The 115,343-nt window shown below is 56.1% G+C and carries 97 protein-coding genes and 1 tRNA gene (1 of these 98 running past the window's edge); 55 read left to right on the top strand and 43 right to left on the bottom strand.

Translation table 11 applies throughout. The annotated features are described in order from the left end of the window. Positions 1 to 1,748, bottom strand: the 5' portion of a protein-coding gene (locus SH421x_RS08580) for a PVC-type heme-binding CxxCH protein (protein WP_488855007.1). 1,294 nt of this gene lie to the left of the window's left edge; only the first 1,748 of its 3,042 coding nucleotides appear in the window; the start codon lies at positions 1,746 to 1,748; the stop codon falls past the left edge of the window. Between the two features lie 435 nt (positions 1,749 to 2,183). Between SH421x_RS08580 and SH421x_RS08575 the strand changes: the two genes are divergently transcribed. Genes SH421x_RS08575 through SH421x_RS08545 form a run of 7 tightly spaced genes read left to right on the top strand, consistent with a single transcriptional unit; the run spans position 2,184 to position 8,723 of the window. Beyond that, complete coding sequence (locus tag SH421x_RS08575; protein ID WP_488855006.1) at positions 2,184 to 2,510, top strand: hypothetical protein; 327 nt, start codon at positions 2,184 to 2,186, stop codon at positions 2,508 to 2,510. Positions 2,511 to 2,565: 55 nt separating this feature from the next. Further along, positions 2,566 to 3,555, top strand: coding sequence for a DUF6745 domain-containing protein (locus SH421x_RS08570; RefSeq protein ID WP_488855005.1), 990 nt, complete (start codon positions 2,566 to 2,568; stop codon positions 3,553 to 3,555). Positions 3,556 to 3,613: 58 nt separating this feature from the next. Next, positions 3,614 to 4,534 carry an STM4015 family protein gene (locus SH421x_RS08565; RefSeq protein WP_488855004.1) on the top strand — a complete coding sequence of 307 codons (921 nt, stop codon included), beginning with the start codon at positions 3,614 to 3,616 and terminating at the stop codon, positions 4,532 to 4,534. Further along, positions 4,521 to 5,723 (top strand): STM4014 family protein, encoded by a 1,203-nt coding sequence (locus SH421x_RS08560; protein WP_488855003.1) that lies wholly within the window; start codon positions 4,521 to 4,523, stop codon positions 5,721 to 5,723. Before SH421x_RS08565 ends, SH421x_RS08560 begins: the two co-directional genes overlap by 14 nt. Next, entirely contained in the window at positions 5,720 to 6,523 is an 804-nt protein-coding gene (locus SH421x_RS08555) for an STM4013/SEN3800 family hydrolase (protein ID WP_488855002.1), read from the top strand. The genes SH421x_RS08560 and SH421x_RS08555 overlap by 4 nt, the downstream gene beginning before the upstream one ends. Beyond that, on the top strand, positions 6,520 to 7,860 hold the full coding sequence (locus tag SH421x_RS08550; RefSeq protein WP_488855001.1) for an STM4012 family radical SAM protein: 1,341 nt from the start codon (positions 6,520 to 6,522) through the stop codon (positions 7,858 to 7,860). Before SH421x_RS08555 ends, SH421x_RS08550 begins: the two co-directional genes overlap by 4 nt. Further along, positions 7,857 to 8,723 (top strand): STM4011 family radical SAM protein, encoded by an 867-nt coding sequence (locus SH421x_RS08545; protein ID WP_488855000.1) that lies wholly within the window; start codon positions 7,857 to 7,859, stop codon positions 8,721 to 8,723. The genes SH421x_RS08550 and SH421x_RS08545 overlap by 4 nt, the downstream gene beginning before the upstream one ends. A gap of 16 nt (positions 8,724 to 8,739) precedes the next feature. Here the strand turns inward: SH421x_RS08545 and SH421x_RS08540 are convergent, their stop codons facing one another. The 3 genes from SH421x_RS08540 to SH421x_RS08530 form a co-directional block, all read right to left on the bottom strand. Beyond that, a complete protein-coding gene (locus SH421x_RS08540; protein WP_488854999.1) occupies positions 8,740 to 10,086 on the bottom strand; it encodes an SGNH/GDSL hydrolase family protein in 1,347 nt (448 codons plus the stop codon). A 155-nt stretch (positions 10,087 to 10,241) separates the two neighbouring features. Then, entirely contained in the window at positions 10,242 to 12,842 is a 2,601-nt protein-coding gene (locus tag SH421x_RS08535; protein WP_488854998.1) for a polynucleotide kinase-phosphatase, read from the bottom strand. Next, positions 12,832 to 14,238, bottom strand: a complete 1,407-nt coding sequence (locus tag SH421x_RS08530; protein ID WP_488854997.1) for a 3' terminal RNA ribose 2'-O-methyltransferase Hen1 — start codon at positions 14,236 to 14,238, stop codon at positions 12,832 to 12,834. Before SH421x_RS08530 ends, SH421x_RS08535 begins: the two co-directional genes overlap by 11 nt. Before the next feature lie 534 nt (positions 14,239 to 14,772). Between SH421x_RS08530 and SH421x_RS08525 the strand changes: the two genes are divergently transcribed. From SH421x_RS08525 to SH421x_RS08500, 6 genes are all read left to right on the top strand, one after another. Further along, positions 14,773 to 15,741 (top strand): DUF1559 family PulG-like putative transporter, encoded by a 969-nt coding sequence (locus tag SH421x_RS08525; RefSeq protein ID WP_488854996.1) that lies wholly within the window; start codon positions 14,773 to 14,775, stop codon positions 15,739 to 15,741. Positions 15,742 to 15,860: 119 nt separating this feature from the next. Beyond that, the gene (locus SH421x_RS08520) at positions 15,861 to 16,265 is read left to right on the top strand and encodes a hypothetical protein (protein ID WP_488854995.1); all 405 of its coding nucleotides are present in this window, start codon (positions 15,861 to 15,863) and stop codon (positions 16,263 to 16,265) included. An 807-nt stretch (positions 16,266 to 17,072) separates the two neighbouring features. Next, positions 17,073 to 17,771 (top strand): hypothetical protein, encoded by a 699-nt coding sequence (locus SH421x_RS08515; protein ID WP_488854994.1) that lies wholly within the window; start codon positions 17,073 to 17,075, stop codon positions 17,769 to 17,771. A gap of 103 nt (positions 17,772 to 17,874) precedes the next feature. Next, positions 17,875 to 18,723, top strand: a complete 849-nt coding sequence (locus SH421x_RS08510; protein ID WP_488854993.1) for a hypothetical protein — start codon at positions 17,875 to 17,877, stop codon at positions 18,721 to 18,723. 78 nt (positions 18,724 to 18,801) lie between these two features. Continuing rightward, positions 18,802 to 19,071 (top strand): transposase family protein, encoded by a 270-nt coding sequence (locus SH421x_RS08505; RefSeq protein ID WP_488854992.1) that lies wholly within the window; start codon positions 18,802 to 18,804, stop codon positions 19,069 to 19,071. A 647-nt stretch (positions 19,072 to 19,718) separates the two neighbouring features. Then, positions 19,719 to 21,023, top strand: coding sequence for an IS1182 family transposase (locus SH421x_RS08500; protein ID WP_488854151.1), 1,305 nt, complete (start codon positions 19,719 to 19,721; stop codon positions 21,021 to 21,023). A 353-nt stretch (positions 21,024 to 21,376) separates the two neighbouring features. Here the strand turns inward: SH421x_RS08500 and SH421x_RS08495 are convergent, their stop codons facing one another. The 5 genes from SH421x_RS08495 to SH421x_RS08475 all read right to left on the bottom strand — a co-directional run bounded on the left by SH421x_RS08495 (position 21,377) and on the right by SH421x_RS08475 (position 27,563). Continuing rightward, a complete protein-coding gene (locus tag SH421x_RS08495) occupies positions 21,377 to 21,766 on the bottom strand; it encodes a hypothetical protein (protein ID WP_488854991.1) in 390 nt (129 codons plus the stop codon). A gap of 54 nt (positions 21,767 to 21,820) precedes the next feature. After that, positions 21,821 to 21,893, bottom strand: a tRNA-Glu gene (locus SH421x_RS08490). 327 nt (positions 21,894 to 22,220) lie between these two features. Next, positions 22,221 to 23,651, bottom strand: coding sequence for a DUF1501 domain-containing protein (locus tag SH421x_RS08485; RefSeq protein WP_488854990.1), 1,431 nt, complete (start codon positions 23,649 to 23,651; stop codon positions 22,221 to 22,223). 34 nt (positions 23,652 to 23,685) lie between these two features. After that, positions 23,686 to 26,301, bottom strand: coding sequence for a PSD1 and planctomycete cytochrome C domain-containing protein (locus tag SH421x_RS08480; RefSeq protein ID WP_488854989.1), 2,616 nt, complete (start codon positions 26,299 to 26,301; stop codon positions 23,686 to 23,688). A gap of 203 nt (positions 26,302 to 26,504) precedes the next feature. Further along, the gene (locus SH421x_RS08475) at positions 26,505 to 27,563 is read right to left on the bottom strand and encodes a lactonase family protein (RefSeq protein WP_488854988.1); all 1,059 of its coding nucleotides are present in this window, start codon (positions 27,561 to 27,563) and stop codon (positions 26,505 to 26,507) included. A 228-nt stretch (positions 27,564 to 27,791) separates the two neighbouring features. Between SH421x_RS08475 and SH421x_RS08470 the strand changes: the two genes are divergently transcribed. Together SH421x_RS08470 and SH421x_RS08465 are read left to right on the top strand one after the other, a co-directional pair. Continuing rightward, the gene (locus tag SH421x_RS08470) at positions 27,792 to 28,805 is read left to right on the top strand and encodes a sugar phosphate isomerase/epimerase family protein (protein ID WP_488854987.1); all 1,014 of its coding nucleotides are present in this window, start codon (positions 27,792 to 27,794) and stop codon (positions 28,803 to 28,805) included. A gap of 17 nt (positions 28,806 to 28,822) precedes the next feature. Then, a complete protein-coding gene (locus SH421x_RS08465; RefSeq protein WP_488854986.1) occupies positions 28,823 to 29,065 on the top strand; it encodes a hypothetical protein in 243 nt (80 codons plus the stop codon). Positions 29,066 to 29,168: 103 nt separating this feature from the next. Here the strand turns inward: SH421x_RS08465 and SH421x_RS08460 are convergent, their stop codons facing one another. The 4 genes from SH421x_RS08460 to SH421x_RS08445 all read right to left on the bottom strand — a co-directional run bounded on the left by SH421x_RS08460 (position 29,169) and on the right by SH421x_RS08445 (position 33,291). Beyond that, the gene (locus SH421x_RS08460; protein WP_488854985.1) at positions 29,169 to 30,446 is read right to left on the bottom strand and encodes a polysaccharide pyruvyl transferase family protein; all 1,278 of its coding nucleotides are present in this window, start codon (positions 30,444 to 30,446) and stop codon (positions 29,169 to 29,171) included. Between the two features lie 132 nt (positions 30,447 to 30,578). Next, positions 30,579 to 31,013, bottom strand: coding sequence for a transthyretin-like family protein (locus tag SH421x_RS08455; RefSeq protein WP_488854984.1), 435 nt, complete (start codon positions 31,011 to 31,013; stop codon positions 30,579 to 30,581). A gap of 83 nt (positions 31,014 to 31,096) precedes the next feature. After that, positions 31,097 to 32,062, bottom strand: a complete 966-nt coding sequence (locus SH421x_RS08450) for a DUF1559 family PulG-like putative transporter (protein WP_488854983.1) — start codon at positions 32,060 to 32,062, stop codon at positions 31,097 to 31,099. 452 nt (positions 32,063 to 32,514) lie between these two features. Then, the gene (locus SH421x_RS08445; protein ID WP_488856420.1) at positions 32,515 to 33,291 is read right to left on the bottom strand and encodes an NRDE family protein; all 777 of its coding nucleotides are present in this window, start codon (positions 33,289 to 33,291) and stop codon (positions 32,515 to 32,517) included. Positions 33,292 to 33,717: 426 nt separating this feature from the next. On the opposite strand from SH421x_RS08445, the gene SH421x_RS08440 reads away from it, so the two are divergent. Continuing rightward, positions 33,718 to 34,077, top strand: coding sequence for a DUF2750 domain-containing protein (locus SH421x_RS08440; protein WP_488854982.1), 360 nt, complete (start codon positions 33,718 to 33,720; stop codon positions 34,075 to 34,077). Positions 34,078 to 34,232: 155 nt separating this feature from the next. Here SH421x_RS08440 and SH421x_RS08435 read toward each other — a convergent pair whose 3' ends face one another. Then, positions 34,233 to 34,631 (bottom strand): hypothetical protein, encoded by a 399-nt coding sequence (locus tag SH421x_RS08435; RefSeq protein WP_488854981.1) that lies wholly within the window; start codon positions 34,629 to 34,631, stop codon positions 34,233 to 34,235. A 476-nt stretch (positions 34,632 to 35,107) separates the two neighbouring features. Further along, the gene (locus tag SH421x_RS08430) at positions 35,108 to 35,659 is read right to left on the bottom strand and encodes a hypothetical protein (protein ID WP_488854980.1); all 552 of its coding nucleotides are present in this window, start codon (positions 35,657 to 35,659) and stop codon (positions 35,108 to 35,110) included. A gap of 273 nt (positions 35,660 to 35,932) precedes the next feature. On the opposite strand from SH421x_RS08430, the gene SH421x_RS08425 reads away from it, so the two are divergent. From SH421x_RS08425 to SH421x_RS08415, 3 genes are all read left to right on the top strand, one after another. Next, the gene (locus tag SH421x_RS08425; RefSeq protein ID WP_488854979.1) at positions 35,933 to 36,889 is read left to right on the top strand and encodes a hypothetical protein; all 957 of its coding nucleotides are present in this window, start codon (positions 35,933 to 35,935) and stop codon (positions 36,887 to 36,889) included. Positions 36,890 to 36,989: 100 nt separating this feature from the next. Continuing rightward, a complete protein-coding gene (locus SH421x_RS08420) occupies positions 36,990 to 38,543 on the top strand; it encodes a protein kinase domain-containing protein (protein WP_488854978.1) in 1,554 nt (517 codons plus the stop codon). 266 nt (positions 38,544 to 38,809) lie between these two features. Further along, positions 38,810 to 39,523, top strand: coding sequence for a hypothetical protein (locus tag SH421x_RS08415; protein WP_488854977.1), 714 nt, complete (start codon positions 38,810 to 38,812; stop codon positions 39,521 to 39,523). Between the two features lie 183 nt (positions 39,524 to 39,706). On the opposite strand, the gene SH421x_RS08410 is transcribed toward SH421x_RS08415, so the two are convergent. Continuing rightward, positions 39,707 to 40,042, bottom strand: a complete 336-nt coding sequence (locus tag SH421x_RS08410) for a hypothetical protein (RefSeq protein ID WP_488854976.1) — start codon at positions 40,040 to 40,042, stop codon at positions 39,707 to 39,709. Positions 40,043 to 40,260: 218 nt separating this feature from the next. On the opposite strand from SH421x_RS08410, the gene SH421x_RS08405 reads away from it, so the two are divergent. Continuing rightward, positions 40,261 to 42,438 (top strand): alpha/beta hydrolase family protein, encoded by a 2,178-nt coding sequence (locus SH421x_RS08405; protein WP_488854975.1) that lies wholly within the window; start codon positions 40,261 to 40,263, stop codon positions 42,436 to 42,438. A 24-nt stretch (positions 42,439 to 42,462) separates the two neighbouring features. Here SH421x_RS08405 and SH421x_RS08400 read toward each other — a convergent pair whose 3' ends face one another. After that, the gene (locus SH421x_RS08400) at positions 42,463 to 42,684 is read right to left on the bottom strand and encodes a hypothetical protein (protein WP_488854974.1); all 222 of its coding nucleotides are present in this window, start codon (positions 42,682 to 42,684) and stop codon (positions 42,463 to 42,465) included. Positions 42,685 to 43,686: 1,002 nt separating this feature from the next. Between SH421x_RS08400 and SH421x_RS08395 the strand changes: the two genes are divergently transcribed. From SH421x_RS08395 to SH421x_RS08375, 5 genes are all read left to right on the top strand, one after another. After that, positions 43,687 to 43,971 carry a flagellar biosynthesis anti-sigma factor FlgM gene (locus tag SH421x_RS08395; RefSeq protein WP_488854973.1) on the top strand — a complete coding sequence of 95 codons (285 nt, stop codon included), beginning with the start codon at positions 43,687 to 43,689 and terminating at the stop codon, positions 43,969 to 43,971. Between the two features lie 369 nt (positions 43,972 to 44,340). After that, positions 44,341 to 44,862 carry a Fur family transcriptional regulator gene (locus tag SH421x_RS08390; protein ID WP_488854972.1) on the top strand — a complete coding sequence of 174 codons (522 nt, stop codon included), beginning with the start codon at positions 44,341 to 44,343 and terminating at the stop codon, positions 44,860 to 44,862. A gap of 82 nt (positions 44,863 to 44,944) precedes the next feature. Continuing rightward, the gene (locus SH421x_RS08385; RefSeq protein WP_488854971.1) at positions 44,945 to 45,157 is read left to right on the top strand and encodes a hypothetical protein; all 213 of its coding nucleotides are present in this window, start codon (positions 44,945 to 44,947) and stop codon (positions 45,155 to 45,157) included. Between the two features lie 146 nt (positions 45,158 to 45,303). Continuing rightward, positions 45,304 to 45,855 carry a DUF6790 family protein gene (locus SH421x_RS08380; protein WP_488854970.1) on the top strand — a complete coding sequence of 184 codons (552 nt, stop codon included), beginning with the start codon at positions 45,304 to 45,306 and terminating at the stop codon, positions 45,853 to 45,855. Positions 45,856 to 45,882: 27 nt separating this feature from the next. Next, positions 45,883 to 46,794: a lactate/malate dehydrogenase family protein gene (locus SH421x_RS08375; RefSeq protein ID WP_488854969.1), complete on the top strand. Its 912-nt coding sequence runs from the start codon at positions 45,883 to 45,885 to the stop codon at positions 46,792 to 46,794. A gap of 356 nt (positions 46,795 to 47,150) precedes the next feature. On the opposite strand, the gene recQ is transcribed toward SH421x_RS08375, so the two are convergent. Then, complete coding sequence (recQ, locus tag SH421x_RS08370; RefSeq protein ID WP_488854968.1) at positions 47,151 to 49,361, bottom strand: DNA helicase RecQ; 2,211 nt, start codon at positions 49,359 to 49,361, stop codon at positions 47,151 to 47,153. A 741-nt stretch (positions 49,362 to 50,102) separates the two neighbouring features. Here recQ and SH421x_RS08365 point away from each other — a divergent pair. The 10 genes from SH421x_RS08365 to SH421x_RS08320 all read left to right on the top strand — a co-directional run bounded on the left by SH421x_RS08365 (position 50,103) and on the right by SH421x_RS08320 (position 61,320). Then, positions 50,103 to 51,176: an Lpg1974 family pore-forming outer membrane protein gene (locus SH421x_RS08365; RefSeq protein WP_488854967.1), complete on the top strand. Its 1,074-nt coding sequence runs from the start codon at positions 50,103 to 50,105 to the stop codon at positions 51,174 to 51,176. Between the two features lie 620 nt (positions 51,177 to 51,796). Next, positions 51,797 to 52,816, top strand: coding sequence for a DUF1559 family PulG-like putative transporter (locus tag SH421x_RS08360; RefSeq protein ID WP_488854966.1), 1,020 nt, complete (start codon positions 51,797 to 51,799; stop codon positions 52,814 to 52,816). 127 nt (positions 52,817 to 52,943) lie between these two features. Next, positions 52,944 to 53,378 (top strand): hypothetical protein, encoded by a 435-nt coding sequence (locus SH421x_RS08355; RefSeq protein ID WP_488854965.1) that lies wholly within the window; start codon positions 52,944 to 52,946, stop codon positions 53,376 to 53,378. Between the two features lie 214 nt (positions 53,379 to 53,592). Next, a complete protein-coding gene (locus SH421x_RS08350; RefSeq protein WP_488854964.1) occupies positions 53,593 to 55,620 on the top strand; it encodes an SGNH/GDSL hydrolase family protein in 2,028 nt (675 codons plus the stop codon). A 200-nt stretch (positions 55,621 to 55,820) separates the two neighbouring features. Next, complete coding sequence (locus SH421x_RS08345; protein WP_488856419.1) at positions 55,821 to 56,834, top strand: aspartate-semialdehyde dehydrogenase; 1,014 nt, start codon at positions 55,821 to 55,823, stop codon at positions 56,832 to 56,834. A 61-nt stretch (positions 56,835 to 56,895) separates the two neighbouring features. After that, positions 56,896 to 57,228 carry a hypothetical protein gene (locus SH421x_RS08340; protein ID WP_488854963.1) on the top strand — a complete coding sequence of 111 codons (333 nt, stop codon included), beginning with the start codon at positions 56,896 to 56,898 and terminating at the stop codon, positions 57,226 to 57,228. Then, on the top strand, positions 57,221 to 58,003 hold the full coding sequence (gene truA / locus SH421x_RS08335; RefSeq protein ID WP_488854962.1) for a tRNA pseudouridine(38-40) synthase TruA: 783 nt from the start codon (positions 57,221 to 57,223) through the stop codon (positions 58,001 to 58,003). Before SH421x_RS08340 ends, truA begins: the two co-directional genes overlap by 8 nt. Before the next feature lie 17 nt (positions 58,004 to 58,020). Continuing rightward, complete coding sequence (locus tag SH421x_RS08330; RefSeq protein ID WP_488854961.1) at positions 58,021 to 59,181, top strand: glycosyltransferase family 4 protein; 1,161 nt, start codon at positions 58,021 to 58,023, stop codon at positions 59,179 to 59,181. A 225-nt stretch (positions 59,182 to 59,406) separates the two neighbouring features. After that, the gene (locus SH421x_RS08325) at positions 59,407 to 60,276 is read left to right on the top strand and encodes a serine/threonine protein kinase (protein WP_488854960.1); all 870 of its coding nucleotides are present in this window, start codon (positions 59,407 to 59,409) and stop codon (positions 60,274 to 60,276) included. Positions 60,277 to 60,333: 57 nt separating this feature from the next. Beyond that, the gene (locus SH421x_RS08320) at positions 60,334 to 61,320 is read left to right on the top strand and encodes an acetyl-CoA carboxylase carboxyltransferase subunit alpha (protein WP_488854959.1); all 987 of its coding nucleotides are present in this window, start codon (positions 60,334 to 60,336) and stop codon (positions 61,318 to 61,320) included. A 207-nt stretch (positions 61,321 to 61,527) separates the two neighbouring features. Here the strand turns inward: SH421x_RS08320 and SH421x_RS08315 are convergent, their stop codons facing one another. Continuing rightward, entirely contained in the window at positions 61,528 to 62,106 is a 579-nt protein-coding gene (locus SH421x_RS08315) for a hypothetical protein (RefSeq protein WP_488854958.1), read from the bottom strand. A 584-nt stretch (positions 62,107 to 62,690) separates the two neighbouring features. After that, positions 62,691 to 63,632, bottom strand: a complete 942-nt coding sequence (locus SH421x_RS08310) for a CvpA family protein (protein ID WP_488854957.1) — start codon at positions 63,630 to 63,632, stop codon at positions 62,691 to 62,693. Positions 63,633 to 63,866: 234 nt separating this feature from the next. Here SH421x_RS08310 and SH421x_RS08305 point away from each other — a divergent pair, with 234 nt between their 5' ends. After that, on the top strand, positions 63,867 to 64,616 hold the full coding sequence (locus SH421x_RS08305) for a metal-dependent hydrolase (protein ID WP_488854956.1): 750 nt from the start codon (positions 63,867 to 63,869) through the stop codon (positions 64,614 to 64,616). Beyond that, a complete protein-coding gene (locus SH421x_RS08300; protein WP_488854955.1) occupies positions 64,616 to 65,098 on the top strand; it encodes a hypothetical protein in 483 nt (160 codons plus the stop codon). Before SH421x_RS08305 ends, SH421x_RS08300 begins: the two co-directional genes overlap by 1 nt. Here SH421x_RS08300 and dtd read toward each other — a convergent pair. Together dtd and SH421x_RS08290 are read right to left on the bottom strand one after the other, a co-directional pair. Next, on the bottom strand, positions 65,095 to 65,544 hold the full coding sequence (gene dtd, locus SH421x_RS08295) for a D-aminoacyl-tRNA deacylase (RefSeq protein ID WP_488854954.1): 450 nt from the start codon (positions 65,542 to 65,544) through the stop codon (positions 65,095 to 65,097). The two genes, SH421x_RS08300 and dtd, sit on opposite strands and share 4 nt — an antisense overlap. Positions 65,545 to 65,799: 255 nt before the next feature. Next, positions 65,800 to 67,326 (bottom strand): sialate O-acetylesterase, encoded by a 1,527-nt coding sequence (locus tag SH421x_RS08290; protein WP_488854953.1) that lies wholly within the window; start codon positions 67,324 to 67,326, stop codon positions 65,800 to 65,802. A gap of 247 nt (positions 67,327 to 67,573) precedes the next feature. Between SH421x_RS08290 and SH421x_RS08285 the strand changes: the two genes are divergently transcribed. The 4 genes from SH421x_RS08285 to SH421x_RS08270 all read left to right on the top strand — a co-directional run bounded on the left by SH421x_RS08285 (position 67,574) and on the right by SH421x_RS08270 (position 70,609). Then, positions 67,574 to 68,266, top strand: a complete 693-nt coding sequence (locus SH421x_RS08285) for a 3-keto-disaccharide hydrolase (protein WP_488854952.1) — start codon at positions 67,574 to 67,576, stop codon at positions 68,264 to 68,266. A 134-nt stretch (positions 68,267 to 68,400) separates the two neighbouring features. Further along, entirely contained in the window at positions 68,401 to 69,207 is an 807-nt protein-coding gene (locus SH421x_RS08280; protein WP_488854951.1) for a site-2 protease family protein, read from the top strand. Then, positions 69,188 to 69,991 (top strand): SGNH/GDSL hydrolase family protein, encoded by an 804-nt coding sequence (locus SH421x_RS08275; RefSeq protein ID WP_488854950.1) that lies wholly within the window; start codon positions 69,188 to 69,190, stop codon positions 69,989 to 69,991. Before SH421x_RS08280 ends, SH421x_RS08275 begins: the two co-directional genes overlap by 20 nt. A 375-nt stretch (positions 69,992 to 70,366) precedes the next feature. Then, positions 70,367 to 70,609, top strand: coding sequence for a hypothetical protein (locus tag SH421x_RS08270; protein ID WP_488854949.1), 243 nt, complete (start codon positions 70,367 to 70,369; stop codon positions 70,607 to 70,609). An 86-nt stretch (positions 70,610 to 70,695) separates the two neighbouring features. Here SH421x_RS08270 and SH421x_RS08265 read toward each other — a convergent pair whose 3' ends face one another. The 3 genes from SH421x_RS08265 to SH421x_RS08255 form a co-directional block, all read right to left on the bottom strand. After that, positions 70,696 to 71,778 carry an Mrp/NBP35 family ATP-binding protein gene (locus SH421x_RS08265; protein WP_488854948.1) on the bottom strand — a complete coding sequence of 361 codons (1,083 nt, stop codon included), beginning with the start codon at positions 71,776 to 71,778 and terminating at the stop codon, positions 70,696 to 70,698. A gap of 28 nt (positions 71,779 to 71,806) precedes the next feature. After that, the gene (locus SH421x_RS08260) at positions 71,807 to 72,232 is read right to left on the bottom strand and encodes a hypothetical protein (RefSeq protein WP_488854947.1); all 426 of its coding nucleotides are present in this window, start codon (positions 72,230 to 72,232) and stop codon (positions 71,807 to 71,809) included. Positions 72,233 to 72,310: 78 nt separating this feature from the next. After that, positions 72,311 to 73,675, bottom strand: a complete 1,365-nt coding sequence (locus tag SH421x_RS08255; protein ID WP_488854946.1) for an AAA-type ATPase lid domain-containing protein — start codon at positions 73,673 to 73,675, stop codon at positions 72,311 to 72,313. Between the two features lie 137 nt (positions 73,676 to 73,812). Here SH421x_RS08255 and SH421x_RS08250 point away from each other — a divergent pair, with 137 nt between their 5' ends. Further along, complete coding sequence (locus SH421x_RS08250) at positions 73,813 to 74,997, top strand: M20 family metallopeptidase (RefSeq protein ID WP_488854945.1); 1,185 nt, start codon at positions 73,813 to 73,815, stop codon at positions 74,995 to 74,997. Positions 74,998 to 75,637: 640 nt separating this feature from the next. Here the strand turns inward: SH421x_RS08250 and SH421x_RS08245 are convergent. Then, a complete protein-coding gene (locus SH421x_RS08245) occupies positions 75,638 to 77,191 on the bottom strand; it encodes an AAA family ATPase (protein ID WP_488854944.1) in 1,554 nt (517 codons plus the stop codon). Between the two features lie 1,944 nt (positions 77,192 to 79,135). Between SH421x_RS08245 and SH421x_RS08240 the strand changes: the two genes are divergently transcribed. Further along, positions 79,136 to 79,423, top strand: coding sequence for a hypothetical protein (locus SH421x_RS08240; protein ID WP_488854943.1), 288 nt, complete (start codon positions 79,136 to 79,138; stop codon positions 79,421 to 79,423). Positions 79,424 to 79,546: 123 nt separating this feature from the next. Here the strand turns inward: SH421x_RS08240 and SH421x_RS08235 are convergent, their stop codons facing one another. From SH421x_RS08235 to SH421x_RS08210, 6 genes are all read right to left on the bottom strand, one after another. Continuing rightward, positions 79,547 to 79,870 (bottom strand): calmodulin-binding protein, encoded by a 324-nt coding sequence (locus tag SH421x_RS08235; protein WP_488854942.1) that lies wholly within the window; start codon positions 79,868 to 79,870, stop codon positions 79,547 to 79,549. 187 nt (positions 79,871 to 80,057) lie between these two features. Continuing rightward, on the bottom strand, positions 80,058 to 80,840 hold the full coding sequence (locus tag SH421x_RS08230) for an MBL fold metallo-hydrolase (RefSeq protein ID WP_488854941.1): 783 nt from the start codon (positions 80,838 to 80,840) through the stop codon (positions 80,058 to 80,060). A 153-nt stretch (positions 80,841 to 80,993) separates the two neighbouring features. After that, complete coding sequence (locus SH421x_RS08225) at positions 80,994 to 81,227, bottom strand: hypothetical protein (protein ID WP_488854940.1); 234 nt, start codon at positions 81,225 to 81,227, stop codon at positions 80,994 to 80,996. Between the two features lie 401 nt (positions 81,228 to 81,628). Further along, the gene (locus SH421x_RS08220; RefSeq protein WP_488854939.1) at positions 81,629 to 82,513 is read right to left on the bottom strand and encodes an NAD(P)H-hydrate dehydratase; all 885 of its coding nucleotides are present in this window, start codon (positions 82,511 to 82,513) and stop codon (positions 81,629 to 81,631) included. A 16-nt stretch (positions 82,514 to 82,529) separates the two neighbouring features. Then, positions 82,530 to 83,303 (bottom strand): nickel pincer cofactor biosynthesis protein LarB, encoded by a 774-nt coding sequence (gene larB, locus SH421x_RS08215; RefSeq protein ID WP_488854938.1) that lies wholly within the window; start codon positions 83,301 to 83,303, stop codon positions 82,530 to 82,532. A gap of 44 nt (positions 83,304 to 83,347) precedes the next feature. Then, positions 83,348 to 84,679, bottom strand: coding sequence for a hypothetical protein (locus SH421x_RS08210; protein WP_488854937.1), 1,332 nt, complete (start codon positions 84,677 to 84,679; stop codon positions 83,348 to 83,350). 282 nt (positions 84,680 to 84,961) lie between these two features. Here SH421x_RS08210 and SH421x_RS08205 point away from each other — a divergent pair, with 282 nt between their 5' ends. The 3 genes from SH421x_RS08205 (at position 84,962) to SH421x_RS08195 (ending at position 87,822) form a co-directional block, all read left to right on the top strand. Then, positions 84,962 to 85,912, top strand: a complete 951-nt coding sequence (locus SH421x_RS08205; protein WP_488854936.1) for a bifunctional riboflavin kinase/FAD synthetase — start codon at positions 84,962 to 84,964, stop codon at positions 85,910 to 85,912. An 18-nt stretch (positions 85,913 to 85,930) separates the two neighbouring features. Continuing rightward, positions 85,931 to 86,917, top strand: a complete 987-nt coding sequence (locus tag SH421x_RS08200; protein WP_488854935.1) for a DHH family phosphoesterase — start codon at positions 85,931 to 85,933, stop codon at positions 86,915 to 86,917. A 188-nt stretch (positions 86,918 to 87,105) separates the two neighbouring features. Continuing rightward, entirely contained in the window at positions 87,106 to 87,822 is a 717-nt protein-coding gene (locus SH421x_RS08195; protein ID WP_488854934.1) for a hypothetical protein, read from the top strand. A 50-nt stretch (positions 87,823 to 87,872) separates the two neighbouring features. On the opposite strand, the gene SH421x_RS08190 is transcribed toward SH421x_RS08195, so the two are convergent. From SH421x_RS08190 to trpD, 3 genes are read right to left on the bottom strand one after another with little or no spacing between them, the layout of a single operon-like run. Continuing rightward, the gene (locus tag SH421x_RS08190; RefSeq protein ID WP_488854933.1) at positions 87,873 to 88,631 is read right to left on the bottom strand and encodes an HIRAN domain-containing protein; all 759 of its coding nucleotides are present in this window, start codon (positions 88,629 to 88,631) and stop codon (positions 87,873 to 87,875) included. An 8-nt stretch (positions 88,632 to 88,639) separates the two neighbouring features. Further along, positions 88,640 to 89,584 (bottom strand): HipA domain-containing protein, encoded by a 945-nt coding sequence (locus SH421x_RS08185; RefSeq protein WP_488854932.1) that lies wholly within the window; start codon positions 89,582 to 89,584, stop codon positions 88,640 to 88,642. Positions 89,585 to 89,641: 57 nt separating this feature from the next. Beyond that, positions 89,642 to 90,655 carry an anthranilate phosphoribosyltransferase gene (gene trpD, locus SH421x_RS08180; RefSeq protein WP_488854931.1) on the bottom strand — a complete coding sequence of 338 codons (1,014 nt, stop codon included), beginning with the start codon at positions 90,653 to 90,655 and terminating at the stop codon, positions 89,642 to 89,644. Between the two features lie 202 nt (positions 90,656 to 90,857). On the opposite strand from trpD, the gene SH421x_RS08175 reads away from it, so the two are divergent. Further along, positions 90,858 to 91,805 (top strand): nucleoside hydrolase, encoded by a 948-nt coding sequence (locus SH421x_RS08175; protein ID WP_488854930.1) that lies wholly within the window; start codon positions 90,858 to 90,860, stop codon positions 91,803 to 91,805. Between the two features lie 24 nt (positions 91,806 to 91,829). Here the strand turns inward: SH421x_RS08175 and SH421x_RS08170 are convergent, their stop codons facing one another. Both SH421x_RS08170 and SH421x_RS08165 read right to left on the bottom strand, forming a co-directional pair. Continuing rightward, on the bottom strand, positions 91,830 to 92,954 hold the full coding sequence (locus SH421x_RS08170; protein ID WP_488854929.1) for a S1C family serine protease: 1,125 nt from the start codon (positions 92,952 to 92,954) through the stop codon (positions 91,830 to 91,832). 187 nt (positions 92,955 to 93,141) lie between these two features. Next, positions 93,142 to 93,546 (bottom strand): TraR/DksA family transcriptional regulator, encoded by a 405-nt coding sequence (locus SH421x_RS08165; RefSeq protein WP_488854928.1) that lies wholly within the window; start codon positions 93,544 to 93,546, stop codon positions 93,142 to 93,144. A 572-nt stretch (positions 93,547 to 94,118) separates the two neighbouring features. On the opposite strand from SH421x_RS08165, the gene SH421x_RS08160 reads away from it, so the two are divergent. The 7 genes from SH421x_RS08160 to SH421x_RS08130 all read left to right on the top strand — a co-directional run bounded on the left by SH421x_RS08160 (position 94,119) and on the right by SH421x_RS08130 (position 102,423). Further along, a complete protein-coding gene (locus tag SH421x_RS08160) occupies positions 94,119 to 95,750 on the top strand; it encodes an FHA domain-containing protein (protein WP_488854927.1) in 1,632 nt (543 codons plus the stop codon). 204 nt (positions 95,751 to 95,954) lie between these two features. After that, positions 95,955 to 96,548 carry a hypothetical protein gene (locus SH421x_RS08155; RefSeq protein ID WP_488854926.1) on the top strand — a complete coding sequence of 198 codons (594 nt, stop codon included), beginning with the start codon at positions 95,955 to 95,957 and terminating at the stop codon, positions 96,546 to 96,548. Positions 96,549 to 96,649: 101 nt separating this feature from the next. Further along, the gene (locus tag SH421x_RS08150; protein ID WP_488854925.1) at positions 96,650 to 97,957 is read left to right on the top strand and encodes a nickel-dependent putative hexonate epimerase; all 1,308 of its coding nucleotides are present in this window, start codon (positions 96,650 to 96,652) and stop codon (positions 97,955 to 97,957) included. Between the two features lie 852 nt (positions 97,958 to 98,809). Next, positions 98,810 to 99,436, top strand: coding sequence for a hypothetical protein (locus tag SH421x_RS08145; protein ID WP_488854924.1), 627 nt, complete (start codon positions 98,810 to 98,812; stop codon positions 99,434 to 99,436). Positions 99,437 to 99,701: 265 nt separating this feature from the next. Beyond that, on the top strand, positions 99,702 to 100,124 hold the full coding sequence (locus SH421x_RS08140) for a cytochrome P460 family protein (RefSeq protein ID WP_488854923.1): 423 nt from the start codon (positions 99,702 to 99,704) through the stop codon (positions 100,122 to 100,124). A gap of 23 nt (positions 100,125 to 100,147) precedes the next feature. After that, complete coding sequence (locus tag SH421x_RS08135) at positions 100,148 to 100,675, top strand: hypothetical protein (RefSeq protein WP_488854922.1); 528 nt, start codon at positions 100,148 to 100,150, stop codon at positions 100,673 to 100,675. Between the two features lie 110 nt (positions 100,676 to 100,785). Beyond that, positions 100,786 to 102,423: a sialidase family protein gene (locus tag SH421x_RS08130; RefSeq protein ID WP_488854921.1), complete on the top strand. Its 1,638-nt coding sequence runs from the start codon at positions 100,786 to 100,788 to the stop codon at positions 102,421 to 102,423. 35 nt (positions 102,424 to 102,458) lie between these two features. Here the strand turns inward: SH421x_RS08130 and SH421x_RS08125 are convergent, their stop codons facing one another. Together SH421x_RS08125 and SH421x_RS08120 are read right to left on the bottom strand one after the other, a co-directional pair. Next, positions 102,459 to 103,322, bottom strand: coding sequence for a universal stress protein (locus SH421x_RS08125; RefSeq protein WP_488854920.1), 864 nt, complete (start codon positions 103,320 to 103,322; stop codon positions 102,459 to 102,461). Between the two features lie 287 nt (positions 103,323 to 103,609). Next, positions 103,610 to 108,016, bottom strand: coding sequence for a DEAD/DEAH box helicase (locus SH421x_RS08120; protein ID WP_488854919.1), 4,407 nt, complete (start codon positions 108,014 to 108,016; stop codon positions 103,610 to 103,612). 173 nt (positions 108,017 to 108,189) lie between these two features. On the opposite strand from SH421x_RS08120, the gene SH421x_RS08115 reads away from it, so the two are divergent. Then, positions 108,190 to 109,575: a PQQ-binding-like beta-propeller repeat protein gene (locus SH421x_RS08115; protein WP_488854918.1), complete on the top strand. Its 1,386-nt coding sequence runs from the start codon at positions 108,190 to 108,192 to the stop codon at positions 109,573 to 109,575. Positions 109,576 to 109,660: 85 nt separating this feature from the next. Here SH421x_RS08115 and SH421x_RS08110 read toward each other — a convergent pair whose 3' ends face one another. The 4 genes from SH421x_RS08110 to SH421x_RS08095 form a co-directional block, all read right to left on the bottom strand. After that, a complete protein-coding gene (locus SH421x_RS08110; protein ID WP_488854917.1) occupies positions 109,661 to 110,326 on the bottom strand; it encodes a 3-keto-disaccharide hydrolase in 666 nt (221 codons plus the stop codon). Between the two features lie 66 nt (positions 110,327 to 110,392). Next, positions 110,393 to 112,399, bottom strand: a complete 2,007-nt coding sequence (locus tag SH421x_RS08105) for a hybrid sensor histidine kinase/response regulator (protein ID WP_488854916.1) — start codon at positions 112,397 to 112,399, stop codon at positions 110,393 to 110,395. Between the two features lie 217 nt (positions 112,400 to 112,616). Further along, complete coding sequence (locus SH421x_RS08100) at positions 112,617 to 114,551, bottom strand: chloride channel protein (RefSeq protein WP_488854915.1); 1,935 nt, start codon at positions 114,549 to 114,551, stop codon at positions 112,617 to 112,619. Positions 114,552 to 114,729: 178 nt separating this feature from the next. Further along, entirely contained in the window at positions 114,730 to 115,293 is a 564-nt protein-coding gene (locus SH421x_RS08095) for a hypothetical protein (protein ID WP_488854914.1), read from the bottom strand. Between the last annotated feature and the right edge of the window lie 50 nt (positions 115,294 to 115,343).

Genomic DNA, 115,343 nt, shown 5'->3' with positions numbered 1-115,343 from the left:
TGTGCGAGGTGCTGAGCGATCTCCCAGCGCTGATCGACCGGCAATCGCTGCAGCGCTGACGCGAGATGCAATTGAACGATCCCCGACGGATCCTTAGCTGCTAACTGCGAGAGCGTTTGCAGGACCTCAGCCGCCGGACTCGCGCCGGCCTGGGTGGTCAAATCGATTAGAAACTTCAGTGCAACCGCACGTTGGTACTCGTCTTCGGACTTAAGCTGCTCGATCCACCAGGCCTGATCGGCGCTGCCGGTCGTGGCGATCGTCTCCAGCAAGCGAATCCGCGCGATCGGTTCACCGGTCTCGGCAAGTCGTTGCTTGAGGATTATTGATAGCTCTGCGTTCTGCCCACGTTGTGTCAGTAGGCGGCGTGCTTGTCGAGCCCACCAAGTATTGCGATGCGCGAGCAGTTCCACCAACTCTTCCGCCGTCTTTTGTTGCAGGTCAAACGGAGCTAGCCGTTTGGGCGTCTCATAGGTCAGCTTGTAGATTCGCCCACTGCTGCGATGCACGCCGTCGTGGTCATGGCATTCGCCGGTATCGCTCCAGTCGGCGATGAAGACGCCGCCATCGGGGCCGGTCAGCAGCTCCATCCCGCGGTACCAGGGATCCTCTATAAAGCACATATCTGGGCCATGCGTCGCCGTGTATCCAGCGCCGCTTCGTTTTAGATAGTCGCTGTTGATCCGCAAGCCATGCAGATTGAGCGTATAGACGCGATTGCGATACTCGGCGGGCCAGTTGTCTCCTTGGTAGATCATCAGCCCGATGTGCGCGTGCCCACCGCCTGCGGCGCTGGTTTTGTCGGTGATTCCTTTTCGAACATCGGCCCAATTTTCTCCTTCGTCCCAGTGCACATGATCGGCGACCTGTTTGATCAGCTGATAGGAGTGAGGATTGATATCGAGACCAAACATTCGCTCCGTGTGGGCGCCCGGGATGAGATGCCAAAGATGCCCAATCACGGTGTTGATGACAAACATCTCTCCATGTTCGTCAAAGTCGAATCCCCAACTGTTGGTCATACCGTGCATCACCGGTTCGGCCACATCGCGCGTCGGGTGATAACGCCAGACGCCGGTATTGATCGGAAACCGCTGCGAATCGCTGGCGCCCGGCTTGCCTACGCTGCTGGTCGCAAGAATCCCATGGCGACCATACAGCCAACCATCAGGGCCCCATTTCAGTCCATTGGCTGGCGTATGCGACACGCTGCTGCTATCGACAAAACCATCCAGCACGACCTCCGGCTCACCATCCGGCACATCGTCTCGATCACGATCCGGAATAAACAACAACTGCGGCAGACAAATCGCCCAGACGCCGCCGTCGCCGATCTCGATACTTGTTAGCTTGTGAGCCTGATCCCAAAAAACGCTCCGCTTGTCGAGCGAGCCATCGCCGTTGGTATCTTCAAAGATCAAGATTCGATCACGGATGTCGCCATTAAAACCACCGGCGCCGCCGCCAGCCCAACTGTAGTTCTCTGCTACCCATAACCGACCACGCTCGTCGGTGGTCATCGCGATCGGATTGCGCACTTCGGGTTCGGACGCGACCAGCGAAAGTTGAAAACCTGGCGGCAACTTGGCTGACCGAATGACTTCTGCGGGATCGACCGGCGTGGTGGACGATTTCTCGGTGTCTTCAGGAATCGCGAACTCGTCGGCAAATACCAATCCGGGGACCAATCCAAGTCCCATTAAGCAAGCAATCCAAGTTCGGGTCACGATACTGCTGTTTTGATTCATTCCATGATCCAATCGTATTTGCACGATCGCTTGGGGGTAGGCAGGCGAACAAGTAGTTGACTCGCTACGCTGCAGGTCGCCAAGGAAAGGGGGCGAGAATGCTGTCTCGAACTTCCATTCGAGAAGTTTCTCACAGGGCAGGGGGAGGGATCAGAGGGGAAATTCTCTGACCAGGGATGTCAAACTGATATTCTGAACAAAGCTGAAATATTATGCCACTACATTCAGACCGAGATCGCTCGCTTTTGAAAATTAGTGCGAAGGGGCGATTCTTTGAACATTCTCTCTATTTTCAGCCTACATCCAGGACCATCCGTGTCCGTTGCTGCTGCGATAATTCTTGTAATAAATGGGAGCTTTCTGACCGCTGATTTGCTATCTTACTTGGGTCCGATCTCTCTCTACACTCGCCAAGTTTTTCCTAAGGAATACGCGATGTCGAAATCGTCGACTGAGAAGATGCCGCTCTATCGTCATGGAGACGTGCTGGTGCGCCGGGTTAGTGAAATTCCGGCAGAAGCAAAAAAACGGTCTCATCTGACTTTGGCCGAAGGAGAAATCACCGGGCACTCGCATCGAGTCGCCGAGCCAGATGCCGCCTCCTTGTTTGAAATCCAGGGACAACGCTTCCTGCAAGTCTACGGCGATCAGGCGACGCTGATCCACGAAGAACATGGCCCGATCACGCTGCCTCGCGGCTCTTATCTGGTGTGGCAACAACGCGAATATTCGCCGCAGGAAATTCGCACAGTCCGCGACTAAGACCGTACGTGACTAACACGATCCGCGACTAACGCACCCATCCAGGAGGGAACCGATGTCGAGCACGATCTACACCGATTGCGAAAATGCGATCTTGCGACCCAAGAACGGCGTCGTCAAATTGCGGCAACAGCAATGGACGCAGATTCCGCCGCAGTTCCGCTGCGAGATTTTGGATCTGACCGAGTGCACCGGAGCGATCCAGCTTCCGCACGGATTGCATGTGTATGAGTTGCTGCTGCAAGGGACGGCGATCGAAACTTTGCCGGCTGACTTGCAGGTTGATATGGCGATCCATCTGACCAACTGCCGTGAGCTGCACAGCTTGCCTGCCGGACTAAAGACCGGCTCGCTGTGGCTACAAGGTTGTTCGTCGCTGACCAGCTTGCCCGAAGATTTGGACGTTTGGTTTCTCGACATGTCTGGCTGCTGGGGTTTCCGTCACTGGCCGGTCGCCGCCCAGATTCGGGCCGGCAATCTTAACTTGCGCGGGTGCACGGCGATCGCCGCACTGCCGGCCTATCTGGGACCGCTCGCATCACTCAACGTCCGCGATTGCTCAGAACTAACGCAAATCCCGGACGGCTTAAAAATCACCGGCTGGATCGACATCGCCCAAAGCGGGCTCGCCAATCTGAAAGCGAAGCCGGCGTCGCTAGCCAATGTTGAAGCCCGCTGGCAAGGAGTTCGCATCGCCGATCGGATCTGGCTACAGTCTGAGACGATCAACCTGGCGGAGGTCCTGAAAGAAGAGAACGCCGAAGCGCGGCGTGTGCTGATCGATCGGTTTGGCCAATCGCGGTTCATGACCGAGGCCAACGCTGAAACCCTGGACGAAGACAGCGATGCAGGCGGCGTCCGCAAATTATTGCGCGTTACGCTGGCCGAAGATGAGCCGTTGGTGACGCTTTCGTGCCGCTGTCCTTCGACCGGTCGCGATTACTATTTACGGGTCCCGCCTAACATCGAAACCTGCCGTCATGCGGCCGCTTGGATGGCCGGCTATGACAACCCCAACGACTATGATCCCGAAATCGAAACCTAACGCGTTCGATCTATTCTGAAATTTCTATCCCCCACTTGCGCCCTCAGGGAGTGATGACGTGACGATTCATGATAATGCCACCGAGTTCTACAACCTGCCGATCATTGACCTAGAGACCGAAGACGACTGGCAAGGCCCCGTCAACGCCTATCGCATCCGCACCGACTGGGACACGTCGCCGGATGAGCTAAACAAACGGCTAAAAATCATCGCTGCCCAAGATGACGCTGCCGAACTGACCGCGTTGGTCATCGGCTCGTGGGGAGGAGACGACTGTTCGAATGACAGCTCTAGCATTGTCCGCGAATTAGTCGCCTGTGCAGATCGTTTGAAAGGCCTACGAGCGATCTTCGTGGGTGACATCTCGGTGGAAGAAATAGAGATGTCGTGGATCCAGCAAAGCGATCTATCGCAGCTGCTGCAAGCTTATCCCCAGCTAGAAGTGCTGCGTCTGCGCGGAGGGTACAATCTAAAAATGTCGCCTTGCCAACATGAGCAGCTGAAAACACTGATCATCGAAACCGGCGGACTCCCACGTTCGGTGCTTCGGAACATCTTTACCGGCGATCTCCCCAATCTCGAACATCTAGAGCTCTGGCTGGGATCTGATAATTATGGTTGGGACGGCGGCCCGGCAGATCTACAACCGCTGTTGACCGGTAGTCTGTTCCCCAAGCTCACCTATTTGGGCATCCGCAACTCGGAGCAGATTGATGAGATCGCGCCGATTCTTCCTAATTCGCCGCTGGTCGCCCGGCTACGGGTACTCGATCTGTCGCTCGGCAACATGACCGAAGTTGGCGCCAAATCGCTGCTGGCGCTGAGCACCGGCACGAAGCTAGAGAAGCTCGATATCTCGCATCATTACATTACCCCGGCGGTGGTCGAAGAGTTACAGGCTAAGCTACCCTTTGAAGTGGTCGCAGACGATGCGAATGACCCCGATGAGGAATGGCGGTCGATCTATGTCTCGGAATGAGCGTGCTCGCTCGCGTCACGAAGCGCGCTGGACCATCGTCGGCAATCCCGACTGCCGGCGCGTCGCCGCTTTTCAAACCGCATTAGCCCAGCAGAGAAAGTCGCCGGCGCAGCTGGTCAGCTACGCCGATCTGTTACAAGGGAGCTTGCGCCTGCACGATTGCGTACAGGCCGGAGACCTGATTCGCTTTGAGTCGGCGGCTGAGGAGTGGACGACGCGGCGACTGCTGCTGGAATACGGTTATGAAGAAGCCCAGTCAGCAGGCTACGCAGCGGCTCTCCCTGCGCAGATCTCCAGTAGGATGGGGCCTGCTTCGCCTGAGTTTAAACCGCGGCAGCTTTATCTCGGTTACCGACGACTGCTGCATGAATTGTCGATAGCGGTTACTGAAGCCGGCGCCGTAGCGATTCAGTCACCGCTGGATATCGCGTGTATGTTTGACAAATGGGAGTGTCAAAATCGCTTGCTCCAGGCTGGCGTTCCGATTCCGCAACTTTTGTCGCAGCCGCGAAATTTTCGTGAGGCGATGGGTGATTGCAGCGGCCACAATCGGGTCATGCTGAAGATGTCGCACGGCTCTGGCGGTGTCGGCTGTATGGCCTTGCATTGTCCCCGAGGTCCCATGCGTGCGTTCGTTTCTTCTCAAACGATGGCGATGTGCGACCCCGATTACCCCAAGCTACACATCCCGATCCAAAAGTTAGACGATCTGATCGACGTCGCCGGCGTCGGCGAGATGATCTGCGCAGAACAGGCGCATCTCGAAGTTTGGCTCCCCAAGGCGCGCTTCGAGGGAAAACCGTTTGATCTGCGCGTGGTGGTGATTGCCGGCCAGCCGCGGCATGCGATTGCGCGTCTGGGACAATCGACGTTTACCAATCTCAATCTCGGCGGCCAACGGCGCAATATCGGCCTGCTGGAGAAGAAGATCGGCGCGGATGGTTGGGCTCAAATCGAGCAGATCGCCGCCCAAGTTGCCGGCTGCTTTCCGCAGACGCTGTGCTTTGGTCTCGATCTGCTGATGACGCCGCGGCGTGAGTTCTATGTACTCGAAGTCAACGCGTTTGGCGACTTCCTGCTGAACGTTTTCCAAAATGGAGAAACTCCCTACGCCGCCGAGATCGCGGCGGTCGACGCGTGGCTGACCTCGCGCGATGCGGCGGCTTCGACAGGAGCTTTCACCCGATGAACATGAACGACATCGTTGGCCGCGACGACCTGCTGCTGATTACGTTCGATTCACTTCGCTATGACGTTGCTCAGGCCGCGTGGGAAGCCGGCGAACTGCCCAATCTGGCCAAGCTGCTGCCGTCGACCGGTTGGGAGCTGCGACACACGTCGGGCAATTTTACCTTGGCTGCGCATGCCGCGTTCTTTGCTGGCTTTCTGCCTACGCCGGCTGCGCCCGGCAGACATCCGCGGCGATTTGCTCTGCACTTTCCCGGCAGCGAAACGACCGATGAAAAAACCTGCGTACTGGAGGGGGAAAGCCTGATCGCTGGGCTCGCGGCGCGCGGCTATCACACGATTTGCGTTGGTGGAGTCGGCTTTTTCAACAAGCTGACGCCGCTCGGTTCTCTACTGCCTAGCATGTTTGACGAGAGTCACTGGTCGCCTGAGCTGGGAGTAACCAATCTGGACTCGACTGCGTGTCAGGTCAACGTCGCTTGCGCGGCGCTGCAGCGACTCGCTCGCAATCAACGCGCCTTGTTATTCATCAATCTCTCAGCAATGCATCAACCCAACTGTCATTATTTGCCAGACCGCACAGCGGACGACTGCGAAACGCAACGTGCGGCGCTCGCATATGTTGATCGCCAATTGCCGCCGTTAATGCAGGCGCTGCAACAGCGCGGCGGCGGCTTTGGCATTCTCTGCTCAGATCATGGAACCGCCTACGGCGAAGAGGGCTATTGGGGGCATCGCTTGTCGCACAAGGTCGTCTGGGAAGTTCCCTACGCCGAGATCACCTGGAAGGAACAGCCATGAGTTCGCTTGAACAGCTGCCGATGCACAACTTGGCCGATCCCTATGTCGCCTACTCCTATTCCTATCCTCATAAGTCGTCGTATGGACCACTCTCGCCGCCGGTCGCGTTAGACGACCTTTGGCAGCAAGAAGATCGCCGCAGTTTGTTCCTCTACACGCATTTGCCGTTTTGCGAAATGCGATGCGGCTTTTGCAATTTGTTCGCCAGGGCAGGGGGGGATGAGTCAACGTACGACATCTATCTGGATAGCGTCGAACGTCAAGCGAGTCGCATGGCCGACGCCACGGCCGGTCAGCGCAGCGTAACGCGACTTGCCCTGGGTGGAGGAACGCCAACCGTGCTAAGCGCCGCGCAGCTTGATCGGTTGTTTCAAATGTTGGTACGTCATTTCGACGCCGACGCAGAGAAAATCCCAACGTCGGTTGAATCCTCTCCCAAGACCGCTTCGCAAGAAAAGCTCCAACTACTGCGCCAATGGGGCGTACAGCGGATCAGCATCGGCGTGCAGTCATTCCTAGAGTCCGAAGCGCATTCGATCGGCCGCCCTCAACAGTCGACCGAGGTCCATGCGGCTCTGTCTCGGATTAAGCAGCTTGAGTTTCCGATCCTCAATATCGACCTGATCTACGGCCAACCCAGTCAAACGCTCGCCACTTGGAAAGAGTCACTCACCGCCGCGCTGCGTTACGAACCAGAAGAGATCTTTCTGTATCCGCTGTACGTGCGACCTCAGACCGGATTGGGACGTCGCGAACATTCGATTACTCCACATCCGCCGCAAACCATTGAGCTGTATCGGGCCGGTCGCGACCAACTGTTAGCCGCCGGCTATCGCCAACTTTCGATGCGTTGCTTTACGCGTCAAGTGGAATCACTCGACACTGGCCCCGCCTACTGCTGCCAAAGCGACGGCATGTTGGGTTTGGGCGCCGGGGCTAGGTCGTACACATCGCGGCTGCATTACTCCAGCCGCTTTGCCGTACAAGCTGCCGGTGTCAAAACGATTCTGGACGCATGGGTCAAGCGGAGCGAGCACGACTTTGGCCTGGCCGATTGGGGAGTCTGGCTGACCGAAGAAGAGCAACAACGCCGCTACATCATTCAATCGCTGCTCCACTATACCGGCCTTGATCGCAGCAGCTTCACGCAAACCTTTGGCGTCTCGCCTGAGACTTTGATCCCGCAGCTCGCCGATCTGCAGGCCGCCCAGTGGATTGACGAAGCCGATGGCGTGCTTCGCTTGAGCAGCGAAGGGGTCGCGATGTCGGATGCGATCGGCCCCGCTCTTTATTCGCCGTTCAGCCGGCAGAAGCTTGCGGAGTTCGCCGTACAGTGAGCGCCAAGTATCACATCCTCTATCGCGGCCCGCTGAGCAGTTGCAACTACGGCTGCGTCTATTGCCCCTTCGCCAAGCGAGACGAAACGCATGCGCAGTTAGCCGGCGATCGCGACGCCCTTGGCCGTTTTCTCGACTGGATTAGCGAACAGACCGATCGGCGGTTTGGGGTATTGTTCACACCGTGGGGCGAAGCGCTGGTCCGCAGTTGGTACCAAAAGGCGCTGGTCCAATTGAGCTGGCTACCACACATCGACCGCGCGGCGATCCAGACCAATCTCTCTGGCAATCTTCGCTGGCTTGACCGCTGTCAGCCTCAGCGGATCGCATTATGGGCGACCTTCCATCCGACCGAGACAACCTTGGCCAAGTTTTGCCAGCGTGTGCAGCGTGTTGCCGATCGCGGAGTGCGGATCAGCGTCGGCTGCGTCGGACTCAAAGAAAACTTCTCGCTGATCGAAGAGCTGCGCGCGGCAATCTCGCCCTCAACCTACGTCTGGATCAACGCCTACAAACGAGAGCCCAACTACTACACCCAGGCCGATGTCGCGCGTCTGCAAGCGATCGATCCGCACTTTTCATTAAACAACACGCGGCATGCAAGCCACGGTCAGCCCTGTCATGCAGGCGAAACCAGCTTCACCATCGACGGCGCCGGCGACATCCGCCGCTGCCACTTTGTCGATCAAGTGATCGGCAACATCGCCGACCCAGCGTGGGAAGCCGCGCTGCGGCCGCGGTCTTGTCCCAACGACACTTGTGGCTGCCATATCGGCTATGTCCACCTGAAGCGGCTCAATCTATATCCGCTGTTTGGCGATGGGTTGTTGGAAAGAATTCCGAGCTCACAACCCAACGCCTAGCGACCGCCGGCGCCGCTTACTTCTGCGGAAATAGCTCCATCAGCGAGTCGGCAAAAATCCCCAATCCCTCGGGCCCCGGATGGTTGATGCAATTGACCATCAGACAGTTATACGGAATCCCTTGTCGCCATAGGCGGCCATACCGAAGCGATGCGTCGGCCAGCGCAACCGAATGCTTGGCGGCGAACGCGCGTAGTCCCTGTACATAAGGGCGTGGGTCATTATCAATGTCCGTCTGGCGATCCAGTCCCATCCAGTCAGGGCGGACGTAATGCGGAGTCAGAATAATCCATTCAGCGTCGATCTTTTGAAAATCGGCCAGCAACTTGCTGTAGCGTTCTTCTACGGCTGCGGGGTTCAGACCGGCGTCATTGACGAACTCGCTGATAATCAGGTCGGGCTTGGCGTCCAAGACGGTCTCTTGATAGTTATGTGGCTCACCGGGCGGAACCCCCAAATAACTGGAAGTACTTCTGCCACCCCAAGCTTCGGTCACTAGCTCGATCTGCGCTTGCGGAAACCGTTGCTTTAGCCGCGCGACAAACTGCTGCTGCCAACGATCACGCTGGGGATTGGCCAAATATGCGCCATCGGTCACGCTATCTCCCCAAGCCAAAATTCGTATCGGCTCCCCAGAGCGCAGCTTGGCCAATGCTCGAGGAATACGCTGCTCGGCCAGCGAAGGGGAAGTCACCGCCGGCGATGGATAAGCCGATTCCAAAACTGGAAACAGGTTTTGCTTTGTCAGGCGTTCAAGCTGACCTGGGATCCACACGTTAGCTAAGCGTCGTTCGCCTGCTGCCGTTTGGGGCGCAGTTGGCGCTTCGGCGCGCGGCTGACCGGCTCGATATTCAATCTCGCCATCCGTATTGAGCACAATCGAATCGATCCGCGACAGCGTATGTTGGTAGCTGATAAAAACGGGGCTCCCCTCGGCAATCTTTCCACCGGCCAAGCGACCAATCCCGCCCCAACGATTATCAAATTCGTAGTCGCGCCCCCGCACGTAGGTTTCATCCGTATCGGTCGGTCCGCTGCGAACCACCACGCTGCTCGGATCCAGCAGGTCAGGCGCCGTCAGCGACTCGGCGATTAGCCCCGTCAGTCTAGCGCCACGCTGGTACTGCGCTTCATTCGGGTTATACATCGGCAAGCTTCCATGTCGCTCGGCTGTCACCGTGTACAGCCCCGGCAGATCGACCGCTACCAGTGACGATTTCGCCGGATTTTCTCCGCTGGCGGCAAGCTCCACCTGCACCTCCCAGTCGCCGCTCAAACTGACCGTAGCCGCAGGCTCCGCCGCACCACAGGCCGCAACAGCCAGACCACCAAGCAATAACACCAACCAGGTTTGACGGATCACAAGCAGATTCCTCAAGAGATGTATTTATCGTGCAGAGAGAAAAAACCAGAAAAGCAAACGGGGCAGGGGAAGCAAGGCAGGCAGTTAACAATTCTGCTCTATTCTACACTGCTTTTAGGTGCGATTGCTACAGCCAGCTGCGGCCGCATTGTTCCTTACAATCGCGGATCGACCGGCTCGCTCTCCAGCGCCAAGACGCCAAACGCGCATTGATGCACGCGGCGGAGCGGCTCGCGGCGAATAAAACGCTCTAGGCCTTCGATCCCCAGCGCAAACTCTCGCAGCGCCAGCGATCGTTTACGCCCCAGTCCACGCTGGCGAAGTCGTGCCAGATTTTCCTCGGCATCATAGTCAGGGCTATAGATGATCCGCAGGTACTCTTTGCCGCGACATTTCATCGCTGGCTGCACCAAACCCTCTTTACCCCGCACAATCCAATCGGCCGGCTTGACCACCATTCCTTCGCCTCCTTGGCTGGTGTGCAGCTCCCACCACGCAGCGGCGGCCGCCACTTCCGCAGGCTTGGTCAGATCGACTTCCAAGTACGCCGTCGCCAATAACAGACCGGCGTCTTGCTCACAAATTTTGGCCAGCGTCTCCATGTGCCAACGATGGCTTTGATCGGTATGAACGCAGCCTTCGGTCGCCAGCAAATGAAACGGAGCCAGCTGCAAATCGTTGATCGACTCTACCGGCCAACAATAGTTGCGATAGGCGGCTACAAATTGCTCGACACGCTGCAAGCGGCCCTGCAAGCCGCTGCACAGCTGATCGGCCCGCTGACTTTTGTCAGCACCCAGTCGCTGCCGAGCGTGCGTCAGCGCCGCAATCGCCTGCGGCAGCGCCGCATTGCCGGCAGCGCCGACCGCTGCATATTGTTCACGGACCAACTGCTGCGCCTTCGCGGACCACGGCATCAGTTCGCAGTCGAGACAGGCCCAGTCGGTTTCCAACTCATCCCAAAAGCCTGCTGCAATCATTGCAGCGCGCAGTCGAGCCAGTAACTCTACTTCTAGCGCTTCATCCTGAAAAAAACGTCGCCCGGTGCGCGTATAGATTGCGCCGGTCTCCGCTTCCAGTACGCCAAATCGATTGCGTGCTGTCGTCTGATCACGACAGATCACTACCACCGCGCGCGAGCCCATGTGCTTCTCCTCGCAGATCACCTGCGGCACGCCGTTAGTAAGATAGTAGGCGAATGCTTCGGCCGGATGCTCTAACAAACCTGGCTCGCGGGAAGTCTCGCAAGGTGACATCGTTGGCGGCAAATAAATCAGCCACTTCGGGTTAATCGCATACCGGCTCATCACCTCCAGCGCCGCCGTGGCGTTCTCTTCACGAATCGTCACGTTGCCGCGCAGACGCGTCTCGACAATTCTTTTGCCTAGCACATCCTCAGCATCCAGCACATCATCATCGCGTTGCTGAGCCGGTCGCAGCGCGTCGAAAGTCTCTGGCAAAAACGGTCGCGATGGTTGACAATAAGTCCGCTGCGCTGGCGCCGAGACAAACTGACGTTCTGGGTAACGCAGCGCCGTAAGCTTACCGCCAAAGACGCAACCGGTGTCGATGTTGATCGTACCATTCAGCCAGTCGGGCTGCGGCACAGGCGTATGCCCATAGACGACCATCGCCGAGCCCCGATATTCGGCCGCCCAGTTGTGCCGCACCGGCAAGCCAAACTCATCCGTCTCGCCGGTCGTCTCACCATACAGGGCGAACTCGCGAACCTTGCCCGAACCGCGTCCCTGCATCTCCTGCTTCAGTCCGGCATGCGCAACCACTAACTTACCATCATCCAGCACATAGTGACTGACCAGCCCGTCGAGAAACTGCATCAGCGATTTGCGAAACGGCTGCTGCGCATCGCTCTCAATCGCTTCAATCTCAGAGACGGTCTCCGCCAATCCGTGTTTCAGTTGCACGTTCTTCCCGTTCAGCCACCGTAGCAACTTCACGTCATGGTTTCCCGGCACGCAAATCGCAGTGCCTGCCTGCACCATGTGACGCACGATGCTCAATGTATCGACGACACGCGGCCCTCGATCCACCAGATCGCCAACAAACACCGCTTTGCGCCCCTGGGGATGCGTGTAAGCGAGATTCCGCCAGCCAGGCTCCAGTCCTAAAACCTGCACTCGCTGATAGCCAAGCTGATCCAGCAGCGTTTCCAACTCGTCGCAGCAGCCATGCACGTCACCGATAATGTCGAACGGTCCATGCTCTTGGCGCCGATCATTCCAGAGCGGCTCGCGCGTGATTGTCGCCGCTTCGATCTTTTCGACCGAATCGAGCACAAACTGATGCCGAAAGCCTTCCTTCTTCAAGCCGCGAATCGAACGCCGTAGCTGCGATCTTTGCTGCCGCACCACATGCGGGCCAAACGTTCGATCGTCTCGGTTGCGGTTGCGCTCATGACAAACTTCCTCGGCAGGGTTCAGCAAGATCGCTACCGGCAGACAATGATATTGCCGCGCCAGCTGCACCAGCGGGCGCCGCGCTTCGGCCTGAACATTGGTCGCATCCACCACCGTCAATTGCCCGCGAGCCAAACGTTTACCGGCGATGTAATGCAGCACGTCAAACGCGTCATTGGTCGCCGCCTGGTCGTTGTCGTTATCACTTACCAGACCTCGGCAAGCGTCAGAAGACAATACTTCGGTCGGTAAAAAGTGCTTCCGCGCAAACGTGCTCTTGCCTGATCCACTAGGACCAATCAGCACGACCAGCGATAGCGTCGGAATCTTAATCTGCATCTTCACTTTGCTCCCGCTGAAACAATGCCAATTGCGTTGGCGAGCCAACCTGCGCGTCGACAGGCCCTACCGGCAAAAATTGGACCTGATAGCCAAACTTCTCGGCAACGCGCTCACCCCAAGCTTGAAATTGCGCGCGTGTCCATTCAAATCGATGGTCGTGATGTCGGAACTCGCCGGCCGGCAGCGTCTCCCATAAAGCGTTGTATTCTTGATTGGGGGTCGTCAGCACCACCGTCATTGGCTTGGCGTATTCAAACAACGTCCTTTCCATCGCCGATAGCCGCGGCGGATCAAGATGCTCGATTACTTCGACCACCGCCGCCGCATCGAAACCCGCGATGCGGGCATCGCGATACATCAACGATCCATGTAGCAGTTGCAGACGCTTGGCTTGAAACTCCGGCAGTCGATCGATCTTCAACCGCCGATTAGCGATTTCCAACGCCCGAATCGAAACGTCCAAGCCGACGATCCGCTCAAACTGTTTCTCCGGCAATAGCTCGCGCAGCAATTTTCCTTCACCGCACCCCAGATCGACCACGCTTTTGGCGCCGCTGGCCCGCAGCGCGGCTAGCACCGCCGCATACCGCTGATCGTTCAAGCTGAGCGGCTGTTCGAGTTGCTCTTCGTTGGCCGTGGTTACGGCGTCGGCGGGCTCCGGCTCTTCTTCGACCAGGCGCGCGATCGCCTGACGAAACAGACTAAGCCGGTTGCCCAAATAGCGGCGTGTGATCAGCGACTTCTGGGGATGCGACGCGAGCCAGCCAGCGCCTTTGGTTAGCAACTTTTCCAGCTCATCCTCGCCAACGTAATAATGCTTCTCGTTGTCAAAGACCGGGACCAGCACATACAGATGCGTCAACAACTCGCTCAGTCGTTTTGTCCCTCGAATCGTGACCGAGTAATAGGGACTCTCTCCCCATTCCAAAAATCGCGGATCCAACGGCTGCCCTACCGCTTCGACTTCATAGCCCAGCGGCTCAAACACACGCTGCAAAAAATCGACCCCTCCACGCACCGGCAAGACGTCAATCTTGGCGCACAGCGGAATCGCCGTTTCGACTAGTTCGGGCCGATCCTTACAACGTCCAGCCAGCGCCGATCCCAGCACCTGCGAAATCGCAACGCTTAAATAAGACGAAGCGACATACGACCGATCGTTGACATACTGCTTAAGCAAATAATGGGGCTGTCCCTTGGGACGCCGCACCATCCCAATCGGATCAACCTCTAACAACAAACAGGCCTCACAACCATCTTCGTCAACGCGCGGATAAAAGAGGTGAGCTTGACCAAAACTAAGGTCAAAGCTTTGAACGCGTCCCGGGTGCTTGTGCAGTAGATAACCAAGATCCGCAGCCGGCCGATGCGTGGTAGAGAGGGTAAGCAGCATCGATTTATTCCAAAATCCTGTGCATCGATCGCCAATTTAAAAAATAAGAAAAGTCAACGTTTGGTAGGAAGACAGCAACAGCCGAGAAGAGTTCGCGGCCAACTTGATCTAATCTGAAAGCACTCTTCCTCGTGCTGCCGATCTCGCTCTTTTCCATTGTCGATTTTATCGCCCCTTCGACAGAAGGCGATCAACCACCCAATAGGGCGTCACCCCATTTCCCATCGCTGCAACTTTTAGCGAGCCTGCTGAGTTTCGATGCATTCCTAGCATTCTCTCGAGCTTATTCCCTAACCCCCTCCGCAGCAAAAATCCGTAACGCTCAACCGCCGAATCTTCGCGAGTCATGCCGTTTTAAGCGTCTCCTTAATCTCTCCAATCCACGGCGACGTCGACCTCAAAATTTCATTCCAGCTTCTGGCACAACAAATGCCTGATATATCGTAACATCCTCGCTTGTTTCCCCCGCTTTTGGGAATCCCAGGCAGGCCAAATTCATCTTTTCTTTGTCACGTTTCCTTCAGAGGTTTAACTATGCTTCGAACCATTCGAACGCGGCGAGCCTTTACGCTTGTCGAGCTACTTGTCGTGATTGCGATTATCGGAGTGCTGATCGCACTGCTGCTGCCTGCCGTACAGCAAGCTCGCGAGGCCGCGCGTCGGATGCAGTGCACCAACCATCTCAAGCAGCTTGGGTTGGCGATGCACAACTATGACAGTACGTTCCGTTTGTTCCCCTACGGACATCAGACCGAAGTCGCAGGCAAAACCCATCGTCGTGATAGCTGGTTCCAGCGTATCTTGCCGTTCGTCGAACAAAAGTCGTTGTCGGATCTGTATGAGGCCGACACCACCGAGTACGTTCACCAGATCACCAACACTATTACCACCACGCCGATCTCAGCATTTTCGTGCCCCTCGGATCCGGACTCTCCCGGCAAAGGCGGCAACGGCGGCGGCACGGCGTTTCAAGGCAATTACGTCGTCTCGGCTGGCCCCGGCACTTGGACCTTCGCCACCGCGACCATCAACGTTACTTCCGGCGACATCACCGGCTCTACGCCCGGCGGAATGTTTTTCCGTGAATCGCATACCTCGTTCCGAGATTGCACCGACGGCTCTTCCAACACGCTGCTCGCTGCCGAAGGAATCGTGCGAACCAACGGCGTTTCGGCCTGGGGCAATGCAGGCGGCTATTGGGGTGGAGCCCCGCATGGCGCGTTCGCCTTCTCCGTTGGCGAAGTCCCCAACACCAGCGTGGCCGATCGCAACTACAGTTGCAAAGTGACCTCAACGCCGGGGGCGCCCAATCAAGCGCCTTGCGAAAACGGCAACTCCGGCGGTTTGACAGGACGTTGGAACTACGCTCGCAGCTACCACACCGGCGGAGTCAACGGCTGCTTCACTGATGGCTCGGTCCGCTTCTTCCCCGACACCATCGATCGACAAGTTTGGTTACGTCTGGGCATTCGCAACGACGGTCAAGTCGTCGGTCAGTATTAAAACCGATCCCCCTGCCAGCACAACAAAAATCTGTCGACATCCCAGGCCGCGCAACAATCCGCCCGGTCTGCCGCGCTAAATTTACGAACCAACCTTGGATCACCTTGAGAGATACCCCGATGCGACTTTCCGTTTTGATAGTGAGTGGACTGCTGCTCGCGAACATTGGCTGCGGAGGAGGCCCCGAAGGCCCCAAAACCTACGCCGTCACCGGCAACGTCACTTTTGATGGCCAGCCCGTAGAGAGTGGAAGAATCTTGCTGCGTCAAACTGAAGGCGGCGGCAAAGCCTTCTCCGGCGAAATCACCAACGGCAAGTACACCGTAAACGCCGAACAAGGCCCAACCAAAGTCGAACTAACCGCGTCGCGTCTCATCCCCGGCAAGTTTGACAACTCTAACGGAACCCCCGAGCCCGTCGGCGAAATGTACCTGCCTGCCAAGTACAACAGCAAATCCGAATTGACAGCAGACGTCACGCCAGACGGGGAGAATGAGTACGACTTTGAGCTGAAGTCGAAGTAACGGCAAACAGCCATCGTGCGCCTATCCCAACGAGCGCCACAGCCTGGCTTGTCCAGCAGTGCCGAAGCAAGCAACACTTGCAAGCAGATCGATCAGCACCGACATCATTGCCACCCCGTTGCGTGGCAATGATTGTGCAGGAGAGCTACGAGAAACTCTCGCCCATCCCGATCGTGATCGCATCATCACGTCTGCGAGGGATGTAAGCCAACTTCGTTCGCCAAGCGGCACCCGAACTTCTAGGCTGGCGGAAAGTTGATGGATTTAGATCAACTAAGCCGCCCGTCGATTCTCTCGATCCGCTGGTCGCCATGCGAAACCATTGTCCAGTTGTCCGATTGTCCCCGCTTGCAAGGTAAGCGACAAACCGTCGGGTTCACGACGATCCGGCCTGCAGGCTCGCGAGATGGACGGCGTAGACATCAAGCAGCATCAGAATGCAGAGCAAATTGAAGGCGATCGCCAGCGCAATAACCATGTTCCGTTTTCCCCGCCGGCGCATAAAAAAAAACGCATCACTGCGGCCCAAAAGCCCCCCCCTAAGGGGCTGGGCCTAGAATTCCGTAAAGCATTTCCCAAAAAAACGACTTACGTCTTTGCCGAAAACGTTAATGCAACCCAATGCAACACTCACAAAATGCCGTCCCGAATGCGTCCGTACGATGTCGGCGGCTCGATCGTCATATGAGTCCGCCAATGTCGCCGCGACGAGCCACGGCGATCATACAACAACGTTCACAAAACACTTTGGTCATAGCCGCTATACTAAGGGGTTGGATCATCGAGTATTGATGGGAAGGGCTTATTATGCGTCGCTGGGACTCAGAGGGTTTTCATTTCAAGTTTTGGGAATTCGTAATCGGAATTGGCATGCTGCTGATTGCGTTCCTAGTTTGGCTAACGGGACTTGCGGGAAACTATAACGATTTTCGAGATGCAACCAATCGCCGAATTGGAGCGAAAATCAACGTTGCAACAATGACCAACTCTTTCTCAATGCCGCCACAGTTATTGAACGGGGTTGAAAAAATTAACCTGCTTCAAGCAAAATCCCCGGAGTTAGTAGCGATCTCTCAAGACTTAGCGATCCTCGATGAGATTCAGCAACAACTAACGATGCAAATCTCAAATACAGGGGATGAACCTGCCGCTAAAGTATTTGTTCAGTTACCAATTCAAGCAATAGGTTACGTTGATGATGACAATAAAAAGCGAATGAAGACTTTCGATGCTTTTACGGGCAAGATTGAAATAGGGGAAATCAGGGGCGGCGAATCGGTCATAGTCTGCTTATATTTCAAGTCAAATCTAATTCATGGCGACCCTATGACGGTCAATTTTTTGGGGGATAGCATTCCTCTTCAAGTTACAGAAATGGGCATTCAGAATTACAGCTATCAATACGAGTTTGTTTTAATCTTCTTTGGCGTTGCGTTGTCTGCCGTGATCATATTGACCACGCAGTTGGGTTACTTCCTTCTCACGGGCAAGAAAAAAGCCGCTTGATCGACATCAAGCGGCTATCCAAATGTTTGGACCGTTCTGAGATGCTATAACGTGACGTGGTTTCGAGCGTCTAATCGTCTTTTCTCAAATTAAAGTACGACTCATGATCATAAAGGTTCTCAACTTTCTTAGTTCTGCTTGGTGGTTTTGGGTTTTTGTTTTTGTCGTTGTCGTGTTTGTTGCCATCACTCCGCTGCCATTCATCCTCGGATCGTACCTTCCATCAAAATTTGGTGGTCCTGCACTATCGGCAAATGAATTGGGCGATACCTTCGGATTCGCCAATGCAGTTTTTAGTTCGTTGGCGTTTGCAGGCGTTATCGTCACGCTCGTCTTGCAAATGAAGGAACTAAAAGCTCAAAGAGAAGAAATGGTCGAAATGCAGCGAGTCCAAATGCTTGGAATCGCTCTACAATGCGACACATTCGATTTAGCAAAATCAGGAAGTTTTGACGACGCCCAAGGTGATATAAGCTTTCTCGTTGCATTCATCAATTCTCACGTAATGAATTATGCCCAAGAGAATCAAGTCATCCGCTTTGACATAGCTGTTTACCATGTCTGGAACAAGCTCGTAACGTTGAGCGAATTCACATCTGAGACGATATTCTCACATGACTCTAAGAGAGAGAGGCTTCAATTTCTTCGCTATTCGTCTGGGCTTCAGTCGTTCGCAGTCAATTTTGCCAATTCAACAATTTATAACCCAGTTCAAAGTGCTATTTTCTCAGCTATTGCTGGTATTGCCATGGAGTTCACTTTGTCAGTAAGCGATCTGCCAGCAAAGCATAAAGTCTTATCAGAAATCAGTTCTGGAGCTGCCCAGATTTTGAAAGATCCGATATTTTTTATCGGCGATTACGAACATGTCGAAAGTGGTCTGAGAGCAGCGATAAAATCCCTCAATGAATTGAAGGATCAGGCGGAAGCCTTAGCTGCTGATCAATCGTAATGAGCTTGAACGAAAAAAGCCCCGTGATCAGAGCACGTTGCTTGTGCAGGCGGGCAGTCTGTTCTGAGTGCCGGCGAGATGACTTTTGTCGGGGCAGGCGAGCAGCTGTTTGTGGAGAGCGTCACCAACCAATCCACTGGCTATTGTCCCCAGCCGCGGTCCTGGGCGGCGGTTGCTTTGGCGCTGGATCGGTTGGGGCTGCGTCATCCCGGCGAGTTCTCGCCTGCGATGACCTTCCGCCGCTGTCCGGCATGCCGGCAGACGAATCTGGTGAAGGATACTTTTTTCTGCTGCGATGTTTGTGGGGCAGAGCTGCCGGCCGACTGGAACTTTGACTTCCTTCCCTGATTCAAAACTGCAGCAAACGCTTTGCTTGCTAACTTTCCCAGGATCGCACTACGCTTTCTCGCCTCCTCCATCTGCTTGGCGCCCCTCCGCGAACCTTCTTATTTCGGAGCTCACCACAGAGAATCGGAGAGGTTGGCCAAGGGGCGTGGGCATCGATTGCCATTGACAATGTCTTAGTGTTTTGTTATTATTTACTCACACATTATTGTGCACCGTGCGACCGATTGGTTTCACGGCGGGGCGGTCCTTTGCCGTGGAAGATCGGCAACTTCGAGAGAGGTTGGCGGCGTTGTCTGCTGCGCGGGATGCAGCTTGGGAGGTTCTGCCGTTCAGCAGAAAAAAACGTCGCGGCCTCAGTCCACTCGGTTGCTCAAAAAAACGGTCCAGTCCGGTCCGGTCTGGCCGCCCAGAAAAAAAAGATGCAGTCCAGTCCACATTGGGAAATCTTTCACGAAGTTTGAAATCTGAAGGGCGAATTGCTTGGGGCGCGAAGTGATTCAGGCGTCTGCTCAGAAAAAAAACAGGCTGCGGTCCAGTCCAGTCTGGGCACTCAGAAAAGAACAACGCTGTCCGGTCCGGTCCAGTGAGGCTGTGATTTTTTTCCAACCCGGCTTGGCGACACAAAATCGCGGCGCTAAAACGGGGGGATGGATAATTCAAACTCACAACCAAACGTTTCTCGGGTGCGCGTGAAGCGGCCGGAGCGGTTTCAAGTTCAGTTTCGGGATGCTTCGTTGGATCAGATGATTCCGCGGGATCATCGCGTCCGGGCGGTCTGGGCGTATGTCGATTCGCTCGATCTGACGCCGTTGTATCAGAAGATTCGCGTCGTCGAAGGATCGGCTGGACGCGATGCCGTTGATCCAAAAATCCTGATGGCGTTGTGGATGTTCGCCATTATTGAAGGGATCAGCAGCGCTCGACATGTGGCGCGACTGTGTACGCGCGACTTGGCTTACTTGTGGATTTGCGGCGATGTCGGCGTCAATTATCACCTGCTGGCAGACTTTCGTACGATGCATGGCGAGTTCCTCGATGAATTGCTGACTGACACGATTGCGACGCTGCTGCACCAGAATATTGTCACGCTGGAAACGGTTGCTCAAGACGGCATGCGAGTGCGGGCCAGCGCCGGCACCAGCTCGTTCTTTCGTCAGCAGACGCTGGAAAAATGCCGCGAAGAAGCGGCAGCGCAAGTAAAAAAGTTGCGTGACGAAAGCGACGACAATTCGGATAACGGCGTTAGCGACGCTCGTCGCCAAGCGGCCCAAGAGCGTGCGGCGCGCGAACTTTTGGATCGGGTGAATAAAGCCTTGGAAGAATTGCCGGAAATGCAGCGACAAAAAGATCAGCAGAATAAAAAGAAGCGCAAAGAGGCGCGCTGCAGTACGACCGATCCGGAAGCACGCAACATGAAGATGAGCGGAGGCGGATTTCGTCCGGCCTATAACGTGCAATTCGCGACTGATGCCGAGACGCGTCTGATCGTCGGCGTGGACGTTAGCAACAACGGCAGCGATGGCCATCAGATGCAGCCGATGCATGAAAACCTGCGCGAGCGTTATGACAAAACTCCCCAGCATTACATCGTCGACGGCGGGTTCGCGACCCGGGGAGGAATCACCGCGGTCGAGCAAGCCGGCAGTCAAGTGACGGCGCCGATGACTTATGTAGAGCAGATCGAAAAGCGAGGCGGCGACCCGTACGCACGCCGCAAAGAGGACAACGACGCTATGGCCGCGTTCCGCGAACGAATGAAAACGGAAGAGGCCCAGGCCCGGCTAAAACAACGCCCCTCGATCGCTGAATTCCCCAACGCCGAATGCCGCAACCGGGGCCTGCAGCAGTTCCGAGTTCGCAGCCGAGAAAAAGTCAAAGCGGCGACGCTATGGTACGTCATCACCTACAACTTCATGAGGATGCTGAGTCTGGGAATCCTAAAACCGGCCTAAAAAGGAGAACCAAGCAGAGCGGAACCAAGCGACCCGCCCCGAACGGACCGCCGCCATCCACTCCAGAAAATAGCAACCGAAAATCGAGCGCCCAACCAGCCGCTAAAAAACGAAAAACGCCCGCGCGGCGAAAGGCGATGGTGACGGCGTTGGATAAACTCACAACCTCAGTCCACAGTCCACTCAGAAAAAAAGGATGCAGTCCGGTCCGGTCTGGTTCCCGTTGCTTTCGCAGCTGGGACACCGGCGCGTTGTGGGCAGAAGCGGCGATTTGCTTCCGGGCAAATTACCCTCGCTCGCGCGTCGGGCTACGAAGAAATAGTTGTCCGGTTGTCCGGTTGTCAGCAGATGTTTTACGGCGATCCGGCATTTTGGCTTGCCAGATGGACGGCATAGACCGAGAGCCCGGTAAAAATCAGGAGGAGGATGAAGAACATGTTGACGGCCAGTGCCATGGCCAGGATGGGGTTTTGTTTTTTCCGATAGGCGTTCGCACAGATGCAAAACCCTGGCACGGAGCACATCGCCAATGCGGCGGAAAGCCACAACATCACGCCGCCGCCGGATGGCCCCATCGCCATCATCCCCACAACGGCCAGCAGCGTGCAGAGATAACCGACAGTCGGCGACCGATGAATCGGCACGCCGTCTGGGAAAGCTGGATCAGAATTGTCGTCATGTCCAGGCGACTCGAAAGGATTTTCCGCAGATACAACCCGGCGATCGTCTGGCGTGTTGTCCAAGGTTCGTTTTCCCCGCCGGCGCATAAAAAAAGCCGCATCACTGCGGCTTAAAAGTACCCCCTACGGGAGTCGAACCCGTGTTTTCGGACTGAGAATCCGACGTCCTGGGCCACTAGACGAAGGGGGCATGTTTCTCAGATTTTTGGTGGATTGGGCTGTTTGCCCCAACCCTCAGCGGGCCTAGAGGTTAGATCGCTGGTGGAGCGGCTGATTTCCACTCCTGTTGCATCGTCTGCTGGACACCGGCGACTGTAGGAAGTTCACCCAAGGACCGGTTAACGAAGGTTTCATGATTTTAATGCCAAGCGGGCCGTAGTCAACCGGACCGCCGGTGGTGGGAATGACGAATGAGGAAACCAGAATGTCGAATGACGGATCGTGGGTTCCATCGTTTGGTTCATTCCGGCTTCTTTCGACATTCTGGTTTCGACATTCGTCATTTACCTCTAACTCACTACGCAATGATGTCATTCACGACGTGCCCGTGCACGTCGGTTAGGCGGAAGTCGCGCCCGGCGTAGCGGTAGGTAAGTTTTTCGTGATCGAAGCCCATCAGTTTCATGATGGTTGCGTGCAGGTCGTGGACGTGGACTTTGTTCTCGACGGCGGCGAACCCGAACTCGTCGGTCGCTCCGTGAACATAGCCCCCTTTGACGCCGCCGCCGGCCATCCAAACGGTAAAGCCATAATGATTGTGATCGCGGCCGTTGATCTTGCCCTGGTTGGAGCCTTCTTTGGGCATCTCGACGGTCGGCGTGCGGCCGAACTCGCCGCCGCAGATGACCAGCGTATCTTCGAGCAGACCGCTTTGTTTCAGGTCCTTCAGCAGAGCGCCGATCGCCTGATCGCATTCTTTGGCCAACCGGCGATGATTGACTTCGATATCGTCATGACTGTCCCACGGCTGTCCTTGGCCGTGCCAAACCTGGACGAAGCGAACGCCTCGTTCGACCAAGCGGCGGGCGATCAAGATTTGGCGAGCCTGGGTACCTTCGCCGTACATGTCGAGGATATGTTTGGGTTCACGCGAAACGTCAAACGCTTCGGCCGCTTCGCTTTGCATGCGGAAGGCCAACTCAAACGACTGGATTCGGGATTCCAACTGGGGATCGGCGGCGCGGGCCGCTTGATGCTGGGCGTTCAACTGACGCAGCAATTCCAACTGGCGCACCTGGGCGTCGTGGTCGACGCGTTGATTGCGGACGTTGGCGATCAGCTTTTCGAGGTCGGTATTTTTGGTGTCGACGTAGGTTCCCTGGAACACGCCAGGCAGGAAGCCCGACTGCCAGTTTTGCGACTCTTGAATCGGATAGCCGCCGGGGCACATCGAGATGAACGACGGCAGGTTTTGATTTTCGGTACCGAGCCCGTAGACGAGCCACGAGCCGAGACTGGGCCGCGGCAGTCGGGCTTCGCCGCAGTTCATCAGCAGCAACGACGGCTCATGGTTGGGAACATTGGCGTGCATCGAACGGACAAAGCACATGTCGTCGACATTTTCGGCGACATGCGAAAAGATGTCGCTGACCTCGATGCCGCTTTGGCCATACTTTTTGAACTTGTATGGCGACGGCAAGGCGACGCCGGTTGGGCGTTCGGTCCGCATTTTGACCGGAATCTCTTTGCCGGCGTATTCCTCGAGCTTTGGCTTGGGATCGAACGTGTCGACATGCGAAGGGCCGCCGTTCAAGAAGATATGAATGACGTGCTTCGCTTTGGGAGCGAAGTGGGGCGCCTTTGGCAGCAGCGGATTGGCCGGCGCAGCGGTTGCCGAATTGCCAAACATCGAACCAAGCGCGAGCGAGCCAAGTCCCATGCCGGTCATCGAGAGCATGTCACGACGATTGAGCAGGTTGCGATTGGGCGAGTTAATCCAGTTGTCCATAACATCCTCTGGCGGCCTAATGCGGCACGCAGCGTTAGTCGACAAAGTGAAATTCGTTGGAGACCAGCAGCACCTGAGCGAGTTGCGTCCAGGCGTCGACCGGTCGTTGCGTGTTGAAGTCCGAGGCGCTGTTCCAAGCTTGGATGGTGTCTCCTCGCATCAGCAAGTTGACGGTCCACTCAAAGCTGTCGTTGGCGATCGTTTCGCCGGATTCGGTGACAAAGTCAATCACGTCCCCGGCTTTGACTTCGACCTGTTCGACGTTGGTCGCAGCGCCGCCGTGCTTGGCTTTCCAGTTACCGACCGGGCCGGCAGGACCGATGATCGAAACAAAGACGCCGTCGCCGTTTTCGGACTTGTGATGCAGTTTGCCTTCGATCGTAATAACGCCGTTGACGGGAGATATAAAACGACGAATCGCGGCGAACTTTAAGCTGCCTGGATGACCGCCGCCAGCGTTCAAGCTGGACCAACCGGCGACTTTGTTCGGCAGTTCGGTATCGGCTTGCCAAGTTTTGCCATCGGCCGAAACCGACGCATAGGGAGTGAACTGAGCGACCTTGCCGGTCTCGCTGTCGCGACTGCCGTAACCATAAAACCAAGGAGTTGCCGGAGCTGGCTCGCTGGGTGCGCTGGTCACAAACTGCGTCGCCAGCTTAAGCTCTTCGGCGTTGGGATCGCGGCCTAGGGCTTGTTGGTAGAGCTGCTGGATACGTTGGTGCGGATCGGTGTGATGGGCCGAGTCGCGGGCAAGTTTGTTGGCCTGATTCATCACAAACGAGCTATTGAGCATAAACAGCGCCTGCTGCGGCACGGTCGTCTCGGGTCGAATTGGACAATGCGCATCAGGACCAGCAAAGTCAAACGTACGGAACATGCCAGGCAAGTTCTGCCGATCGATCTGACCATAGATCGTTCGACGCGGTGGCGAAGGATCCGTCGTGATGTCGACTGCAGGTCCGCCAATGGTTTCGTCCAACGAACCGGTTGCAACTAACAAACTGTCGCGGGAAGCTTCAAAATCCAAACGGCGACGATTCATCCGCCATAGATAAATGTTGGTCGGATCAATCGCGCGGCATTCGGCGCGATCAGAGCTCGACTGTTGATAGGTTGCTGTCAGCATCAAGCGGCGGATCAGTCGTTTGACCGACCAGCCATCTTCCATAAACTCAACCGCCAGATCGTCCAGTAACTGAGGATGGCTCGGCTTCTCGCCCTGGGCGCCAAAGTCGCTAGGCGTGGTGACCAAGCCTTCGCCAAACAGATGACCCCAGACCCGATTGACAAAAACGCGGGCCGTCAGCGGATTGTCGCGTGCGGTAATCGCTTGGGCCAACTGCAAGCGCCCGCTGCCATCGGTCAGCGGCAACGGCTTATCTTTCTCGGTCAAGACCGAAAGGAACTGTCGCTTGGCGATGTCGCCGTTGTTGCCGGCCTGACCTCGCTTGAAGATGCGAACATCATGCGGATTGTCGTCTTGCAGGATCGGCGGCATCCCTTCGGGCGTCTCTTCTTTGGTGCTATTGAGAACGCCGTACATGCTGTAGTAGTCAGCCGCGCTGATCGGATCAAACTTGTGATCATGGCAACGCGCACATGCGACGGTCAGTCCCAAAAAGCCACGCGAGACGACGTCGATGCGATCGTCGAGAATGTCATGTTTGTTGTTCAAAAAGCGACGTCCCAGCGTCAGGTATCCGAGCGCTTCAAGTTGACGCTCCCCCTCAGGCAAGCGATCGGCCGCCAATTGCTGAGCGACAAACTGGTCAAACGGCAAGTCGGCGTTGAGCGAAGCGACGACCCAGTCACGGTACTTGTAGGCGCCGGGATAGGCACGATCTTCTTGGAAGACATACCCTTTGGTGTCGGCGTAGCGTGCGACGTCCAACCAATGCCGGCCCCAGCGTTCGCCAAAGTGGGGCGAGGCCAGCAATTGATCGATCAGCTTTGCCGTTGCGTCAGCAGATTGATCCGCGACGAAGGCGTCGATCTGTGGTTTGGTCGGCGGCAGGCCGGTCAGGTCAAAATAGATGCGACGAACCAGCGTGCTTTTGGCGGCAGCCGGAGAAGGGGAGAGCCCCTTCGCTTCGTGCTGGGCCAAAATGAAATGATCGACGCGGCTCTGGGGCCAGTCGGCTTGTTTCACCTGCGGCGGATCGTGACGATGCGGCGTTTTGAACGACCAAAAGTCGCGAGGATCTTTTTCGACATAGGTGATTGCCTCGCCGCCGCGCGGATCGACCATGCCATCGGCGACCCACTTCTCGAAGATCGCGATCTCCTCGTCAGTCAGCTTCCCCTTGGGAGGCATTTGATACGAGTCTTCACCAAAACGGACCGCTTGGATCAACAGGCTATCATCCACATTTCCCGGCTCGACCGCCGCGCCACTATCACCGCCGGCCAAAATGCTGGCCCGGTTGTCCAGGATCAGACTTCCTTCCAGCTTGCGTGACTCGGCCGAATGGCACTCGCTGCAATGCTTCGTCAGCAGAGGAGCGACCTTCGTTTCGAAGAACTGAACTTGCTCGGGCGTCGGTTTTGCCTCGGCGGCCGGTGTTTCTTCGGCGTTCACTCGTGGCGTGAGCGCAGCAGTCGACACCAACGACAAAATCACAAGCGGCATCCATAGCCAAGTTCGGCGCATGGGCGGCATTTCCTAGAGGCGGGAGGGTTGTAGGTAGGCGGGGAGCGGCCAGCGGCCGGAGTGCACGTTTTCCTACTCTCTAGGGTACGCAATCGGCGCAGTTTCGGCAACAAGATTCCGCAAAGGCGCACAGGAGCGCAAAGTTACACAGGACGCCCTTGCTTGGTCGCAGGTGGCCGAAAACTGCTCGTACACCCCCTGAATTAGTCAGCGAAGGTGACAACCTCAACCCAACTGGGGATATTGCCTGTTTTATAATGAGCAAACGGGGATAGATCGCCGGTCGCTTGATCGAACCGATAGGCGGTCAATTGGTCGCTTTTTTGCCCAGCCGCGTAAAGAAATTTTTGGTTGGGGCTCAAATTGAACGAACGCGGAGTGGCTTCGGTTGGAGTTTGCCCCAAGGACGTCACCTGACCGTCATCACCAATGGCGAACCGCGCAATCGAGTCGTGCCCGCGATTGGAGACCAGGGCAAACTTGCCATCGGCCGAAAGCTCGATATCAGCACAGGTGTTCCTCGATCCGTCATAGCCGGCCGGCAAGGTCGAAACGGTCTGTCGCGGTTTTAATGTTCCCTTGGCCGGATCGTAGTCGTATGCAGTGATGCTGTCGCCAACTTCATCCGAAGAGAGGACGAGCGGCAGCGAGGGATGGTATTGAACGTGTCGCGGCTCGGTGGTCGCCGGACCGTCGACTGACGGCGGATCGTTGGCGGTCAGTTTGCCGCTGGTCGGATCAAAGCGGAACTGGAAGATCTTGTTCGGCCCGGTGTGCGAGACCAGAGCGATACGATTGGTCGCATCGGTACGGATGCAATGTGCGTTTTTGGCGGTCGGAATCTCTTGAGCCAGCTCACCAATGTCGCCGCCGCTGACCGGGTGGACCGTCACTTTGCCGGCGCCATAGTAAGTATTCAACAACCATTTGCCGGTTGGATCGCAGAAGACAAAGCAGGAAGTCGCGTCAAGCGGCAGGGTCTCGATTTGCTTCAGATCGCCGGTCTGCGAGTTGACGGCGAAGCTCAACAACGCGTCTGGACGGGAAGTCGAGACATAAGCGAACTTTTGATCCGGCGACAGCGCGATCGGCCCCGGCGCTGCTTCCAGCTGGATCGTTTTCACCAAGGAAAGATCTCCTTTGGCTTCGTCCATCGCAAAGAGCGAGATCGTTTTGTCGCCCCCATTCGAGACATAGACGAATGACTTGGCCGAAGCCGAAGCAGAAACCAACAAGACCAAGAGCAGGGAAAAAACGCGCATCACGTTGACTCGCAATCGGAACAGGGCAGGGGGGACAATCAGAGGAGTAAGAGGAGAGTCTGAGGTCAGCGAACTCCTTGGTTAACAGAATAACTTGAAATTTCTCGGGAAGCGACCACTTTTTTGCATCTCTTTGCGCGGTGTTAGGGTGGTTGCGACTCTGCGGCTTCCCCCGCACAATACACGTCTTTCTCAGTGTTTCTGAAACCATTTTCGCTAGGGCGAATCATGAACGAGCTTCCCCAAGTGCTCCTCTCCGGCTTTGCGGATGAAGCGGCGAATGACAAACTTGCAGTCCAACAATTCAGTGCGTTTGCAGCTCTCGGACTCGAATATTACAGTCTCCGTTTTATTGACGTCGGCAACGGCATCAAAAACGTAATGCAGCTGAACAAGGCCGAGATCAGCAAAATCCGCAAGATGGAAGGAGAATACGGTCTGAACGTCGCGTCGATCGGTTCGCCCATCGGCAAAGTGAAACTGGTTGACTCGGATGACGGCTCGAAAAACAAGTACGTTAAGTTTGACAAGTATCTAGCCACCGACGTGCAAAAAGCGTGCGAGCTGGCGCATGCGTTTGAGACCAAGCTGATCCGCGGCTTCTCGTTCTATCACCCGATCGGATCCGATCCGTACGATCACATTCCGCAAGCGGTCGATCAACTGGGCCAAATCGCCGAGATGTGCCATCGCAGCGATCTGACGTTTGGGCTAGAAGTCGAAGCGAACCTGATTGGTCAAACCGGCGACATCCTGGCCGAAATTCATAAGAAGGTGAATCACCCGGCGATGATGCTGATCTTTGACGCCGGCAACTTGGTCTGCCAAGGCTATACGCCGGACGAAGTTTATCAGCAGTACGTCAAGATGAAGCCGGGCCTGGGCTGGATGCACATCAAAGACTACAAGGTGACCAAGCCGATCACCGAAAAGGGTCACATCGACGAAGACGCGCTAAAGAACTTTGTGCCGTCCGATCTGGGCGACAGTGGTCACGAGCGAATTTTGCGCGACTTTGCCGCGATGATTCCGAAGCTGGAGAAGAAGCTGCAGAAACGGGGCATCCCCGGCGTCTTCCTCGATCTCGAACCGCACGTGAAGGGTGGCGGTCAGTTCGGCGGCTTCAGCGGACCAGACGGCATGGGCGTCGCACTGCGCGGCCTTTGCCGCACGCTCGACTTTGCCGGCGTCGACTATCATCTGCGCGACTTTGAAGACATTTGTGCAGCCCGCGGCTTTTAAGAAAGCAGCTACAAGCTATGTCACGCGATCGTCAAACGATCGGCGGTTGTCCCAAGTGCAAGTCAGCCACCATGACTTGCACTTACAACCACTTTCAAAACGACGAGCTAGAAATCCACAGTTGGGAGCACAAGTGCCCCGACTGCGGCCAGCGCGAAACGTCAGCGCTGCGCAGCGATGAGGAAGATGACGCCGACGATTTTCACCATGGCAATTGTTGCCCGTTCTGCGGACGCACGATAGATCAGGCTTCGGCCTGACGAACTTGGGTGGCACGCTCAGAACGATAGTGATGGGCGTGGCGAAGCGTTAACAAGCGCAACCACACCCATCACGAAGCGCTCTGAGCGTGCCACCCGACAACTACGTTTGGGCTAATTCGCGTTTCAACACGGCCATTGTTTCGGCCTGTTTCTGCTCGACAAACTGCTGGGCCTTCGCCGCTTTTTGCTTGGCGGCTGCCGGATCTTTTGCGATGTCGACAACCGTCGGTACGATCTTCGCCACGCTGGCCGGATCATCCATGTCGAACAACCAATCCCCCAGCCCGATGTCGTCCCACATGTAGCCTTTGGTTGTTTGCTCGGCCCAACGACAGACGACGGCCGGCACTCCGTGACCGATGCACATGATCGGCGAATGCATCTCGTTGCCAAATAGACCGGCGCTGCGAATGTAGGTGCTGACCGCTTCGCCGGTCAGCCAATAGTTGGGACGCCAGACAACGCGATCACGAACCTCGGGCGGCAACTTGTCGAGCAGCATCTCTTTGCCGATCTGCATCTGCGTTTGATCTTCGGGACAGATCAAGACTTTCATGTCGGTCGATTGAATCACGGCGACAATCGCATCGCGCAGCGGAGCATGATCGTGCTCTTTCATTTCTTCATTGCGAACATGCTTGGCCGGCTCGACTTCGGTCTTTTTGTAAATCCAAGAGGGGGTGTAACGAAGTCGCGGGATGCAGCAGAGAAATTTGCCGGTTTCCAGGCCATGCTTTTGCATAAACGCATCGGCTTTTTCGTCGTCGCGCAGGTCACACGCAAAGGCGCCGTCGGGGCCGAACTGCATGATCGGCGCATGACACCCTTGTTCCTTGGCGAACGCCAACGAATGTGAATCGCGGAAGAACACAAACTGCGCCTCATTCAGCACAGCCACCGACGCGGCGAGCGCCTTCTCGCTGGCCGGAACGGTACTGGACGAGCTCTTGGGTGGAAAAGTGATTCCATAGATGCCGTACGGCTTCTTGGTTTCTGCTGACCAGCGACGCACATCTCGCTCGGCGACTAGGGATGCACCGCTCCCGTGTAGCAGAAAATCGCAATCGTCAAATGCGGCCTGTACTTGTTGCTTGCCTTGCGCGATCCGCAGTTTGGGAAAGTTGGCCATCAGCAACTCGTCGACGCCGTTATCCACCTTGCTGGGCCAAAGGGTCACTTCGGTCTCGGGCAAGTATTCAGCCAACAGTCGCAACACCCCAGGCGTATGGGCAATGTCGCCGATGTTGATCGTCTGCCAAGACGAGCGAAGCAAGATGCGTTTGGGTTTCGGCTGAGCGGCGAAAAGGTTCGCTGCGCCGGCGGCGGTAAGTCCGAGGATTCCTAACGCGCTGCGGCGAGTGATTGGTGTGGGATTCATGCGGAGGGCTCAGTTTCGTTGATTTGCAAAATGGGACAGCATGCTTTCGACGAGTACGCTTCTCAGTATAAACGTGAGCCGCGCGGATCGCCACAGTTCCCAATAGGGCAGGGCAGCCCTAAGCCTGATGCGCTATCGCCCTCGATCTGGCTGCACAACTTTCCCCTTCGATAACAACTCGAAGTCGATCTGGTTCTCTCCATCAACAACCTCGCGCGTCAGTTCGCTGCGCGTGTTGTAATGCTCGGGCAAACGTTCGGCACGCCGCTGGCCGGTTTCATCTTCATCACGGTAGGTGCGGATGCGCACGATGTGCGTTCCGGGCGTCGCGCCTTGTCGATCACGTGTAAAACGAAGCGTATAAGCTCCCTGTTGATCGGTCGTCCCGTACGAAGGAGATCCATGCTGCGGCGAGAATTCAATTCGCGCGTCATGCAGCGGTTTACCATCCAAGGTTACGGCGCCCGAGACGGTCGATAACTTGGGATCGACCGCCTGGCCGCAACCCGCCAATAACGCCAGGCCGACAAAAGCCCATTCGGATTGCAGTTGATGAAGTGCGCGCATATTTTCCTCCTGTTTCGTTTATTGCATCTGGGAAAGAGAGCAGGGGAGCCAACCGCTGACTCCCCTGACATTCGAGCTATCGCTTAGAACGTCTCGCTGATGACGTGCCCGTCGCCGCGGCGACCGAGTCGTTGGAACAGACCAATCTGATCAGCTGGCGGACTGGCCTGATTGACGCTCGAACTGTGGAAGTCGATGTTCTCTTGAATGAAACTCACACGACCATCGCCAAACAAAAAGAACGCGCCTCCGGCGTGCTGACTGCTGAACCCGCGTTGCCCCTCGACATCGCCGATGTTCAACTTGACGTCGACCAGCCCCAACGTTTGTTGCAGTCCCACATTGCCGCTGCCGTTGTAGTTGCGAACTCCAATCCACGTGCCGGCCAAGTCACGCCACTCTCGCTCGCCGACCAAAAAGGTATTGCTGGCGCCGTCGGTGATGTCGGCAAATCGGGTCCTGCTCAGCGGCCAGAACATGCCGAACGGATCACGACCATTGTTCTTCCATTGCTCGGCCAACGACCAGCGAGCGCCGCTCACGCCGATGTAATTGGACGTACCGACAGCAGTATCGCCGTAAACAGCGTTCGTAAATTTGCGCTCGGTATTCTCATTGGTCGCCGTATCGGAAGGGCAACGAAAGACGCTCAATCGGGTTTGCGACAAAGCTCGCGTCCCTGCTGCTTGCATGAATGCATGGAGATCGCGGGACGAGACGTTCAATTGATCATAGAGACTGCTCTGCTCTAGTTGAGGCAAGAGAAAAGCGCTCCATCCCCAAGCAGCGATGTTGGTCGCCAGCGGGTCATTTTTTGAGATCAGCGTGCCCGGCGGAAATGCCTGATGGATGTCATGATAGTTGTGCAGCGCTAGGCCGAGCTGTTTCAAGTTGCTTTTGCACTGCGTACGCCGCGCTGCTTCACGAGCTTGCTGCACCGCCGGCAACAGCAAAGCGATTAAAACGCCGATGATCGCGATGACCACCAGCAGTTCGACCAATGTAAAACCAGAGCGCGCGTACCGGTAGCCGTAAACGTTATCGTTCATTTTTCACCTATGGAGATTGCAGATTGCTGTCAGTAAATCGCCGCCCGAGCTGCTCTACGCCAAAAAAGCGTGCAGCGCGGTAGCGACGAATCAGAAAATGGACTGAGCGAAAGAAAGCGTCTCAACAGCCGAGACAACAGCTCAAAGTCAGGCAGCAACGCAGCGCCCAAAGCGCGCCATAGTGAACGACCGCTCGATCGAGCGTGGCCCCAACTGGGTCCAAGAGTTCCGTATTGTTCAAGCGGGCTGTCATACCAGCAACATGATTACAATGTTGATCAAGTTAGTTCAGTATCATAGATCGGCAGACGAGAAGAAGGTTCGCAGCCAAATTTCGTGCGGCGATCATTTTTTGAGCCGAGTAACTTTGGCGAGTGCTGACAGCCGCGCAAAAAAAAGAGCCTCGCAGCATGCGAGGCTCTTTGAGAAATTCAAAAGGTGACGCAAATGCGTTAACCGGTTTGCGTCTTGGTTCGTGCTTCGCGAAGTCCGCGGCTGAGGATGTCTCGCAATAGCGGCGAGAAATCTTCGTAGGTGGTCTTCGTCGGAGCGCCTGCGGCGAATTGATAAATTGCGTCGCGCGGCTTTTTGCCGAGAGCGATCAGCGTGGAGCTGACCGTTCCCCATTCGCGGCCTTCCATGACCATCCCAGGACGACCTGGAGCAGCGGAAGGTCGAGCAAAAACTTTGCTCGCCACGGCGAGGAACTTGACCGCCGAGTCAAGCGTTTGCAACGTCAGCAAGCGGTGAGCCAGTTTGACCCGCTCGTCGCGAGAATCATTGAGATCACCACCGCCGATCAGGTTCAAACCTTCTTCCAAAGGTTGCGCGTTGATGTCGTCTCCTCCATGAATCGCATAGCCGGTTCGGCCATCGGCAACTACAAAGTTGACTCCGTCATACTCATCATTATTCAAAGCTTCCATCGCCATATCGACGGCCGCTTGGGCCGAGCTGGCGCGAAGTAGTTCGCGACAGAGCAGTCCGCGTGAACGAGGAGCGAGGGGGCGATTTGTCTTGCGGCGATTGCACGCACCGACAAATAGCCCATGTTGGTTGACGCCCAGCCAAGTTCCGCCGGCTTGCTGATCAATTCCGCACAAAGCACGAGGCTTCCCTGATTGAATCGAAGGAGCGGAGCTGGGACGATCGTAAAACTCTTCTCGATTGGCGGCGACCAAAATGGGCGCTTCGGCAACCGAGCGGTATTGGATTGCCAGTAGGCACATATTGTGAAAGATCGGGGGCAGAGGGTGTTGGACTTGCATGCTCCCTGGACACGCTCCAAGGCAGTTGCAATCCTTAAGAGTTTATTCGATTTCCTAAGTTCGGACACCCTTTAATGGGGGCCATGGTCTCGAATTTAATCGAAGAAGCTTACGAAAACAGTGGACAGGTACTGCCGAAACCACATTAGTGGTCATTAGTCGTCCGCTGAGGTTCGATTAATGGGCAACAACGCCGGTCAAGGGGACTGGCTACGTTATCCTACAACTACTCGTCATTTTTCCCATTTAAGACGCCGCGTGTCGCGAGAGCCTTCGGTTTGGCTCAAAGCAGCGCCGCATTCGTGGACAGATTGTCGGCCAGCATGAAATCCTGCGGCGAACAACTCTCCCCTATCACCTCATAATTCAAAGCGAAAGTCAAATCGCATGTTTTCCTCCAAACGAATTAGCGCCGTTGATTTGAGCGGCGACGAACGCTTGAAGTACTTCATTCGAGTGGTTCGCGAAAACAAAGAACTTTGGGGGCTCTACGCGGACGGGTGGGCCGAAACAGTCGACGATCAGCGCTGCAAGGGCTTCATCGTCTTTCCGGACCAGCAGCATGCCCAGTTGTGCGCGACGGACCAATGGAAGCACTATTCGCCCAAAAGCATTAAACTATCGAGCTTTATCGAGCGATTTCTCGACAAACTGGCGAAGCAAAAATACACCGTCGCCGTCTTTCCCACTCCGTTGGATGGCCCGGTTCAGGTCCCAGCGGACGTCCTGCGGTCGGAACTGTCCTAGCTAAGAAACACTCTAGAATCGCCTAGAAATGGTAGTGTAGAAACGAAATCAGCGCGTGCCCGAAAGCTCGAGCACGCGCTGCCCCTACCGGTCGTTTACGCGACCAGTGCTGATCGACTTATCTACCAAGATAGATTCGTGATTAGATTGTCCGATTATTTCGCATCGTCAGCTTTTGCGGCCGAAGCGCGACGTTCAGCTCTCCGCTTTTCGGATTCTGCTCGCAACTGAGCAATCTCTTTTAGCTGCTCTGGCGTCAAAGTTTGCTCGATCTTGGCGTCTCGCTCTGCTTTGATCGCGACAATTTGGCGTACTAGCACGTCGAGTCTGGCTTCATATTCGCCCTGGATCGAGTAGATCTCTTCTTTTTGCTTCTCACTGACTACCTGACCGTAGAAATTGGGAAGCCGGCCACGCGGCTCTTTTGCAGCGGTAGTCATTTTCGGCTGGGCCGCAGCCGGCGGTGCATCTGCCGCAAACGCTGAGAGCGCCGCGCTGCCGGTGACGGTCAGACCTAGAATGAGCAACGCAGAAATGAATCGGACACGAAGCATAAAAAATCTCCTACACCAATGAGATAAAGCCTCCGTGCCGTACTGATTCCCTCTTACAACCCATCCAGTTTAAATCTAGAGAGAGGGAGAATCAATCAAGAGAGGGGGTCGATTTTCCCCTTTTTTGGGAGCCCCGAGAGGATGGCATACCCAGCTTTTTGCCGTCGGCGCATAAAAAAAGGTCATGGTTGGTCGGTCCGTCGATCCCCATGACCCAATTGAATCAGAACGCGTCTTGCATTCTGCCCTCCAAGCGTTGTCTCTGTGTTCAATCATCGGACGTAACACGACCTCTGCTGCAGCCGAATTTCAGGAAAATACTGCTAGCACCGGCTGTAACGACCACGTAGCTTTCCGTTTGCGCATAAAAAAAGGGTGCGTCTCGGAGAAGACGCACCCTTTTTCGCTGCTCTGACTACTACTCGCATCTCGTCAAATCATTGCTCCCCCGCACTGATTGCACCGATCTGCTGACTCTAGTTCGGAAGCATCGCCCGATGACCTGGGTAGATCAGCTTCGCTTCTCTCGTCGGAATCAGCGTGGAAGTCGGCATCACTTCGATCTCCTGATAGGACGGTTGTCCCAGTTGGATGATCCGCGTGTTGGACTGACCACAGCTTGTGCAGCCGCTGGTTCCATAGCCGCCGTACCCTCGCCCCTTGAACATCTTCAAGCAACTCGGGCACTTCTCACAAACTCGCTCGAAATGGGGACCGCTGCAATTGCACATGGGGTACTCATCACAGCAAGTTCCAGTGGCGCAAGTCGGCCCGCATCCGCAAGCCGTAGGGCGAGCGAACCAGTGATACCGCCCTTGAACTCGCGAACCGCAGCCGCTCCTCTGATCGGCACAATAGCCGTCCCAGACGTTGGCGCAGTTGGTTCCGCAGCCGTTTCCGCAAGCGGCGGGCGAAGCACAACCGCAATCCGCGGCGGCTGAGTATCCCATCGTTTCGCCCCAGCCGGCGTGGGCCAGCGTGGCGAACATCATCATGCCGATTAGTGCGGCCATGGCTTTCAAGTTCATCGGTCGATCTCCATGCAATTAGGTGGGGGAGCTGAATCGCTTGGACGCCGCGGTCCCGAGTCGGGAGTCAGGCAGGCGCCAGCGTTGCTCTGGAGAAACATTGCTCATCGTTGACGTTGTGCAAACGCATCACGTTGATTTTTGAAGAAATTGTCGTTTGCCGACCAAGGCCTAATCGCTCTATCCTTTGTTCACCGAAGCAGTTGGTGCTACGATCACAGGGGGCAAAATCACGATGCCGCCAAGGGAAGCGGGCCCGCGTAGGACCGGAAGATGACGATTTTGCAGACTCTTGGAGATATCCAACCCGGCGTCATTACCGGGCTAACAGCAATGATCGCCGGGATCGTCGGCGTGTTGCTGCTGGTCTCGCGTCACCGCCTGCTCAGCGGAACAACGCTGATTGCTCCCTGGTGGTGGGTGCTGATCGCGTGGATCGCCGTGACCGGGGTCGAAACCTGGATCGGTCTGGCGGTATCCGCAGGCTCCGACATTCCGTTTCGCGATTCCCTTCGCTTTGCCTCCGGCATGACCCTCTTTTGCCCGCAGATGGCTCAACTGGGCGCCAAGCGCCCCCAGAACGTCGCTTGGCAATGGGTGGTTGTCATCCTATGGGCCGTGCTGATCATGCCGGTTGGTGAGCAATTTGCCTTGGGACTCGGGGGGGAACTTGTCCTGGGCGCTCCAAGGCGCTGGTTCTTGTTTGTGCTGATCGTCATGGGGCTGCTGAATAATGGTCCGACGCGGTTCTGCATGACGGCGATTCTGCTGGGGGCGGCGCAAATGCTGATCCTGGCCAAGCATCTTCCGGGAATCGGCGTTGGATTTGCCGCCGGAGGAGCGACGTTGGCGATCTTGTTGTTGCTGACTGCGATCTTTTTGACGGTTGTCGATTGGCCGCCGAAAGTCCCCACCTCGCGTCCCGAAGACCGAGTCTGGCTCGACTTTCGCGATAGTTTTGGCGCCTTTTGGGCGCTGCGCGTCGCTGAGCGCGTCAACGCTTCGGCAAGCCGTTACCAGTGGGGCTTATGGCTTACCTGGAGCGGGTTTACCCAAGTCGAGTTTGTCGGCGTGACCGGCGAAGTCAACGAAGAGGTCAATTCGGCCCTGCGAGCCAGCTTGAGGTCGCTGTTGCGGCGATTTGTCTCCGACGATTGGCTCCGCCAGAGAATGCCCCCTGACAAATCAGAAGATTCTCAAAAAACCCCTCCGCCAGAGGCGCATTTGTAACCAACTTTGCCGTGGCCACGGTTTTGCCCGTTGGTTGCCTTATGGCGAATTGCCGCCCATACTGAACCTAGGTTGTCATTGTTCACCCTGCGGGCGCCTCATGGCCGAATCCTCACCTCCAGCCTTTGCCGCAACTTGCGACCTCACCGGCAAGTCGTTAGGCGACTATCAAGTGCTCCGGCGGCTGGGCCGAGGCGCGATGGCTGAAGTGTTTCTTGCCCAACAGACCAGCCTAAAACGGCAGGTCGCACTCAAAGTGCTGCTGCCAGCTCTGGCTCAACAAGACTCCTACGTCAAACGCTTTCATCGCGAAGCCCAATCAGCCGCCGCGCTGACGCACGCCAACATCGTGCAAATCTATGAAGTCGGTTGCGTCGATGGAACCCACTTTATCGCCCAAGAGTACGTCCCAGGACAAACGCTCAAACAACTTACCGGCAAGTCTGGCTCGGTCGACGCCAAAGCGGCCTTCGCGATTATGCGTCAAGTCGCTGCAGCGCTGGTCAAAGCGGCGGAGCAGGGGATCGTCCACCGCGACATCAAGCCCGAGAACGTCTTGATCAACGCTTCCGGCGAAGTGAAGGTCGCCGACTTTGGCCTGTCGCGCGTCATTAGCCAAAATGGCGAAGGGCTCAACCTGACCGAGATCGGCGTCACCCTGGGAACTCCGCTTTACATGAGCCCTGAGCAGGTCGAAGGCAAGCAGGTCGACGCGCGCAGCGACATCTATTCGCTCGGCGTGACCATCTACCATCTGCTCGCCGGCCGACCTCCGTTTGACGGCGACACCGCGCTGGCCGTCGCCGTGCAACATTTACAGACCGAACCAGCGCGGCTAGAAACGCTCCGCAAAGATTTGCCGCCGCAGTTGACCCGCGTCATCCACAAGATGCTGGCCAAAAAGCCCGACAACCGTCATCAAAACGCCGCCGAATTGCTGCAAGAACTGCGTGAAGTCTTAGAAGCAGTTGGTCCTGACAAGCTAGGGGGCGGAGTCCATGATTGGTCGATGCCTGAGCTGGCGGCAATTGGCGATCGATCCGCAGCAACCCGCGAGTTGGATCGGATCATGAAAATCGCCGGCCGCTCGCGCAAACATTTTGCCGCCGCAAAACTTTGGATCGGCGCGATCGCCATGGTGCTGCTTTGCTTTCTGTTGGGCTCTGCGATCGCGTGGTCAAGTCGCGAAGCGCCGTTGTTGCGTCCTGATCGCCCCATCGCCGGCGCAAAGTTCCCCAATCATGGCTCGGCCGAAGAACAGTTCTATCGCGCAATGATGAACGGTTCGCCCGAGGCGTTTCACAGCGTCGGCGAGTACTTTCCGCCGGAAACCAGCGCTGACGCCAAAGCGTGGACGCTGAAGGCCTGGAAACAAGAAGCGACGATCCTGATGAATCGCGGCGGGACCGAGAACTATCTCCGCGCGATGCACCTCTTTCGCGACCTCGCGTCCCAAGATAGCTCCGAGACCGAGGCTCGCGCATTCGGCGCCGCCGGCCAAGCCATCTGCTTGTTCCGCCTGGAAGACTTCGAGCGTGCCAGCACCATTGCGGTCGACGCCAAAGTGCAACAAAAATCAATCGAAGTCGACCCGGATTTCAACCAACAGTTTGAAGAAGTCTGGGCAGCTCTCTCTAGCCGCTCTGGCGTGTAGACATCGGGGTCAGGTTTTTTGGCCCAAGTCACACCATAGTTCCATCAGACTAAAGCTTCTCAGACGCATGCTTTTGCTGCGTCTTCGCCAGATAAGCGTGGCGCCCTCAATAACCGAAAGGTATTGTTTGACAGAACACGAGTCTGGGCAGCTTCCTCAACAAACGCAAGCCTCACCCCTAATCTTTGCCAAGCAACCCCAAAAAGTGACTTGAAGCAATGAAGACGCTTGATCAGATCGAGACGATTGTCGACCTGGATGCTCGTGTGATCAATGCTGCCGCACTTCTAGAAGCGGAACTACGAAGCATCGATGCGAACGGAGACCAAGAAGCAACATTAGGGGAGCTTGTCCAGCGGCAAAAGTGGTTTGCAAAGCATGCGATTATCCATGACCTCAACAGCGCACTGAAAGTCCGCAACGCAATAGCTCATCTTGCCGAGGGGATTGAGCCCTCTGAGGACGCCAAAGCAAGAGCAGCCGACGAGCTAATTCGAGCGATTAAAATCGTTCGGCGAAACAGTGGCCAAAACGCCGACTCGGCCGCTCTGCAATCTCAGCAAGTGGATTCTTTTGACCCTTCCGCCACGCAAGCAGCCATCGATGACATTCACCGCAGACGCCAGAGAGTTTCGGGAATTCTTGCGATGGTTGTCTTTGTTGTTGCTGTGGTGGGCGCAGTCGTGATGTTCGTGCAAGTTCGCATCCAAGCGGATCCATTGCAGGTTGCACTCTTGATTGTCGCAGGCGGCATTCTTGTCGCTCTCTGCATTTTTGTGAATGGACTCAGCAGAAAGCCGCTTCGAAAATCCGACTACTATTCGTTGCCTGGCTCTTGTTTCAGCAACGGCGACCATCGGTGTATCCACTGTGGATCACGAGGGAGAAACGGCCGTGGGATCTACACCCACGGGCAATACAAATCCGAGAAAAAATTCCATGATTGCTCTAAATGCACTGCGGCACTTTATACGTCCTAGGACGCTGGGGAGTGCATCAGACAGGTAGACGAAGCAGAACCGCCGCGAGCTTCGGTTGTTCAGCCCCTACGAGCCACCTGCAAAAATGAGGCGGTCCGCAACAGTCGAACGACTTTAGGAATTGATCCAAAACTTTGTCCTTGGACATTCGGATTGCGAGATTTTGGCCTTAACTTCCGGCATTTACCCTCGCAACACAATCGCAAACCAGGTCAGCCCGCCTAGGCAAACGGCGGCTAGACCGACGATTGTCGCTAACTCGCGGCGCGACAATGCCCGAAACATCTCATTCAGTGATCGCCGCTGGCCATCTTTGAAATCATGTCCGCACCAGGCGCACTGGTGATAAAACTCGGGACGAAATTGATCGTCGCAGGTTGGGCAGACCAACAGCGGATATGGATTGTGAGCGACAGTCGCGGCTTGGCGTCGAGATGGCTGCATATCGGCGCCGGTTTCTTGATAGGGCGCTAGAGAAAATTGCTCCGACGCCTCCCCGCAACTGGGGCAATGCGTCATCCGCCGTTCTGCGCAGCCGGGACAAGTTGGCCACTGGGACCAATCACGACGCCTCACCGACAGGGCAGGGGGGGCTGCCGGGGAAGATCCTGCTTGCATCTTTGGGTTACCGTCAGTCATTATAGTATCAACACCTCGCGTGCGACTTCCCGCGTCGCCCCACTGTACCCTTCTGTTATCGACTCTCACCGCTGTTAGACTTCGACAGGATTCACCTCATGATTCGTCTGGACTGTTTAATTGTATCGCTATCATTGCTGTCGATCTCCAGCAATCTGTGTGCTGAGTCACCCAAATCGCTCACCGCTGGCGCGAAGCCAGCCGATTCTCGCCTGGCGCCGCTGAAAGATCTGCACGGCTATTTTCCCTTCAATCCGCCGGCCAAAGACCAGTGGCCAGCCCGAGCGGAAGAAGTCAAACGTCAAATGAGCGTGGCGCTGGGTCTGTGGCCGCTGCCAGAGAAAACTCCGCTCAACGCCGTCATGCACGGCAAGCTTGACTTTGAAGACTATAGCGTCGAGAAAGTTTATTTCGAGAGCTTCCCCGGCTTCTTCGTCACCGGCAGTCTCTATCGCCCCAAAAATATCGAGGGACGCATCCCGGCGGTGCTTTGCCCCCATGGTCATTGGAACGATGGCCGTTTTTATGATCGGGGAGCCGAGGGAATTCTCCAAGATGTAAACAACGGTTCTGAACGTTTTGTCAACGGCGGCCGCTCACCCGTTCAAGCACGCTGCGTGCAACTAGCGAGGATGGGTTGCGTAGCGTTTCTGTACGACATGATCGGCTATGCCGATAGCGTGCAGATCACGCACGAAATTGCTCATCTGTTCGCGGACCAACGTCCTGAGATGAACCAGCTTGAAAACTGGGGGCTATTTAGTCCACAAGCCGAAGCGAATCTGCAATCGATCATGGGTTTGCAAACCTGGAACTCGATCCGTGCACTCGACTTTCTCGAGTCGCTTCCGTATGTCGATCCGAATCGCTTGGCGGTGACCGGATCGAGCGGCGGTGGAACCCAGACCATGATCCTCGCGGCGCTGGATCCGCGGGTCATCTCATCCTATCCGGCGGTGATGGTGTCGACCTCGATGCAAGGGGGCTGCACCTGCGAGAGCTGCTCACTGCTGCGGGTTGATACCGGCAACGTCGAATTCGCGGCGCTGTTTGCTCCTAAACCGCAAGCGATGACCACCGCCAATGACTGGACCAAGGAGATGGGCTCCAAAGGTTTCCCCGAACTGAAGAAGCTGTACGAAGATTTGGGGGCTCCCAAGAACGTTGCGCTGCACGAAGCGTCTCACTTTGAACACAACTACAACAACGTCGCCCGCGCGCCGATGTACGACCTCTTCAATCGGGCCTTGGGCTTGGGCCTGAAAACTCCGATCGTCGAGCATGACTACGACCGACTCAACCGCGATCAACAAACGGTCTGGGACGAGCAGCATCCGCGGCCCGAATATTCGGCCGATTACGAACGCCAGCTATTGCATCAACTAAAGGTCGAATCCGACCAAGCGATCGCCGCACTGACGCCGCAAGACGAGGCCAGCTTTGGCAAGTTCCAAACAGTGGTTGTCGGCGCCTGGAAGTCAATCTTAGGAGCGAAAACCCCTGCGTTTGACACCCTGCAGTTTGACCTGACCCACAAGCAAGCTGGCGATGGTTATCTGCAGCTCACCGGTCTGTTACGCAAAAACGCCGGCGGCGATCACCAGACCGAACTGCCGACCATTTTCCTTTATCCAGACAAGTGGAATGGCCAAGCCGTCCTGTGGCTTTCGCCGGAAGGGAAGGGGGGGCTGTATGCAGCAGATGGTTCGCTGCGGGCGATGGTAAAAGAGCTAGTCGCTCAGGGAACGTCGGTCGTCGGCGTTGATCTGCTGGGTCAAGGCGAATTCGGCGGCGAAGAGACCAACCGCGTGGTCGAAAACCCGCGTCAGTTCGCCGGCTATACCTACGGCTACAATCGTTCGCTCTTCGCCCAACGTGTCGCTGACGTACTGACGGTTGGCGCATTTGTCCGCGGGCATGAACGCGCGGCTAAATTTGTCGACCTGGTCGGAGTGGGCAATTGCGGGCCGATCGCGGCGGCGGCTCGGGCCATGGATCCAGCAATGTTTGATCGGGCGGCAATCGTAACCGGCGGTTTCCGCTTTGGGCAGTTGCTTGACTTCCGTGACGCGTCATTCGTGCCGGGCGGAGCCAAGTATGGCGATCTGCCGGCGCTGCTGGCGCTAGCGGCGCCGCAATCTACCCTGGTTCTGGGAGAATCGGCCGATGGTTTGAAGTTGGTCCAATCTGCCTATGCAGCCCGTCATGCGGCGGAAGCGCAAAAAAAGGGGGACGACCGAAGTTCGATCGTCCCTTATTTGTTGGCTCCGCGATAAGCGCGGAGGTTACCTAAATCAAAACTATCCGTTGCTCGCTTCGCCCAAGGCGGCGGAGCGACGCTCGAAAGGACGCGAAAGCGACCGTTCGGTTTCAAAGTTACGCCAGGTGTGACGTAGTTCGTTCAGCTCGGTGTCGAGTTCGTGCGAAAATTCTAGGTAAGGTGCAAGCCCAACCATCATTTCCTCGCCGGTGCGACTATCGAGGAGACGAATCTGCAACTGATCAATGAGAGGTTCGTCCATGTCGCGAACTCCTTTATCGAGGAAGTCCGCTACGAATCCCTGTAGCTTGGGAGGCGATGATCCTTCACCGCTGAATTGTTAACGTCCGCATCTCTATGTATTGGACGTTGCGCAGACGAAAAGGGTTCGATCTTTTCGTTTTGGGTTCTGCCTTTGCGGAGAACCACACCCCCCCCGCATCCGACCTCAACCAGACGCCGTCATTGTAGATTTGACAATCGCTTTGGAAGCTCTTGCAGCAAAAAGGAGAGGTCGGCCGCGCCAACTGCTGAACAGTGTGGAGAAAACCAGAAAGTTTTTTTGCTGTCTGCTCGCAAGCTAGCCGCATGACACTTGGGTAGACGTTGCTATCCCGGCAGACTGTAATTTACGCAGATTCACTACGACCCATAATTTTTCTCGGTGGAATCGTCAGAATCGTCTCAAGTAGCCGCGGCCAGCGTCCGCAGTTGCTGTTGATCTCACTGCCGGCATTTCCTATAAACGGCGACCGGAATAACCGGTTCAAAGCGTTTGGCGCCATATTCGCAAACAAGCTCTGGGGTCAGGACGTATCAATTACAACCAGACAACTGAACAGATGAACAAGCGGGCACGTCGCTTTTTAACTACAACCGTGTAGCCCTGAATCGACGTGATGCACAAAGGCGACAAACTTTCGCCTGTCAGCAAGCTCCCCGCGAGTTGTTACAACAAGAAACCAAGTTATTGCGATACAGCGCCGGTGCTAGCATGACGATGAGAGTAGTGCTTACGCTATTCTCGAGCCGCGAAGTCTTATGCTTCGCAAGGAATGTCGGCTAGACACGGAAAGCGGCGCTCAGCGGCAAGCTTTGAACTATATTTCGAGGTACGGAAGCGGGTCACAACCTGAGATTCAGAGAAATGACACGCTGGGGCCTCCAATTTCCGGTCAACAACGCCTGGACGAATCGGAACTGAATACTGACGTCCGCAAACGCGGTAAACGGTTCCACAGCGCCCGTAGGGAGTAGGAAAATTATGTACATCAACAGCCCAACACAATTGCACGGTCCTCAGTCGATTAGCGGTCCGCATCGCGCCGGTGGCGCAACGCAGACGCTGGAACCGACGACTTCACGTTTCGACACGGTCGATTCGCTCGATATCTCGGCCGAAGCCGATATGGTGAGCCGTGCTCGCGAAACATCGGATATCCGCGCCGACAAGGTCGCCCAGATCAAAGCCCAAATCGCAGACGGCAGTTACTTTAGTGACGACAAGCTCGATATCGCGCTGGATCGACTGCTCGACTCGTTCGGCTAGTCTCCCGCGAGCGGCATTTTATGGCAGTGTTATGCCGACAAATCAGCGACCTACGTCGCAAAATTGTCGCCTCCTCCCTAGACGCCGCTGACTGTTGAAGTATCAATAATCGGCGAATCACCGAGCTTTCGGCCCCCCCCGGGCCCTGCAATTCAACGTCTCGAAAACCGGCGCAGCTCGGATGGCTCGCCGGTTTTTTTCTGCGCGCGGTCTCCACTGCTGGTTGCAAATAGCGACTACCCGCCTACAATCGCTATTGAGACTACTTACCGCCCAAAACCACGTAACTATGGGCCTATAAAGAGATTGCTTGTTGCGAAACAGTCTCAACAAGCCTGCTAGTGCCGTTACTATTTAGTTGAGACCATCATGTCGCAGTCGCATTTGAGCGAATCGTACGCATTGACCAGCGTAGACGTCGCTTTACCCCCGATGGAACGCTTTGAAGAGTACCTTCAAGCCAAAGGGAAGCGCATCACGCAGCCTCGCCGGATCCTGGTCGAACATGTTTTCAGCAAGCATGAGCACTTCGACGCCGACGCGCTGATCGAAGAGCTCGCCCAACGCGACGCTGGCCCCAAACGGGTGAGTCGCCCGACCGTCTATCGCACCCTGAACGAACTGGTCGAAGCCGGCCTGCTGCGCAAGATGGACATCGGCGGCCGCGCCGTCTACGAGCATGACTACGGCTACCCCGACCATGACCATCTTTACTGTACTCAGTGTGGCGACCTGTCAGAGTTCCACAGCGAAGAACTGGTCCGCCTGCGCGACGCCGTCGCCCGCGAACAAGGCTTCCGCGTCACCGGTCACAAATTCATCGTCAACGGAACGTGTCTGGAATGCCAACGAAAGACGCGGCGGCAAAAGCGGAAGGTTGATTTGATTTAGCCAACCCAATCGGCTCTGTCCACCCAGCGGTGATCCGACGAATTCCGTTTGCTCCTACGCCAGCGATACGTTTGTCGCCGGCGTGCGTAACGAACCTCAACCGCTGATCGCTCATCCCTTAATCGGCACGCTGCCGGTCCGATTCGTCGAGCAGCCGGTTGGTTTCGCACTTTGGCTCAATCGCTTTCAGATAGAGCAAATCCCAGAGCTCGAAACCAGCTGGAAACTTGTCCGTGCGGCCCAGCGATGCTGTCGACCACGGATTCAATCAAACAATCCTGAACAGATCTGCTAATTCTCGCATCCAGCAGTCCATCCTTTGGCCGCAGCTTGTGCTGCTAGAAATCATCGTCATCTAGGCTCATAAGCTATCCTTTTCTGTAGCCCGACACCTCTCGCCGAAAAGTAGGCTTTCAACTTCGACAAACATCACAGAATTGGATGCGACGCATGATGGAAGCGATCATCAAGTGGGTGCTCAGCAACTACGCTGTCACATTTTTCCTGCTCGGATTGATCTGCTCGGCGGTCTCACTGGTCGTTCATCGCCAAGCGATTACGCGACATCGCATGTTTGAAACGTTGCTGGCGTACTATTGCCTGTGCGCAGTGGGACTTTTCAACATCTACAACTTTGTAATGCACGTCTTCTTTGGTGAAATGGCGGCCAAGTTTATCGGCTGGGCTGATAGCCCGTTTCAGTTAGAGGTCGGTTTTGCGAGTCTGGGCTTCGGCCTGGTCGGCCTACTCGCGTTTCGGCAAGACTTTGGACTTCGCCTGGCGGCGAATGTGGGACCTGCCTGCTTTTTGTGGGGCGCTGCCGCCGGCCACGTTTACCAAATGGTCGCCCATCACAACTTCGCCCCCGGCAACGCTGGCGTCATGTTTTGGGCTGACATCTTCCTACCGATCTTTGGCTTTTGCTTTCTCTTCGGTTGGCGAATCTCCTCCCCTGATCGACAATCTACTTCCAGTACGGATGCACGCACTTAGTCCAATCGAGTCAGGAAAATCGCTTACATGAAACTCACCATCGTCGGCACAGGTCACGTCGGCTCGGCAATCGCATTCGCTGCGACCATCAATCCGCTGGCGACCGAGCTGTTGCTGCTCAATCGCAATCTGGCGAAGGCCGAAGGGGAAGCGATCGACCTGTCCAACGCCAGCGCCATGCAAAACAGCAATATGCGCATCAGGGCAGGGGAGATCGCCGATTCCGCAAATTCCGACATCATCGTCTTCACCGCTTCGGTTCCGTATGGAGATCCGACCCGCAAGCGCACCGAACTGGCGGCTGAGAACTATGCGATCCTCCAGCAGTGGATTCCCGCTTTGGCTGCGGTTAGTCCTGACGCAATCTTAATCATGGTCAGCAATCCGGTCGACGCGCTGACCTACGCGGCAATCCAGTTATCGGGCTTTCCCCCAGAACGTGTCATCGGCACCGGCACGTTGCTCGACAGTGTCCGCTATCGGGCTCTTCTCTCTGCCGAACTCGGCATCCATTCTGACGACATCCGCGCCTACATCCTGGGCGAACATGGTGACACGCAGTTCGCCGCGCACTCAGTCGCAGTGACCGGCGGGCAACGCTTTTATCCCAGCGACATGTCGGCCAAGCTGTTCCAAGAGACCGTTTCGATGGGCTATGCCGTCTCAGGCTTGAAAGGACATACCAGCTATGGCATCGCGCTGGCGACGATGATGATCATCGACAGCATCGTCTACGACCTAAAACACACGATGCCGGTCAGCGTGCGGATCGATGGTTTTTTGGGGGTCGAAGAAGTTTGCTTGTCGCTGCCGGCAGTCATCGGCCGCGCCGGCATCACACGAATCTTGTTCCCCGTGCTCTTAGAAGAAGAACAAGCGGCGTTTCAGCGTTCGGCGACAGCGGTGAAAGAGAGTATCCAAGCGCTGCATTCTTCCTAGCCCGTTGCGCAAGCTTTGAAGTTTCGCGATTCATGCTAAGAGTAAGAATAGAACGCGGCAAAGCCACGGATCTCGATACGGAGCAGCACGGTCAGAAAAGATCCTGCGCTGTCGTCAACTTGGAGGCCCGGCGGCTCGTCCTGGCCCCGAAATTACTAGGATCTGGCGTTACGTAGCTTCGTCCCGGCCATGTTGTAAAGATCTTCCGAGTCGAAGCATATAGCGGTTCCCTCCCTTGATTCTTACCGTGTTGATCCGTCCTCTTTCCGTGGTATCCGTGTTCTATTTTTTAAGAATTGCCAATTAGCGCAACTTCAAAACTTCAAAACGGGCTACGAAGGAAGTCAATCAACGACTTAAACCGATTCCCGATTCTGCAGACACGCAGCGACAATCCGAATCTCTCCATACGGCACTTCTTCATTCAAGTGCTCATAGATCGGGCGTAATCCGCCGGCGCCACATTCTTCCAGCGCAGATTCAATGCGTCGCGCGGTTTCGCCGGTGACCCAGGCGGTGGGATCGGTCAGACGTTCTTCGCGGATGAATTGCTCGAGATAGCCTTGCACGGTGGATTCAGCACGGCCAATCACGTTAGCGACTTCGTTGACGGTTTGTCCTTTCGCGAACAGGGTGAACGCGTCTTTGAGCGCCGGCGATTGATTCTTGGGGGGCTCGCGCCGAGGAGCGGCGATCACTTGCACTTCCAACGCGTCAACTTCGATCCCTTGCTGTTGGCAATGGTTGACGATGTGCTGCGTAAAGACTTCTCCGTAGTCTTGGCACTTTTTATCGCCGACCCCTTTGATCAAGCGAAAGTTTTCGAGCGTCGAAGGGCGATGCCGCGCCATCTCGCGCAGCGAGCTATCGCCGAAGACGACATAAGCCGGAATGCCGGCCGCTTCTGCTTTTTCGCGGCGCAAGACGCGCAGCGATTCAAACAGTTCGCGATCGACACCTTCCCAATCGTCCAGCCGCCGCGAACGTTTCGAGCCGCTTGATTTCTCCGCGGCTGCACTGTCCGCGATATCCGGCTTCGTCAGCTTGGGCGTCACTTCACCGCGTAGCAGTTCGCGGCCCGCTTCGGTCACTTTCAAGACGTTGTACTCACCAACTTTGGCCAAATAACGCTGGCCGGCGAGTTGCTCGATCCACATCCGAACGCTACGGATACTATCGTTTTGCAGCAAGCCATAGGTGCTCAGCTTGTCATGGCCCAGTTCCAGCACGCGTTTGTCGCGTGAGCCGCAAAGGACCTTGGCGTTGTGATCTGCGCCAAAGCTTTCGCCGGTGCGCAGGATGCACGAGAGAATCTTTTGTCCTAGCACGGTCGCATCTTCGACCAAATCCAAGGTGCCCAAACAAACGTCGCACGCTTCACACTCTTCCGCTTCTAGCTCTTGGCCGAAGTAGCTGACCAGCATCCGATGCCGACATTGGGCGCCGGTGCAAAAATGATCGAGCGCATCGAGCGAACGCATCGCCGCTTGCTGGGCGGCGTCTGGTAAGTCTCCTAACATTCGCTTCCAGGTTACCAAGTCGCCGCTGGAGTAGAGCAGCACGCATTCTGCCTCCAAACCATCCCGACCGCCGCGGCCACTTTCCTGTTGATAACTTTCGAGCGACTTCGGCATGCCGGCGTGGATGACGTAACGAACGTTGGATTTGTCGATCCCCATCCCAAATGCGACTGTCGCGACGATCACATCCGTCCGTTCTTGAATGAACGCCTCTTGATTCTTTTGACGCATCTCATCGCTGAGCCCGGCGTGGTAGGGAAGGGCTTTGACGCCGATTGAGTTCAATTGCTCGGCGATCGATTCAACATCAGCGCGGCGTATGCAATAGACGATGCCAGACTCGTTGGGATGCCGAGCGATTACCGCTTGGATTTGAGCGAAACGATCAGCGCGACGCTGGATGCGATAGTTCAGGTTGGGACGATCGAAGGAACCGACCAACATTTCAGGATCGACCAGTCCCAACTGCTGCGCGATATCCAGCCGCACCGTTTCGGTGGCAGTCGCCGTATAGGCATGCACGCCGACGCCGGGGAAGTTTTCTTTGAGCATCTTCATCATGCGATACTCAGGGCGAAAATCGTGTCCCCACTCGCTGATACAGTGCGACTCGTCGATGGCGAAAAACGAGACGTCGACGCCTGCCAAAAACTCGAGCATCCGCTCTGACAACAACCGCTCTGGCGCCAGGTACAACAGTCGCGTCGCGCCGCTCCTGATATCTGCGGCGATCTGACGGCGTTCTTCGGCAGTGATCGTGCTGTTGATGCAGGCCGCCTGAATGCCGCAGGCGGTCAGCGCGTCAACTTGATCTTTCATCAGCGAGATCAACGGCGATGCGACGACCGCCAAGCCTGGCTTACACAAAGCGGGGACCTGGTAGCAAAGCGATTTGCCGCCGCCGGTCGGCATCACGACGACCGAATCGCGATCGTCCAAAACGGACTGCATCGCTTCTTGCTGTAGGGGGCGAAAACCTTCGTAGCCCCAATATTGCCGCATCGTCGAGAGGAGATGTTCGTGCGTGACCAACGACGTCGATTCCATGGGAAGCGCCCGACCTTATCCGTAAACCTGCCAAACCCCCGCGCGATCTGTGATGCACATCGCCAGCGGCAGGGAAAAGCGAACCAACTGTTGTGAATGAAGCGATCAGCCTAACCGGAAATCGGGGGGTAGGTCAAACCACTCGACTTGGCCACACAGTCATGTTAGATCCGTCGATCTGGAAAAGAAAACGGTGCGCCTGCAGCGCGTGACAACAGGTCAGACTTGCGCCAGCCAAGGTTCACGTTTTGGGTAGACTCGCGCCGTTTTCTGGTGGTAAATGCGCACGGCGCCCACAAATGAATCCAATCTGGACCGCTCAATATGCCCTCGATGAGTGAAAACAGGGACTCAGCAGTGCCAACGATCTGGGCGAACCAGACCAATCCCAGCAGCGGAAAAGTGGTGGGGGAATACTTAGCGTTCCACTTCCATTCTTGAATGCGGTTCGCCGCGACCGTGTCTCTCGGCTGCGACTTTTTCGTTCGAACTTGCAACGACGGATCAACAGACCTTTTTGGCAAAAGTCCATCCGTTCGCCTCCGCAGTAAGAGGAATAGTCCGTTTTTGCCATTTTTAACGTCAAGGAAAAGTTAGCAAGCTTTAGCGGTTTCTCCTACTGTATTGATCGTAATGCGTCGATAAGTTCGGCACCAGCACTAGCCAGGCAGCAATAGGAACAACAACTGGGGCACCCATTTCGATGATGGTGATTGCCGCCTGGAAAATTGAAAAATTACGATGAAACGTTCGCTCTTGTTTGTCTCGCTGGCGACGATTTTCGTCGCACAATTCGCCTCGATTGTTCGTGCCGAAGAGCATCTAGAGACGCCATACGATGTCAATCCTTATGTCGCGCCGAATAGCAGCGAAACGCTGCCTGGTTTTACGGCCTTTGCTTCGATTCTGTTCCTGAGACCCGGCGGCGGCAATCTCGAATATGCGACGCATGTGAACCCTTTGCCGTTACCGTCCCCGCACTGGAATAACCGAGCGATCGGACCCGACTTTACTCCGGCGTTTAATGTGGGCTTTAGCAGCTTGCTGAACGACTCTGGCAACGACATTCAACTCAGCTGGACGCACCTTTCAACCAGCGATCGCGACTCGTTTCATGTCGGGGCGGATCAATTCGTCGGGCCGTCGTATGAAATGGGGCCTGACGCCGCCGATTATAAAAATGCAAGCGGCAGCGTCGAGTTTGATTACGACTCGGTAACTCTCGATATTGGCCAGCACACCATGTCAGGCGGCCCAGTGAAGTTTCGCTTTTTCAGCGGGATCGAGTACGCCCATATCAGCCAAGATATCTATGCTCATTTCGCTAGCGACAGCGGGTTGACCACAAGCAGCAACGAAACCAAATCTCTGTTTGACGGCGTCGGGCCTCGACTGGGCTTGAACGCACAATTCCGCATGGGTCACTTTGATTTCCTCAGCGAGTTCGCCGCGGCGGCGCTGATCGGCCAGATGCATAGCCGGCTCGACTTTTATTCGGTATCGCCGGCGCAAGGTGGCGGGATCCCAACGAACAACCCGCAATCGCTAACTTCTCCCAATGCTGTTCAGCTTGTGCCTGCTTTGCAAACCAAACTTGGCGGCGGCTATACGATTGACGGAAGCTGCGGCACACTGCGGTTAGAAGGTGGTTACCAAGCGGCGGTTTACTTGAACGCGATCAACAACTACGTGATCACCGAAGTGAACACGCAGCCGGTCGACCAAAGCGTCGGCATCTTCCTCCGCACTGCCGATCATGTGCAAAGCAACTTCACGGCGCACGGGCCGTACGCCTCGCTGAGCTGGATGTACTAAAACAAGCCTCCGCGACACCGAACTACCGCAACAGCCATATGGCGCCAACGTCAGTGGCTGTTGCGTGTTTCGAAGGTGGTTGTACCTCGAAACAGATCGGGTCCAATCAAGTCCGGAAAGTCAATCCTGACAGTTCAATCTGCTGGCCGAAGTGGTGTCCCATCTGGGAATGATCGCTGCTTTCCAATTGACGCCTGATCGGAGTTAATCCAGCGTACTAGCAGATCAGGTGAGGCCCCTCTCGAGCCGGCTTGACTGCGAGTTCTGACCTGCTGAATTCTTACGCAGTGTTCGTGTATGCGATGGTTTTTCGCGCTGCAATTTTTGCCACGAAATACCATTTTTTTCTAGGCAAACTGCTTTAGCTGCGTGTCATGCCCGCTAAATTGCCTTGTTCTGCCTCGTGTTAATAAGCAGTCCGAATTGTACGGGCGAGCTTTCCCCATTCGTGGTACAGCATTTGCAAAGTGTTTGTTCAAGAGCGCGGAGGTTACGATCTTCTCCTCTAATTTTTTTGCATTCGTTGATACCGCGTCATATCAGCCTGGGCTGACGTACAGCCCGCTCTCTAACTTCATTCTTGCTTGTCGCACTGCCATCATCATTTCAAAGGACATCGTATGACACTCCGCTCTCGATCTTCCGCAGGTTTCACGCTTGTCGAACTGCTCGTGGTCATCGCGATCATCGGCGTTTTGATCGCTCTGTTGCTACCCGCCGTGCAGCAAGCTCGCGAAGCCGCGCGACGGATGTCCTGTCAGAACAATCTGAAACAGATGGGCCTGGCGATGCAAAACTACCACGATACCTACGGTCGGTTTCCGGCAGGATCAACTACCGTGGCGGCCAATAACTCGAGAGCGATCAATTGGCGCATCTCGCTTCTCCCCTTCATTGAACAATCGCCGATGTATCAGCAATTGAACTTTTCGAGCACTATTTTTTGGGCGCATTCTGCAGCGATTCCATCGTTCCTGGCGAACGCGCGCGTGCCGATGTTCCAGTGCCCTTCAAGCGCTTTCGAAATGACCAACCGAAAAGATCTTATGTATACCGGGCTTACCACTGGCTCAATCCAGCAAGACTGCCAAGTGATGGACTATGTGGGGATCGTAGGCGCTTACCCGGATCCAGCAGGACGTACGAATGTCTGTACAAGTTCTTCTGGGCTTGTCGGAGGCGCCTTCTGCGAAAACGGCATGATGCGCACCTTGCGCGGCGCCGGCCTAGCAGAATGCACGGACGGCACTTCCAACACGATCCTCATCGCCGAGCAGTCTGGACAGGTCAATGGAATTGAAATCAGCGCCAACACGCTAGGGGGCTGGCATGGCTGGGTCTTCAACTCCGGAACGCCGTACACGCCCGAGACGGACATCACGACTTACTCCGGCGGCAGCATGTACACCGGTGGTTTGACCACCGTGCGCGTTCCTCCGAACACCTACTGGAATTCGGGTGCGCCAACCAATGCCAATCTATCCTATCGCCCCAACACGGTCGTAAACTCCTATCATCCCGGCGGCATCCAGGCAGTTCTGGCGGATGGCTCTGTGCATTTCCTTGCCGAGGTGATCGACTTTAATTTGCTGTCGAAACTGTCTGTGCGTGACGACGGAGAAGTGATTGGAAATTACTAAACTTGGTGACTTCCGCGATTGACGCCGTCACGTCAGAAGTTGCGTAGATAGGACGGCGGTTACGTGATTCGCAACTTCCGCTTGTCGTATGTTCGCCCTTGGATTAAGTCACCTGTGGGAGTTTCAAGTGTTCATTTCTCTAAAATTTAGCATCACCGCCGTCGGACTACTTGGGTTGTTTTGCTTGGGTTGTAACAACGCATCGGGCCGACCGGTCGATCCCGGAATGCCGATCGTAATTCGGATCCTCCTGAACGGCGCCCCATTGACGGAAGGCTCCGTCGATCTCAGCGGCACAGGCGGTGGAGCCGAACTAGCTTCGACTGGAGAAGCGACGTTTGCGCATGTTCCCTACGGAACCTATCGCGTGGTTGTGATTCCCCGGGTCGATGACATGGCTTTGATCCCTCCAGGATCTCCTGCCGAAACGCGGCAAGCTGCGAGTAAGCCCAAAAAGAATTTGATCCCCAAGCAGTTCCGCGACGAGCGCACAACGCCGCTGCAGATCGAATTGGTGCAAGGAATGCCGACGGATCGATTTGAGTTCGACTTGAAGAAGTAAGACTCGCTCGCACGAGTCATGCGGCGGCAGTCGCCGGAATCTCTGTCAGGCCTACATCTTGCCGACAGGGGAGGGCAGGGGGAGAATAACTTCCTCAGCGATTCGAACTCTCTTCCGACCAAGCATTGCCTCTCCCGGTCAGGTTGACCATCATAGAGAGTCTGAAGTCGCTTGCCCCCCCGCCCATCACGCCCCCACCCCAAAAAAGCTGGCCATGATCCGAAATGCTCTCTGTCTAATATTGCTCGTCGCTCTGTCGGCTACCGCAACGGCCGCCGCGACGCAGTTTCCCGGCGCTAAAAGCCAATACCAAGGCTTCGACCGCTACGACTTTGCCGTCGACGGGAAGACCGTCACTGTCGTAACGCCCAAAACGGCGGCGCCAAGCAATCCCTGGCTCTGGCACGGTGAGTTTTTCGGTCACAAGACCGAACCGGACGTCGCATTGCTCAAAGCTGGCTTTACTATCGTCTACATGCACGTGCCGAACATGCTTGGTTCCCCCACCGCAGTCGCTCACTGGAACGCGCTCTACAAAGAACTGACCGAGAAATATGGCTTGGCCAAAAAGCCGGCGCTGACCGGTCTCAGCCGCGGCGGACTCTACGCCTATAACTGGGCCGCCGCCAACCCGGATAAAGTTGCCTGTATCTATGGTGACGCGCCGGTCTGCGACTTCAAAAGCTGGCCCGGCGGCAAAGGAAAAGGGCAGGGGAGTGACGGCGAATGGAATCGCGTGATCGAAGCCTACGGCTTTGCCGACGAAGCAGCCGCGCTTGCCTACGATCAAAACCCAATCGACAAACTAGCGCCATTGGCCAAAGCCGGCGTTCCGCTACTGCATGTGTATGGCGACGCCGATGACGTTGTGCCGTGGGAAGAAAACACCGGCGTGATCGCCGAGCGCTACAAAAAGCTAGGAGGCGACATCCAACTGATCGCCAAGCCCGGCGTTGGTCATCATCCGCATGGGTTAGAAGACCCAACGCCGATTGTCGACTTCATTGTCCAACATGCATCGGTCGAACCGACCTACGCAGCCCAACCGGCGAAGCGGGTCAAGCCGCGTGACGGACTAGGCAACGTATTGAAGAAATTGAACGCCGGCCAACCGGTGAAGATCGGCTACCTGGGCGGATCGATCACCGCCGCCAACGGCTGGCGCGTGAAAACGCTCGATTGGTTCCGCAAACAGTTTCCGCAAGCGCAGGTCGACGAGATTCACGCCGCGATCGGCGGCACCGGCAGCGACTTGGGAGTCTTCCGCGTCGAACATGACGCGCTGCAATACCAACCAGATCTGCTGTTCGTTGAGTTCGCCGTCAACGATGGCGGCGCCGCGCCGGAGCAAATCTGGAAAGCGATGGAAGGGATCGTTCGCCAGACTTGGAAGGCCAATCCCGCGACTGACATCTGCTTTGTCTACACCTATCGCACCAGCTATGAAGAGCCAACCCGCGAAGGTCTGTGCCCCCGCGCTGCTTCCGCGATGGAAATGTTGGCCGATCATTACGGGATTCCCTCGATCAATTTCAATCTAGAAGTGGTGAAGCGAGCAGGGGAGGGGACTCTCGTCTTTCAGTCGGCTGAGAAACCGGCTGACGGCGTGCTGCAGTTTTCCACCGACGGCGTTCATCCGCTCGACGCCGGTCATCAGCTGTACGCAGCCGATGTCGCCACAGGGGTCGAACAAATGAAAGACCTGCCGCCAGTAGATCACGCGCCAAAGCTGGCGACTCCGTTTGTCGCCGACCACTGGGAAGCGGCCAAAATGGTTCCGCTGCAACCGTCGATGTTGAAGGGGGATTGGAAAAAACTGACCGATGCCGACTCGCTCCAACGCAGTTTCGGTAAACGACTTGGCCAGATTTGGGAAGCGACCGAGCCGGGCAGCGAATTGACCTTCAAATTTCGCGGCTCCCAGGCGAAGCTCTATGATCTGGTTGGCCCCAATGGTGGCCAGGTCAGCATCACCGTCGACGGCCAAACGCGCGACAAGATGATCCCGCGCTTCGATAGCTACTGCACCTATCACCGCATTGCCACTTTGTGGGTCGCCAGTGGGCTGGATCCTGACGCGGTACATACCGTGACGATCAAGTTAGACGCCCAGCAGCCTGATCGCACGCCGGTCGCGTTCCGCTTAAAAGACCCAGAAACCGAGCTAAAATCGGCCAAGTACACCGGAACTAACCTCTGGATCGGACAGATTCAATTGATCGGCGATCTCGTTACAGAGTAAGCGGATAGGAGCTGCCCAGGGGGGCCCGCAGGGATCGGTTTTCTCTCAGCGTTCCCCCCACGGCGCCAATTTGCGAACCCTGAGCAGCATTGAACTGTCTGGTGAAAACTCGTTATAATGCGGGTTTGTCCAGGCCGCATGTGCCGCGACAGGGTCCAATAAGAGGGGCCTATTAGAGTTATTTACCGCAGGAGTTGATGGTGTACGAGAATATTGGAATCGTTGGGGCCACCGGGGCCGTAGGTAGTATCATTCGCCAGCTGTTGGAAGAACGAAACTTTCCTTTCAAGACGATTACCTTTCTCGCATCCAAGCGCTCGGCAGGCACAAAGCTGACGTTCCGCGGTGAAGAACATACCGTCGTCGAATTAACTCCTGACGCGTTCACCGGTCTCGATCTGGTGATCGGCAGCACGCCCGACGAAACGGCCAAAGAGTTCGCTCCTTGGGCGATCGAGCGCGGCTGCGTGGTCATTGACGAAAGCGGCTATTGGCGCATGGACAAAACCGTGCCGCTGATCGTGCCGGAAGTCAATCCAGAAGCGATCAAAGATCACAAGGGGCTGATCGCCAGCCCCAACTGTTCGACCACGCAGATGGTCGTTGCGATGAAGCCGCTGCATGCCGCGGCCAAGATTCGCCGCGTCATCGTTTCGACCTATCAAGCGACCAGCGGAGCAGGGGTCGCCGGCCAGGCCGAACTGATCGACAGCTCGCGGGCTTCGCTCGATGGCCAAGCGTTCGACCGCAAAACGTTCGCCCATCCCATCGCGTTCAACTTGATTCCGCAAATCGGCGGCCTAAAGCACGAAGGCTACACCTCCGAAGAAATGAAGATGGTGTACGAAACGCGCAAGATCTTCGGCGATGATTCGATCATGGTCTGCCCGACCTGCGTTCGCGTGCCGGTCACCAACTGCCACAGCGAAAGCATCCTGGTCGAGACCGAAAAGCCGCTCTCGGCCGCCGAAGCGACGCAGCTGTTCCGCGACTTCCCCGGCATCACCGTCATCGACGATCTGGCCAACGGCCAATACCCGATGCCGCTTGGTTGCAGCGGCAATGACGACGTCTATGTCGGTCGCATCCGCAAAGACCTCTCGTGCGAAAATGGGATCGCCTTTTGGTGCGTTAGCGACAACCTCCGCAAGGGCGCCGCGACCAACGCGGTGCAAATCGCCGAGTTGCTCATCAATTCGGCCGCCGCGGTTTAAAAAAAGCTTGAAGCTTCAATCGATTCAAACACTAGCCCGCAGCGCAAGCGAGGGAATGCGGATGGCGATGCGAACAAGGTTCGAAGTGGCCAACCACATTCCCTGGCTTGCGCTTTATGAAGTTGCGCTGGTCGGTCAGAAAAGAATGCAGCATGGAAAAATCACCGACAAAGAGCGGAAAAACGCGTTAAGAATCAAGACAATAACGTTCACACTAGCCCGCAGCGCAAGCGAGGGAATACGCTTGGTGATGCTAACCCGGCATGAAGTATTGGCCGTATTCCCTCGCTGGCGCTGCGGGCTAGTGTCCAAATGGCTCGAATATAGCGCAAATTCAAAACTTGAGCTGCGGGCTAGTCTCATGCTGGTCGCGCGTGGAGATGCGCATGACTGAGCCCACCGAGCGCGCGATCAAACTGGTCGTTTCGTACGACGGCGCCAACTACTCTGGCTGGCAAATTCAAAATGACCAGCGCACGATCCAAGAGTCGCTCGAAAAAACGCTATTCAAGATCACTGGCGAAAAAATCCGAGTCACCGGCAGTGGACGGACCGACTCTGGCGTGCATGCGATCGGTCAAGTCGTCAGCTTTCGGATGCAATCCCAGCTTTCTCCAGACGTAATCCGTCGCGCATTGAATGCCGAACTGCCGCCGGACATCGTCTGCCAAAGCGCGCGAAACGCGATTCCAAGCTTCAACGCGATCGACTGCGCGACTAAAAAGCGTTATCGCTATTTACTACAGGAAGGGCGGATCGACGACGTGTTTTCGCGACATTACGCCTGGTTCGTCAAAAAAGAGCTCGACTTTGAAGCGATGCAAGCAGCGGCTAAATATCTGATCGGCGAACATGACTTCGCCAGCTTTGAATCGGTCGGATCTGAAAGGCAGTCGACAGTTCGCCATGTGTTTGATGTGGCAGTTCTTCGCAGCCAGCGCCACGAGTTTGACAAGGTTGCGATCGAAGTCGAAGCGAACGGGTTTCTCTACAATATGGTCCGCATCATTGTCGGTACGCTGGTCGACGTGGGCAAAGGACGTCGCCCGCCGGAGTGGGTCGCCGACGTGCTAGCCGCCAAAAAACGGACTGCGGGCGGGATGACGGCGCCGGCGCACGGACTATACTTGCTACGCGTCGATTATCCCGACAGTTGTTGGCTCGATTAACGAAAGCGGCCGTCCCTATGCGCATCGCACACGTCATTACTCGCATGATTGTTGGTGGTGCGCAAGAGAATACCCTCTACAACTGCCAAGACTTGATCCGCGATTTTGGCGATGAAGTGCTGCTGATCACCGGTCCCTCGCCGGGTCGCGAGGGTACGTTGCTGGATCGCAGCGAGCATCAAGTTCCAATCGCATTGGCGGATCACCTGGTCCGCAATATCTATCCTTGGGATGATGTGCGCGGCTACTACGAGATTAAAAAAATCCTCCGCGACTTTCGCCCCGACGTCGTCCATACGCACAGCGCCAAAGCAGGCATGCTGGGCCGAATGGCGGCGACCGCTCTGCAGGTTCCGGCGGTGATTCACACCGTGCATGGCGCGCCGTTTCATCCTTATCAATCGGCGGCGGCGCGCAAGTTTTTCATTGCTTGCGAACGCTTTGCCGCCCAGCGCTGCGATCAGATGATCTGCGTCGCCGACGCGATGACCCAACTGATGGTCGACGCCAAAGTTGCGCCGCGTGAAAAGTTCACCACCATCTATAGCGGCATGGAGGTCGAGCCGTTTCTCGAATCGGGGCAGTGGCGCGACCAACTGCGTCTACAACTTGGATATCGCCCCGAACATGTCGTCATCGGCAAGATCGCGCGACTGTTTCACCTGAAAGGGCACGAGTATGTCTTGGCCGCCGCGCGTCAGGTGATCGACGCCGTTCCCAATGTTCGCTTCCTGTGGATCGGCGATGGCTTGTTGCATGATAAATATGTAGAAGAAATCAACGCGGCGGGCCTGACCGATTATTTCCAACTGGTCGGCCTAATTCCGCCAGCCGAGATCCCGCGTTACGCCGCCGCGATGGATATTTTGGTCCACGCCAGCCTGCGCGAAGGGTTGGCCCGCGCTCTGCCGCAAGCGCTGTTGTCAGGCAAACCGGCGGTTAGCTTTGACGTTGATGGCGCAAAAGAAGTTGTCGTGACCGGCGAAACCGGAGAGTTGGTTCCCCCCAAAGATGTCGCCCAACTCTCTGCGGCGCTGATTCGCTTGGCGAGTGACGCCGATCTGCGGCGGCGATTGGGCGAAGAAGGAAGACGCCGAGCCGCTCTGGTGTTCCCCCATCGGCACATGACCGCCGAGATTCGCAAGACCTACCAGGCAGTTCTGGACCGAAAAGCATAAAGCTTGATCTATCAATGACTTGCTTGATTCTCTGCGTGAAGTCCCACGCTCCAGCTCGCTCTTTTGAAAATATAGCGGTTAGGGTAGAATTGACGGACTTTTCGTGCGGAACGCCCCAGCTGCGCTTCGCCCCCGGACACAGAGAAAACGGCGCCTCGGTGGCGCAGGTGACTGCGAGTGGCTACAGCAGGTAGAAACTATATCGGCTCTTATCGCTTGGTGCGCATGCTGCGCGCTAGCCAGTCCTGTCAGGTCTGGGAAGCGATCAATGACATGGACCGTCGCCGCGTGGCGCTAAAAGCGCTGCACGACAAATTCTGCAAAGACAAAGACCAGATCCATGCGCTAAAGCATGAATACGAGGTGGCTCATACTTTTGACCACCCGCTGGTGATTCATATTTACGAGTTCAATATCCATCGTGAGATTCCTTATATCACCATGGAATGCGGCATCGCGCGCAACATGAAAATGGCCCTGCGAGAAGATGGGGACGCGCTCGCTTATTGGACTCCCAAGATCATTGAAGAAGCGGCCCGCGGACTGGGCTATGTTCATGAACAAGGCTGGATCCATCGCGACGTCAAGCCTGACAACTTTCTGTTGGACTACGAAGGCAACTTGAAGCTGATCGACTTCTCGATTGCTGAAAAAAAACGGACAGGCCTTTCCAAGTGGTTTGGCAGCTCCAAGGTCCAAGGAACTCGCAGCTATATGTCGCCGGAACAAATCAAAGGCGAAGCCCTCGACGGCCGCTCTGATTTGTACGGACTAGGTTGCACGGTCTTTGAATTGATGAGCGGCAAATTGCCCTACACGGCGACCAGCGCCGACCATTTGCTCGACAAACATCTCCGCGGGCAGATCCCTTCGCTGCAAGCCGCCAACCCCAATGTGACCGACGAGTTCTCGTCCTTGGTCGGTCGCATGATGGCCAAGAAAAAAGAAGATCGACCAGACGATATGTCGACGCTGCTGAGGTTGTTTTTGCAAACCAAGATCTACAAGATCCCACCCAAAAAGCCAGCGTCACTGGCCGAACGTGAACGCAAGCAGCCGGAAGAAATTCCTCCGGTCGAAGAAGACACCAAATAACGACGCGTACTCGCGCCGCATTGATTTAACGCACCCCTTCGGGAGTTACCTCCGCGCATGGCCGCCAGAATTTACCTCGGTTTTGAAGAACCGATCGAACGTTTAGAAAAGCAGTTGTTAGATCTCGAAGCGAAAAAAGATGACAGCGCCGAGACGCAAGAAGAGATCCGCTCGCTGAAACGCGAGATTGCCGACAAGACGAAATCGATCTACGAAAATCTCTCGGCTTGGCAAACGGTCGAAGTCGCGCGTCATCAACAACGCCCGCAATCAGCCGACTATTTGAACCTGGTCTTCGACGAATTTGTTGAGCTGCACGGCGACCGCAAGTTTGGCGACGATCGCGCCCTGCGCACCGGCTTCGCCAAACTCGACGCGTTTAAGGTGATGTTTCTCGGGCACTTCAAGGGACGCAACTTAAAAGAACGGAGCGAATGCTACTTCGGTTGCGCACACCCTGAAGGTTATCGCAAAGCGATCTCCAAGATGCAGTTGGCTGAGAAGTACCAGATTCCGGTCATTGCGTTCATTGACACGCCCGGCGCCTATCCCGGCGTTGGCGCCGAAGAACGCGGCCAAGCCATGGCCGTCGCCGATGCGATGTTCGCCATGTCGCGACTGCGGACCCCTGTCGTTTGCGTCGTGATCGGCGAAGGCGGATCTGGCGGCGCTCTAGGGATCGGCGTCGGTGATCGCGTCGCGATGCTGCAGCACTCGTACTACTCGGTGATCTCGCCGGAAGGTTGCGCCGGCATCTTGTGGAAGAGTCATCAGTTCAAAGAGAAAGCGGCCGATGCGCTTCGCTTCACCTCCAAGTATCTGCCCAAGTTTGGCGTGGTCGACGACGTGATCGAAGAACCGCTCGGCGGCGCTCATCGCGATCATCGCCAGATGGCGGCTCGCCTAAAAATGTACCTACTGAAGACGCTCAAAGAGCTGAGCACGGTCGAATCCGACCAACTGGTCCAACAGCGCTACGACAAGTTCCGCCGCATGGGCGAATTTTTGGAACGCGAAGTTACCGAAACGGAAGCAACCGCCTAATCACGCGCCCTGCTCCAATTGATTCACTTTTCGCGTCCGGTCTGTCACTTACAGGCCGGACGCTTTTTTTATTCGGTCACCAAAGAAGATCCGGAGCCCCTTGCGCAGGCCTGATGATCGACACCCTATTTTAGGCCCCTTCCCACTAACTGGTTGGCTTTCCCCAATCCCGCGACTTGATGCAAGCGATCAAGTTCGCTCTACATCTCACAACCGGCCAGCCGTCCCCTGCATCCGACCAGATCCAAAAAAGTAGTACGACCGAAAGACTCTGCCATTTTCTAGGCGGACATAGGCCCCTGGAAGATCGCCTGGATTCTGCAGGAGGTCTTCGCCGCCAAGCGGCTTGTTCTCGAACTCATTCTTTAAACACGGATAGATCAGACGAGCATCGAGCGTTAGATACTCACGACACTTCGCGGCGATCTCTTGGTGGATGGGATCGCCAATCGCAGCGCCTAGAAGCGGAACGAACCGCTCTTCGCGCTTTGATTTGCTACTTCGAAAAACCCATCCCGCCTCGACGGCGACGACCGGAAAAGCGCTCCGGTTTCGCAGGAGAAAACGCATCATCATTGGAGAACGCTTTGTCCCGTCTCCGAGCAGCTCGTCCGGCTCAACAAAACTCCAATTAACTGAAACCCAACAGCCGCGCGGCGTTCCCCAGAGCCATCCTGCCCCCTTACTGCAGAGTCGCCAAGCGTCACCGCCAAGCAGATTCAAATCTCGCCACAGCAGCCGCGCAATCGTGGGAGACGGAGGATCTATTTTTGAGGAATCGGCCATGCAACCATCTTGGCTGATCCGTGCGCGAGATTCAACTCAGCTTATTGCGCGACAACAGAGCAGGGCAGTAGCACCCAATTTTGGGTCGGTCAAATGGATGCCGAATTCCAATGCTAGCGGACGGCCGAACGGGCCAAGATGAGCACCAATCAGACGTCGAAACCTGGAATCCAATCCGGCGAAAAATCGACTCGATTTGAGCGTCAATTTTCGCTCCCAATCGGCGACGAAAATAGGCCTGAAATCACGCGCCGAAATCGAGATCATTTCACGCGCCGCGCCGGCCCAAGCTTACGCCGAGTTGGGATTCCGAAATCATTGCAGGACCCAACGGGCGGACTGCGCATCACTCGTGACGCCGTGGTCCGCACAGCGGACCCTACATCAAGCTCCGGATCCTCGCCGGACAGGCCAGATCCCAGAAAAGCAGGGCTCCGCAGCACACCCACCCCAACGTCCGATAATGTTTCTTATGTTCGGTTACAGGGGCGTTTTTCCCGGGTTTTAGCGATCTGGGCCAAAACCAGTTCCCTGCACTGAAACAGAGCTCTCTCTAAAATCCGCCGACCTTCGCTGGCCGCCGATTAGTACCGCGGCTGCTGTCCGTTTTGCTGCGGCGCATAGCCTTGGGGATAGTAACCCGGCTGCTGCGGATAAGCTGGCTGCGGCGCGTAGCCCGGCTGCTGATAGCCTTGCTGCGGCGCGTTCATGGGCTGCTGATAACCTTGCGTTGCAGCGCCCCAGCGCTGATCTATTTCGCGCTGCACTTGATCACGCAAATTCTGCTGAAATTGGTTCACATACGGCTGAGCCGTTTGCTGCGGATTTTGGAGCGCCTGATCAACCGCTCCCTGAATCTGGCCATAGTCAGCTTTCAGCTGGTTGTAGCCTTGCTGCACGCTTTGCTGCCACTGCGGCGGGACCGGCTGAAACTGCGTCGGCTGACTGGTCGCCGTCGGCTGAGTCTGGCCGCCGCCAGGCAAGATATTGGCGGTCGTGATCGGCGGCTGTTCGCCGATCTGCTGTTGAAAGTTATCGATATACGGCTTCACGGCGGCATGCACTTCTTGCGGCATGATCACCTGAGCTTTGTCGATGAGCCGCGAGATGTAGTAGCCCGACTTCGACTGGACGATCTCTTCGCGGCGATTGCCGGTGGCGAACGAAATGGAGAACATCGTGATGATCACGCACAGCAGCGCGCCTTTGGCGGCGCCCAACAGTGCGCCAACCTGACGGTCAAAACCTTTGAGCTTTAAGCTTTCGATTGTCTTCGAGACAAATCGAAAACCGATCCAGACCAACAGCGAACACCCCAGATAAAGCGCGAGCATCGCCGCAAGCTTGTTCCAGGGCGGTTCCCAGGGAAAGAACTCCGCAACCGGTTCACGCAGTTGGATCGAGAGCACATAGCTGGCGAAGATTGACGCAAACGAGGCCAATTGCCAAGCCATCCCTTTGTACAAACCCCAGGCCGCTCCCGCGAGCAGCACAATCAACATCAGCAGGTCGTATCCGTTCGCCATCTCTCGGCGCCTTCTTTCTCTAGTTCTTAGTTGCAGTGCGGCCACGCGCACCGCGGCGTGGAAGTATATCGAGACGACCGCTGCGATCGAAGATCAGTTTGCAAACCTGCTAGCGTCACCAGAAAAGGAATCGCGGATTGGACTGGCGTCGTCGCGCACGTTTCGCGTACAACCGCAGACCGTCGTCACCAACAAGTTGCTTGGCAAAAATCGAAGGATAGAAGCAGGGGTCCCATGGCCGGTTTCAATACCCACATCACGACCAGCACGATCGTCGGCGTTGGCTACGGCGCCGCCGCCTATGCGCTGATGCCGGACATCTCGGCGACAACTTGCATGTTGAGCGCGGGACTTTGCAGCATTGCCGGCATCCTCCCGGATCTTGATAGCGGCTCTGGTCGTCCGGTAAAAGAAATCTCGGCGCTGGTCGCCGCGATGGTGCCGATGCTGATGATCGACCGCTTTCGTCACTTAGGAATGGATCCCGAAGCGATCGCGCTGGCCGGAGCGATCATTTACATTGTCATTCGCTTTGGCGTCGCTGAAGTTTTCAAAAAATACACCAAGCATCGCGGCATGTGGCATAGCGTGCCGGCTGCAATTTGCGCCGCGTTGTGCGCCTTTCTGGTGGTCTCAGGAGAAGAGATGGATATCCGCCTGTTGAAAACAGGCGCGGTCTTTCTGGGCTTCATGGTTCACTTGACCTTGGATGAAATTTGGAGCGTTGAATGGCATTCGTTCCGCCCACGTCTAAAAAAATCATTTGGCACGGCGATCAAGTTCTGGAACCCGAATAGCATGTGGTCGAACTTTTCGACATACTCCAAACTTGCAGCGCTGCTGTTTGTTGCGGTCGGCGATCCAATGCTGATGGAACATTACCATCTTCATCCGTCATCACAGGAACAAACCCAGTCTCCAATGCCGGAGATGGCGACTCAACCTCAGCCATTTCAACCGCAAACATTTCCGATTACGCGCTAATGAAAAGTCCGCTTACGCTTTATCCCAGCGGTCGCCGCGCGGCGCTGATGGCCGGTGCAAGTTCGCTGCTGGCAATCTCCTGTGTGGGGGTCGGACTTTCGGGAAGTGAAATTGGGCATATCGCGGCCGTATTCTTTGTCGCTTGCGGCGTGCTCGGAACTGCCGAAATCTGGCCCGGCAGCTCTTGGTTGCGGATCGACGAGACCGGAATTCGCTACTGCTATCTCTTTACTTCACATCATGTCAGCTGGGACGAAATCGAACGCTTCGACTACGTGCTCATTAGTCACTCTGGACTTTGGGTGCAACAGATGACTGGCTTCAATCGCAAGTCGGCGACAGCACAAGCCAAACAAAGCAATCGCCTGGATGAACAATTGCCCAACAACTACGGCCGCAGCGCCAAAGATTTGGCCAAGCTGCTAGAGCAGTACCGCAAACATTTTACGCACGAACAGCCGACGTCAACCGACGAAGTTTAAAACTGCTTGCCGCTATCAAGCAGCAACGTAATTGGTCCATCGTTGAGCAGCGAAACTTCCATCTGTGCACGGAAGACGCCGGTCTCGACCCGTGGTCCCAACTGACGAACGGCGGCTACATATTCTTCATACAGCCGATTGGCCAGTTCTGGCGGCGCCGCGCCGGTAAACGCCGGCCGACGACCTTTGCGACAATCGCCGAGCAACGTGAACTGACTTACCGCCAATACCGCGCCGCCGATATCGATTACCGAGAGATTCATTTTGTCAGCGTCATCGGCAAAGATCCGCAGGTTCACCGTCTTGTCCGCCATGTAAGCGACATCGGCGCTGGTGTCGGTCGGCTCAACGCCCAGCAACACCAACAAACCTTGCTCAATCGCGCCGACGATCTCACCTTCGACGCGAACGCTCGCCGAAGCAACGCGTTGGACGACCGCTCTCATCTGACGGACTCCGGCACGGAAGCGCAGTGCGAGCGATCAGGCGTCACGATGGCCGCGGCGATATTCAAGATGATGCGAAACCAACCAGTCAAAGTCCCCTGCCCTGCTCTACGGCGTACGGATAAAAAGGAAAGCGCCCATTCTAGGTACCGCAACGGCTTCGTCATTCGGATTTTGAACTTCGATCGCTGCGGTGCGCAAAATAAGCTCGCTCGTACGGCCAACGCACGAGCGAGCTCAAGCTTGATATCGCCGTTACTGCGGCTTGTCGCTGCGGAACGGCGTCACCGGCAAGCCGGCTGAGTTTTGCAGCGTGCAAACCGGATTGTCGGCCCACGCGTAGCGGACGCTGACTGGTTCTTTCACACTGGGGCTCGACACTTCCACTTGGTTGTCGCCGATCAATTTGGCGTCGGCCCATACGTACTTGCCATCTGCACCAGCGATCGCGAAGCCAACCGGTTGTTGAGCGTCAAACGAGTACAACTTGTCGCCGTACGTGTCGAACGTCACGATCGCTTTGCCTGATTTCACTTCTAGGCTTCTGAAGCGAGGGCTTTGATACGGAACAGCGATTTCGTAATCGCGAGCCAGCGCGATTCGCGCTAGACGGATCGCCACCGCTTGCTTGTTACGCGGATGAATGTCGCGGCCTTCGCCCAGATCAATGATCACCGCTTCGCCGGTGTTGGGCAGCTTGTCCATTGTGAAGGTTTGCGATTCACGCAGCGCGGCCCAATTGCTGTCAGCCGGCTCTGGTTTCTCCGCCAAGAAGTCGGCTAATTGAACCCAGTAAAAAGGGAAGTCTCCCTGCTGCCAAACGTCGCGCCAGTTTTGAATCATCAGCGGAAAGAGATGGCCATACTCTTCGGGGCGACCTGCATTGGATTCACCTTGATACCAGATCACGCCGCGAATGCCGTAGCCGATGATTGGATTCAGGACGCCGTTGTAAAGATTGGCCGGACGATGATTGCCGTTGACGCCGGGATCTTTGGGAGGCGCCGGCTTGTTCGCTGGCTGTTTGTCGGCCGATTGATTCCAGGTCGCCAGCGCCGCTTTGTACTCGTCTTGCTTTTGTTGATAGTCGGCGACACGCTTATCCCAGCCTTTCAACATTTCGCCATAGCGGGCATCGGCTTCCAGCAAGTCGCGACGCACCCAGGCTTCGGCCGCCGAACCGCCCCACGAGTTGTTGATCAATCCCACCGGCACGTCCAGCGTTTGCTGCAACTGACGACCAAAGAAATAACCAACCGCGGAAAAGTTCTTTACCGTCTCCGGCGTACAAACTTCCCACTTGCCGCGGAAGTCTGAACTCGGTGATTGTGCGGCGACGTTGGGCACCGTGATCAAACGAAGCTGCGGCAACTTGGCCGTCATCACTTCTAGGTCATGATCGATAGCGCGCTGCACCGGCCACTGCATGTTTGATTGGCCCGAGCATACCCAGACCTCGCCGACCAGCACGTCTTCCAGCGCGATTTCGTTCTTACCGCGAATCACAAGGCGATGCGGACCACCGGCAGGCAACTCGCCCAATTTAACTTTCCAGTGCCCGTCGGCGTCGGCCGTCGCTGTTCCTTCTAAGGCAGCGACCGAGACTGTCACCTCTTCTCCTTGGGCGGCAGTCCCCCAGACCACAATCGGCATCTCGCGCTGGAGCACCATGTGATCGGTAAAGAGCGCGGGAACCTGAACATCGGCTTGTAGCCGGCTGGCCGCAAGCAGCGCAGACAAACCAAAGGCCGTCGCGGCAAGCTGAAGAAATCGAAGCTTCATCGAGAATCTCCTATCAGAGAGGAATCGGGTGTAGGGGGGGACTGTTTGGCAGGAAAGAACCATTCTAGTCGCCGCATCGCCCAAAGGGCGTTTCACGCAAAATAGCGAGCATTTTTGCTTGGCGTGGACTGCGACAGGCAATCGGGGGGGGCGAAAACCGGAGGCAACTAATCGACAACGCGCAGATACTCAACTATCCTGAGAATTGAACCACCAATCAATCACCCCCTGCCCCACCCTGGAACTTATGATGTTGAAACGAATTGCTCCGGCCCTGCTGCTTGGTTTGGTCGCTTGTTCTGTCTCGCTGGCCGCCGATAACGATGGCTTCAAGCCGCTGTTCAACGGCAAGAACTTGGATGGCTTTACGCAACACGGCGGCAAAGCGGTCTACACGATCGAAGAGGACGCGATCGTCGGCACTTCGACGCTGAATACCGGCAATACCTTCCTCTGCACCAACAAAGAATATGGCGACTTCATTTTGGAAGTCGATTTCAAAGTCGATCCTAAACTCAACTCCGGCATTCAAATCCGCAGCCAAGTCTTCCCCGAAGCCAAAGAAGTTGACTTTGGCGGCGGCAAGATGAAGAAGATGGATGCCGATCGCGTGCATGGTTATCAAGTGGAGATCGATCCCTCGGCTCGCGCCTGGAGCGGCGGCATCTATGACGAAGCGCGTCGCGGCTGGTTGAACGACCTGAAAAACAATCCGGAAGCTGGCAAAGCGTTCAAGCAAGATGAGTGGAACCACTACCGCATCGAATGCCGCGGTGATTCGATCAAAACTTGGATCAACGGAGTTCCGGCCGCCGACCTGAAAGACGATCTCACCTCGAAAGGTTTGATCGCGCTGCAAGTACACGGCATCGGCAATGACAAATCGAAAGATGGAACGCAAGTTCGCTGGAAAAACATCATGATCAAAGAGCTCGACTAGTCGCGCTTCACTTACCTGGTTTCTGGAAAACGCCGCGCAGCAATGTGCGGCGTTTTTCGTTTCGGATCGAGTCACTGCGTGCTTCATGCTAGAATTCTGGTGATAACTTCCTCCGCTCTTGATCAGGATACGACGTGATTCTCTCTGAACCCCATCCGACTAGCTATGACTTGCAGTTTTCCGTCTTCGGGATTCCTGTTCGGATCAGCGTCTATTTTTGGATCATGGCCTTCCTGCTTGGGTATGGGTTTGGCCAGGACTTTGGTCAACGGGGCTCGGGCACATCGGATCCGCGTGTCGTCGTCATCGGCATCGTAGTGATCTTTCTTTCGATCTTGATTCACGAGCTAGGACATGCCGTGATGATGCGCCGCTATGGGTTCTCGCCGCGGATCGTGCTTTATCATCTGGGAGGACTCGCGATTTACGATTCGGGCTTCTCGCCGCATGGTGCGTCGTATCGTCAAGCGGGCAATTCAACCTGGTCGCAAATTGCGATTTCCTTCGCTGGACCACTGGCCGGATTCTGCTTTGCGGGCGCCACCTTTCTCATTCTGTTGGGCGCAGGCTACCTGTCTGAACGCCCACCGTTAGCGTTCGAGCTGCTTCGCCCTGGTAACGAAGTCCTCGGTCCCGGCACCCAGGCGATTCGCGCACTCGTTTGGATCATTCTGTTGGTGAATATCGGCTGGGGCGTGTTGAATTTGCTGCCGATCTATCCTCTTGATGGGGGAAAGATCGCACGCGAACTGTTCTTGTGGTTCAATCGCGTCAACGGCCTTCAATACTCGCTGTATGCGTCGATTGTCTTTGCCGTTTTGACGATCTTGGTCGGCATTCAATTGCAACAGCCTTATCTGGCGATCATGTTCGCCATGTTGGCGATGGGCAATTACCAACAACTCTCTGGAGGGAATTCGTTTGGCGGACGTCCCTGGTAACGCACTCCCCTGCCCAAGCGTTGATCCAACCTCGCGGCGCTGCATTGTGCTGGGCGCAAGCAACGTCGCCCAGTCGCTGGGAAGCATCATTCATTTGGCCGATCAATCGTTTGGGCCGCGAATGAACTTAATGATCGCAGGCGGCCGCGGGCGTTCGCTCGGTTCGGCAAGTTACTTTGCAATGCGCCGCTTGCCAGGCATCTTGCAGTGCGAACTGTGGAACGCCGCACAAGCACAACCGCCGCAAACAACCAGCGCCGTCGTTACCGACATCGGCAACGACATTCTATATGGCCGCAGTACCGAAACGATCCTGACTTGGGTGCGTGAATGCCTGGCGCGACTCTGCAGTTTACAAGCGCGGATCACGCTGGTTGGGTTACCTCTTGCGCGTGTTCGACGATTAAATCCGTCTGCGTTTTATTTTTTTCGCACTTTCCTGATCCCGCGCAGTCGGATGAATTTGCAGACTACTTTGCAACGCGCTGAAGAGGTTGATCAGCGCTTGCGCGACGAAGCGAAACAGTGCGGCGCAACGTTTATTGAACCGCATCCTAGTTGGTATGGAGTTGATCCAATTCACTTGCGATCTAGTCATGCGCAACAGGCTTGGCGCTGTTATCTCAACGCGAACAACATGACTTCAACAACGCCGCCAAAAATGCGGAACTCCCTTTACTATCAAGCAATTACGCCGCACGAACGTTGGCTCATGGGACGCAAACAACATCGTGCGCAACCATCGATTCAACTTGTCAGCGGCAGCGTTGTTTCACTTTATTAAGCAGCGCGCTCGCGCTGTTTTTTTTCCCGCTGCGCTAACGCGCGTTGGTGGTCTGCGTTGCTTTCAAAACGCGCGCTGCATGCGCTGTTGTTGCGCGATCGCGCGCGTTGAAAAAGTGAAGTGATTGGTTCCATCGCTTACAAATTGTGTGGAAAACGTGTTGCAAAAAATCGGATTATGCGTACAACTTAAATCAACTTTGTCTAGCAGGGGCCAATTGCTAGAGCGAAGCGATTCACTTAGCTGCACGGCGACGAGAACGCTTCGTAGGATTTATTGTTTTGCTGTCGGCGCTTTTGTTCATCGGCGAGCTTCCATGGTAGGAAGCTGCATGAGCGAATCCCGTTGGCGGCGCTAACGAACGGAGGACGTATCGTGGCCACTAAGAAAAAAGTAGCGAAGAAGACTGTCAAGAAGGTCGCCAAGAAGTCGCCCAAAACGGCGACCAAAAAGGTAGCCAAGAAGGCCACCAAAAAGGTCGCTAAAAAGTCGACCAAGAAGGCAGCCGTCAAAAAGAAGGTCGCCAAAAAGGCCGCCACCAAAAAGGTCGCCAAAACGGCTTCGCCGAAGAAGACCGTGAAGAAAAAGAAGAAGGTCGCGAAGAAGAAGACTGCCTAGTCTCTCAGATTCGTGAGCTGCTTGCTTCACACGCGATACAACGAGAAAGAGCCGCCAATTTGGCGGCTCTATCTTTTTCTTGGACCTTACAACACCGTCAACGTCGGCATCGGCGGGCTCGCCGCAGCGCTGGCCGCCAATCCACGCACCAAATTCTGGCAAATCGCCTGAAAATGAGGAGCGGTCAGCTCATCTTGCACTACCTGCGGGGCTGCGCCTTGATCTCCCTTTTCGCGGATCGAAATCGTGATCGGAACATCGCCCAAAAACGGCACTTGCATGTCGGCCGCTTTTTGCTTGGCGCCCCCTTTGCCAAAGATATCCCACTCTTTGCCGGTATCAGGACAAATGAAGCCGCTCATGTTTTCGACCACCCCTAGGACTGGGATCTTTACCGTCTTAAACATGGCGATCGCCTTCACCGCGTCTAGCAGCGCGACGTCTTGCGGCGTACAGACCACCACGGCGCCGGTCAGCGGCAACAACTGACTCAAGGTCAACGCAATATCACCGGTCCCCGGCGGCATGTCGATGATCAAATAATCAAGCTCGCCCCATGCGGTGTCGCGCAAGAATTGCGTGATCGCGCCGTGCAACATCGGACCACGCCAGATCACTGCGCGCTCTGGCTCTACCAAAAATCCCATCGACATCACTTTGACGCCGTCGCGCTCGAGCGGAGCAATCTTCTTCTCAGCAAGCAGTTCAGGTCGACCACTCAATCCCAATAGATGCGGTACGCTGGGACCATAGACGTCCGCGTCCAGCAAGCCAACTTTTGCACCAGCGTTCTTCAGCGAGTAAGCCAAGCTGGTTGCGATCGTGCTTTTGCCGACGCCCCCTTTGCCTGACCCGACGGCAATCACGCTGCGGACGGTCAGGCCGACCTGGCCAATCGCTTCGATCTTGCGGTGATGTTCGGCCAGATTGACTTGAATCTCTTTTAATTGCGGCAACTCGGCGCGAAGCAAATCGATCGCTTGCTGCCGGGTTTCTTCCCACAGCGGCGCCGAATGCGTCGTCAGTTCTAAGGTGAACGCCAGATTTCCGTCCAGCAGATCAATCTCTTTGACCTGATCGGTCTTCGTCACAGGGCGCCCCGAGTAGGGATCGGGCAACTTTTCAAGCACGCGAATGACATCTGGAACTTGCGTTTGCGAATCGGACATGCAAATTTACTCCGGCCTAATCAGCTATTCAGGTTGTTTCGGCCCACGGTAGCGAGCGCCAAATCGAATCGATTGGCGTTGCCGCAGGATGTTCAGGAAATTGAGCCTGGCGACGTCGCACCAGACGAATCAAAGGGTCAAGCCGCCAACGGCCGATCTGCACCCATGCGGCGCCTGCCTCGTAGGCGGTGACCGCCAAGCTGCGATCGACTTCGGACAACAGCACCACGAAACGCAGATCAGGAAACGTGCGCTGCAATTGAGCCGACGCTTCTAACAAGCGTGCAAATCGGATCGCGTCGCATCCCTCCGGCGCCGCAATCGCCAAAATCGACGCCGGACTGGCGCGAAATTGCTGGAGCCATCGCTCGGGACTACGAGTTTCCTGAATCGGCAGATCGCCGGCGGCCGCTTTTAAAGCGACCCCCCAGCGGCCATCGGTCTCGTGTAACACGCATATCGATCGTGGCGGCATTTGATGTCTGGAAATTATGGTAAGTTCGGAGGTATAGGATGACAACCCGACGCAATTCTAGTCGTCGCTGGGCGAAACGTCGGATTCGCTCGCTTCTAATCGACGATGAAGCCGTGCTCGCGAGACGCCCAGCAGTTCGGCCGCCTTCGATTTGTTTCCTTTGGTTTGCTCCAGAGCCCGGCGAATTAGCTCTTCTTCGACTTGGGCCAAAAAGGCGTCCAATTGGATCGGTTCGGCCGCTTTGGCGGAAAACCGCTTCGCCTCTCTGGCATGGCGAATTTTTTTCGGCAAATGCTCGGCGTCGACCCAGACGGTATCGGTCGCGGCGGCCGCTTCGGCGATTACCGCCGCCAGTTCGTCAATGTTGCCGGGCCAATCGTAGTCCAGCAGCGCATCGGCCGCATGTTCGGTCAGTCCGCGTAGCTGCCGAGCTCCCTCTAGGTTGTGCTGCTCGACCAGCGCTTGAGACAACAGCGGAATATCCTCAGGGCGATCACACAGCGGCGGCAACGAGATCTCGATCGTTGACAACTGATACGCGAGATCCTCACGAAACTTTCCCTGCGTCGACAACTGAAGCAGCGACAGCCGCGCCGTCGAGACGATCCGCAGATCCATGTCGATCAATCGCAGCAAATGAAACAGTTCGGACTGCGCGTCCCCCGGCAATTGATCGGCGTCCAACAAGATCAACGCAGCGTTAGACGCGTCATCCGCCTCTTTACACCGCCGAACAAACGAGCGGACCGAGCTTTGAATCAATTCTGCGTCCATCAGTTCGCCGCGAATCGAAATCACCGGGCCGCTCCCTTCACCATGCAGCGCATAACAAACGGTCCGTGCGGCGTGCTCTCGTCCGCTGCCTGCCGGCCCAAAGATCACCACCGGCAATCGGGTGGTCGCAGACAACGCAATCTGACGACGTACGCGGCGGATCGCGGCGCTCTCGCCGACCAGGCGACTTGTCGCAAATCGTTTGCGCCAACTCTGCCGCCAGACGCGCAGTTGATCATGCCGGCGATCGGCTTGGGTCCCCTCCCCTGCCCCGACCTGCGGATAACAGATCGCCAGTGCGCCAAAAGCGCCTCCTGCATACTGGAGCGGCGAAAACTGGACGCTGAAAGCGGTCGCTGCTCCGGCGCTGTTGTTTAACGTTAGCGGAACTTCGGCAGGTCGCCCCAAAAAAACATCCGGCGGCGGCGCCAGATCGGCCGCTTGTTGCTCGCGGGGGGGCAGTTGACCGGCGGCATGATAGACGCATTTCATCCCTAACAACGCTTCGGCGTCGGCGCCTAGTGCGGCGCGACACGCGTCGTTCAAGTAGGCCAAATGCTGATCTTGATCGATCGCGTAAACCGGATACGCATGATCGTTCAAAATTTGGGCCAACAAGCTGGCAGGTCGAGTACGTGGTCGCGCCATGAAAAAAACCAGTTTCTAGGATTCGCAGAACAGAAGTTATTATAGACGCTGCCGCCGCAACTCGGCTGGCCCTCTTTTGCCGCTTCGATATGATGGAAGCGCCAGTATTTTGTCGAACTACTCGAGAAAGCCCCCTTATGACGTCGGACGTCGTCGCGCTGCTGCAACAGTTGATTCAAATTCCCAGCGTCAACCCCATGGGCCGAGACGTCCAGGGAGAGATCTACTTGGAGGCGCGGCTCACGACATTTCTCGAACAGTACGTCGCCGACTGGGGCTACTTTTGCGAGCGGCAGCATGTCTCGGATCAGCGTGAAAATTTACTGGTTGCAACGGTTGATCTGTCTCAGTTGCCGCCTGACCGCCCGATCTTGATGCTCGAAGTCCATCAAGACACCGTCCCGGTCGACGGCATGTCGATTCCTCCCTTCGCCGGCGAGATCCGTGATGGTCGCGTTTACGGCCGCGGCTCGTGCGACATCAAAGGGGGGATGGCCGCAATGCTGATCGCGATCTCGCGGTTTCGCCAGCTTCCGCTCGATAAACGCCCTGCCGTCGTGTTGGCGCTAGCGGTCAACGAAGAACATGGATTCTCCGGCGCCAAACGGATGACGCAAAGTTGGACCGCAGGAGAATCGAAACTGCTGACCCGACCGCCGGCGGCGATTGTGGTTTCGGAACCGACGCTGCTGGATGTGGTGGTCGCTCATAAAGGAGTCGTCCGCTGGAAATGCCATGCCCACGGAATCGCCGCGCATAGCAGCAATCCAAAAATCGGCGCCAACGCAATCTATCGCATGTCAAAAATTATCAACGCGCTAGAACAACACGCGGACCAATTGCCCGGCACGATCTCGCCGCTGATCGGCGGACCAACGCTTAGTGTTGGAATCATCAGCGGCGGCGTCAGCGTCAATACGGTCCCCGATCATTGCAGCATCGAAATCGATCGCAGGCTCGCCCCCGGCGATAACCCACTAGCAGCACAACAAGCGGCGATCGACTTTGTAGCAGCCCTGCTGGACGATCCCGATTGGATTTCGCATGACGCGCCATTTATCATCTCCCCCGGTTTGGCGCCCGCTCACAATCAAGAGCTGGCCGCGTCGCTCATCGAAACCTTACAGCAATGCGGCGTTGCCGCCCAATCAATCGGCGTCCCTTACGGAACCGATGGCGCGATCCTCAGCCAAGGCAACGTCCCCACCGTCGTCTGCGGCCCCGGCGACATCGCTCAAGCCCATACGCACGACGAATGGTTAGCAATCGAGCAATTGGAAAAAAGCGTCGAAGTCTATGAGGCGTTCTGCCGACGGTTTTAAGTCAGGACCGGACCTCCGCAATTTTTTTTTATCGCACAACAAATCACAAAATTGGGTGGCCCAGCCAGGCTGTTCAAGCCTGGCTGGGTTGCGTCAGCAACAAGATGCCGCGCCATGCGGTCGCAATGTTTTTTAACTTCCTCCTTCTGAGACATTCATCCCAACGGTGGGTTGCGCAAACCGGTGGTTTGTAGAGCGGACCCTACGTCGAATTTTTTTCTTGCCGCATTGAAGCCATGCTCATTCGGCGAAGACGCCGTAAGAGCCGAGGCGCCGGGATTTGCGCCGGACTGGACCGTCGTTTTTTTTGCCGCCTGGCGCTGGAATCGGTCGGTTGCTTCAACCTTGTTGGTCGTTTCGATCGTTCCAGGCCCAACGGGCCGACATAAAATAGCCCTGGGCGCTCGTCGCGGCAGCGACGGAGCCCTGGGTTTTTGTCACCTTATGTGACGTTGACGTTGGACATGATCTTCGAAATTACCGACTCAAACGTCAGCATTTTATTGGATTACGTCGCCCTAGGGCTGCGTCGCTCGGAAGCGACTTACCCTAGGCTATTTTATCTCGGCCCGTTGGGCCTGGATTTGGGGCCGCTAGTTGCAACGGGGGAATTGTTTTTCCTGCCGCGTTGAAGACATGCTCATTCGGCGAAGACGCTGTAAGAGCCGAGGCGCCGGGATTTGCGCCGGAGCGGACTGGACGGTTCCATTTTTTCTGGTGGGTCGATGCGATCGTTCCAGCGGTAGGTGGCGAAACGATTTTTGGTTGGTTCGTTCTTCTGAACGGAGCCCTCTTTGAGTAGTCGATCCCAGGTGGCCGCGAGTTGGGTGCCGTTCATCCCGCAATGCTTGCGGATGTATGTTTTGGTTGCTTGGCCTGGCGCGGCGCGCTGGATCGCGGCCTGAATTTTTTCTACGCGCCGCTGTTCACTGGCTTCCGCCGCCGCGGCCGCTGCTTCGACTTTCAGCGAATCGAGATCGCGCAGCGTGACGCGCCAACCTCGGCCGTTCGGATCTTGCAGGCGCCCTTCTTCGATATCAACGCCCCAAACTCCTCCTTGGCCGGCAGTTCCGCTGAGGGTCAGTTGCAACTGATGCAAGCCGCTGCCGGGTTCATAATTTTCGCGCCGCTGAATCAACATCCATTGCCGCGCAAAATCCAAACTCTCGGCAACATCGGTCGCCGCGCTGCACCCGCGGGGAATCGCTTTGCGCGACTGACAACACAAGATCGGCGTCGCGCCGGCCTGGATGCAACAGCGGGCCAGCGCGCGCAGCTGCTCGCCTTGTTTTCGTTTGCCGGTCGAGCTTAAACGAATCGCATCAATCACGACAACTTCCAATTGATTGCTACGAATCCAATCGACGATCGGCTTGATATTTTTTGGATCGGCGGCGTCGTCGATCGACAACGACCACATCATATTCGACAAATTACGGGGTTCTACGTTGCTTGCAGCGCTCCACCGCTGCGATAGATTGATCAGCGCTTGCCGCTCATCGCCGCTGCTGACAAAGCCAGCACGAAACGCGCGTTCAACGGCAAACTGCCCCAAAATTTTGCCGCCGCTCGCCAGCGCCGCGCAGAGATCGACGGCGATCGAAGACTTCATACTTTTGCTGGGGCCGACGATGACCGCCGGTTCGTTTTGCACAAACATCTGCGGCGCCAACCAACGCAGCGGCTCTTGCTGCTGGATCAATTCTTCCGTCGTTAGTGATTGAAAACGATGACTGCCGCTGCAGTCAATCGGCGTGATTTCGCCGTTGTGCGACAACAGTTCGGTCGCCGTGGGGCGCTTGGCGTATCGCTTCTCCAGGATTGTGGTGTACTGCTCAAATTTTTTGACTTGGCCCCCGCATTGTAAGACGTTGTCCAACACCGAGATCGCGCCACTTTCCATATAACCCAGGGGCCACATTTGGTCGATCAACGAGGCAAGTTCGCTACAGCAAATCCCGCGCTGCTGCAGTTTGAGCATCGCGGCGTAGATATCTTGGTGGTGTTGAAATTGGAAATATTCAAGGTTCAGCTTGGTCTTGGAAAACAAGTCAGGCCGAATCAAAACCGAGGTGAGCCACTGCGCTTCGACGATTTCGTCGCGCGTAAGATCGCGAGTTTGAGGGCCGAACGGCAGCGCCAACGGATCTGCCCGCAATCGCCGGATCCGCCCCCGAAGACTCTCGATGTTCATCGAGTTTTTCTCCGTGAAAAGGTAAGTGAAGTCAAAGTCTTAACAACAGCCAAATCGATCTTGGAGCTAGTCGATCCAAAATTAGTGCGCAACCTCCAGTGCTTTTTGAGTGGTGGGAGAGGAAAAGAAATAGAACACGGAGACCGCGGATGAAGAACGGAAAACACGGTAGGAATTAAGTCAAAAACGTTCACACTAGCCCGCAGCGCCAGCGAGGGAAAACGCTTGGCGATTCCAATCCGGATCGAACTAACCAGACAGATTCACTCGCTCGTACTTTTTGAGTTGTGGGAGAGGAGCAGAAATAGAACACGGATACCGCGGATGAAGGACGGAAAACGCGGTAGGAATTAAGTCAAAAACGTTCACACTAGCCCGCAGCGCCAGCGAGGGAAAACGCTTGGCGATTCCAATCCGGATCGAACCAACCAGACAGATTCACTCGCTCGTGCTTTTTGAAGTTGCGTTGTTTAACAGGTTCGTAAGAAATGGAACTCGGATACCGCGGATGAAGGACGGAAAACACGGTAGGAATTAAGTCAAAAACGTTCACACTAGCCCGCAGCGCCAGCGAGGGAAACCGCTTGGCGATTCCAATCCGGATCGAACCAACCAGACAGACGCTCGTACTTTTTGAAGTTGCGCTGTTTAACAGGTTCGTAAGAAATAGAACACGGATACCGCGGATGAAGAACGGAAAACGCGGTAGGAATTAAGACAAAAACGTTCACACTAGCCCGCAGCGCCAGCGAGGGAAACCGCTTGGCGATTCCAATCCGGATCGAACTAACCAGACAGACGCTCGTGCTTTTTGAAGTTGCGTTGTTTAACAGGTTCGTAAGAAATGGAACACGGAGACCGCGGATGAAGGACGGAAAAACGCGGTAGGAATTAAGTCAAAAACGTTCACACTAGCCCGCAGCGCCAGCGAGGGAAAACGCTTGGCGATTCCAATCCGGATCGAACCAACCAGACAGATTCACTCGCTCGTGCTTTTTGAAGTTGCGTTGTTTAACAGGTTCGTAAGAAACGGAACACGGATACCACGGATGAAGAACGGAATACGCGGTAGGAATTAAGTCAAAAACGTTCACACTAGCCCGCAGCGCCAGCGAGGGAAAGCGCTTGGCGATTCCAATCCGGATCGAACCAACCAGACAGATTCACTCGCTCGTACTTTTTGAGTGGTGGGAGAGGAAAAGAAATGGAACACGGATACCGCGGATGAAGAACGGAAAACGCGGAAAATACCGTGGGTAAAAGGGAATTGTGATGGTTTATGGTGATCGATTATTCTGCAACGTTTTTTTGACGCGTTACCTGGCGCGAATTGAGGGGATTTTTGTTTGGGTACATCCAACCGCGCCGGCGCCAGCACTGATTGTGTGAATACATAATACGTAAAGTCTTAGACTTTGTCAAGGCTTGTTTTCGTCATTTTATCCTGCCGGAGCAAGGCCCTACGTGGCCGCGTTAGAATCGGCGCATCATGGGGTGCGATGCAGAGTTGGGGCAATCTGGCAGGATGCGGCGCCGGCGAGAGAGAGGGCGGTTGCCGCGATTGGATCCCATGTCAACGTGATGTTGGGTGACGCAAACCCAGGGCTGCGTCGCTGCACGACGAGCGCCCTGGGCTATTTTATGTCGGCCCGTTGGGCCTGGATTTGAGGGCGCTAGTTGCAACGGGGGAATTGTTTTTCTTGCCGCATTGAAGCCATGCTCATTTGGCGAAGACGCCGTAAGAGCATGACACCAGGATTTGCGGCGGACTGGACCGTCGGATTTTTTTGCCGCCTGGCGCTGGAATCGGTTGGTTGCTTCACCCTTGTTGGTCGTTTCGATCGTTCCAGGCCCAACGGGCCGACATAAAATAGCCCAGGGCGCTCGTCGCGGCAGCGACGGAGCCCAGGGTTTTTGTCACCTCAGGTGACGTTGACGTTGGACATGATCTTCGAAGCTACCGACTCAAACGTCAGCATTTTATTGGATTACGTCGCCCTAGGGCTGCGTCGCTCGGAAGCGACTTACCCTAGGCTATTTTATGTCGGCCCGTTGGGCCTGGATTTGGCGAGTGAATTTGTGGGCGCGCTCGACCGTGGCAACGGTGGGTTGCGCAAACCGGCAAGGCGGTTGAAGGATGGTTGCTTTGGTTTCGGTTTTTGCTCCACCCACCCTACGCTGCTATGGTGGAATTTTTGTTACCGCGTTGATGACCAGGCTCATTCGGCGTAAGACGCCGTATGAGCCGTGGCCTCGGGCCTGCTTTCTGCTTTCTTCAACCCAGGCGCATAAAAAAACGGGACGCCGTTGCGGGCGTTCCGTTTTCTGTTGTGCGTGATTGTTTCGACGCGTCGATTAAAAGACGTCGAGCTCGAACTGGTGGCCGTTGTGATAGAGTTGGCCGTTCGGATAGTAGTTTTGCCACCCTTTGTTGTAGACCGGAATTCGCATTTCGGCCGGGTAGCGATAGTACAGACTCTCGCTGCTGCGGTAGTAGTCTTCGCCGTAGAAGTTCTGCGGGTAATAAACGTAGGGATAGTGGTAGAACCGTTCCCAGTCGTAAGTCCCGTAGGTACCGCCCCAGACGCGGCCAAAGGCGCGTTCGCCGGCGTCGGCCGATTGGGTCGCCGATAGCAATGCTGTCGCGACAATAAGTCCCAAGACGATGCGCTTCAACATCGTTTCTCCCCAAATACGTTAAGTACTTCCACGAAACCGAGCGCGGCCGACGGATGACGACGGTTACGCTACTCTATCTTTCGGCAGTTGAGGGAGCCATCGCTTAACGAAAATTCGCTAGAACCGGCACAATGCGACCGAATCGCATTGCGGCAGTTCTGGCGGTTGGGGGAAGATCAGGCCGCGACTACTGGGGAAATTTTCCCTCGATGATCTCGTCTTCCCAGTCATCCATCAGCGGCCAATCGACGGCGCAGGTGCCAAAATCGGCCATGTGCTGATACGATTCGAGCCGCGCGATGGTCTTGTCGAGCAGCGCGTCATCTTTGCGGAAGATCGGCCCATGGCTGGGAAGCAGCCATTTGACGTCGCTGGCGCGAATCCGCTGCAACGACTTAATGAAATCAGGAATATCGCTGCCGTGATGCGCGTCAATCGCGCCCACGCAGCCATCGCGATAGATGTTGTCGCCTGAGAAGAGCAAATCGCCCATCCGGAAACTAAGCTGGCTGTCTGTATGGCCTGGAGTGTGCCAGACTTCTAACTTCAGCTTGCCGACAGTGATGATGTCACCATCGTTGACCTGATGCTCAATTTGGACCGGCGGCATCTCTAGATGGATGTTTTGGGCGGCGATTTCGGCAAAGGTGATCAGTTTATCCCCTTGCTGCAGCGGCCCGACCGCCAAGGGATGGGACGTGATCGAAGTGCTAAGCGTCAGCTTCGCTTTGGAGAGACCTTGAATATGGTCGACGTCCGCATGCGTGGCGATCAACGTCTTGCAGTGGGACAACGGAAAATCAAGCTGACGGATCAGTTCGATAATCTCGTCGACGACTTCTTCGTAGCCGATATCGATCAAGATCCACTGGTTGTCATCAAAGATTAGATAAACGTTGCAGCCGAGCAAATGGCCCGCCTGAAAGTTCAGCTCAATCACATTCGGAAAAATCTCGCGCCGCGGCAGCATATGCAAGTCCTGACTATCGCATCGTCGGGTAAGTGTTCGATATCCTCAAATCTTACCTGGATCGACCCGAAAACGACAGTGAGTGATAGGCCTGCGACGCGTTTCTTACCTATTTGAGATAGGGTCGCAAAACGAAAACCGACCCGCGGGCCGTTAAGAAAGCCGGTGGTGGATCATTTGCGCCAAGTCGCGGACATGGATCGTCTCGGGCTTTTGCCCCATCCGTTGCCAGATCAGATTGGCGTCTTTCCAATCCAACGAGAGCTCTTTTCGATGCGCGAATTCACAAATCGAACCGAGGGCGGTTCGCTCGTTTTCGGCCGCAAAAGTCCAAATGTAAGTTTCGCCGTTCTTTTCGTAAACGACGGCATTTATCGCTTGATTCATGGCGCTATCTCCTCCCTGGCCTAAAAGCCTGTTCGCCTTACGCTGATCTGACATTTTGGAATCATTCGCGGCTCGGTCCTACGAATGGTTCAACGTCGGCATCACTCAGATCCTTGAGCAATGCGACTTTCTGTGAAAAAAGCCAAGGGGGAAATCACAGTTGTCGCAATGAAAGAATACTCCCGCTATTCGCGCAATCCAAGCGCAATTTGGGTACGGCTTCCCACAGCAATCCGCTAGATTGAAAAACGCCATGGTGGCGTTTTTTCAATCTGGCCAGGTTCAGAGCGGAGCTCTGCACTGCTCGCAAAATAACGACTTCTGTCGCTATTTTGGCGGCCCATCCATGAGACGCAGCCGTCTGTGATGCGGGGAGCAAACGTTCGCTTGGTTACGAACGACTAGCGGCGACGACGATGCTGCTGGAAAGCGGCTTCTAAATAGTCCAGCAAATCCGAGGCGATCAGCCCATCGCTACCAATGGCTTTGGCCGCTAAATCGCCGGCTAAACCGTGCAGATAAACGCCGAGTTGCGCCGCTTCGAATGCGGGAATCCCTTGCCCTAACAGGGCTGCAATCACGCCGGTCAGCACGTCGCCTGCGCCGGCTGTCGCCATACCGGGGTTACCGGTCTCGTTGGAGTAAACACGCTCTCCATCGGTCACCGTGGTGCGATGCCCCTTTAGGACCAGGACGACGCCGCTTTGTTTGGCCATGTCCGCTGCAACATCGGTCCAGCGGCCTTTGGGCAATTCGCGATCATGGGCCAAGCGACGAAACTCGCCGGGATGCGGCGTGAGCACACGCGGGCCGCCGGGCGAAGCTAGCGGATTTTCGCGCGCTCCTAGCGCATTGATCGCATCGGCGTCGACCACCATCGGCGTCGCCAGATCGCAATAGAGATCTTGGATCAAGAGATCGAGACCATGCGAGCGACCGAGTCCCGGACCGATCGCAACCACGTCCGAATATTTCGCCGCTTTGGCAATTTCGGTGCGTGCGTGCATCGGCAAACGACCGGCCCGGTCTTCGGGCAGTGCGATCGTCATGCACGACGCTTCAAACTGCGCGATGATCGGTTGGATGCTTTTGGGCGCGGCGATGGTGGTCATCCCTGCGCCGCAGCGCAGCGATGCGACGCCGGTCAGCGAGATTGAGCCTGACATGCCGGGCGAACCGCCGACGGCCAGCACGCGACCATAGTCTCCTTTGTGACTGTTGGTCTTGCGGGGGTGCAGACGCGGCAATGCGGGGCCAGCGTCAGATTTGCGTTGAGTCCGTTCCATCCTTGAATTCCTTGGGTTAGCGACGCCGACGCGTCGCAATGAGTCCGGCGTTATAGGCGGCTCGAAATCCGGCGTCGATGTTTACCACCGTGACGTTCGAGGCGCAACTGTTGAGCATCCCGAGAAGAGCAGCGACTCCCCCAAAACTAGCGCCGTAGCCAACGCTCGTGGGAGTCGCAATCACGGGACAAGCAAGATAGCCGCCGACCACGCTGGGGAGCGCTCCTTCCATGCCGGCGACAACAATCACCGCGTCGCAATCGGCCAATTCGCCGACCCGCTCTGGTAAACGATGGGGACCTGCTACGCCGACATCCTGGATTGTCGTCACGGCGACGTTCATCCACAGCAACGTCTCGCGCGCTTCTTCAGCGACCGATAAATCACTGGAGCCGGCCGTAATCAAACCGACCTTGCCGATTGTCTTTTCGCGGACCGCGCCCCAGCGAACGATTCGTCCGATCGGGTTGTAGACGGCCTCGGGAAATTCGGCCGCGAGAATTTCCCCTTTTTCAGCATCAATCCGAGTGGCCAGACATGCGAGGCCGGCCTGACGCTGACGCTGAAATATCTCGATGATCGTCGCGGCCGACTTCCCTTCGCCATAGACGACTTCGGGAAAACCGCAGCGTGACGCTCGATCAAGATCGAGCGACGCGCCGGAGAGTTGGGCCGTTTTGGCAGCCGGCTCCGGCGTCGCGAGTTGCGTGACTTGATCGATAAATTCGGGAAGCGAGACGCGTCCTGCGCGGAGCGACTTCGCTAGTTTTTCCATTTCGCTGCGGTTCATGAGAGTCATAATACCGCAGACGTTGCTCCGCGTTGAGGGTGGTATCAGCCGCCGCGCGGCTTCTCAGGCGTTTCTCCGGGGTCTTGTGAGCATTCCCACCCCAGTTTTCCGAGCCAAACTGCGTAAAATAGCAAAAATCCGGTCGTCAGCACGCCGGCTGGCAACACCATGTACTTGGCATATTTGTACTCTTCGCCCGAAAAATAGTAGCCCCCAGCGCCCAATACCAGAATCGCCAGAAAAATGGCCCCGGTGACCAAATAAAACAAAATCCATTTGTGCAGCTTGCGTCCTACCGCGGACAAGATTTCTCCGCTGTAGGGAATGATCGGCGAGCCTGAATCCAACAACGCGAGATAGAAGTAAGGGAATAGCACAAAGCTCAGCACCCCCATGGGCGCGGCCAACCAGGGGCTGATCAGTGAGCCAACTAACCCCGCAGGCATCAGCGCGAGGAGCAAAGCGACGACAAAAAAGATGGTCTCCATGATCCGCTCAAAGATCGGCGTCTCGGGCCATTCTAATTCGTTCACGCCGCTTGCGATCGACGTGGTGACATTCATAAAGGAGGAGGCTAGGTAAACGAGGACAACTGCGCCGGCGACCACCGTCAAAGTCGTGAACACAAAACTTTGAAAATAGGAGCTGAAGTCGATCGAGCCCTTGTAATGAATGATCGAGTTGAGGGCGAAGTAATAGATAATCGCGGTCCCAAAGGCCGAAACAATCCACCGCGTCAGAAACTGCAGATCAAAGAAAAATTTGAAGTCCGTCGCCAGCGCTTCGGACGAGAGCGACAGAGGATACTTGACGCGCGTCGAACGTGGGTCGTAGTCCTCGGGAGTCAAACTTTCACGCTTGGTGCTGGGCGGAATGCCGGTATCGAAGTCGTGCGCCGCTCCGCGATCCTCGCGTGATTTTTGATAAGGCTTATCCGCCAGCGTGTGGCGCTCTTGCTCGGCGCGTGATTGTCGTTCCGCCTCGGCAAAGTAGCGCGCCGCCATTTGCTTGGCGTCCGAGTCGTCGTGATCCGCTTCTTTTAAACTGTAGATGTCGTCGTCATCCATCACGACAGGCTTGGGAGGCGACTGCTTGGCCGCTAACTTGGCCACAAACGCCGTTTGACAGTCAGGACACATGACGCGCTTGCCCATGTCACGCGTTTGAATCGAGACGCGAGTATTGCAGACAGGGCAGACGACCGATTCGGTAGGGTCTTTGTCTTTCGAGCCGGTGCGAGTCACGCCGACGCCGCCAGGCTGCGGAACAAGCATCGCATGCTCGCAGTGGGGACAGACAAAGGACTCTCCGGCGGCCGAAGCGGCTGCTTGCAATGGAGCGTTGCATGACTTGCAGGCGAATTTCAAGATTTCCATAACTTGTCTCGACGTGACGCCTTCTACTGCCAAAAAAGTGGTCTGCGCTACCCTATCAAGCAGCGCCGGTAACTCTAGTCTACTTCTATCGGCTGGCGGCGGCGAATCCCTAGCGTTTGCTAAATATCAAACCAATCGCGGATTATGGTCCTTTATTCGCACCAAACAGCGTCATATTTCCGATAATCCCCGCCGGAACCGCTGAAGTCGCTTGCCGGAAGCGGCCTGAGGAACAAAAATAAGCCGTTTCGTCGAACATCACTAGCCAAGATAGGGACTCGCGTGCGACTGTTGCACGATTTGGAGCATGTGCCCCCCGAGATTTTGGGAGGAGCGCTGGCCATCGGAAATTTTGACGGCGTCCACTTAGGACATGCTCGGATTGTCGAATCGATCCGTCGTCAAGCGCGCGCCGTGCATGGCCCCACCGTCGTCTTCACGTTTGATCCGCATCCTGTCCGCTTGCTGCGTCCCGAACAAACTCCGCCGCCGCTGACCTGGACACGCCGCAAAGCGCAGTTGCTTGCCCAACTGGGGATTGATGCGATGATCGCCTATCCGACCGATCGGGCGCTATTAGAGCTGACAGCCGAGCAGTTCTTTCAACAAATCGTGGTCAATCAGCTGCAAGCCAAAGCGATGGTCGAAGGCCCCAACTTTTACTTTGGCCGCAATCGCCAAGGGGACACGGCCCTGCTGGGCGAATTGTGCGCGCAGCATCAGATCTCGCTTGAAATCGTCAAGCCGATGCAGTTGCCTGGCCATGCCGAGATCATCTCGAGCAGTCGCGTCCGTCAGGCGATTGCCGACGGTGACGTGGACGCCGCGCGGCGAATGCTGACCGAACCGTATCGTCTGCGCGGCATGGTGACGCATGGCGCTGGCCGCGGAGGTTCGCTGGGGTTCGCTACCGCCAACTTAGAAGCGATTGATACGATTATTCCTGCGCACGGCGTTTACGCCGGCTATGTGGTTCGCCAAGAGCTAACCCACGCCGCGGCGATCCATATCGGCCCGAACCCAACCTTCGGCGAAGGTCACGCCAAGGTTGAAGCCCATTTGATTGACTTCACCGGTTCGCTGTATGGTGAACCGCTAGAGCTAGCCTTTCTGTCGCGACTGCGCGAGGTGCGCACCTTTAGCGACGCCCAGCAGTTGACCACTCAGATACATCAAGATGTTGAAGCGGTAAAACTTTCTTACAGTGATTGGCTGATGACACGCGTCGTCTGAAAAACGAGATAGCAACCAATGAGTATTGACTGGAAACAACTCGCCGCCGCGATTGCGCCGTATCAGCGGTTTTTGCTGACAAGCCATGTGCGGCCTGATTGCGATGCGTTGGGAAGCGAACTGGCGATGGCCGCGCTGCTGCGACAGCTGGGGAAAGAAGCGACGATTGTCAATGCTTCCGAAACGCCTTTGCATCTGGGGTTCATCGATCCGCATAACGAAGTCCGGGTGCTGGGGCGCGACGTCACCGCCGACGCGCTGGTAGGCTCCTTTGACGCGATCATGGTGCTGGATACCAGCGCGTGGATTCAACTGGCCGAGATGGGCAACGTACTCAAAGCGTTCGCCGGCCCTAAATTTGTGTTGGATCACCACGTCAGCGAAGATGATCTTGGCGCCGAAGTCTTTAAAGACGCGTCTTCTGAAGCGACTGGCCGTCTGGTGTACGAAGCGGCCCAGGCTTGGGGACTTTCGCTTGACGCCCAAACGGCGTCGCAGCTCTTCACGGCAATCGCGACCGACACCGGCTGGTTTCGCTTTGGCTCTGTCGACAGCGGAACCTATCACGCGATTGCTGGCCTAGTGGATGCGGGCGCTTCGCCGGCGGCGATTTACGCCGACCTGTACGAACGCGACCGCTTGGCTCGCGTTCAACTCCGCGGAACGATTTTGGCCAAGGTCGCCGTCACTGACAGCGGACGACTCGCCTACAGTACGGCCACGCTCGAAGACTTCGCCGCTACGAACTCGACGACCAGCGATACCGAAGATGCGATCAATATGATGCTGGTCATCCAAGGGGTCCAAGCGGCGGTCTTGTTTATCGAACTCGCTGAAGGGGGCATCAAAGCCAGCTTCCGCAGTCGATCTGCGCTGGATGTTTCTCGCATCGCAGGCGTCTTTGGCGGTGGGGGACACAAAGCGGCAGCCGGCGCGACGCTCTCTCAGACGCTGGACGAGGCGATCCCGCTGGTGCTGAAAGAGATGGAAGCGGGGATGAAGTAAGCAAAGGCGGCCGCTAGCAGGAGCATCCAATAGCAGTGCAGGCGCCGGAGACTTTGCGATACCGGAGAAACCGGCAAAATCGTTCGAGTCGAACGGCGCCGCTCGCCGATTCAAAGGAAGACGCCTTTCACGGCGCGGCGAGCGATTGCTAGCCGTCCATTGAACTTCCAGCGAATCTGGCTCCCCTTATGTGGTGCGAACATTGCCGCCAAGACGTGACTGCGATTGCCGCAGCAGATGATGCGCGCATCGTCTGCGGGCGATGTCAGCAAACGTTGGCGGCAAAGCCAGACGAACCGCCGTCGCTGCGCATCAATACCCTGCGACTGCAGGAAGATCTGCAAACGATCGACCGCATTGTCGCGAGCCTGGGGCGTGACGCAGCGCCTGAAAAGAAACTGACGCCCGACTCCCCTCCCCTGCCCCGCCAAAGCGAGCCGCGTGAAACCAGTTCGCCACGATCCCCGGCGACGCCGCCGCGTCGGAAAATCAAAGGGCTGCGAACACCGATCTTCTCGTGGCTGCTCACTTCAGCCGGGTCGATCACGCTGGTCTGCGGACTTGTTCTGCTAGGCTGGGCCCTGTTTGAACCGCGTCCTATTTTGTCAGCCGCCGGACTGCCGCTGGCCTTGCTGGGCTTGGCCAGCATGTTGGTTGGACTGGTCTTTCAACTGGATAACGTCTCGCAACACAACCGTCGTCTGCACCGCAATTTATTGGCGATCGAAGACGAGCTCGCAGATCTAAAATCAGCCACGCGTCTGGTCAACACGGCCCATTCCTCGCCAGGTCAAAATTTTTACCTTCACATGGCCGAAGGCGCGAGCCCGCATGTGTTGCTGGCCGATGTTAAAGGCCAGTTGGATCTGCTGGCGACACAGATGGGGGGAGATCGGCGGCGGTAGGTTTCTAAGGGGCGGCGCTTTGATTTAGCGTAAGGCCGATGCCTACTGGTCTAGCATGACGAGGTCACGCTCTCCGGAATTGGCCGAAAATCTTCACCGCTACAAGGCTGAAAGTCGTCTGGCCAAGATGCATTCATGTGGCAGAGCACGCGATTCTGAAGCGGCGCATCCAGGTTCACCTGATCGACTTTTACATCCATCAATTCAGCGTCACCAGGTCGAAAGAGCTTCCCCACATCATGCGCCAAGTACCGCGGAACGTATCCGATCAGGGCGCTTTCAGAATTGGTGCGGACTGCGACAGCATGGGAGTCGTAATCGTTCTGCGGGTCAGGCATTAACTTCAGTGTCTCACCTGCGGATAGTCGATTGATTCGCTCAATTGCCCCAGAGTGCATCCAGCGAATTCCGTGCAGGAAGAATTTTGTCGAGTAGCATCCTTCCAGGTTAGGCGCTGGGCAAGGAAAAACTTCAACGGCATCCGTCTGTCGGATCCCCTCTGTGACGCCTAGCACCACAATCGGATCAGGCGGAGTCGCCGTTACGTCGAAACCACTCCACCTCAGATAGTCCTCGTATTCAGGACGTGATTTGGAAAGGAGACGATTTGCGAAAAGGGGAAAAAGCTGTTCCGATTCATAGACTTGCCCCAACTCTCCCATCTGTGGAAAAGCGTGAAATCCCTGCTTACGCGCTCCTTGCGTGTAGAAAAACCGATAGAGCTGGTTATCAAATTCAAGTCGGCCGACAGGACGCCATCCGCTCTGATCGGGGGAAGCTGGTCGCCAAGCTACAAATAGAGACTTCATTCCAATTCCTAACGAAGCAAACGCTTTTTGTTTTCAAGCAGAAGTTGCATGGTGAACTCTTTACAAACGTCTGACATCCGAGTCTCAGGGACCTCGTCAATTATATGCCACACTTCTGACTCAGATATCTTCTCCAAACGTTTAAGCCAGATATCGCTCACTTCTGGCGAATGTTGGCCAAATGCTTGAAATGCCGCGAGTGTTGACATTGGTTTTTCAGCTTGAGAAGTCTCATGAAACGCGCTGCGTGCTCGTTCAACAAACTTCTCAATCCTTCGATTTCTATCTTTGGTTGACAAGCGTTGTTGGCGTTCATCGTCAAGCAGATTTCGCGCCAATGAGGCGCCATGATCGAAAGTAGGAGAGAGGGACAATAGTTCCTTGCTCCGAATCGCTCCCCAATTTTCATGATGGCGATCTTGATTGGCGATCCACGCATCTAGCATGATGTATCCGATAAATACATCCAATGCCGAATCAATGCTTTTGGGCAGTGCTTTCAGATATTCCGAATTCGGCATTCGCAGCAAACGCACGACCTCGGCAACTGCGGTAACGGTGTGCTGCCGCATTTTGTACCGCGTTTCTACAGGATATTCTGGATCGCGTTCGAGAAGCAACTGATTGCCTAGGACAAGCTCTAACGGGGGAGGCGCCAAATTTTCACAGATTACGCCAGGCCATTTGAAAGCTCCCTTTTCCAGTTCTGAGGCAAGCTCATATTGAACACAAGGAAGTCCCATGGACGCCGCTAAGTGATAAGAGATGACCTCCGCCCAATCTTCTCCGGTTCCACGACTATCCGCCTTAAAAAGGAACCGTTTGCCTTTTTCACGAAACCAAAACTTGGATTTACTCCCCAGCGGTTCAAGTGCCTGAGCTTGGCTCTTGTCGACTTCCCGGATTGGAAACATAGCTACTTTCTTGAAGCCTTTTAGACAGTGTCGATTCACCCCAATTCACGCTCTGATCCGATGCTCAAATCGTGCTTGGTCAGGCCAAGGCCTGACCTAAGTGGTGTGCGATAGCTTGGCCAACTGTTCCAACTTCTGCTGCGCGGCGCCGCGATCAATTGCTTCCGCCGCCATCGACGCTGCTTCGTCGGGACTTGCGGCTTTCTCGGCGGTCCAAATCGCCGCGGCTGCATTTAGCACCACGATGTCGCGCGCGGGACATTGTTCTTTGGCGAGGACGCGGCGGATCATTGTGGCGCTGGCGGCGGGGCCGTCGACTAGCATCGTGGCGAGACTGTTTTGCTTCACGCCAAAATCGGCTGGCGTCCACTCCCAGCGCTGTAATTGATCTGCGGCCGCTAACGTGACCTGCGTGGCGCCGGTCAGCGTCACTTCGTCAAGGCCATCGTCGCCGGTTACCAATAGGGCGCGGCGAACCCCCAGCTTTAACACGGCAGCCGCCATCAGGTCGCGCATGCCGGGTCGACCAACGCCCAACAACTGATACTGCGCGGCGGCGGGATTACAGAGCGGGCCCAGCAGATTGAAGATGGTTGGTACGCCCAAGCTTTTGCGCACCGCCGACACGTGCCGCATTGATTGATGCGCCAGCGGGGCAAAACAAAAGCAGATGCCGATCTCGTTCAAGCAGCGCTCGATCTGCGATACGCTCGCTTCAATATTGACGCCCAACTGGGCCAGCACGTCGGCGCTGCCGGTCTTGCTGGTGACGCTACGGTTGCCATGCTTGGCGACGGCAACTCCGGCGGCGGCGGTCACGATCGCGGCGGCGGTGCTGATGTTGAACGTTCCGCTGCCGTCGCCGCCGGTGCCGCAGGTGTCGATCACGTCGGTTCGCTCAGTGCGGATCGCCGCCATATTGCGTCGCATGGCGATTGCGGCGCCGGCTAGTTCGTCAACGGCGGGGCCTTTGGCGTTGATTGCAGTTAGCAGCCGCGCGATCTGATCATCAGGCCAGGCGCCGTGCATGATCTGATCGATTGCGGCGGACATTTGGTCCAGCGACAGATCGTGACCTGCGTCTAATTTTTCCCAGATTGCGTCGTCCACGGTTCATTTTCCTTGCCAAACTATTAGTTATCGACTGATTTTACCGAGACTAGGGGCCGGCTCCCACCCGCTTTCGACTGCACGTAGCGGCGGTCATTTGATATATATAGAGAGGGCAAGCCTAGAACGTGGCGAGACATGAAGGTCTTGCGAGGCAAAATTTAAGACTTAAACACCGCTGCGAGCGAGGTCGAAGATCGACATGGCCAGGAAGGTTATTATTGATTGCGATCCAGGGATCGACGATGCAGTCGCTCTGATGGTCGCTCTGTTCGACGCCGAATTAGACGTGGTTGCGGTCACCTCGACCGCCGGCAACGTCCCTGCCGATCAATCAGGCCGCAATCTACAAGGCTTGATCGAACGGCTCGATCCGCCGCGACGCCCTCGAATTGGGGTCGGATCAGGCCCGAACTCAGCGCCGCCGGTCGACGGTACCGAGCTAAACGGCTCGGACGGGCTGGCGAATCTGCAATTGGTCGTCTCGGCTTTGCATCAGCGGCACCCGGCCGAAAAATTAATTTGCGACGAAATCCGCGCAGCGCCTGAGGAAGTGACGATTGTCGCATTAGGCCCGATGACCAATATTGCCCGAGCGCTGCAGCGTGATCCCACGATCGCAGCTCAAATTGGGCGGATTGTTATCATGGGGGGAGCGGTCAATTGTGTTGGCAGCGTCACACCGGCCGCCGAATTTAATTGCCATTTTGACGCGATGTCGGCCCGGACTGTCTTCAAATCGCGGACAACCAAGACGTTAATCCCGTTAGATGTGACCCGACAAGCGGCGTTTGGGCTCGACCTGTTGGACCAACTGCCGAATATCGAAACTTCGCAGGCGTCGCAGCTGCTGCATCAATTGTTGCCGTTCATCTATCGCAGCCACCGGCAAATCTTGGGGATTGAAGGGATCTATCTGCACGACGCCGTAGCGCTGGCGGCGGTGCTGAATCCCGAGTTGTTCGAGATGGAAGAAATGGCCGGCGATGTCGAAACAACCGGCGAGATCACGCTGGGCGCAACCATTTTTGATCGCCGCGAACATCGCAGTTGGGCCACCAACATGGAAGTCGCCACCAAAATCAACGTCCCCCGCGTGCAAGATTGCATCGTGCAGGGACTAAGAGCGGCGATTCGCGCCGCACGCTAAGGTGGTGCGATTGAATCGATGACTCTACGGCTTCAGCGTCGCGTCGCGAACGGCGAGTTCCATTTCAACCACGATCAGTTTGCTGTCGCGATACAGTTCGACCGGCAGCTTCACGTTTAGCGGCGACAGACTGACGACGTTGACCAGGTGTGAGTCGTCCTCGATTTCCTGGTTGTTAAAACGGATAATCACGTCTCCTACCAAGATGCCGGCTGCCGCAGCCGGCGAACCCTCGGTCACACCGTTGACCCGGGTTCCTTTGGCCATCGGCAGCCCCAGTTTCTCGGCCTCTTTACTGTCGTACTGCGAGTCAAGGACGACCCCTAAAAACGCACGTGAAACCTTGCCGTCGTCAATCATCTGTCGTGCAATGTTCAGCGCTGAGTTGATCGGGATCGTAAACCCAATCCCATCGTTGCCGCCAGAGTTGCTGGCGATCGCCGTATTGATTCCGATCACTTCGCCGCGCAGATTTAGCAGCGGACCGCCGCTGTTGCCGGGGTTGATCGCCGCATCGGTCTGCATGAAGTTTTGAAACTTCAAACCTTGTCGCCCAAGCTGCAAATCGCGACGGCCTTTGGCGCTAATGATGCCGTAGGTGACCGATTGACTAAGCCCAAACGGGCTGCCGACCGCCAACACAAACTCACCGATTTCGACGGTCGAACTGTTCCCCACTTGGCCCGGCGTCAGCCGGTCGGCGGTCACTGCCATCACCGCAACATCGGTCTCACGATCAGTCCAAACCTGCGAAGGTCGCAAAATGCGACCATCATCAAGATGGATCTTGATATCTTGATTGGCCGCCTGACTGATGACATGGCGGTTGGTCAGCACATAGTCTTTCTCATGATGGCGAATGATCACGCCGGAGCCTGCTTCGTCGACGATGTTGCCGCCGTATGCGAGCGATTCACCTTCCTTCTTGCGGGCCTCAATATGGACGACCGATGGTCGTACATAGCGACACACTTTTTTCAGCAGGTTGCCGTGCGCTTCAAGCTGGGCGACTTCGCGCAAGATATCATCACGAAGTTGCTGACGCGTCGTAGAGCTATCTTCTTGGGCCGCTACCGGCTCGATCCAAGCTACGCACAACAAGGACAACGCGCTGATGGCGAGAAAAATTCTAGATTTGCGCGTCTTCATATCGCTATCCTCAGCAGGAAATCGCCACGAGAGAGTATCTTCGACGAATTCTAGGCTGTCTTGGAGCGAACGCAAGTCTTTCGAGGCCGGCGATTGTGACGCTAAGCTAGTCAGCGCAATGAAAAAGACGGCTTGCTCTAGAGCATACCGCCTTGATAGATAAGGATCCGAAAAGTCGTTGCGATCGTTAAATCGAAACCTGATCCTCTGAGTTTTGACGCCAGCTGACGCCATCTTCACCCAACTCTTCAAGTTCGCGTTGGCACTTGATGCAGAGCGTCGCATACGGCAAGGCCTGCAGCCGAGCGGAAGGAATCTTGCTGTTGCAACCTTCACATTCGCCAAAGGAGCCGCCCCGAATCCGCTCGAGAGCCTTGTCGATTTGAGCCAATTCGCGGCTTTCTACTTCCGCAAGCTGCGAGCTCAACTCGTCTTGGGCGCTGTCGAGAGCGAAATCGACCACGTCGCCAGCAGTTTGCTCAAGCTCTTTTAACATGCTCAAGTCGCCTGCCAGGGCCTTGCGGAGCGCATCACGGCGCTTCAACAAGATCTCCTTGGTCTTATCAATGAAGTCCGTTCGAGATTTACCCATTGTGGTCACCTTCATGTGGCGGAAAACGGCTATCGTATCGACGTCAATACGTCTTTGCTAGCAGTCTCCGAATTTGGACTCGCCCATTCTCATTTCATCTGGCATGAACCATCGGTTTAATCCAACCCACTCTATTGAGGGGATGAGCCGAGGGGGCCATGCGTCACGGAAATATAGTACCGGTTCCGGACAGGGGAAGTCAGCAAATTTCAAAATCTTGGAGGTTCCGGCTAAAACCAGGCAAACTATCCTAAACTACGCGGCTGAAAGAGCTTCGGTTCATAAATTCCCCTTGATTTCACGGAGAAATTTTGCTTCCGGATCTCTCTGATATTTTTTCAGGACACTTTCGCTGCGGCTTCTAACCGTAATCGTCCAAACGGTCAAACCGATTCGAGCAGTTTTTTCGATTTACCCCTGTTTTCTTGGTCTAATTCAACCTGCGCTCAGCGACCTATTCTTTGACCTGGGCCTCGACGTGGGCTATATCCCCTTATCGCTGCTTGATTTACTACCCCTCTCAAGCCGATCTGCTCGCACTGTTCCTGCCTGTCTGCAAGCTAGGCGCCGCTATGGTCACTCAAGTCGAACCCGTCCAATCTACATTGCTGGGCAAACCGCCGAGCCCGCTCGTACTGCGCGTTGAGGGGACCGAAAGAGACGGGCAGATCGTGCAACTGCAGCGCAGTAAATGCGTGATTGGTTCGGCAGCTAGCTGCACGCTCCGATTGGCCGCTGCGGGAGTTCACCCACGACATTGCGTCATTTGGCGCGGCGCTGCCGGCATGGTCCTGCAAAGCGTCGACGCTGCGGTGCTGGTCAACGGCTATAGTGTCCGCGAAGCGCCGCTGGTCGCCGGCGACTTAATTGCGATCGGAGCGGTCAGCTTACGCGTTGATCCCGACTCAGTTCAGCAGCAAGCGCCGCTGGCCGAACGACAAGTTCTCTCCTTGGAAAAGCGTTTGGGCGAAATTCGGGGACGCAACCGTCGCCGGATGCATCGCCTAGTCGATCTCATTCGTCAAGCAAAACCGATCACGCCGCCCCAGCCGATCGCCGATCTCGACGACGCCACTCTCGAAGAGGTTTCCCCCGCAGATCCTGCAATCGCTGCGCAGTTGGCCGAAGCCGAGCGTTCGCTACACGAAATGCAACAATCGCAAGCAACGAACGACGAGAAGATCCGCCTGCTAGAACAACAACTCGAACAGCTAGAGCAAGCGCATCGCGAGTTGCAAGCCGCCGGCAGTTCGGTTTCTCCCGAGGCGCTAGAAGCCCAAGACAAAGCGCAACGCGATGCGGCCAACGCTAACGAGCGGCTGCAAGTTCTCTCGCGCGGCTGGTCGCAGCGTGAAGCTGAACTGACGCAGCGCATCGAAGAACTAGAAGGCATGTCACACGCGTTAGCAGCGTCTCCGCCTCACTTCGCCGCTGGGGAAACGGCGAATGATGTCGAAGCAGAATCAGAAACGCACTCCTCGGCGCCGACGCCTGCGGAACCCCAACCCAGTGTTGCAGATGTGCTCGCCAAATTTGGTTTCGACCCGAATGCCGATGCAGAAGAGGAAGAAGAGTATGAAGAACCTTCGCCTCCGCCATTATCCGCTGGTTATGTAGAACCAGCGAGTCCAGCGGATGACGATGATGTTTCGATCGAGGAATACATGTCGAGTCTCATGAACCGCGTGCGCGGTCGTGAAGGCTCTGATACGAATCCTTCTCCCTCCAAGACGCCGCCCAAACCGCCCGAGCCTCCGCAACCGGTCAAGGATCAGACGCTGTTCAATCCCGGCGAGTTCGTCCCTTCGCGCAAAGCGCCCGAGCAAACCTCCGACCTACGCGCACTTCGCGATCTGGCGAATCAATCGGCCCGCTCGGCGATCGACGTCCATACGTTGAAACGCTGGAGCAATATGTATGTCACCAAGGTGATCGTGTCGTTTGTCGCACTGACGACCGCGATCTGTCTGTTGATTGAAACCAAAAGCTTCGCTTCGTTGCAATTTTTGGGCGCAGCGATCGGGATCATTATCTCGATCTTCTGGGGCTTTCAAGCAGTTATCGTATACGGTCAGGTGCGAACCGCGCGCAAGATCAACAGCCTTCCCGAAGCAAAAATCTTGGATCCATCACTGCCGCTTGGATTCGACACGCCGGAGTTTGAAAAAGAGCCCAGCGCCGATCCTCCCCCAGCGGATCAATAAGCTTTGCGAAACCTGGGCATCCGCGGCCGCTGCTTCTGCTGCGGCCGTTGCTTTTTGTTGGCGCAGCGCAGTCAGCGCACGAGAAACATGCGCTATTTGCTTGCCAGAGGTCGAGCAAACCTCCTAAAATAGCTGCGGTAGACGATAAGGCTGGATCACCCCAGACCTTACAAAAATTCTCCCGGCGACGGACGGAGTCGAGCGATGTGCACTCGGTTGTTCCTCACTCTGGCGATCGGAACCTTGGCGCCAAACATGCTTCAGGCCCAAGTTTTGCAGTTGCCCGAGTTTTATCAGTACTCCAACAGTTCCTCTTATCTGATTCCCGATCGGGGATCGGTCTATGGAGGAGGAGTCATGCGTCGCGCTGAATCAAGCCAGTCGGTCGGCACTCCGTTTCTTCCCAGCAACCGCAGCATCAACGTTTCTAACGGCGTCACCAGCAGTTGGGCGACGGCCACGATCCATGAACCACCCCCGTGGGCTAGATCCGACCAGCCACACCAGCCCACAGCTGGCGACGATCAATCGCTGCGGATGATCGGAGCAGCCGATTTGAATCAGGCGGCGCCGCGCAGCTTGGCCGCGATCCGCCAACAACTCTCGGCCGAAGACGCCGCGGCCAATCAGAAAGCGATCAAGTACGCCGACATGGCCGATGATTGCCTGAAACAGGGGAAAACCAGTGTCGCCAAACTTTTTTTGCGGTCAGCGATCTCCACCGCGCGGGGAGACTATCAGGCCGAACTGAAACAGCGGCTGACCCAAATCGGCGCACCTGCGACCGCCAAGCGATAAGATACTCTATCTACCCGCTGATCTTTGCGAATTCAGATTGCTACAATCGTCTGCTGCTGATTGAACTTTCCCGTGACGATTTTCTTCTGAAAGCGACCGCAATGCCCTGGATTAGCGAACAGGCCGACAGCATCTCTTGGGAACGCATCGAAGCGATCCTACAACAAACCGTGGCCGAAGCCCGCAAGCGGATCTGTGCGACGCCGCGCCGCGTGTTGTTGCTTCCCCCGGACATCACGCGGATGCACTCCGGCGCCGGGCAAATCACTGAGATGCTGTACAACATGCTCGCCGACGAAGCGGACGTGCATGTCATTCCGACGCTGGGCCAGCATGTGCCGCACACGCCGGAAGAAAACGTGACGATGTTTGGTTCGATTCCCGAAGCCAAAATTCATCCGCACGATTGGCGCAACGGCTGCGTCCAGGTGGGCGAGATCTCGGCCGAGGAAGTTTCGGCAGCCTGTGGGGGAATTGCCGACTGGCCAATCCCGATTACGCTCAACCGGATGCTGATGGAAGAGCCGTGGGACCTGATCATTAACATCGGTCACGTCGTGCCGCACGAAGTGCTGGGGTTCGCCAATCACAACAAAAACTACTTCATCGGCGTCGGCGGCAAAGACCTGATCTGCGCCGCGCACCTGATGGCGGCGCGCTGCGGGATCGAAAACAATCTCGGCAATCTGATCACGCCGGTCCGGCATTGCTTTAACCTGGCCGAAGAGCGTTACCTGAGCAAGCTGCCTGACTTGTACGTGCAAGTTGTCATGGCCCGAAACGAAGAAGACAAATTGGTCCACACCGGCATCTATGTCGGCGATGATCTGGATACGTACCTAGACGCCGCCAAACAATCGCGTGAGCAAAATATCACCGTCTTTGACAAGCCGATCAAAAAGATGGTTTGCGTCATGCAAGGAGACGAGTTCTTCAGCACTTGGGTCGCGAACAAAGCGGTCTACCGCACGCGCATGGTGATGGCCGATGGCGGAGAGCTATTGATCCTAGCGCCAGGTCTAAAACGTTTCGGCGAACAAGACGATGTCGACGCGCTGATTCGCAAATATGGTTACTGCGGCACCGACAAAGTGATGGCCGATTACCAAACCTGCGAAGACCTACAAGAACTCGCGCACGGTGCTGCCCATCTAATGCACGGCTCGTCCGAAGGTCGCTTCAAAATCACCTACGCCCCAGGTCATCTGGGCAAAGAAGAAATGGAATCAGTCCACTTCGGCTATGCCGACCTGAATGAAATGATGGAGCGTTACCAACCCGGCACGCGTCGCGAAGGTTGGAACACGACCGACGATGGCGAAGAGTTTTATTTCATCCCGACACCGTCAGCCGGACTGTGGTCAACGCGTGAGCGGCTTTACGATCGCGCGACGGGGTTTAATCAGTAGCAATGCGACAGTACCGTTGCGTGGGTGAAGCAAACCGCGATAGATAGACCTAAGCCAGGCACGAGCGAACCACAACGTTGCTTGTTGCAATTCCAATGGTAGCGGAACGGCGCAAGCCGTCCGGTTCTTCGGACTTTCGATGATTCGGACCGGAGGGCTCGCGTCCTTCCGCTACAATTCTTGTTTTATGCCGCCCAGAGGCTACGTCATAGCATAGCTAAGGGCTGAAGGCTAGAGGCGGAACGCGCGTATTAAAACCGGTGCTTTCTGAGGTAACCAGCTGATCCTAGACGATATCCCATTTCCTCATTGATGATGGTCAAGAATGTGATGTGGAGCCGCGACGAGTTCGTTAATGCGTCGATGGAGTTTCGCGACCGATGGCAATTTGCTGTTCTCAAACTGGGAATATCGCCAAACAGGTTTTGTGATCTTGTTCGAATCGTCGACTCCGAATTTCGACCTGACTTTCATAGCGACCGAGCAACCAAGGAGAGAGACGAGAACCCGCATCTTGGAATCACTCGAATGATGCATGCTCGGTTTATTACCCATCCGAATACATGCGAAATGCCTTCACCGTACGAAAAACTCCTCGAAATTATCGAGCACGGTGGATTTTACACCGTCGAAGATCGCTATATTGACATTCGTGATCAGAATTCCGATTCGGCGGGTGGCTTTGATCTTACAACCAGAAATCCGGAATAACAAAGTATCGCATAGTGGGTTGCGCAAGCTGGCGATATCGTTTGAAATTGTTGGCCGGGTATCGGCTTGTACCACCCACCCTAAGTCACTCCCGCAACCCGGTGATGCGGGCCGTTCGCCGTGAGTCAACGGCAGAGATCCATGACATTGAACCCCGGTCGCCGCACTAGCGTCTCACAACTCACGGACGCGGAGCTCACGATTCTTGACATTGCGGCGACTTCCATCGCCAGCCGTGAGCGTTTTCGTGACTCCATCTTTCGCGGACAATGGAATTGTCAGTCGCATGGACTTGATGATGAGACGCTAGGGAAGACCCTCGACGAGTTTGAAAAGGTCGGCATCATCCGTGGCGAAGCCAGCTGCAACGTTCATGGACTGCCAGATCGCACTGTCGAATTGACGGAAGTTGGCGGCTCCCTTTGGGAGTCGGAACGGCTTCCAGACTGGAAGCGATACATCACGGACGTCTATCCGGAGAATCGAATCTCGATCTATGGATATTCTTCCGAAATTTGTGAACAATACTTTCGGGTCGCGTGCGATTCTAGATTTTTTCACTATCATGCTGGCCGAATTAGTAGAGCGGTCGCCAAGCGGCGATTGATCTATTGGCGGCCAGTTCAGCCGGTTTATCTTTTGTGCGCTCAGGTCACCGATGTTCTGCAAACTCGCTGCGTAGACTGGAAGCATTTTGAGTCGCACCGTTGTTGGTGGCGATTTGCGGCTGAGATAAGCACATTTTGGCCAATGGACGAAGATGCGTAATGCGACGAAAAAATCACGGAACCCGAGTTGCCGAAGTCGAGCGTTTTTCAAATCTACCATCTCTCGGCTCCGCCAGGGGATCGCCGTCCCTCTTCCGAAGATGAAAATGAATTGCCCACGGCAACAAATCGCAATCGTCCTTCTCGCTGTTTTCACGTTAGGCTGCGGCGATAAACAGCCTTCCCCTGTGACAGAAGCGAAACCTGCGAAATCGGTTCTCGGAGACATCGCGGAAATCGCAACTTCCTACAGAGAGTTAAGATTAATGACTCCCGAACCTGTTTTGGTGAGTCTGAAAGTGCCGGATGATTGTAGATCAGGTCTCTTAAACGAAATGGAAGAAGCTCGTATTGCGAATGGACCTCATGCCGATTGTAGGGTGAGGATTTTCATGGACGAGCGCGCAGCAACAGCGTTTGAAAAGCAGACCACCTATCCCGTTGGATCCGTCATTGTCAAAGAAAAGGAGTTGAACGGAACGGCGAATGGAGTCGGCGGAATGATCAAGCGAGCAAGCGGATATGACAAGACACATGGCGACTGGGAGTACTTCTACTTTGAGAATCCACGGTCGATCGAATCTGGAAAAATAGAATCGTGTCGTCAATGTCATCAAAAGGTGGCGACGTCTGATTATGTTTTCGCCGATTGGGCGACGCCTGATAGCGGCTATTCCTACGGAAATTAAAACGCAATATTATCCGATCAACAATGACGCCAACTGCAACCATTACTTGGCTCGACTCGATGGATCGTCCTTGGCTTGATCTACTGTCGACCCAAATCGGCGATATTCCCCTAGGGGACGACGCACCCAGCAAATACATCCTGCTATCGCAACCAACTGAACCGGTTCTCCGCATTGATGCGTACCGAAACTCGGAAGAATGCTTCGCCTTTCATGATGCGATCGTATGGCACGATTTTCTCGTCATCGGCTGGGGTGACTGCGTCTATCTCATTGACATTGATTCCCATGTCGTCACTAAACATTCGCTGGGCATTTATTTCGGTCACATCTATGCCGAGAATCACTATCTGCTCATCGCGTCCGGCGAACGGTTATGTCGAATTCATCACGATGGCTCGCTCCTTTGGATGTCGGAGAGACTTGGTGTCGACGGGGTTGTTGTGCAGAAGGTCGCAGACGGAATCATCCACGGCGATGGTGAATGGGATCCACCAGATGGATGGAGTTCCTTTCGAATCTCACTCGCTGACGGGCAACATGTCAAATAACAAACCGTTATCCACGCAATCTCAAGCTCTAGCTCCTGTGTCGATTTGAGAGTTGCTCCCTCTCGGTTTATTATGGACGCATCATGATTTTCCGACTCACTGAGGGAACGATGAAAACAACAACCCGGCTGCTGTGCACTTCCCTCACGTTGATTGCTTTATTTACCTTCCTTGTCACAAACCTGAGGGCAGGCGAGCCGTCTCTTCCAACCGGCGAAAAAAACAACGCGGTTGCCAAGGTAAACGCACCAGGCGTGGAGAATCAATCGCCAGGCAACGCGATCGGTTCTCCGATCTGCCTGACCGCGAACGACTTGTCGATCGCAACAGGAAAGCCCTCGCTGGTTCTCATGTCGAGCGGCTCTACGCATATTCCGGTGTGGTCGCTATCCGGCGGCTCGCCGGGCCAATCTGTCGCCGGCGTTGTGAACGGTTTTCCCAGTGCGTGCGTTGCGGTGAAAGTCGAAATTATGGTGACAACGACGGATGCCGCGACAAGCGTTGACTATCAAGATGTTTACAGGGTTCACCTGTCGCAGATGGTGGAGGAGGCTCCGTTCACATCTCGATATGTTCTCGGTAAACCGGTACGAACGACGCTTCCCGCAGCGCCATACTACACGCGTAAGATCGTGCTTGAGTCCTACTACAAAGTCGAACCAGACGCACCGCTGACGGTGCGCATTCAGCGAGAGCCTGAGAATCCTGGCGATACCTTCACGCGTCCCACCGGCTTGGCCATGGTCAAGGTGACGCCGCTGCAGGCTCCCGCAGAGCCGGATGTCGTCCAAGACGTGAGCGGCTACAACTCGTGGCCGATGATTCAGGCTCTCGGAGAGAAGCTGGTCTGCACCTACAGTCGCGGCACAGCACATTCGATCACAGAAGATGCGCGGGCGGTTTACGCACGCACCTCGGCAGATGGTGGAAGAACGTGGACGGCCGAAACCATCGTTGCCGATACGCCGAAAGCGGGCGAGGTCACCGTGGGCAAAGGACTCGATTCTAAGGGGGCGATGCTGCTGTGGGTGCGTCGAATCGGAAAGGAGTGGAATCACGACCTCTATCGCACTACGGACGGAGTGACGTTTACGCGGATCGCGACGCCGGAGCTCGCCGTACAGCCAATGCAGATCACCGATATCTTCCCCGTCCCCACAGTCGGCCTCATGGCCCTCTGGTTTGCTGGGGACTACAGCGACAAAGCGACGCAATCGTGGGGCACGCTAACCAGCAAGGACGACGGCGCTACCTGGACTCAAACGCCGATCGAGTCTGGGCTGACCAAAGCGAACTGGCCGACCGAACCCTCGGCGGTGTACCTTGGCGATGGCCGGATTCTTGCAGTCGGCCGGACAGAAACCGGGCCAGCTCAGTTTCAGCTAGTCTCAACGGACTATGGTGCAACCTGGACACGATCAGAAACCAACATCAGCGATGTTTTTGCTTCTACGCCGAGCCTGATTCTCGACGCCGAAACGGGATTACTGAGCAATTATTACTACGAGCGTGGTAGAGGCATCCTACGGCGTCGAGTCGTCGATCCAGATAGCGTGTTTGATCATCCGCTGAACTGGCCAGTTTCTGAGATAGTCGCTACGGCCAGTCAGGTTGCGTGGGATTCTGGCAATGCAAACGCCACCGTGATCCGAGGAAAGCACTACATCGCTTTTTACTCAGGCCAGGCTCCAGACACGGCGGTCCTCGTGTCTGGGATTTTGGCCCCGACTGCCGCGTCGTCTCCCTAAAAGACGACGCGGGCGAGTGAATCATCCGCCGCCGTTTATTTATAGAGAAACAGCAGCGACTTCGAGTTTTCGAGCATCGCGTTGGTCGACGAGCCAAACAGCGCTTCGCGGAATCCGCCGCTGCCGTAGGCGCCCATGACGACGGTGCGGGGAGCGATCTCGGTAATCGCCTCGGTCAGTTGCGTCACCACTTTGCCGGTTAAGTGCAACGGGTGCAAGGTTGCTTGGACCTGGTGATAACGCAGCAGTTCGGCCGCTTCTTCGCAATGCTTTTGGGCGATGGCCAAATCGCGGTCGACGCTGACCACATGGACCTGCGTCTCAGGGCGACGCAACTTGAGCAACGTCCACATATGCAACGCGTGCGAAGAGGGGATGCTACCATCGTACGTAATCACCACCACATCGGCCGTCGGCACGGATTTTGGCGTGACGACGACGGGGCGCGCGTTATCGAGCAACAACCGACGAACTGTTTCGCTGATCGTCTTGTGAGCTTCGTAATGAAAATTGGTCTCTTCGCCGATGATGATCAAATCATGAGTGCGCGAGACGGCCTCGATTTGCTCATACGGCAAGCCTTCGCTACGAATGGCCGTATGCGGTACGCCGGCTGCGGTGCAGTGGGTCTCGAATTGAGCCAAAATCGACTCGGCTTCCTCTTTGGCCTTGGCCAATAAAACCTCGTCACGTTCTTTCTTGTAGGCGCCCGCCCCCAAGGGAACCGCCATCGGCCCACAGATATTGGGAGTGTCGACCACGGCGACGCCGGTCAGATGGATCGCTTCGCTCGACATGTCTTCTCGTTGACTATGGTCACGACAAAACTGAATCGCCAATTGAAGAGCGGCTTGACTCGCTTCGCTGGCGTCTAAGGCCAGCAGCACGCTGCGGATCATCGAATCATTCCTTTCTAGCCTGAGGCCGCCGCCGCGTCATTCTGACGACGCCGTGTTGTGTGCGGCCCTGGGGCAACTAATGAATACCGCGAAAATATACCACAGCGTTACGCCGAAACAGGTATCACCAACTTGCTTCTTGCCCGGTTGCGGCGGCGCATTCGGGCGATTGCTCCGAACCGGCGCAATCGGACCCAACTCTTCCTTCATTTTATCGCGATCCGTGTTGATCGAGAACCAACCCACCGCCAAAGTCCCCATTTCTGGCGCCAAAAAAAGGGGGGCGCCTAACTCGCCGTCGAACGTCGCCGCGGCATTCCCAGCGGGATTTCTCGTGGAGGAACGCGTCGCCCGGCATGCAGGGCCCGCGTCATCTCATGCATTTCTTCCGCAGGAATCTCGACCTGAAAATCGATTTTTCCTGCTCGTTTACAGGCGACAATTTGTCCGTTCCGCACGATCAGCGAATTGCCCGAGATGGCCGGAGTTCGACCGCCAGCGGTGACCACTCCAAACAGATTGACCGGATCGGCAGCGCTGATCGCGACCCAATCGTCCACGCTCTCGTCGTTACGAAGTTTTCGCAGCGAGTAAATTGTCGCTTCGGTCGCGTATTGCTCGCCGGCCACGTCGGCGATAAATCGCCCTCCTCGGATTTCGCCGCGACGCTCCATCCGCCGAAAACAAGCGATCAACCGCCACCAAGGAGGCGCCGTTGACTCACGCGTCAGCAGATCGCGAAACACAACGCCGTAACGAGACAGCAACAGCCAGCACCAGTTTTGCGCATGCTCGTCGCTGGATAGGGTTTCGACAATGCCGGGAAACAACGACCACCTTCCGGTCCGCGTCGGCGCACCGCCGCGGCGTTTGGCTTTCCGTTTTTTCAGCACCTCGTCGACCGTCTCGCGCACGCCGGCCAACGAATCGCACGTTATCAGCCCGAGCGCCGCCAGTTCGCGCAGCGCTTCTTCTAGATGGGTTGGCAGCAACTTGGTGAGGATCCGCAGATCTTGATCGAACAACGCGCCGCGTTGCCGTAATGCTTCGAGAACGTCGGTCGCATTGCCGCGAGCCAACGCTTCGGCCGGCGCGTGATCGGTCGGCAGTAGCCAGCCCAGGTTTGCCCGCAGCGCGATTGTCATCGGCAAGCTCTTGCGAAGCGAGGCCATGCTTTTTTGTTCTTCGCCATTGGGCGCCGGAGGTCTCAATCGCCCCCAGGTCGCTTCTCCGGACGCGAGCAATTCATCTAGCCATTGACCGTCGTAGTCGTCCATGCGCCCACTTAACAGGCTACGTTCCCAACTGCCGGCGGCCGCTTGAAAACCTTGCAACTGCTCCAGCGCTTTACGCAGTGCGCGCGGGCCGCTGTTTTTGGTGGTCCGCAACAGATCATGATGCCGGACGAGAAACCGCAAATAAGTTTCTGGCGACGCGGGACGAATCTGCTCTCGCAGGCCCGAAATCGTCAAACGATGGATCCGCGCAAGCAAACGGCGATCGCACCACTGCGTTGTTTCCTGCGTTTGCTGCGGATCGTCATAGAACTGTCCGCGGAGGACCATCCCTTCCGCTTCCAGCGCTTCGCAGGCGGCGAAGACGCTTGAAGCCGGCAGATCCAACTGACTGCTCAACTCTTCGGCGCTAAATGGTCCTAGGTAAGGGACCTGGCCGCGGATCACCTCGACCCGAGCCACATGCGACTCCAATTCGCGCTGCAGCGACTCCGGCAACGGGATATCTGGATCGGCGACCCCGGCGGGCCAAACCGCCGTAGCCACCGGTAGATTTTCGAGCGCCACCCACAACGGATCGCCGCCGGGACGCGTAAAACGGACCGCTCTCCCCTGCTCTGCTAACCGAGCGAAATGCGGGCTCCAATCCGCGACCTGGAGTTGCGGCAGCACAATCATCGAAGCAAGCACGTCATGCAGTTCCTCCGAATCGCGCACCACCGGCCAGGCTTCTTGCCGGACAGTCGCAATCGCTTCGTACGACAGCTTGCCCAGCTCTTTCATCTCGTTGGTCGAGAGCGTTCGCCGCGTGGCGACGGCGCGCGTGCGGCGTTCTTCGAGCGGCGCCGGATCGAGGAACGCGTATGGATTGGCGTTGATTCGCTCATGGGCGAACGGCGACGGTTCACGCGTATCACGCGGCACAAACTCGACACGACCTTCCTGCACGTCGATCAACATTTGCTTCCAACGGACAATATCCATCGCTTCGGTCATGCAGTCATGCAACGTCTGCTGCACGATCGGATGATCGGGATATTCGATGTCGGCGCCATGATTTTCGAGACAGCCCACTTGGTCGGGAAACGCCGCCGCTAACATGTCGTCCGCCCGAAACCGCAACATGTGCGGGGGGACCTTTTTACCACCATTGAAACGGAGCAGCGCCAGTGCTCGCGTGACGTTCCAGCGCCAGCGAACGCCAAACATGGGAACGGCCAACAACGCCTGCTCCAGCAGCTTCGGCCCTGACTCAATCGTCAGCATGCGGAACATGTCTTCTAGCGGAAAACTATGCTGCGGGCCAAGCGACAAGACAATGCCGTCATCATCAGCACTAGCTTGCAGTTCAAAGTCAAACGAGCGGCAGAAGCGTTTGCGAAACGCCAAGCCCCAGGCGCGATTGATCCGCGTCCCCAGAGGTGAATGAACCACCAACTGCATCGCGCCTGACTCGTCGAAAAATCGTTCAAAGACAATCTGCCGCTGCGTCGGCACCATGCCGATCGCCGCTTGCTGGGCGGCGACATAGCGGACGGCCTGCATTGCGGCGAAGAGTGAAGCGTGACACTCGCTCTCGACCCATGCGACCGTCTCGGCATCAAGTTGATCGAATGAGTTTTCAAGCAATCCTGCGGCCAGCGCCGGCAGTTTTACTTTTTCTCGACTGCGATCACGATCGGCGGCGACGATCCGCTGCGCCATTTCTTCGCGCAGCAGCGAGATTTCGCTCGATAGCTCGACGGTGCGGCCTGGCGCTTCGCCAAACCAAAACGGGATGCTGGGAGGCTGACCTTGTGCGTCGTTCACCACAACATCGCCGTTGCGAACATAGGCGATTCGCCACGAGGTGTTGCCAAGCAAAAAGACGTCGCCGACATGGCTATCAATCGCAAAATGCTCATCGACGGAGCCGACCAAGGTTTTATCCCCTTCGGCCACCACACGGTATTGAGCAGTGTCGGGAATCGCGCCGCCGCTGGTACAAGCCGCGATCCGCGCACCGCGGCGCGCCTTGAGCAAGCCGTTCAGCGGATCACGATGCAGGAAGGCGCCATTTTTGATCGAGCGCGTTAGTCCGCGATTAAGCATCTCCAAGACGCTATCGTATTCCTTTCGCTGCAAGTTGCGATAAGGATAGGCCTGACGAAAGAGGTCAAACAATTCCGCTTCGTCTCGATCCTCGGCGGCGACCTCGGCGACAATTTGTTGCGCGAGGATATCAAGCGGTTTCTCGGGGATCTCGATCTTGTCGAGGACACCTTTGCCGATAGCTCGCATCAGGGCGCAGCACTCGATCAGCTCATCGCGGGTGAGCGGCATCAACCGCCCTTTGGGAGTGGCGCGAAGCGAGTGTCCCGAACGTCCCACGCGTTGCAGAAAATTGGCGATCGAGCGGGAGGAGCCGATTTGCACCACCAGGTCGATATAACCGATGTCGATGCCCATCTCCAGCGATGCGGTCGCTACGATCGCTTTCAGCTGACCCGCTTTCAAACGCTGCTCGGCGCTATGGCGCATCTCTTTCGACAAGCTGCCGTGGTGCGACGTGATGACTTCTTCGCCCAGCGCCTCGGTCAAGCGATGAGCGACCCGTTCGGCCATGCGGCGCGTGTTGACAAAGACCAACGTACTGCGGTGCGAGTTGATCAACTCGATCAGCTGCTCATAGACTTCGCCCCATTGCTCGTTAGAGCAAACCGCTTCAAGCGGCGTCGGCGGCACGACCACCTGTAGATCGAGATCCCGACGATGCCCAGCGTTGACAATGTCACAGCGCAACTCTTGGCTCTCGCCATCCGCGGGACAACCGACCAAAAACGCGGCGATCTCTTCGATTGGTTTCTGCGTTGCAGACAGGCCAATCCGCACGGGGCGCTCCAGACAAACCGTACTCAGCCGCTCCAACGTCAGCATGAGATGCGATCCCCGTTTGTCACGGGCCAACGCATGAATTTCGTCAACGATGATCGTATCGACATGCCGCAGCGTCAAACGAGCTTTGGGAGCAGTCAATATCAGATAGAGCGACTCCGGCGTTGTCACCAAAATATGCGGAGGGCGGCGAACCATCGCCTGGCGTTCGCTGGCAGGAGTGTCACCAGTTCGGACCGCAGTCCGGATCTGCGGCGGCAGCATGCCGCGACGCTCAGCGAGATTGCAAATCTCTTCGAGCGGCGTGTCGAGATTGCGCTGAATATCGTTCGACAACGCTTTGAGCGGAGAAACGTAGACAACGTAAGTCGCATCTTTCAGACTCCCAGCCAGCCAACGCCGGAAAAGCCGATCCAGACAAACCATGAACGCGGCCAACGTTTTACCAGAGCCGGTCGGCGCAGCGATTAGCGTATTCCGACGTCCAGCGATCGAAGGCCAGCCTTGGGCTTGCGCGTCGGTCGGTTCGCCGAATTTGGTTTGAAACCATTCGCGAACAATCGGATGAAATTGGTCGAGGATCATGATGATTTATCATAACCAACTGTACAGGCGTGCATAGTCGCGAAATCGCCCTCTCGCCTTGTTCGATTTGTCGTTTTGTAAGACTGCCAACGCCCCCAAACTTCGCCAGCGGGGTAAGATCAGGGTCACATCGCCACACTTATCTATCTTCGACCTGAGTCCCGAGGTTCGCTATGTACCGCAACTTACTCCCCTTGTTCGCTCTTCCCCTGCTCTTGGCGGGAAGCATCGCCGCCGCCGCCGAAAACTGGCCGCAATGGCGCGGCCCCAACGCCGACGGAGTTGCGACCGGATCTCCGCCAACCGAGTGGTCCGGCGACAAAAATATCGTCTGGAAGGTTGATGTTGCGGGCCGCGGCAGTTCGACACCGATCATCTGGGGCGACAAACTCTTTTTGCTAACGGCCATTGAAACCGAACAACCGGGAGAAAAATCGGCAGCAGACGCAACCCAACCGGACGCAACAGCAGAGCGACCCGCAGGGGATCGCCCACGTGGTCAACGCGGTCCTGGTGGATTTGGTCGCGGCGGCTTTGGTGGCGGCGGAGGCGCCCCAACTAAAGTGCATCAGTTCGTTGTGCTTTGCCTGGATCGCAACACCGGCAAAACCCTGTGGCAGCAAGTGGCTGCCGAAGCGGTTCCGCACGAAGGGGGCCATGCGACTAATACGTTCGCGTCGGCTTCGCCGGTGACCGACGGCAAACGACTCTTTGTCTCGTTTGGCTCGTTCGGCATCTATGCCTACACGCTGGAAGGTGAGTTGCTGTGGAAGCGAGACCTCGGCAAGATGCAGACGCGTGCCGGCTTTGGCGAGGGAACATCACCGGTTCTGGCTGACGATGAGCTGATCATCAACTGGGATCATGAAGGAGAATCATTCATCACAGCCCTAAGCGCTGACAGCGGCGAAACCTTGTGGAAAAAGGAACGGGACGAACCGACCAGTTGGAACACGCCGTTGATCACCGAGTTGGATGGTCGCAAGCAGGTGATCGTGAACGGCACAAATCGTGCGCGCAGCTATGACCTAAAAACCGGCGAGTTGATCTGGGAGTGCGGCGGTCAGGCGACCAACGCGATTCCTTCGCCGCTCCGTCACCAAGATCTGGTGTATTGCATGACCGGCTACAAAGGATACGCGTTGTATGCGATTCCGCTTAGTTCACGCGGCGACATTACCGATACCGACAAGGTCGCCTGGTCGCGTGACCACGGTACGCCGTATATCGCATCCCCGATCTTGTGCAATGGTCTGCTGTTTATCACCAAAGGGCGCAACGCGGTCCTCAGCTGCGTCGACGCCGATACCGGTGAAACTTATTTCGAGAACGAACGTCTCGATGGACTCGACACCTTGTACGCTTCGCCGGTCGCAGTCGGAGGCAACTTGATCTTCTTTGCACGCAACGGCGCCGCGATGGTGGTCAAGTGCGACAAGCAGTTTCAGATTGTCGCCGAAAACAAAATCGACGATGAGTTTGATGCATCGCCGGCGATCATCGGCGACAAAATGTATGTCCGCGGCGAGAAATCGCTCTATTGCATCGGCGCCAAATAACGCCGCAGTTCAAGGATGTATTAAAACAGGCCGCGAGATCTCTCGCGGCCTGTTTCTGTTGGAGCATGAGCAAGCAACCCTAGCGCTACTTCAGCTTCTTTAGCTCTAGATTCCGCAGCGCTGCTGATGTGTTCCAGGTTGCGATTCCTAGCGGGCGCATCGGTTCCTGTTCCCACCAGATGCTAAATTTTGCCTGGCCCGGCTGCATGCTGAAGATGGAATCGCCGTCGATCCACGCAGTAATGCTCTCAGGCGTTACTCGCAGCCGAATCTTGTACCATTGATCGTTTTTGAACTCTTGATAGCCGGTCGCGCCATTTTCGATCGCACTCATTCCATCCACGTTCGAGAGTCCGGTCACGCCGCCCCCCCAGCCGCCGATGATCATCGTGCAGTACTGGTCGTCGATCGGAAAAGTGAGCCCGCAGAAAAAATCGGAGCCGTCAGTCCGTTTCGCTTCGAGCGAGAGCTCGTAGTTGTTGCGCGGCGGTTGATCGGCGCGGAAGATGCCGGTACCGGAGTCCCCTTTCTTGAGCAGCAGCTCGCCATCTTTGACGGTCACTGCGCCATGCTTGTCAAAGACACCCTTCTCAGCAATTTTCCAGCCGGTTAACGACTTACCGTCAAACAGCTTCTCGACCATCACTTCTTTTGGGGCTTCTTTTAAGGTTGCTGTTGGCTCTGCAGCGGAGAGCGTAAAGGTAGTGAGCAGGCCAAAGAGCAGGCAGAGCGATAAGCACATTTTGGGCATAGCAAATCTCGGCGGTCAGCGGAAAGATGGGCTGCCATTTAAGATAACCGCTGGTTGTCAACGATCCTAGTCAATTACCGCCGCCGTGCGGGCAGAGAGATCCGGATCATTTTTCACGTGTCGTCCTTCTTCGATCCACGATCGGCAAATCGAAATCAAGCGACTTCGTTCGACCGGTTTGGTAATGTAGTCATCGCAGCCGGCGTCCAAGCACTTGGCGCGATCATCGGCCATCGCATGCGCGGTGAGCGCGACGATCGGTTTGCGGAATCCAGCCAATCGCAGCACGCGCGTCGCTTCGTAACCGTCCATGATCGGCATCTGCATGTCCATCAAGATCAGATCGAACCCGCCGTTGCACGCGTCGCTTGCGGGGGCATTGCTGGCCGCTTGATCCAGCGCGGCCTCGATCGCTTGACGCCCATTTTCAACAACGGTCACTTTAGCGCCGGCGGCGCTCAGCAATACTTGATATAGACGCTGGTTGTCGGGACCATCTTCGGCCAGCAGCACGCGTGCTTGAAGGCTGGATTCAGGAGGCTTGGTCGACTTGACTCCGCGAGTTGGCGGACCGACATCGCTGCGATCGAGCGGCAGTCGCACCGTGAACTGCGAACCAGTCCCTTCTTGGCTGCAAACCGAGAGATCGCCACCAAGCATCTGCGTCAACTTTTGACAGATCGCCAAGCCTAGTCCGGCGCCGCCATGGCTGCGCGTAGAGGAGTTATCCACCTGACGAAACGGTTGATAAATCGCACCTAACATTTCGGCCGGGATGCCGCAGCCGGTATCACAGACGTTTAATTCTAGGTTGCCTGCCGCGACACGAACGGCGACCCCGATTTCGCCAGAGTCTGTAAACTTGACCGCGTTGGTCACCAAACGCCACAAAATTTGACGCACGTAGACCGGGTCGGTAATGATCATATCAGGGATCTGATCCGAAACGTCGACCACAAATCGCAGCCCTTTACGGTCAACCAACTCACGAAACGATTCAAAGGTGCTCTGCAAAAATTCATAGGCGGGAGTCGGCATGGCGCTCGTTTCGAGCTTGCCCGATTCGATTCGCGAGAACTCCAAGATATCGCTGATCAGTTGCAATAGATGCTCGCCGTTGCGGCGAATCGTATCGATCGCTTCAAGCGACTCGATTGTTTCGACCTGATCCTCCATGATTTCGGAATAGCCCAAAATCGCCGCTAACGGAGTCCTTAGTTCATGACTCATGTTCGTCAAAAACTCAGACTTGGCGCGGACGGCCGATTCGGCGGCGCGCTTGGCCCGCTGCAGCGCGAACTCGGCTTCCTTTCGCGCGGTGATATCGGTCGACGCACCCAAAATTTGCTTGCGTGCGGCGTCATTTTCGACGACGCAGCCGCTTGAGAGATACCAGCGAAAGGCGCCGTCGCCGCGGCGAATGCGATGTTCGACGACAAACCTCTCTACCTGACCTAAAAAGTGAGCCTCCGCAGCATCGATTGTTAGCCGGCGATCTTCGGGATGAATTCTTTCAATCCACTCCGGAAGATCTACAGGCAACTGTTCATGCGAAAGAAACAGCATGTCTTGAAAATGATCGGCCAGATAGAAGAAATTGCTGCAGCGATCCCAGCGCCATAGCCCAACATTTCCTTCGGCAACCGCGACTCGGTACCACTGTTCTCGATGGCGCAGTTTGAATGCCGTCAGGTGTCGCTGAATGCAGCGCATCACCGTCCGCTCGATTGCTGTGGCCGAGAGGTTGACGGTTGGCGCAAACTCATCAGCGCCGCTCGACCATGCTTCCAATTCGATTTCGCCTGATTTTTCATTGCCGACCGCGACGATAACCGCTTCTGGCAAGCGCCCACGAACACGGTGTAATTCTGACATTTCTGCGCGCAGCGGTTGCGTAGGATCAATCAAAAACAGGCAGATTTCGACCGGCTGCTCATCAATGATCGAAGCGGCGTCAGCAACGGCGTGGAATCGCCATTCGACGGTTTTGCTCCGGCCAAGTTCACCTGACACAGCCGCAACTAAATCGGGATTACGACACACAATGAGCGTTGTAAAACGTTCGTTTTTCATATTCCTGCCCCTGTGGGAGGATCGCAGCTACGATCTGTCCCGATTAGTAGGTGGAATTGCCTACCTAGTGAGAAGCTAGGTCAGAAAACAGACGCCAGGGGGGAATCACATTGGGGGAAACGCCTGCCGCGAAATTTACGTGCTGCTGAGAAGTCTGGTGATGACGATTAACCGGTGTAAGCGGGGCAATTACACTAGGAGGGACGTCGAGATTGAATTAATGACGCGAAAGCATCGCTTCACGATAGCGGCTCATGACATCGGCTCGCAGCAGCAAGCCGATCAACTGTCGCTGCCCCCCTTCCCCAATCTCGACCGGCAATGTATCGACATCACGGGAACCAAAGTCACGCAGCGCTTCGAGCAGATTCTCGTCCGGCGAGACCGAGATCGGCATCATCAGCGCAATATCATCCGCATTGACGAGATAAGGAGAGACATCAGTATCCATCACGCGATGCAAGTCTTCGGGACGAATAATGCCGATCAAACGATTCGCATCATCCATGACCGGCAGGCTCTCTATGTGCGGATTTTGCCGCGCCACTTTGATGATCTGCACCAGATTGTCCGTATTTTTGACGGTCGGAAAGCGGCGGATCATCACATCGCGGACTTTGATATGCTCAGCGCCATGCAAGTCATGACTACGAGCAATCGATTCTCCGCTGCGCGCCAGTCGCTTGGAATAGATGTTATCAGGATCACTAAACCAGGCGACCACGCTCGAGATACAAGCGGCGCCCATGATCGGCAGAATAATATGATAGTCGCCGGTTAGTTCGTAAACGATCAGAATCGCACTGAGCACGCCGTGCGTCGTACCGGCGACCACCGCGCCCATCCCGACCAACGCATACGCGCCGGGACTGGCGCAGATGTCCGGCGAGATCAAGTTGCAAATAATTCCATAAGCGCCGCCGAGCACCGCCCCCAAAAACAGTGACGGCGCAAAAATACCGCCGGCTCCCCCTCCGCCCAAGGTCAAACTGGTGCAGATCGGCTTAAGGAAGATCAACGGGACCATCCACCAGAGATGGGCGATCATCGCTTCGCGATCAAGCATCACCACCTTGTTATGGTTTACATTTGCGTTCTGTTGTCGCACCGGAGTCGGGTCGTCGGCATTCTCTAAGTGAAGCGAGTGCTCGACGGTTTCGTATCCAACGCCAAACAGCGCAGGGGCGCGCGGATGATGCTCGCTCTCAAGTCTCCCTTCTACCGACATCATAGGCGGTTCGGGGTAAGCGATAAAAAAACCGACGCCGATCGCGCCCACCAAAGAACCGCAAGCCATAGCACGCATCCACCATTGGGGCGTCCAGACTTTGGCTAGATCTTCGGTCCAGTAGAGCAGCCGCACAAAGCCGATCGATGCAAAGCCGCAAATAATACCGAGCATGAAGTAAGACGGAAGTTCGATCCAATTGCCCGAATATTCGTGAGGGATTTGGCGAAATGCGACATTCACGCCGTGTTCGCCCACTTGCTGTTGCACCACATCCGCCAACACCGCCGCAATCACAATCGGCGTTAGACTCTCGACGGCGAAACTTCCCAAAATGATTTCGCACGAGAAAATCACACCTGCGATCGGAGCATGAAACGCGGCGCTGATGCCGGCGGCGGCGCCGGCAGCGACCAAGGTTCGTAGATTGCGCGATGACAAGCGAAAAAACTGACCGGCGGCGCTCGCGACGGAAGAACCGATCAACACCATCGGGCCTTCCGGTCCGACCGAACCACCAACGCCGATACAGACGGCCGACGAAAAAACTTTGGCCAACGACCAAACGGGACGAATCACGCCATCTTTGCGCGCGACCGATTTGATCACCTCGGGAACCGCTTGGCCTTCGAGCCGAAAACGTCGCGTAAACCAAGCGACAAATAAAATCCCCAACGCCGGCGACAGCGCCAGCGCGAGATAGCCCCAAGCGGTGAGTTCGCTCCAAACGACGAATCGCATGACCGTCATTTCGCGAATGAACTCGAACAGATACGCGAAAGCAACCGACAAATAACCGGTCAGCACCCCAGCAATCGCCGCCAAGATGATCGTCAACGGCGCTGCCGGAATCGAACCGCGCCGCAGGCGCTGCATGACCCAATCCAGTGCGTTGGGATAGATTGTCTTAATCCGGTCGTGCATGGACAGGCTAAGGGAGGTTTATGGCAAAGAGTTCTAGCCTATCACGGATCAATCCTTCGTAAAGGCGTTCAGTTGGACCAAACGCTGCAAAAAAAGCCGCGGAACAAAATTGCTCCGCGGCTCTCGGTTTTAATCACAATCGCGTTGAATCAATTTTCAGGCGACTCTCGCTGGAGATCTACTCCAGAATCTTCTTCGTGTCCGAGACGATCGTCGAGATTTGCGCTTTGGTCGGGTTTGCACTATAAGCGTGATTTACTTTCACGCCGTCGGCATTCCACATCATGACACTGACCTTGGCGTCCTTCGAGACGTTGTAAGGGCTCGGCCCCTTGCTGTCTTTGAAGACGGTCAGCGGGGTCTCTTCGATCTTGTTGGCGGCAGCGACCTTTTCAAGTTCGCTTTTGCAATCCGCCGGAGCGTCGCTCAGTAGAACCACAAAGGCCGAGAGCTTTTGATCCGAGTTCTTCGCGACAGTTTGATCAATCTGCTTGACCAGATCTTGGACGCTGGCGTCCATCTCACGAGCGAAAATCGCAACCGTCGGGCGACCACCATATCGGCAGCGATAGCACAGGGTCTCACCCTTGGCTGGGCCGGTGACGTCTTCGACGTTGAATGCGGCCGGTTGTGCGCCCATCTCTAGGCCCGACTTCAGTTCTGCAGAATCAGCGGCGATCAAATTGTGAGCCGACAGACCCAAGCAAAGTGCCAACGCGAGTCCAAATACGAGTTTCTTCATGCGATAACTCCAGGAACGGGGGATCAACAAAGGGAGGGGAAACCAAGCGG

The organism is Blastopirellula sp. SH421, assembly GCF_057808535.1.
Note: the sequence above shows the minus strand (reverse complement) of the source record. Positions and strands in the feature narration are given on the sequence as shown.

Excerpts from the sequence above, each read along its gene's own strand:
- SH421x_RS08120 (WP_488854919.1), bottom strand. The coding sequence starts at position 108,016 with ATGATCCTCGACCAATTTCATCCGATTGTTCGCGAATGGTTTCAAACC.
- SH421x_RS08150 (WP_488854925.1), top strand. The coding sequence starts at position 96,650 with ATGCCCTGGATTAGCGAACAGGCCGACAGCATCTCTTGGGAACGCATC.
- SH421x_RS08455 (WP_488854984.1), bottom strand. The coding sequence starts at position 31,013 with ATGCGCGCACTTCATCAACTGCAATCCGAATGGGCTTTTGTCGGCCTG.
- SH421x_RS08555 (WP_488855002.1), top strand. The coding sequence starts at position 5,720 with ATGAACATGAACGACATCGTTGGCCGCGACGACCTGCTGCTGATTACG.
- larB (WP_488854938.1), bottom strand. The coding sequence starts at position 83,303 with ATGAACCGCAGCGAAATGGAAAAACTAGCGAAGTCGCTCCGCGCAGGA.
- SH421x_RS08350 (WP_488854964.1), top strand. The coding sequence starts at position 53,593 with ATGATCCGAAATGCTCTCTGTCTAATATTGCTCGTCGCTCTGTCGGCT.
- SH421x_RS08325 (WP_488854960.1), top strand. The coding sequence starts at position 59,407 with ATGCTGCGCGCTAGCCAGTCCTGTCAGGTCTGGGAAGCGATCAATGAC.
- SH421x_RS08130 (WP_488854921.1), top strand. The coding sequence starts at position 100,786 with ATGAAAACAACAACCCGGCTGCTGTGCACTTCCCTCACGTTGATTGCT.
- SH421x_RS08220 (WP_488854939.1), bottom strand. The coding sequence starts at position 82,513 with ATGGAACGGACTCAACGCAAATCTGACGCTGGCCCCGCATTGCCGCGT.
- SH421x_RS08525 (WP_488854996.1), top strand. The coding sequence starts at position 14,773 with ATGCTTCGAACCATTCGAACGCGGCGAGCCTTTACGCTTGTCGAGCTA.
- SH421x_RS08160 (WP_488854927.1), top strand. The coding sequence starts at position 94,119 with ATGGTCACTCAAGTCGAACCCGTCCAATCTACATTGCTGGGCAAACCG.
- SH421x_RS08460 (WP_488854985.1), bottom strand. The coding sequence starts at position 30,446 with ATGAATCCCACACCAATCACTCGCCGCAGCGCGTTAGGAATCCTCGGA.
- SH421x_RS08145 (WP_488854924.1), top strand. The coding sequence starts at position 98,810 with ATGACATTGAACCCCGGTCGCCGCACTAGCGTCTCACAACTCACGGAC.
- SH421x_RS08165 (WP_488854928.1), bottom strand. The coding sequence starts at position 93,546 with ATGGGTAAATCTCGAACGGACTTCATTGATAAGACCAAGGAGATCTTG.
- SH421x_RS08560 (WP_488855003.1), top strand. The coding sequence starts at position 4,521 with ATGTCTCGGAATGAGCGTGCTCGCTCGCGTCACGAAGCGCGCTGGACC.
- SH421x_RS08290 (WP_488854953.1), bottom strand. The coding sequence starts at position 67,326 with ATGAAGCTTCGATTTCTTCAGCTTGCCGCGACGGCCTTTGGTTTGTCT.
- SH421x_RS08105 (WP_488854916.1), bottom strand. The coding sequence starts at position 112,399 with ATGAAAAACGAACGTTTTACAACGCTCATTGTGTGTCGTAATCCCGAT.
- SH421x_RS08195 (WP_488854934.1), top strand. The coding sequence starts at position 87,106 with ATGTGGTGCGAACATTGCCGCCAAGACGTGACTGCGATTGCCGCAGCA.
- truA (WP_488854962.1), top strand. The coding sequence starts at position 57,221 with ATGACTGAGCCCACCGAGCGCGCGATCAAACTGGTCGTTTCGTACGAC.
- SH421x_RS08235 (WP_488854942.1), bottom strand. The coding sequence starts at position 79,870 with ATGTTGAAGCGCATCGTCTTGGGACTTATTGTCGCGACAGCATTGCTA.
- SH421x_RS08570 (WP_488855005.1), top strand. The coding sequence starts at position 2,566 with ATGTCGAGCACGATCTACACCGATTGCGAAAATGCGATCTTGCGACCC.
- SH421x_RS08315 (WP_488854958.1), bottom strand. The coding sequence starts at position 62,106 with ATGGCCGATTCCTCAAAAATAGATCCTCCGTCTCCCACGATTGCGCGG.
- SH421x_RS08375 (WP_488854969.1), top strand. The coding sequence starts at position 45,883 with ATGAAACTCACCATCGTCGGCACAGGTCACGTCGGCTCGGCAATCGCA.
- SH421x_RS08320 (WP_488854959.1), top strand. The coding sequence starts at position 60,334 with ATGGCCGCCAGAATTTACCTCGGTTTTGAAGAACCGATCGAACGTTTA.
- dtd (WP_488854954.1), bottom strand. The coding sequence starts at position 65,544 with ATGAGAGCGGTCGTCCAACGCGTTGCTTCGGCGAGCGTTCGCGTCGAA.
- SH421x_RS08390 (WP_488854972.1), top strand. The coding sequence starts at position 44,341 with ATGTCGCAGTCGCATTTGAGCGAATCGTACGCATTGACCAGCGTAGAC.
- SH421x_RS08535 (WP_488854998.1), bottom strand. The coding sequence starts at position 12,842 with ATGCAGATTAAGATTCCGACGCTATCGCTGGTCGTGCTGATTGGTCCT.
- SH421x_RS08310 (WP_488854957.1), bottom strand. The coding sequence starts at position 63,632 with ATGGCGAACGGATACGACCTGCTGATGTTGATTGTGCTGCTCGCGGGA.
- SH421x_RS08190 (WP_488854933.1), bottom strand. The coding sequence starts at position 88,631 with ATGAAGTCTCTATTTGTAGCTTGGCGACCAGCTTCCCCCGATCAGAGC.
- SH421x_RS08405 (WP_488854975.1), top strand. The coding sequence starts at position 40,261 with ATGATTCGTCTGGACTGTTTAATTGTATCGCTATCATTGCTGTCGATC.
- SH421x_RS08365 (WP_488854967.1), top strand. The coding sequence starts at position 50,103 with ATGAAACGTTCGCTCTTGTTTGTCTCGCTGGCGACGATTTTCGTCGCA.
- SH421x_RS08435 (WP_488854981.1), bottom strand. The coding sequence starts at position 34,631 with ATGCTTCGTGTCCGATTCATTTCTGCGTTGCTCATTCTAGGTCTGACC.
- SH421x_RS08245 (WP_488854944.1), bottom strand. The coding sequence starts at position 77,191 with ATGAACATCGAGAGTCTTCGGGGGCGGATCCGGCGATTGCGGGCAGAT.
- SH421x_RS08125 (WP_488854920.1), bottom strand. The coding sequence starts at position 103,322 with ATGATCCGCAGCGTGCTGCTGGCCTTAGACGCCAGCGAAGCGAGTCAA.
- SH421x_RS08465 (WP_488854986.1), top strand. The coding sequence starts at position 28,823 with ATGTCACGCGATCGTCAAACGATCGGCGGTTGTCCCAAGTGCAAGTCA.
- SH421x_RS08095 (WP_488854914.1), bottom strand. The coding sequence starts at position 115,293 with ATGAAGAAACTCGTATTTGGACTCGCGTTGGCACTTTGCTTGGGTCTG.
- SH421x_RS08520 (WP_488854995.1), top strand. The coding sequence starts at position 15,861 with ATGCGACTTTCCGTTTTGATAGTGAGTGGACTGCTGCTCGCGAACATT.
- SH421x_RS08225 (WP_488854940.1), bottom strand. The coding sequence starts at position 81,227 with ATGAATCAAGCGATAAATGCCGTCGTTTACGAAAAGAACGGCGAAACT.
- SH421x_RS08440 (WP_488854982.1), top strand. The coding sequence starts at position 33,718 with ATGTTTTCCTCCAAACGAATTAGCGCCGTTGATTTGAGCGGCGACGAA.
- SH421x_RS08100 (WP_488854915.1), bottom strand. The coding sequence starts at position 114,551 with ATGCACGACCGGATTAAGACAATCTATCCCAACGCACTGGATTGGGTC.
- SH421x_RS08445 (WP_488856420.1), bottom strand. The coding sequence starts at position 33,291 with ATGTGCCTACTGGCAATCCAATACCGCTCGGTTGCCGAAGCGCCCATT.
- SH421x_RS08575 (WP_488855006.1), top strand. The coding sequence starts at position 2,184 with ATGTCGAAATCGTCGACTGAGAAGATGCCGCTCTATCGTCATGGAGAC.
- SH421x_RS08330 (WP_488854961.1), top strand. The coding sequence starts at position 58,021 with ATGCGCATCGCACACGTCATTACTCGCATGATTGTTGGTGGTGCGCAA.
- SH421x_RS08200 (WP_488854935.1), top strand. The coding sequence starts at position 85,931 with ATGAGTATTGACTGGAAACAACTCGCCGCCGCGATTGCGCCGTATCAG.
- SH421x_RS08500 (WP_488854151.1), top strand. The coding sequence starts at position 19,719 with ATGGATAATTCAAACTCACAACCAAACGTTTCTCGGGTGCGCGTGAAG.
- SH421x_RS08400 (WP_488854974.1), bottom strand. The coding sequence starts at position 42,684 with ATGGACGAACCTCTCATTGATCAGTTGCAGATTCGTCTCCTCGATAGT.
- SH421x_RS08510 (WP_488854993.1), top strand. The coding sequence starts at position 17,875 with ATGATCATAAAGGTTCTCAACTTTCTTAGTTCTGCTTGGTGGTTTTGG.
- SH421x_RS08285 (WP_488854952.1), top strand. The coding sequence starts at position 67,574 with ATGATGTTGAAACGAATTGCTCCGGCCCTGCTGCTTGGTTTGGTCGCT.
- SH421x_RS08115 (WP_488854918.1), top strand. The coding sequence starts at position 108,190 with ATGTACCGCAACTTACTCCCCTTGTTCGCTCTTCCCCTGCTCTTGGCG.
- SH421x_RS08380 (WP_488854970.1), top strand. The coding sequence starts at position 45,304 with ATGCGACGCATGATGGAAGCGATCATCAAGTGGGTGCTCAGCAACTAC.
- SH421x_RS08305 (WP_488854956.1), top strand. The coding sequence starts at position 63,867 with ATGGCCGGTTTCAATACCCACATCACGACCAGCACGATCGTCGGCGTT.
- SH421x_RS08300 (WP_488854955.1), top strand. The coding sequence starts at position 64,616 with ATGAAAAGTCCGCTTACGCTTTATCCCAGCGGTCGCCGCGCGGCGCTG.
- SH421x_RS08110 (WP_488854917.1), bottom strand. The coding sequence starts at position 110,326 with ATGCCCAAAATGTGCTTATCGCTCTGCCTGCTCTTTGGCCTGCTCACT.
- SH421x_RS08430 (WP_488854980.1), bottom strand. The coding sequence starts at position 35,659 with ATGAACTTGAAAGCCATGGCCGCACTAATCGGCATGATGATGTTCGCC.
- SH421x_RS08140 (WP_488854923.1), top strand. The coding sequence starts at position 99,702 with ATGACTCCCGAACCTGTTTTGGTGAGTCTGAAAGTGCCGGATGATTGT.
- SH421x_RS08360 (WP_488854966.1), top strand. The coding sequence starts at position 51,797 with ATGACACTCCGCTCTCGATCTTCCGCAGGTTTCACGCTTGTCGAACTG.
- SH421x_RS08175 (WP_488854930.1), top strand. The coding sequence starts at position 90,858 with ATGGCCAGGAAGGTTATTATTGATTGCGATCCAGGGATCGACGATGCA.
- SH421x_RS08470 (WP_488854987.1), top strand. The coding sequence starts at position 27,792 with ATGAACGAGCTTCCCCAAGTGCTCCTCTCCGGCTTTGCGGATGAAGCG.
- SH421x_RS08480 (WP_488854989.1), bottom strand. The coding sequence starts at position 26,301 with ATGCGCCGAACTTGGCTATGGATGCCGCTTGTGATTTTGTCGTTGGTG.
- SH421x_RS08450 (WP_488854983.1), bottom strand. The coding sequence starts at position 32,062 with ATGAACGATAACGTTTACGGCTACCGGTACGCGCGCTCTGGTTTTACA.
- SH421x_RS08395 (WP_488854973.1), top strand. The coding sequence starts at position 43,687 with ATGTACATCAACAGCCCAACACAATTGCACGGTCCTCAGTCGATTAGC.
- SH421x_RS08240 (WP_488854943.1), top strand. The coding sequence starts at position 79,136 with ATGATCTTCGAAGCTACCGACTCAAACGTCAGCATTTTATTGGATTAC.
- SH421x_RS08515 (WP_488854994.1), top strand. The coding sequence starts at position 17,073 with ATGCGTCGCTGGGACTCAGAGGGTTTTCATTTCAAGTTTTGGGAATTC.
- SH421x_RS08255 (WP_488854946.1), bottom strand. The coding sequence starts at position 73,675 with ATGGCGCGACCACGTACTCGACCTGCCAGCTTGTTGGCCCAAATTTTG.
- SH421x_RS08410 (WP_488854976.1), bottom strand. The coding sequence starts at position 40,042 with ATGACGCATTGCCCCAGTTGCGGGGAGGCGTCGGAGCAATTTTCTCTA.
- SH421x_RS08340 (WP_488854963.1), top strand. The coding sequence starts at position 56,896 with ATGGCGATGCGAACAAGGTTCGAAGTGGCCAACCACATTCCCTGGCTT.
- SH421x_RS08250 (WP_488854945.1), top strand. The coding sequence starts at position 73,813 with ATGACGTCGGACGTCGTCGCGCTGCTGCAACAGTTGATTCAAATTCCC.
- SH421x_RS08155 (WP_488854926.1), top strand. The coding sequence starts at position 95,955 with ATGTGCACTCGGTTGTTCCTCACTCTGGCGATCGGAACCTTGGCGCCA.
- SH421x_RS08485 (WP_488854990.1), bottom strand. The coding sequence starts at position 23,651 with ATGGACAACTGGATTAACTCGCCCAATCGCAACCTGCTCAATCGTCGT.
- SH421x_RS08475 (WP_488854988.1), bottom strand. The coding sequence starts at position 27,563 with ATGCGCGTTTTTTCCCTGCTCTTGGTCTTGTTGGTTTCTGCTTCGGCT.
- SH421x_RS08425 (WP_488854979.1), top strand. The coding sequence starts at position 35,933 with ATGACGATTTTGCAGACTCTTGGAGATATCCAACCCGGCGTCATTACC.
- SH421x_RS08210 (WP_488854937.1), bottom strand. The coding sequence starts at position 84,679 with ATGGAAATCTTGAAATTCGCCTGCAAGTCATGCAACGCTCCATTGCAA.
- SH421x_RS08170 (WP_488854929.1), bottom strand. The coding sequence starts at position 92,954 with ATGAAGACGCGCAAATCTAGAATTTTTCTCGCCATCAGCGCGTTGTCC.
- SH421x_RS08135 (WP_488854922.1), top strand. The coding sequence starts at position 100,148 with ATGACGCCAACTGCAACCATTACTTGGCTCGACTCGATGGATCGTCCT.
- SH421x_RS08230 (WP_488854941.1), bottom strand. The coding sequence starts at position 80,840 with ATGCTGCCGCGGCGCGAGATTTTTCCGAATGTGATTGAGCTGAACTTT.
- SH421x_RS08550 (WP_488855001.1), top strand. The coding sequence starts at position 6,520 with ATGAGTTCGCTTGAACAGCTGCCGATGCACAACTTGGCCGATCCCTAT.
- SH421x_RS08420 (WP_488854978.1), top strand. The coding sequence starts at position 36,990 with ATGGCCGAATCCTCACCTCCAGCCTTTGCCGCAACTTGCGACCTCACC.
- SH421x_RS08530 (WP_488854997.1), bottom strand. The coding sequence starts at position 14,238 with ATGCTGCTTACCCTCTCTACCACGCATCGGCCGGCTGCGGATCTTGGT.
- SH421x_RS08265 (WP_488854948.1), bottom strand. The coding sequence starts at position 71,778 with ATGTCCGATTCGCAAACGCAAGTTCCAGATGTCATTCGCGTGCTTGAA.
- SH421x_RS08505 (WP_488854992.1), top strand. The coding sequence starts at position 18,802 with ATGACTTTTGTCGGGGCAGGCGAGCAGCTGTTTGTGGAGAGCGTCACC.
- recQ (WP_488854968.1), bottom strand. The coding sequence starts at position 49,361 with ATGGAATCGACGTCGTTGGTCACGCACGAACATCTCCTCTCGACGATG.